This is a genomic window from Kitasatospora sp. NPDC057692, assembly GCF_042799475.1.
GTDB lineage: Bacteria > Actinomycetota > Actinomycetes > Streptomycetales > Streptomycetaceae > Kitasatospora.
Genome location: NZ_JBHVIV010000034.1, coordinates 1 through 84631 on the forward strand (window position 1 = coordinate 1; position 84631 = coordinate 84631).

An 84631-nucleotide genomic window follows, 5' to 3' on the forward strand; every position below is an offset into this window, starting at 1 on the left:
CCGCCGGGCCGGCCGCCCGCCGCTGCCGCCGCTGAGCCTGCCGCTGGACCGCGCGCTCGGCCGCACCCTCGCCGAGCCGCTCACCGCGCTCAGCGACCTGCCCGCCTTCGACACCTCGGCGATGGACGGCTGGGCGGTCGCCGGCCCCGGCCCCTGGCGGGTGACCGGCCGGCTGCTCGCCGGGCGCCCGGCCGGCGGCCCGCTGGCCGACGGTGCCGCCGTCGAGATCGCCACCGGTGCCCAACTGCCGCCCGGGGCCACCGCCGTGCTCCGCCGCGAGCACGGCGAGCCGGGCGTGGCGCTGCTGTCCGAGCGCACCCCCGGCGCGCTGACCACCGGTCAGGACGTCCGGCCGCGCGGCCAGGAGTGCCGGCGCGGCGAGGTGCTGCTGCCGGCCGGCACCGCGGTCGGCCCGGCGGTGCTAGGCCTGGCCGCCGCCTGCGGCCACGACCGGCTGGCCGTCCACCGCCCCCCGGTGGTGGAGCTGCTGGTGCTCGGCGACGAGCTGCTCGGCTCCGGTCTGCCCCGCCCCGGCCTGGTCCGGGACGCGCTCGGTCCGCTGCTGCCGCCGTGGCTGCGCGCGGCCGGCGCCGAGACCGGCGAACCGCGGGCCGTCCGCGACGACGCCGGCCTGCTCCGGGACGCCCTGCGGCACTCCGCCGCCGATGTGGTGGTCACCACCGGCGGGACCGCGGCCGGTCCGGTGGACTTCCTGCACCGGGCGCTCGCCGAGTCCGGCGCCCGGCTGCTGGTGGACGGGGTCGCCGTCCGCCCGGGCCACCCGATGCTGCTGGCCGAGCTCCCCGGCGGGCGGCACCTGGTGGGCCTGCCCGGCAATCCGCTGGCCGCGGTCGCCGGCATGGTGACGCTGGCCCTGCCGCTGCTGCACGCGCTGGCCGGCCGGAGCACCGCCGAACCGGCCCTGGCCACCGCCGTGGACCCGCTGCCCGGCCACCCGGTGGACACCCGGCTGCTGCCGGTCCGCCGGACCGCCCGCGGGGTGGTCCACCTCCCCTACGACGGCCCGGCGATGCTCCGCGGCCTGGCCCGGGCCGAGGCGCTCGCGGTGGTGCCGCCGGGCGGGGCGGCGGCCGGGGACCCGATCGAACTGCTGGAGGCGCCGTGAGTGTCCGACGTGTCCGCGAGCGGCTGTCCGGGCCGTCCGTCCCCGGGACCGAGCCCTGGGCCGACTCCGGGATCGTGCTGCCCGCCCGGCGCACCGCACCGGCGGTGCGGCAGGTCGGCTCCCGGCTGCTGCTGGCGCTGGGGGTCCTGCTCGCCACCACGGTGATCGTCTGGCTGGACCGCGAGGGCTACAACGACAACGCCGGCGGCGGGCTGAGCTTCCTGGACTCGGCGTACTACGCCACCGTGACGCTCTCCACCACCGGGTACGGCGACATCACCCCGTACAGCGACAGCGCCCGGCTCACCAACATCTTCGTGGTCACTCCGCTGCGGGTGCTGTTCCTGATCATCCTGGTCGGCACCACCCTCGAAGTGCTCACCGAACGCACCCGTCAGCAGTGGCGGTTGAACCGCTGGAGGTCCACCGTGCGCGAGCACACCGTCGTGATCGGCTTCGGCACCAAGGGCCGCAGCGCCATCGACACCCTGCTCGGGCAGGGGGCGCGCAAGGAGGAGATCGTGGTGGTGGACCCGCAGCGCAGGGTCGTCGACCAGGCCGCCCAGCAGGGCCTGGTGGGCGTGGTCGGCGACGCCACCCGGACCGACACCCTGCTGCGCGCCGGACTGCCCACCGCCTCCCGGGTGGTGGTCGCCCCGGAGCGGGACGACACCGCCGCGCTGATCACCCTGACCGCCCGCCAGCTGACCCGCTCGGCGACCATCGTCGCGGCGGTGCGGGAGGACGAGAACGCCCCGCTGCTGCGGCAGAGCGGGGCCGACGTGGTGGTCACCAGCTCCAGTTCGGCGGGCCGGCTGCTCGGCATGTCGATGCTCAGCCCGCACGCCGGCGCGGTGATGGAGGACCTGCTCACCTACGGCAACGGGCTGGACGTGGTCGAGCGCCCGGTCACCCGGGCCGAGGCCGGGCACAGCCCGCGCGACCTCGACGACCTGGTGGTGGCGGTGGTGCGCGGCCGGCGGGTGATCAACTACACCGAGCCGGAGGCGCAGACGCTCCAGCTGACCGACCGGGTGATCGTCATCAAGTCGGCGGAGGGGGCGTAGGGTCGGCCCATGACCGGTCAACCGCAGCTCCCGTTCGGCACGTTCGACTTCTCCGCCCCCGCGCTGGAGGTGACCGACCGGCTGGTCGCCCCGGTGGCCGACGCGCTGAAGAACTGGGACGACCGGGAGGCCGCCCGGTCCGTGCTGTACGTCGAGACCGACCCGGAGAAGGCCGACACCGCCGTCTTCTGCGAGACCTACGGCGTGCCGCTCGACGCCTCGGCGAACTGCGTGGTGGTCGCCGCCAAGCGCGGCGGGGAGACCACCCTGGCCGCCTGCCTCGCGCTGGCGACCACCCGGGTCGACGTCAACCGGACGGTCCGCAGGCACCTGGAGGCCCGCAAGGCCTCGTTCGCGCCGATGGACACCGCGGTCGAGGCGACCGGGATGGAGTACGGCGGCATCACCCCGGTCGGGCTGCCGGCCGACTGGCCGCTGCTGGTCGACGAGGCCGTCGCGCGGGCCCCGTTCGTCCTGGTGGGCAGCGGGCGGCGGCGGGGCAAGCTGATCCTTCCGGGCCGGGTGGCCGCCGCGCTGCCCGGCGCCGTGCTGCTCCCCGACCTGGCCGGCTGACGGCGCGGGTCGCCCGCCCGCCGGGCCGCCGCGGCGCAGTAGCGTCGGGCCCATGCATGCGATGACGATTCCTGAACCCGGCGGGCCCGAGGCGCTGGTCTGGGCCGAGGTGCCGGATCCGGTGCCCGGGGAGGGCGAGGTCCTGGTCGAGGTGGCGGCCACCGCCGTCAACCGGGCCGACCTGCTCCAGCGGCAGGGCTTCTACGACCCGCCGCCCGGCAGCCCGCGGTACCCCGGCCTGGAGTGCGCGGGCCGGATCGCCGCGCTGGGCCCCGGGGTGGCCGGCTGGGCGGTCGGCGACGAGGTCTGCGCGCTGCTGGTCGGCGGCGGCTACGCGGAGCGGGTCGCGGTGCCGGTCGGCCAACTGCTGCCGGTCCCGTCCGGGCTGACCCTCGAACAGGCCGCCGCGCTGCCGGAGGTGGTCTGCACGGTGTGGTCCAACGTCTTCCTGACCGCGCACCTGCGGCCGGGCGAGACGCTGCTGGTGCACGGCGGGGCCAGCGGCATCGGGACGATGGCGATCCAGCTGGCCAAGGCGGTCGGTGCCCGGGTGGCGGTGACGGCGGGCGGCCCGGAGAAGCTGGCCCGCTGCGCGGAGCTGGGCGCCGACGTGCTGATCGACTACCGCGCGCAGGACTTCGTCGAGGTGCTCCGGGAGGCCACCGGCGGCGCCGGGGCGGACGTGGTCCTCGACATCATGGGCGCCAAGTACCTGCAGCGGAACGTGGACGCGCTGGCCGTCAACGGGCGGCTGGTGATCATCGGGCTGCAGGGCGGGGCGAACGGCGAGCTGAACCTCAACACCCTGCTGCGCAAGCGCGGCGCGGTGATCGCGACCAATCTGCGCGGCCGGCCGCTGGCCGAGAAGGCGGCGATCGTGGCGGCGGTGCGCGAGCACGTCTGGCCGCTGGTCGCCTCCGGGGTGGTGAAGCCGGTGGTCGACCGGGTGCTGCCGCTGGCGGAGGCCGCCGAGGGGCACCGGGTGCTGGAGTCCGGCGCGCAGGTCGGCAAGGTGGTGCTGCGGGCCTGAGCCCGCGCGCGGACGGCGGGGCGCCGGGTCCGGGAACCCGTCGCCCCGCCGGGCCGGGCCGTCCGACATGCCCGGAATGTCGGTCTGTGTGACGCTGGACGGGAGCTGTCCCGCCGCCGACCCCGCCCCGCGCGGTCGGCCGTCGCGGAAGGACCTCGACCGTGCCCGCACCTTCCTCCGCGTTCCTCGGGCCGCTGCCCGCGGCACCGCCGCCGTCCCCCTCCCACCGCCTTCCCGGGAGGGCCCGGGCGGGCGGCCGTTCCCGGGGCGCGCCCGGCACCCACCGCGCCGGGCGCCGGGCGCGGCGGCTGCTGGTGCTGGCGGTGCTCGGTCTCGCCGTGCCGCTGGCCGTCGGCCCGGTGGCGGTGGCCGTACCGGCCGTACCGGCCGGACCGGCGGGTTCCGCCGGGGTCGTCCCGGTCCCGGCGGCGTTCTCCTCCCCGGACTCCCCGGACTCCCCGGAGCCGTCCCCGGAGCGCTCCCCGTCGCCGGAGCCGTCCCCTTCCCCGGAAGCGTCCCCGCCCGCGGAAGCGTCCCCGGAGGCGTCCGGCGCCGCCGAGGAGCCCGTGACCGCCTTCGCGTCCGCGGTCGTGCCGGCCGCTGCGCCCGGGGAGTGGCGGACCGGGCGGCCGCATCCCGACGCCCCCTGGGCCGAGTGGGAGCGGCGCAAGCAGCGGCACCACCCCGGTTCGGCGCCCGAACGCACCGCGCAGAGGCCCGAGCGGTCCGTCGAGCAGTTTGCCGAGCAGACCGTCGAGCACACCCCGGAACAGCCTCCCGAGCGGACGCCGGAGCAGCTCGCCGACCCCGGGACGGAATCCGCCGAGGACCCCTCGGCCGGGGCCGGGCCCGCCGACGGGTCCGGGAGCGGGACGCTGGCGCTCGGCGGTCCCGGGCCGCGGAACGTGGCGGCCGCCCCGGCCGTGCTGCCCACCCGCTGGGACGACGCCTCCACCCGCCAGTTCCCGCTCGGCGCCGGCCTCGGCCTGATCGGCTGCGGGCTGGGCCTGGTCGGCCTGCGGTTGCGCCGCGGCTGACCGCGTGCCCCGCCGCTCGAAGCGCCCCGGTACCCGGGCGGACTGAGTATCCGTACGGATACCCGACCGCCGGGTCCGGGGCGTAGCGTCGTGCCCGGGTAGGCCGGGGGCCTCCACCCGGGCAACCCCAGTGAGGGAGAATGTGATTCATGACGAATCCGATGAACGAGCGCTCGTCCCACGAGTTCCACCAGGCCATGGGCGGGCAGTCGCAGGACGGCCAGAAGGTGCTGATCGTCGGACCGGACGGGCTGCCGGTCGGGCAGGGGGCGATCGGCATGGCGGGGGACGACGAGGGGGACGGCCCGCGTGAGCTGCCGGTGACCGAGATGGTCGAGCAGCCCGCCAAGGTCATGCGGATCGGCAGCATGATCAAGCAGCTGCTGGAGGAGGTCCGGGCGGCTCCCCTCGACGAGGCCAGCCGGGCCCGGCTGAAGGACATCCACGCCAGCTCGATCAAGGAGCTGGAGCTCGGTCTGGCCCCCGAGCTGGTCGCCGAGCTGGAACGGCTGTCGCTGCCGTTCACCGAGGACTCGATCCCGACCGAGGCCGAGCTGCGGATCGCGCAGGCGCAGCTGGTGGGCTGGCTGGAAGGCCTGTTCCACGGCATCCAGACCGCGCTGTTCGCGCAGCAGATGGCGGCGCGGGCGCAGCTGGAGCAGATGCGGCGGGCGCTGCCGCCCGGCCTGCACGGCGGGGAGCCGGAGGGCGACGAGCCGGGCGAGGGCCGCGGCATCCGCTCCGGCCCCTACCTGTAGGCCGTACCCGTACCGCCGCGGCCCCGACGGGGCCGCGGGGCACCGGGCGCGACAGGGCGCCCCGGTGCCGGACGCACCACCGGCCGGCGCCCGGTCGCGACCTGGACACAGTGTCGGCCCTGGGCCGGTCGGCGTCGGTGCCAGCCGATACCCTGGGCCCCTGTCGCAGGCCGGGCGAGCGCCGCGACAGGGGTCGGGCGGGCCAGCGGGCCGGGCCCGTACACAGCACGGACGAGACCGAACGTCACGGCCGCGGCGGCAGGGCCGCGCCGAGGGGGAGCAGAGGACCATGAGCGAGCACGGCAACGCGGCGGTCGAGGGCTACTCCCTGGGCAACGGGCGGTACGTGCTGCAGCGGGTGCTGGGCGAGGGCGGCATGGCCTCGGTCCACCTCGCGTACGACAGCGTGCTGGACCGGTCGGTGGCGCTCAAGAGCATGCACGCCGAGCTGGGCCGGGACGACTCGTTCAAGGAGCGGTTCCGGCGCGAGGCGCAGGCGGTGGCCCGCCTGGAGCACCCCAACATCGTCACGGTGTACGACAGCGGCGAGGACATCGCCCCGGACGGTTCCAGCACCCCGTACATCGTCATGCAGCTGATCGACGGCAAGGGCCTGCGGGACGCCATCAACGAGGCGGTCGCCCAGCAGGGCGCGATCGCGCTGGAGGAGGCGCTGCGGGTCACCGTCGGCGTGCTGAACGCGCTGGAGGCCTCGCACGACATGGGCCTGGTGCACCGCGACATCAAGCCCGGCAACGTCATGTTCGACCGCAAGGGCAACGTCAAGGTCATGGACTTCGGCATCGCCCGCGCGCTGGAGAGCGGGGTCACCTCGATGACCCAGACCGGCATGGTGGTCGGCACCCCCCAGTACCTCTCGCCCGAGCAGGCGCTGGGCAAGCCGGTGGACGCCCGCTCCGACCTCTACTCGGTCGGCGTGATGCTCTTCGAGATGCTCACCGGCCAGCTGGTCTTCGACGGTGACTCGGCCTTCTCGATCGCGTACAAGCACGTCCAGGAGGAGCCGCCGGCGCCGTCCACGCTCAACCCGCGGCTCAGCCCGGCGGTCGACGAGTTCGTGGCCACGGCGCTGCGCAAGGACCCGGCGCACCGCTTCCCGAGCGCGGCGGCGATGCGCGACGAGGCGGAGCGGCTGATGGGCGCGGCCAAGGGCGGCGGCAGCCCGCTGGCGGCCAGCAACCCGCTGGTGATCACCGACGGGCCGCGCTCGGTGCACGCGGCGCCGCAGACGCCGCAGGCCCCGCAGACGCCGACGCCGTTCCCGCAGCCGCAGCCGTTCCGGACCCCGCCGCCGGCCTTCCAGACGCCGCAGACCCCGCAGCCGTTCGCCGCGCCGCAGCCGCAGCCGTTCCAGACCCCGCCGCCGGCCTTCCCGGCCCCGCACACGCCGCAGCCGCAGTTCCTCCACCCGCAGGGCGCTCAGCAGGCGCACACCCCGCCGCCGCACCCGATGCCGGCGCCGCCGTTCCAGCCGGCCCCGGCGTCCAACAGCGGAGGCTGCTCGACCGCGCTGGTGATCGTCGGCATCATCGTCGGCGTGATCGTGCTGGCGGTCATCATCATCGCGATCGTGGTCAACCGGGCCGAGCGGGACACCACGAAGTCCGGCTCCAGCACCCGGGTCTCGGGCCAGATCGCCACGGTGCTGCAGCTGGACGGTCCGGCCGACCGGAATGGCCTGCTCTGACGCGTTCCGTCCGGATCGCGCGTGCTACAGGGGGCGCCGGAGGCGGTAGCGTTCGGGGATACGAGCGACAGGGCACCGCGATCCGAGCGAAGGCCCGGGGCGAGGAGCGATGGCACAGACGCAGCATCCGGACGACGACGGCGGGGCCTGGGCGACCGGTCCGGCCGGCGGGGCCCCGAGGATGCCCGAGCCCGGTAGCGACGCCGCCACGACCGCCATGCCGCCGTACGGGGGCCCGCAGACCCCCGGCCGGGGCACCGCCGCCCCGCTGGGCACGGTCGGCGACGGCCGCTACCGGCTGACCCACCGGCTCGGCCGGGGCGGCATGGCCGAGGTGCTGGCCGCCCAGGACGTCAGGCTCGGCCGGACCGTCGCCGTGAAGCTGCTGCGCGGTGAACTGGCGCAGGACGAGATCGCCCGGCTGCGCTTCACCAGGGAGGCGCACGCCGTCGCGGCGCTCAACCACCATGCGATCGTCTCGGTGTACGACACCGGCGAGGAGTACGTCGGCGAGGAGTCGACGCCCTACATCGTGATGGAGCTGGTCGAGGGCCGGACCGTCCGCGAGCTGCTGGTCGACGAGGCGGCGCCGCCGGTCGACCAGGCGCTGATCATCATCGCCGGGGTGCTGGAGGCGCTGGCCTACAGCCACCGGCACGGCATCGTGCACCGCGACATCAAGCCCGCCAACGTCATCATCACGAACAGCGGCGCGGTCAAGGTGATGGACTTCGGCATCGCCCGGGCGCTCACCGGCACGGCGTCGACGATGACCCAGACCGGCATGGTCATGGGCACCCCGCAGTACCTCTCGCCGGAGCAGGCGCTGGGCAAGCCGGTCGACCACCGCTCCGACCTGTACGCGGCCGGCTGCATGCTGTACGAACTGCTGGCGCTGCGCCCGCCGTTCACCGGTGACACCCCGCTGTCGGTGGTCTACCAGCACGTCCAGGACCAGCCGCTGCCGCCCTCGCAGGCCAATCCGCGGGTGCCGTCCGGGCTGGACCCGCTGGTGCTGCGCTCGCTGGCCAAGGACCCGGACGACCGCTTCCAGGACGCCGACGAGTTCCGCGCGCACATCGAGCACGCGCTGCGCGAGCTGACCGGCGGCACCGGCGGCTGGGCCGTCGGCGGCGCGGTCGGGCCGGTCGGCGGGACGCTCCACGGCGGCGGGCTGCCGCCGGTCGGCGCGGACGAGACGGCGGTGCTCGGGACGGGCGTCCCGGGCGACCCGACGACGGTGCTGCCCTACCAGGTGCCGGGCGGCCCGCACACGCCGTCCTCGCCCTACCCGGCGGCCGACGGCTCGTACGGCGGGGACGGCACCGGCAACGGGAAGGGCGGCGGACACGGCTCCGCCCGGCGCGGGCCGTGGCGCCTGGTGGCCGGCATCGCGGCGGTGGTCGTCGCGGCCAGCACCGGCATCGCCCTGGCGCTCAGCGGCGGCGACGAGGGCACGAACGGGACGCCGAACGGCACCAGCCCGTCCACCGGGGTGGTGTCGACGGCGCCGGAGACCACCGCGCCCAGCACCGGTGCGACCACGGCCCCGGGACCGACCGGCCAGAACTCCCGGCGCCCGCAGCAGCCGACCGACACCAACAACAACAACGGCGGCGGCTACCCGAACCAGCAGCCGAGCCAGCAGACCGGCAAGCACAACACGCCGAGCCCGTCGACGACGCCGAGCACGACCGGCAGCAAGCCGGCGACGCCGTCCGCGTCCGCGACCGGAGGGGCCACCGCGCCGGCCACCGGCACCCCGACCACGGGGACCGGCGGCGGCGCGACGACGCCCCCGGCCACGGCGCCGGCGACCAACCCGCCGGGCGGCGGCGGCACGACGCCTCCGGCGGGCGGGAGCGGCGGCGGGGGCGCGACGAAGCCGGCGCAGCCGACCGGCGGCGGTACGCCGGCGACCGGCTGAGCCCCGGGGCGGCCGGGGTCAGTTGGCGAAGGCGTCCAGGACCTGCTCGTACTCCTGGCACCACCACGCCAACTGGCCCGCCGAGGCGGGGTAGAGCGGGTCGGCCCGGTGGTCGGCCCGCTGGTAGCGCCACTGGAGCATCCAGAAGTCGTTCAGCCGCTCCCACCAGACCCGGTGCGCCGCGGCGGCCAGGTGCTCGGTGGTGGCGGCCCCGGTGGCCCGGTAGGACTGCGACCAGTGCCGGACCCGGACGAGGTCCAGCACCCCGGTGGAGCGGTCGTTGAAGAGCAGGGTGGCCGCCCGGACGGCCTCCTCGGCGCGCGGCTGCGGGCCGAGCTTGTCCCAGTCCAGGACGGCCGCGATCCGCTCGCCGGAGTGCAGCAGGTTGAGCCCGTGGAAGTCGCCGTGGGTCCACCCGGTGGGCGGGGCGGCCTGCGGCAGGGGCCGGCGCCGGGCGTGCTCGGCGAGCAGGTCCAGCCGTTCGGTCAGCCGGCGCTCGACCAGGGCGTCCAGCTCGCCGTGCGGCTGGTGCTCGTGGGCCCGGCGGCGCAGCTCGCGGGCGAGCACGGAGCTGTCCAGCGGGTCGGCGCTGCGGTAGCCGGAGGGTTGTGCGACGGGTGCGCAGACCTCGTCGAGCGCGCCGTGCAGTCGGCCGAGCAGCGCGCCCAGTTCGGTGCACTGCGACAGCGCCAGCTCGGTGCCGTGCCGGTGCCGGCCGTCCACCCAGGGGAAGAGGGCGAAGAGCCGGCCGCCGAACGCGGCGATCGTGGCGGTCCGCCCGGAGAGGGCCAGCGGGGGCGCGACGGGCAGGCCCAGGGCGGCGAGCGCGCCCATCGCGCGGTGGTGGGCGGCGACGGCCTCGCGGCCGGCGGTCGCGGCGTCGACGTAGCACTTCAGGAAGTAGCCGCCGGCCTCGGTGGTGACCCGGTAGCCGCGGTTCAGCAGGCCTTCGGCGACGGGTTCGGCGGTGAGCAGGCGGCCCACCCGGTAGCGGCGCAGGACCTCGGCGAGCGCGGCGTGGGGGACGGGTGGGCTGAGCGTTCCTATCGGGGGAGCGGTGAGGTCGGGACGGGCTGGTGCAAGGGCGAGGGTCTGGCTGAAAGTCACAGCCAGAGGTTAGGACCTCTCGGCGGGGGGCCTTGACAGTTCTTCAGTTCTGTGCATCCTTCCTATCCGTGCTGGTGGTCCGCCTGGTGCCGGGCGACGAACGCGGCCGCCTGGGTCCGGCGCTCCATCCCCATCTTCGCGAGCAGACTGGAGACGTAGTTCTTCACCGTCTTTTCGGCGAGGTGCAGCTCGTTGCCGATCTGACGATTGGTCATCCCTTCGCCGATCAGGTCCAGGATGCGGCGCTCCTGCTTGGTGAGCTGGGCGAGCCGTTCGTCCTCCTTCTCGCCGCCGTTCCGCAGCCGGGCCAGCACCCGGCTGGTGGCGACCGGGTCGAGCAGCGAGCGGCCGGCCGCGACGTCCCGGACGGCGGTGATCAGGTCGGTGCCGCGGATCGCCTTCAGCACGTAGCCGGAGGCGCCCGCCATGATCGAGTCGAACAGCGCCTCGTCGTCCGAGAACGAGGTCAGCATCAGGCACTTGATCTCCGGCAGCCGGGAGCGGATCTCCCGGCAGACCTCGACCCCGTTGCCGTCCGGCAGCCGGACGTCCAGGACCGCGACGTCGGGGTGGACCGCCGGGATCCGGGTCAGCGCCTCGGCGGCGGTGCCGGCCTCGCCGACCACCTCGATGTCCTCCTCGACCGAGAGGAGTTCGTGGACGCCCCTGCGGACCACCTCGTGGTCGTCGAGGAGGAATACCCTGATTTGTCCCGTATCAGTCACGCGCAAAGCCTCCCATATCACCCTACGAGAGACCTTCCGCCCGCACCGGACCGGGGTCGCGTTCCGGCCAGAGCGGTCGAAACCGATGCCGGTAACCCCCTTACGCCGGGGCCTTCGCCCGGATAACGTGCGCAGGTGTCCTGAAGGCGACCGAATTGAGAGCTGCGCCACACGCGCGTTTTGTAGACCCCGAACAAGTAGGACGTCCTAGCGCAGACGCGCGGGGGGCGGACGCTGGGTAACGTTCTCGTGAGGGACGCCGTCGGAACAGGATCACCACCTGCCCCGCAGATGGGAGCGCACACCCACGCGCGCCCCGCGAGGCGGTGACCGGACCGGTCACCGGCGACCCCGGGCGGCCGGACAGACCGAGGAGTGAACGTGACCGTCAAAAGCACGGCGAGGGCCCGCAAGAAGGCGGCCCCCGGCGTCCCTGACACCCTCCGCGCCACGGGTAAGGACGCCCAGCCGGAGCTCGTGCAGCTGCTCACCCCGGAAGGCGAGCGGGTCGAGCACCCGGACTTCCCGCTCACCGTGGAGCCGGACGAGCTTCGAGCCCTCTACCGTGACCTGGTGCTGGTGCGCCGGTTCGACGCGGAGGCCACCTCGCTGCAGCGCCAGGGCGAGCTGGGCCTGTGGGCCTCGCTGCTCGGGCAGGAGGCGGCCCAGGTCGGCTCCGGCCGCGCGCTGCGGCCCGGCGACTACGCCTTCCCCACCTACCGCGAGCACGGTGTCGCCTGGTGCCGCGACGTCGACCCGCTGAACCTGCTCGGCATGTTCCGCGGCGTGAACCACGGCGGCTGGGACCCGAACGAGAAGAACTTCCACCTGTACACCATCGTGATCGGCGCGCAGACCCTGCACGCCACCGGCTACGCGATGGGCATCACCAAGGACGGCGCGGACGACGCGGTGATCGCCTACTTCGGCGACGGCGCCTCCAGCCAGGGCGACGTCAACGAGGCCTTCACCTTCGCCTCGGTCTACAACGCCCCCGTGGTGTTCTTCTGCCAGAACAACCAGTGGGCGATCTCCGAGCCCACCACCACCCAGACCCGGATCCCGCTGTACCGCCGCGCCTCCGGCTTCGGCTTCCCCGGGGTGCGGGTCGACGGCAACGACGTGCTGGCCTGCCTCGCGGTGACCCGCTGGGCCCTGGAGCACGCCCGCAGCGGCAACGGCCCGGTGCTGGTCGAGGCGTTCACCTACCGGATGGGCGCGCACACCACCTCCGACGACCCGACCCGCTACCGGCTCGCCGAGGAGACCGAGGCCTGGAAGGCCAAGGACCCGATCACCCGCCTCCGGGCCCTCCTGGAGAAGGAGGGCCTGGCCGACGAGGCGTTCTTCGCCTCGATCGACGCCGAGAGCGAGAAGCTCGGGCTGCGGGTGCGCGAGGGCGTGCGCGGCATGCCGGACCCGGACCCCACCCTGATCTTCGACCACGTCTACGCCGAGCCGCACGCGCTGGTCGATGAGGAACGGGCCGGGTACGTCGAGTACGCGGCCTCCTTCGAGGCGGGGGAGAACCTCTGATGGCCGGTCAGCTCAGCATCGCCAAGGCGCTCAACGAGGCGCTGCGCAAGTCCCTGGAGAGCGACCCGAAGACCGTCCTGATGGGCGAGGACATCGGCAAGCTCGGCGGCGTCTTCCGGATCACCGACGGCCTGCAGAAGGACTTCGGCGAGGGCCGGGTGATCGACACCCCGCTCGCCGAGTCCGGCATCGTCGGCACCGCGATCGGCCTCGCGCTGCGGGGCTACCGCCCCGTCGTGGAGATCCAGTTCGACGGCTTCGTCTACCCGGCCTTCGACCAGATCGTCTCCCAGCTGGCCAAGATGCACGCCCGCGCACTCGGCCACGTCAAGCTCCCGGTCACCGTCCGCATCCCGTACGCGGGCGGCATCGGCGCCGTCGAGCACCACAGCGAGTCGCACGAGGCGTACTTCGCGCACACCGCCGGTCTGCGGGTGGTCAGCCCGTCCAACGCGCACGACGCGCACTGGATGCTGCGCCAGGCCATCGAGTCGGACGACCCGGTGATCTTCCTGGAGCCCAAGCGCCGCTACTGGGACAAGGGCGAGGTCGGCGACGCCGCCGACCTGGGCCTGCACGACGCACGGATCGTGCGCCCCGGCACCGACGCCACGCTGATCGCCTACGGGCCGATGGTCAAGGTCTGCCTGGAGGCCGCCGCGGCGGCCGAGGAGGACGGGCGCCGGCTGGAGGTCGTTGACCTGCGCTCGCTCACCCCGGTCGACTTCGCGGCCCTGGAGGAGTCGCTGAAGCGGACCGGGCGCGGCATCGTCGTGCACGAGGCCCCGGTGTTCCTGGGCATGGGCGCCGAGCTGGCCGCCCGGCTCACCGAGCGCTGCTTCTACCACCTGGAGGCACCGATCCTCCGGGTCGGCGGTTACTACGCGCCGTACCCGCCGTCCCGCGTCGAGGAGGCCTTCCTCCCCGACCTGGACCGCGTGCTCGACGCCGTCGACCGCGCCTTCGCGTACTGATCCCGGGGAGCGATGATGACCACCGAAGTTCGCTCGCTCCGCGAGTTCAAGATGCCGGATGTGGGCGAGGGCCTCACCGAGGCCGAGATCCTCAGCTGGTACGTCAAGCCCGGTGACACCGTCACCGACGGCCAGGTCGTCTGCGAGGTGGAGACCGCCAAGGCCGCCGTGGAGCTGCCGATCCCGTTCACCGGGACCGTCGAGCAGCTGTTCTTCCCGGAGGGCGCGACGGTCGACGTCGGCACCGTGATCATCTCGGTCGCGGTGGCCGGCGAGGCGGGGGCCCCTTCGGCTCCGGCCGCCGCCCCGGCACCCGCCGCCGCTGCCGCGGAGGCCGAGCCCGAGCGGCGCGAGGTGCTGGTCGGCTACGGTCCGCGGACCGGCGGCAGCCAGCGCCGGGCCCGCCGGACCACGGCCGCCGCGCCGGCGCCGGTCGCGGCGCCCGTCGCGGCTCCGGCCCCCGCACCGGTCGTGGCCCCGGTCGCGGCCCCGGCCCCGGCCGTCGCGGTGACCGGTGAGCGACCGCTGGCGAAGCCGCCGGTGCGCAAGCTGGCCAAGGACCTCGGGATCGACCTGCGGGCCGTCACCCCGACCGGTCCGGACGGCGTGATCACCCGCGAGGACCTGCACGCCCACGCGGCGGCCGCCGCCGCCCCGGCCCCGGCCGAGGCCCCGGTCGTCGAGCGGGCCGTCGAACCGGCCGCCGCCCCCGTGGCCGTCCCCGGTGCGGGCGACGTCCGGGTGCCGGTCAAGGGCGTCCGCAAGGCGACCGCGCAGGCGATGGTGGCCTCGGCCTTCACCGCCCCGCACGTCACCGAGTTCGTCCAGGTCGACGTCACCCGGACGATGAAGTTCGTCCGCCGCCTCAAGGAGAGCGGCGAGCTGGGCCGGGACGTCCGGGTCAGCCCGCTGCTGCTGGTCGCCAAGGCGCTGCTCACCGCGATCAAGCGCCACCCCGGGATCAACGCCCAGTGGGACGAGGCGGCCCAGGAGATCGTCATCAAGGGCCAGGTGAACCTCGGCATCGCCGCGGCCACCCCGCGCGGCCTGATCGTCCCGAACATCAAGGACGCGGGCGCGAAGACCCTCTCGGGCCTGGCGGTCTCGCTCGGCGAGCTGATCGACACCGCCCGCCAGGGGAAGACGGCGCCCGGCGACATGCAGGGCGGCACGGTGACGATCACCAACGTCGGTGTCTTCGGCGTCGACAGCGGCACCCCGATCCTCAACCCCGGCGAGGCGGCCATCCTCGCCTTCGGGGCGGTCCGGGAACTGCCGTGGGTGCACAAGGGCAAGGTCGTGCCGCGCCAGGTCACCACGCTGGCCCTGTCCTTCGACCACCGGCTGGTCGACGGCGAGCTGGGCTCCAAGGTGCTGGCCGACATCGCGGGCATCCTGGAGTACCCGAAGCGGCTGATCACCTGGGGCTGATCCGGTCCCGGCCACGTTGAAGGGGCCCTGCCTCCCGCACCGCCGTGCGGAGGCAGGGCCCCTTCGTCCTGGGGCCCCTTCGTCCCGGGCCGCTCCGTTCCGAGGGGGTCAGCCCCGGGTGCGGAGGCGCCGGGCGGTGACGACGGCGCCGGCGCCGAGGGCGGCGAGTGCGGCGGCGATGCCCGCGAGGAGGCCGTTGGGGGTGCCGGCACCGGTCTGGGCGAGCTCCGGGGTGCCGGCCGGGGCCGTGGCGGCGGGTGCGGCGGCCGGGACGCTCCCGGGGGCGGCGGGGGCCGGCGGGGCGGCCGCCGGGGTCCGGTCGGCGGCCGGGTCGGCGGGCTTGGCCGGGGCCTGGGTGGCCGGGGCGGTGGCGGTGGGCTTCGGGGCGGCGGGCTTGGCGGGGGTCGGCTTGGCCGGAACCGGCTTGGCGGGGGTGGGCTTGGCGGCGGGCTTCGGCACCGTGACCGTCATGTCCTTGACCACCCACTCGCCGTGCGACCTGTCCTCGGCGACGGCGGAGAGCCCGACGAAGAGGGTGCTGAGGTCGGCGGGGGCGTCCGCGGAGAGGCCGACGCGGAACGTGGCGTGCTCGGCCCGGCCGTCGGCGACCGGCATGCCCTTGGCGGGGGTGGCGAAGAGCGTCGGGTCGCAGCCGCGCACCAGGGAGAGCTTCTGCCAGCCCCCGGTGGTGCGGTACTCGACGGTCAGGAAGCCGCTCGGCAGGTACGAGACGCCCTTCTCGCCGTCACCGGCCCGGTGGGCGGCGAGCGAGAGCGTGGGCACCACGCTGCGGTAGGCCGCTCCGGTGTGGTTGCCGACCTCGACCGGGATCTCGACCTTCGGCCCGCCCGCCCTGACGGTCAGCGCGGGGGCCATGTGGAAGCCCGCCTCGGGGCCGCCCCGGTGGACGGCGGTGTCCGCCTTCGGCGCGGCCCCGGCGGTGGCGGGCGCCGCCTCGGCGGCGGCCGGTGCGCCGCAGGCCCAGGAGGACTCGGCGGTGAGCAGCTGCACGGAGCCGGCGAGGACGACGGTGGCGGCGACGGCGGCGATCCGGCGGCGGGCGGTGGTGGCGGTGGAGTTCTTCGCGGAAGCGGGCATGGTGGACGTGCGCATGACAGGACCCCCAAGGTCTGATGCGGGTGCGGATGACGTGGGATGAAGGTGACCGGTGTGCTCCTGTCGAGCAGTTCTCGCGCCCCCCGGCTCGGCCGGTCTCGCTTCCCGCTTTCCTTCGTCCGTACAGACAGCGATCGACCTCGAAGGGTTGCGGCGGGGTCGAGGTTTTCCGCGACTATTTTCCGTGACCTCGGCGTCACTCATGGCCACATCATTCACATGATCAGACTCGTAGGTATGACTGGTGAGATGTTGGTCGTTCGGCCAGATCGGTGACACTTTCGCCGTTCGGTGAGGGCGGCACATGGGACCGGGTACGTCTTCGCGTCCACCACCCGGGCGACGCCGGGTGACCGGAACGTCGAGGACGCACCCGTATGCCGCCTGGCAACCCTGGCCGGATCGTCCGGAGTCTGGCCGCGCTCGTGCTGGTGTCCACCGCCGTGCTCCCGGCCGCGCTCGAACTGGCCGGACCCCCGCCGTTCGGCGTGATCGGGCCCGGCGCCCCCGCCGACCGCGCGGTGCCGCCGCACACCGCGGTGCAGCGCGCCGACCTGCACGACGCGGGGGAGGCCCCGACCGTCGACATACGGCGGACCGGGGACCCGGCCAACCGGATCACCCTGGTCCTGCTCGGCGACGGCTACGGCGCCGGGGAGCAGGACCTCTTCCGCGAGCAGGCGGACCGCGCCTGGCGCGCGCTGATGGACATCGAGCCGTTCCGCAGCTACCAGGGGTTCTTCAACATAAGGCGGGTCGAGGTGGTCTCCCCGGTCTCCGGCATCGCCGAGAGCGAGAACCGCGGCCGGCGCCCCGCCACCCCGCTCGGCATGCACTTCTGGTGCGAGGGCACCGCCCGGCTGCTCTGCGCCGACGAGGAGGCCGCCGCCCGCTACGCCGGCCGCGGCGAGGGCCCGCAGTACCTCATCGCGCTCGCCAACTCCACCGAGTACGGCGGCGCCGGCGGCACCGGGGTGACCACCCTGGCCGGCGGCAGCGCGGACGCCGGGCGGATCATCCAGCACGAGATAGGGCACACCGTCGGGGACCTCGGCGACGAGTACGACAGCGCGCCGGACGACGCCGACTACCCCAACCTCTCCACCGACAACGCCGAGGAGATGCGCCGCAAGCAGACCAAGTGGTGGCGCTGGCTGGGCGCGGAGTCCCCGGACGGGGCCGGGGCGGTCGGCGCCTTCCGCAGCGCCAACGGCGTCTACCGGCCCACCCAGGACTCGGTGATGCGCACCCTCGGCGGGGCGTACAACCTGCCCTCGCGGGAGGCGATCATCGAGGAGATCTACCGGCGGGTCAGGCCCGCCGACGACCCGTCGCCGGCGCCCGGCGACGTCACCGGCCGCCCCCGGCTGGAGGTCCGGCCGCTCCCGCTGGCCGGGGCCCGGCAGCTGCGGGTGGACTGGACGGTGGACGGCGCCCCCGTCGAGCCGCAGGCGGCGGACCGCAGCTGGCTGGACACCGCGGCGCTGACCCTGGAGCCCGGGCACGGCGCGACCGTCACGGCGACCGTCCGGGACACCACCGACTGGGTCCGCGACGAGGCCTTCCGGGACCGCTACATGACCCGCTCGGTCTCCTGGACGGTGGTCGGCTGAGCGCCGCGCGGGGCGGATGGTTCGTGTCCGTCCTCCTGACCCCGCGCTAGGCGTTCAATGATGGGATGACTAATCTGGGGCCACTATGACCGTGGAGCCCGCCAGTTCAGCCCGCCCCCTGTCCGCCCCCGCTCCCCGGGCCGGCGCCGGCCCCGCCCCCGGTCCCGCGGCCGCCCACCCCCCGGGTGGGCGGGCCGCCTGGCTCGCCTGGTCCATCGGCGTCAGCGTCTACGTCCTGGCCGTCATCCACCGCACCAGTCTCGGCGTCGCCGGCCTGGACGCCGCCGACCGCTTCGGCATCGGCGCCTCCGCGCTCTCCACCTTCTCGATCCTCCAGGTCCTCGTCTACGCCGCCATGCAGGTCCCCGTCGGCCTGCTGGTCGACCGGTTCGGACCGCGCCGGGTGCTGCTGCTCGGCGTGGTGCTGCTCAGCACCGGCCAGCTCGCCTTCGCCTTCTCCGACTCCTTCGGCCCCGCGCTCGCCTCCCGGGCCGTGCTCGGCTGCGGCGACGCCATGACCTTCATCAGCGTGCTGCGGATCGCCGCCCGCTGGTTCCCCGCCGCCAAGAACCCGCTGGTCGCCCAGCTGACCGGCCTGGCCGGGATGAGCGGCAACCTGGTCACCACCGTCGTCCTCGCCCAGGCGCTGCACAGCGAGGGCTGGACGCCCACCTTCACCGCCATCGCGCTGCTCGGCGTCGGCGTCTTCGCGCTCGTCGCGCTCTTCCTCCGGGAGTCGCCGGACGGGCCCTCCGCGGCGGCGCCCGCCGCCCGGCCGAGCCTCGGCATCGCCCGCCAGGTGCGGGAGACCTGGCGGGAGCCGGGCACCCGGCTGGGGCTCTGGATCCACTTCACCACCCAGTTCCCGGGCAACGCCTTCGGCCTGCTCTGGGGCCTGCCCTACCTCGTCGAGGCCCAGGGCATGACCCGCGCCGCGGCCGGCGGCCTGCTCACCCTGCTGGTGCTCTCCAACATGAGCTTCGGCTTCCTCTTCGGCCGCGTCCTGTCCCGCACCGCCCGGGCCCGGATGCCCATCGTGCTCACCGTCATCGCCGCCACCGCGCTGCTGTGGGGAGTGGCGCTCGCCTGGCCCGGCGGCCACCCGCCGCTCTGGCTGCTGGTCGCGGTCGTCCTGGTGATGGGCAGCAACGGCCCCGCCTCACTGGTCGGCCTCGACTACGCCCGCGCCCGCAACCCCGTCGAACGCCTCGGCACCGCCTCCGGCATCGTCAACATGGGCGGCTTCATCGGCACGATGATCACCCTCTTCGGCATCGGCGTCCTCCTGGACGCCCTCAGCCCGCCCGGCGCCGACACCTACGCGGCGAGCGCCTTCCGCTGGGCGTTCTGCTGGCAGTACGTGCCGCTGGCGGCGGGGACCCTGATGATCCTGCGGCTGCGGAAGAAGCTCGCGGCGGTGCCTGCGTAGGGTTTCTGGCCTGCGGAAACGTGATTACTATCGGTCTCACTGATGGTTACCGAGCGCAGGTCGACGATGCGCGTGTTCTCCGGCTTCACCACTTTGTGCGCGTCGCTGGGGTTGCCGCGCCCGAGGATCCGGCACACGTCCGCCGTGACGAACCACGGCTCGCCGTCGATCATCACGACCCTGATCGGCTGGCCCGTGACCGGGAAGCTCGACCGGACCAGCACCATCGTCTGTTCGTCGTCCATCGGGACGCCCCTCCTTCTTCCGGGTGACACTGCCCGGATCAACGAGGCCGAACGGAAGGGGCTACTGGTCCCAACCTGACGCACGGGAGCACGAGGCGCACTCGCCCGGCGTGCACGGTGCGTGTACGCCGGGCGGGTGATGGCCTGGGGCTACGGGGTGACGGAGAAGTTGGCCAGGACGCGGTCGGCCAGCTCCTTGTCCCCCTCGACGGTCACCGGGCCCGGGCGGCCGCGGCCGCAGGCGAGGCGGACGTAGGTCTCCCAGTCGAGGGTGAGCTGGACGTCGGGGGCGAGGCTGATGGACTCGTCGACGGTGCCCCGCCCGGCGGAGTCGACGCGCACGGTGCGCAGGAACTCGACCGGGCCGGTGACGTCGACGACCAGGGAGGTGCCGGCCGGGGCGCCGGCCGCGTGGGCGACGGCCTTCGGCAGGCCCTGCAGCAGGACGTCCCGGGTGACCAGCGCCGCGGGGGAGTCGAGGTCGCCGGGGACGCCGAGGGCGCGGCGGAGGTCCTGCTCGTGCACCCAGACGTCGAAGGCGCGCAGCCGCAGCAGCTCGTGGTACGGGATGTCGCGGCTCTGCGGGCCGGCCGGCCAGCGGACCGGCTCGTTGGGCATCTGCTTGGCGTTCCGCAGCGCGCGGGAGCGGCGGATGATCGTGTACTCCAGCTCGCTGGTCATCTCCAGGGCGGTGTGGCAGCGGCGCTTGTCGACGGGCAGTTCGAGGTAGCGGGCGGCCTCGGTGGTGACGTGGCGCAGGTCGCGGGGGAGGGAGTGGATCGGGCGGGGGTCGCCGAGGAGCTCGGACTCGACGGCGATCACGTGCGAGACGATGTCGCGGACCGACCAGCCGGGGCACTCGGTGGCCCGGTTCCAGGAGCCCTCGGGCAGCGGGGTCACCAGTTCGGATATCGCCTCGATCGACTGGGTCCACGCCTCGGTGTAAGCCTGCACGGTCTGGTTGTCCGTCACGGGAATCTCCGGCCCTCCGTCAGCTGCCTTGCCACGCGTGCCCGCGGCTTCCTGGGTCCGCCGGGATATCCGGCTTCCGGGCGCACACGCTAACCGCACGTTACGCTGCCGGGTGAGAGCAGGGCAGCGCTTTCGGGTGACGATCGTAGGACTCTTGCCGTGGACGGTGGTACTGTGCGCGCTTCATTGATCCAACTCGCGGTCTCCGACGCCGAGCCCCCGGCCGAGCGGCGGGCCCGCGCGGCCGCGCTGGTGCGGGCGCAGCGGGGAGCGGACCTGGTGGTCCTGCCCGAGCTGTGGCCGCTCGGCGGATTCGCCTACGACCTCTGGTCGGACGGTGCCGAGACGCTGGACGGGCCGACCTCGGACGCGATGGCGGCGGCGGCCCGGGCGGCGGGGGTCTGGCTGCACGCCGGTTCGATCGTCGAGCGCGATCCGGACGGGCCGATCTACAACACCTCGCTGCTGTTCGCCCCGGACGGCGAGCTGGTGCACACCTACCGCAAGATCCACCGCTTCGGCTTCGACAGCGGCGAGGCGGTGGTGATGGGTGCCGGGCAGGAGATCGTCACCGCGGCCACCGATGTCGGCACGCTGGGCCTGGCGACCTGCTACGACCTGCGGTTCCCGGAGCTGTTCCGGGCGCTGCTGGACGCGGGCGCGCAGGTGCTGGTGGTGCCGGCGGCCTGGCCGGAGCGGCGGCGGGAGCACTGGACGCTGCTGAACCGGGCGCGCGCGGTGGAGGAGCAGGCGTACGTGCTGGCCTGCAACACGGCGGGGACGCACGGCGGGGTCGAGCAGGCGGGCCACAGCATCGCGGTGGACCCGTGGGGCCGGGTGCTGGCCGAGGCGGGGGCCGGGGAGGAGGTGCTGACCGTGGAGTTCGACCCGGCGGAGGTGGCGAAGGCGCGCGCCGAGTTCCCGGTGCACCGGGACCGGCTGCTGGGGATCCCGGCGCCGGTGCAGCGCTGACGGGGGCGTTCCGGGCGTTTCCGGCGGCCGGGCGCGCAGGGGGCGCGCCGGGGCGTATGGGGGGCTTGTACACGTCGGTGTCCTTTTTGAGAAGATGAGCCTTCGTCGTGTTACCAGCCCGTACGTCGCCGGTCTGTTCCCGTCAGGCCGTCCAGCCCGCCCGAGGAGGTCGCGCGCATGTTCGGCACCGACGCGGGCGACACCCGTCCCGTGATCCAGCGCAACAGCCTGCGGGAGCAGATCGCCGGCGCGCTGCGCGAGGAGATGATGGCCGGCCGGCTGGCGGCCGGGCGGAACTTCACCGTCAAGGAGATCGCCGAGCTGTACGGGGTCTCGGCGACCCCGGCCCGGGAGGCGCTGGTCGACCTCTCCGCGCAGGGGCTGCTCCGGGCCGAGCACCACCGGGGCTTCACCGTTCCCGAGTTCGGCTGGGACGACTTCCGGGAGATCTTCGAGACCCGGGTGCTGATCACCGACAGCTACTACCGGCGGCTGGCCGTCGACCCCGGTCGGCCGGACGAGAGCCGGCTGGCCTCGCTGCGCCGCCGGGCGGACGCGGCGGCGCGGGCGGCCCGGGCCGGGAACCTGGACGTGATGGTGGGCTGCGACCGCCGCTTCTGGCAGGAGGTCGGCGGGCTGATGGGCAACCGCCGGATGGCCGACTACCTGGACTGGCTGCGGGTGCAGTCGTGGATGTTCGCCGCGCGGTACCTGCGGTCGATGCCCCAGCTGGGCGGGGTCTGCTGGGACGGCCACCTGGACCTGGTGGAGGCGGTCGAGGCGCGCGACGTGCCGCGCTCGCACCGGATCATCTGCGAGTACAACCTCTTCACCGTCGGGCTGCTGGCCGAACTGGCCGGCGAGTCGGTGGAGACCGTGAAGGTGCTGCCGCTGCTGACCGGGCGCCCGCTCGGCACTCCGGCCGCCCCGTCCGCCCTGGCGGGCCCGGACGTCGCGGCGGGCCCGGAGGCCGCGGCCGCGCCGCCCGGCACCCCGGAGGACGCCCCGCCGGGGAAGACCGGGGCGGGCCCCGGGTCCGGCGCCGCCGAGGCGCTCCGCCCGGAGGAGCCCGCCCGACCCGCGGAGCCGGGCCGCGCGGCCGGCGGCACCCGGGGCCGGGACGGCGAGCTCGGCCGGGAACTGGGCCGCGAACTGGGCCTGGGGCTCGGCCTGGTGCCGCAGCCGCGCTCGGTCCCGTACGGGCGGTACGGCCGCCGGCTGCCCGACGCGCCGCCGGACCAACTGCCCGGGGGACGGCCCGATCCGCATCGCTCGCCGGGCCGGTAGGGTGGGCGGTCGTCCGTCCCGGCCGCGCCGCGTACCGGCCGTCCGGGCACCGACCCGCCCATCCGCCGTCCGCCGCCGTGCGGCCGGTCCCCCGCGTCCGGAGAGGAAGAGCCGGCCATGGCCTGCGACCTCTGGCTCGTCCCGCTGGTGGACGTGCTGAGCCACAGCCCCGACAACCCCTTCCGGGACGACCTCGCGCTCTACAACCAGGTGCTGGCCTCGCGCGGTCTGCCCGAGATGCCGGTCTACCGGTTCGTGCCGGGGCACAGCGGGGCGGTCGAGCCGATAGCCGCCTTCGACTACGACTCGCTGCACTTCCTGCGCCGGGCCTACCTGCTGGGCCTGACCGGCCTGGACATCACGCCGGTCGACGCGCTCGGCGGCGACTACGAGCAGCTGCTGGAGATGTTCGAGAGCAGCGCCGAGCAGTCGCACCTGGTCTGGCACTTCGACCACGCCGGCGCGTACGTGCCGATCGAGTTCGCCGCCCCGCTGGTGGAGGAGTCGCTGCTCGCCTCGGGCGGCCCGCTCGGCTCCAGCCACGGGCTGCTGCGCGAGCTGCGGGCCGTCGCCCCGGCGCTGGGCATCGACCCGCTCGACCCGCCCGCGCCGACCCGGCCGCTCGGCCCGACCGGCCTGGAGCAGCCGTTCGGCCCGCCGCTGGACGACCTGCACCCGTTCGCCCGGGAGCGGCACGCCTGGGCGGGCCTGTACGCGGCGGCGACCCGGAGCCTGCACCAGGGCTCGATGATCGTCTTCGCCTGAGCCGACCCGACCCGACCAGGCCTCCGCCCACCCACTCGGCACGGCCCGGCCCCGGGCTCCGGGGACGGGCCGGGTCCGGTCGGCCCGTCCGACTACCGCAGCGGTCCCTCCGGCGGCCGCTGGCGCGGCATGGTGGGCCTGGTCCCCGGCGGCGGCAGCACCCGCACCTGGGCGCCGACGCCCGGCTCGCTGCGCCCGCCCCAGCTGCCGGCCACCTGGGTGGGCAGCTGGGTCATCCCGGCCCGGAACTCCAGCATCCACTCCGAGGTCTCGGTGCGGACCATGTCCGAGACGTCCTCGCAGAAGCGCCGCAGCACCCCGAGGCACCGCTCGGCGGCCTCGCCCGCGGTGCCCTCGGTGGGGCCGAGCACCTCCCGGACGCACTCCGAGGCCCAGTCGAACTGGAAGGCCTCCAGCCGGCGCTGCAGCGCCTGGGCGGTGGAGACGTCGCGCATCCAGCCGGAGGTCAGGCCGAACGCCCGGTCCGCGCCGTAGCAGGCGGCGGCCAGCGCCAGCCCGACGTAGCCCCAGCCGGTGGCGTTGTCGACGGTCCCGGTGAGGTCGACCAGCGGGGCGGTGACCCCGCCGACCGCGAAGCCGGCCGAGCCGAAGCGCAGCAGCCGCGCCCAGCGGCGCTTCCAGATCCGGTCCCGGCGGTACCACTCGACGGCCTCGACCGCCCGCTCCTCGGACCAGCGGTACAGCTCCTCCAGCCGCTCGGCGGGCTCGCCCCAGTCCCCGAGGGGGAACTGGCGGGTGCTGAGATCGGACCGGCGGCGGGTCGAGGCGCGGCGCGCCACGGTCGTGGCGGGCGGGTCCTCCTCACCGATCTCCTTGCCCCAGGCACTCTCCTCGGGCTGCATTTCCGGCTGGCTCACCTGTGGGGCTCCCTGTGGCGGGCGGACTGCTGGTCTGGCTGGTTCCGACTCTGCGCGGACTGACGTGTCATCGGCCTGACGGCTCGTGAAACGACGGACAACGCGGCGGCCACACCGCCGGTCCCGGAGCGCGCTGGGTGCCCCGGGGCGGCGTCACCGGCGGCTGCCGGTAGTGGTCCAACAGCACTTCTTACCGCCAAATGGCTTACCGTGTGGCCGCTTCGCCAATGATCGTTACCGGATTCGGCCACCGGATCCCGAGGTGGGAGGGTTGCGGCGGTCGGCGGGATTTCACCCGTCCGAGCGAGGCTTCGGTGACCCGCCGTCCTGACCCGGACACCGTGTGATGATCATCGGACCCCGGAGTCGGAGGATCCTCCGAGGCCGTACGCGCCCCGGCGGCCCGCGGCTGTCTCTTCCTACGGGACCGGAGAGCGGCCGGAACCGGCCACCGGCTACCCTTGCGCAGCGTGAAGGTCCTCGTCATCGGCGGCGGCGCCCGCGAACACGCCCTGTGCCGCTCTCTGTCCCAAGATCCCGCCGTGACCGAGCTGCACTGCGCCCCGGGCAACGCCGGGATCGCGCAGGTGGCGACGGTCCACCCGGTCGACCAGCTGGACGGCGCGCAGGTCACCGCGCTCGCCCGCGGGCTCGGCGTCGAACTGGTCGTGGTCGGCCCGGAGGCCCCGCTGGTCGCGGGCGTCGCCGACGCCGTGCGCGCGGCCGGCATCGCGGTGTTCGGCCCGTCCGCCGAAGCGGCCCTGCTGGAGGGCTCCAAGGCCTTCGCCAAGGACGTGATGGCCGCCGCCGGCGTGCCCACCGCCCGCTCCTACGTCTGCACCACCCCCGCCGAGGCCGCGGAGGCGCTGGACGCCTTCGGCGCCCCGTACGTGGTCAAGGACGACGGCCTGGCCGCCGGCAAGGGCGTCGTGGTCACCTCCGACCGCGAGGAGGCGCTGGCCCACGCCGCCGCCTGCGAGCAGGTGGTGATCGAGGAGTACCTGGACGGCCCCGAGGTCTCGCTCTTCGCGATCACCGACGGCAGCACCGTGCTGCCGCTCCAGCCGGCCCAGGACTTCAAGCGCGCCCTGGACGGCGACCAGGGGCCGAACACCGGCGGCATGGGCGCCTACTCGCCGCTGCCCTGGGCGCCCGAGGGGCTGGTCGAGGAGGTCCTGGCGACCGTCCTGCAGCCGACCGTGGACGAGCTGCGCCGCCGCGGCACCCCGTTCTCCGGGCTGCTCTACGCGGGCCTGGCGCTGACCTCGCGCGGCACCCGGGTGATCGAGTTCAACGCCCGCTTCGGCGACCCGGAGACCCAGGTCGTGCTGGCCCGGCTGCGCACCCCGCTGGCCGGCGTCCTGCACGCCTCGGCGACCGGCACGCTGGACCAGCTGGAGCCGCTGCGCTGGGACGAGGGCGCCGCGGTCACCGTGGTGATCGCCGCCGAGGGCTACCCGGCGGCGCCGCGCACCGGCGACCCGATCGAGGGCCTGGCCGAGGCGGAGGCCGCCGACGGCACCGCCTACGTGCTGCACGCCGGGACGAAGGCGGCCGAGGACGGCCGGGTGCTGAGCGCCGGCGGCCGGGTGCTGTCGGTCACCGCGACCGGGGCTGGGCTCGCCGAGGCGCGCGAGCGGGCCTACCGGGCGGTGGAGCGGATCTCCCTGGCCGGCGGCCAGCACCGCGGCGACATCGCGCTGAAGGCCGCGCAGTAGCCCCCGCGCACCCCTGCTCCGCCCCGGGCCCCCGGCACGCGATCCGCGCGCCGGGGGCCCGGGCGTTCGCCGCCCCGAGGGCGACCCCCGGTGAGTCCCGTGAGCCCCGCGGGCCCCGTGGACAACCCCCATGGACGCAGCGCCGTCCGGGCGTTTCGGGTACCGGTGGGGCCGGAGCGGCTTCCGGGGCCGGCGCACCGTTCGGCGCCCGGAATCCAGCCCATCGAGTGACAGCGGCCGCATCCGGCTGACGTAACCGGGCGCCCGGCCTTATGGTGCGCTGGACCACGGCGTCACAGGCCGGGCCGCTTCCGCCCGCCGCCGGGTAACCGCGGTCGCGCGGGGGGATGCTGGACGGCGTCCGGCCGGACCGGACACGCCCGGGCCGCCCGGGACCGCCCAGGGCGGTCGTCCGGAATCCGGGCGGTGTCACCGGGACGAGTGGAACCGGGGCGATCCGGAACACCCACCCGGACCCCGGCGTCGAAAATGTCAGAAGCGCCACGCAGCATGACGACCGGGGCTCGGCCGCCGCCGCTTCCCGGTCGGAACTGTTCGTTTCGAATCGGCTCAGGGGCCCGTACCGGGCGCCCGAGGGCTCCGAAGGGGGTGCCGCACCGTATGGCCGCTGTCGACACCGCGCGCGCTCACGCCCAGGCGGTCCTGCGGATCCGAGGACTCGCCCTGGCCGCCGCCGCGCTGCCCGCCGCCACCGCGGTGGTCCTGCTCGCCGGCCGGCTCACCGGCCGGATCGGCGCCCCCGGCTCCTCCGACGCCGCCGGCTGGGACCTCGCCCGCTGGATCGTCTGCGCGGTGGCCGCGCTCACCCTGCTGGTGGCCGCCGCGGCCGCCCGCGGGTACCGCCGGGCCGTCCCGCCGCAGACCCCGGCCGTACCGCTCGGCCGCGCCCAGGCCCCCGAGCTGTACCGGCTGATCGACGACCTGGCCGACCGGCTGGAGGTCCCCGCGCCCTCGGCCGTCGCGCTCACCCCGGACTGCGACAGCTGGCTGGAGGACGTCCCCGCGCCGCGGCCCCGCCGCCGCGCCCGCACCGGCGGCGACGCCCCGCCCGCGCCGGTCCTGGTGATCGGCTCACCCTTCCTCTGGTGGATGCGGGCCGGCGAGCTGCGCGCCCTGCTCGCCCCGGTGGTGGCCGGCACCGCGGCCGCCGCCGACCCGGAGATCGCCGCCGCCCGCCGCTTCCTGCGGGCCCTCGACGCCAGCCTGGACGCCGGCCCCGCCCCCGGCCCGTCCGGCGCCCCCGGCCCGGGCGAGCCGCGCCCGCCCCGGCGCCGCCCGGCCGCGCTCACCGAGCGGATCACGGACCGGATCACCCGCCGGCTGCTCGGCGCCTGCCGCGAGCACGCCGCCGAGCTGGAGCGCTCCGTCGCGGGCTGGGCCTCCGAACAGGCCCGCGGCGTCGACTACGGCCTGCGGATCGCCGCCCAGGAGCAGGTCGGCCTCGCCTACGCGGGCTGGGACCGGCTGCTCACCCGGGTCGCGCTGCCCGCCTGGCGGCTCGGCCGGCACCCCGCGCACCTCAACGCGGGCGTGGTCGCCGCGCTCACCGAACTGTCCCGGCGCGACCGGCTGGCCGACGGCTACGGCAGCCGGCTCGGCGACCGCCCGGCCTGCGACCTGCTGGAGGAGCCCGGCGCGGTGGACGCCGCGGTCTCCCGGCTCGCCGCCGAGCTGTTCTTCGGCGCGCCCGCCTCCGGCGGCTGGCGCGAGCTGGAGTGGTCCGACTACCCGGCGGACGTGGTGGACGCCGGCTGGCGGGCCCGCGCCGCCGCCCTGCAGTCCGCCCTGGACCTGCTCGCCCCGCAGGCCCGCCCCGGCGCCCCGACGCTGACCCGGCTGCTGGGCCGGCTCGCCGACGGCGACGGCGAGCGGCTGGCCGCCGCCCTCGCCGCCCGCCCGGCCCGCACCGCCGCGCCCGCGCCGCTGCTCGAACCGGTCCGCACCGGGCGGGACGTGCTGGTCGACCACGTCACCGCGATGGTCTGCTGCGCCGCCGTGGACACCGCGGGCGCCGTCCCCGGCCTCGACTGGCTGGACGGCCCGGTGCTGCTGCTCGGCGGCGTCCGCCGCACCGACCTCGCCGAACCGGTCGCCCAGGCCGTCGAACAGGGCCAGGACGGCCCGCTGCGGGCCTGGCTGGACGCCGCCGACGTCCGGTTGGAGAAGCCCGTCCGGCTCTGACCATCACCCTCCCCATCACCCTCCCGAGGGGCGCGAAGCCCACCCGTGAGCGCCCCCGGCCGAACCGGCCGCCCCGGGTCTTCGCAGGCCGGAGGCCCTCCCCGGGCGGGCCCGGAAGATTCCCGCCACCAGTTGCTACCGCGGGGTGACGCAGCGCCAGCACGGTGTGGTGTATTAGTCCGCACGCACATCCGGGAGGCACATGCCACCCCGGCGGAGGTGCACCTGGGAGGGGCGCGCGTGGGGACCGAACTCAACCGCCGCTGGGAGTCCGGGACGCACGCGCACAGCGTCTCCGACCCCTTCGGCCAGGGCCCGCTGCCCTGGCTGCGCAGCCCCGACCGGTACCTCGCCGGCACCGGGGGCGACGTCCCCTGGTACGTCTCGGTGGACGCCCCGGGGCAGCGCCCGCTGGCCGCCGGGGTACGCGGCAAGCCCGCGGTCGGCACCCCGCTGAGCGCCAACGACGAGGAACAGCAGATCAAGGGCTTCGCCTCGGCCGGAGTGGTCCGCCCCGGCGGCTCGGTGGACCTGCGGGTCACCGTCAACCCGCCCCGGGAGTTCACCGTCGACGTCTTCCGGATCGGCCACTACGCGGGCGACGGCGCCCACCACATGACCTCCAGCCCGAATATCGCCGGCATGGTCCAGCCGGCCCCGATGGTGGTCGGCCGGACCGTCTCCTGCCACCACTGGTGGCACACCTGGCGGCTGCAGATCCCGCAGCACTGGCGGCCCGGGGCCTACGTCGCGGTGCTCACCACCGCCGACATGCTGCACCGCAGCCACATCCCCTTCACCGTCCGCGACTTCGCGGACCAGACCCGCGCCGCCGAACTGCTGCTGGTGGTCCCGGACGTCACCTGGCAGGCGTACAACCTCTTCCCCGAGGACGGCCGCAGCGGCGCCAGCCTCTACCACGCCTGGGACGGCGGCCTGCTGGTCGGCGAGACCGAGGCGGCCGTCACCGTCTCCTTCGACCGCCCGCACGCCACCGCCGGGCTCCCGCTGCACGTCGGCCACGCCTACGACTTCATCCGCTGGGCCGAGCGCTACGGCTACGACCTCTCCTACGCCACCGCCACCGACCTGCACGCCGGACTGGTCGACGCCTCCCGGCACAAGGCGCTGGTCTTCCCGGGCCACGACGAGTACTGGTCCGAACCGATGCGCCGCGCCGCCGAAGGGGCCCGGGACGGCGGCACCTCGCTGGTCTTCCTCTCCGCCAACACCATGTACTGGCGGGTCGAGCTGAGCCCCGGCCCCTCCGGCGAGCCCCACCGGATGCTCAACTGCCGCAAGCGCCAGAAGGTCGGCCCCGACGACCCGGCCGCCGGGGCGCCCGGCGCCGCCAGCGCGCTGTGGCGCGACGCCGGCGAGCCGGAGCAGCACCTGCTCGGCGTCCAGTACTCCGGCCGGGTCGCCACCGCCGTCCCGCTCGTCGCCCGGCACACCGCGCACTGGTTCTGGGCCGGCACCGGCCTCCACGAGGGCGACGGGCTGCCCGGACTGGTGGCCGGCGAGGCGGACCGCTACTACCCCAAGGTCGCCCTGCCCGGGCACACCGAACGGGTGCTGCTGGCCCACTCCCCGTACCAGGACCCGGCCGGGCGCACCCGCTACCAGGAGACCTCGCTCTACCGGGCGCCCAGCGGCGCCTACGTGTTCGCCGCCGGCACCTTCGCCTGGTCGCCCGCGCTGGACCGCCCGGGGCTCACCGACGAGCGGATCCAGCGCGCCACCGCCAACCTGCTGGACCGGCTCTGCAAGAACGGCTGAACGGCCTCACGGACGGACCTCGGACCGGCCCGGGCGAGGGGTCGTGACAGACTCGACCCCAGTGACCTCCCCTTTCGCGCCGCACCGCCCGCGAACGACCCCTGAGGACTGAGACGACCTTGAGCGGATTTGTCACCAAGCCCGAGCCGGTCCAGGTGCCCGGCCTGGTCCACCTGCACACCGGCAAGGTGCGCGACCTGTACCGCACCGAGTCGGGTGACCTCGTGATGGTCGCCAGCGACCGCACGTCCGCCTACGACTGGGTGCTGCCCAACGAGATCCCGGACAAGGGCCGCATCCTCACCCAGCTCTCGCTGTGGTGGTTCGAGCGGATCGCGGACCTCGTGCCCAACCACGTGATCTCCACCGAGGTCCCGGCCGGCGCCCCGGCCGACTGGAAGGGCCGCACCCTGATCTGCCGCAGCCTGGACATGATCCCGGTCGAGTGCGTGGCCCGCGGCTACCTGGCCGGCTCCGGCCTGGAGGAGTACCGCGACTCCCGCACCGTCTGCGGCATCGCCCTGCCCGAGGGCCTGGACGACGGCTCCGAGCTGCCCGCCCCGGTCTACACCCCCGCGCTCAAGGCCGAGGTCGGCGAGCACGACGAGAACGTCCCCTACGAGGAGACCGCCCGCCGGATCGGCGCCGAGCTGGCCGCCCAGCTGCGCCAGACCACCCTGGCCGTCTACTCCCGGGCCCGGGACATCGCCCGCGACCGGGGCATCGTCCTGGCCGACACCAAGTTCGAGTTCGGCCTGCTGGACGGCGAGCTGGTGATCGGCGACGAGGTGCTGACCCCGGACTCCTCGCGGTTCTGGCCGGCCGACCAGTGGGAGCCGGGCCACCCGCAGCCCTCCTTCGACAAGCAGATCATCCGCGACTGGCTGACCTCCCCGGCCTCCGGCTGGGACCGCCGCGGCGAGCAGCCGCCGCCGGAGCTGCCCGCCGAGGTGGTCGAGAAGGTCCGCGCCAAGTACGTCGAGGCCTACGAGCGGCTGACCGGCCTCAGCTGGGCCTGAGCCGCGGGGCGGCGCGAGCGCCCGCGGGCCCGGCGGTCAGATCCAGCCGTGCTCGCGGGCGATCCGCACCGCCGCGTGCCGGTTCTCCGCGCCCAGCTTGGCGGCGGCCGCGGACAGGTAGTTGCGGACCGTGCCCTGGGAGAGCGAGGCCCGCTCGGCGATCTCGGCGATCGAGGTGCCGTCCGCGGCGAGCTCCAGCACGTCCGTCTCGCGCGGGGTCAGCGGGCTCTCCCCGGCGGCTATCGCGTCCGCCGCCAGCTCCGGGTCCACGTACCGGCCGCCGGCCCGGACGGTCCGGATGATCCCGGCGAGGTCGGCCGCCGAGACCGTCTTCGGCAGGAAGCCCCGGACGCCGACCTCCAGGGCCCGCTTCAGGTAGCCCGGGCGGCCGTGGCCGGTGACGATCATGCAGCGGCAGTCCGGCAGCAGTGCGCGCAGGCGGGTGGCCACCTCGATCCCGTCCAGGCCGGGCATCTGCAGGTCGAGCACCGCGATGTCCGGCCGGTGCGCCTGGGCCATCGCCACCGCCTCCGTGCCGGAGGCGGCCTGGGCGACCACCGCGATGTCCTCCTCCAGCGAGAGCAGCGCGGCCAGCGCGCCGCGGATCAGGTGCTCGTCGTCGGCGAGCAGGACGCGGACGGGCGCGGTCTCGGTCATCGGCGGGGCCTTCCGTGCGGTGGTTCTCAGAGCGGGACGCTGGCGAGCAGCCGGAAGCTGCCCGGCGCGGCCTGCGGGAGGGTCAGGTCGCCGTCGTGGGCGGCGAGCCGCTCGCGCAGTCCGCGCAGCCCGGTGCCGCTGCCCTGGGAGGGCAGCGGCACGGCCGGCACCCCGTCATTCTCCAGCTCCAGCACCGCCCGGTCGTCCTCCCGGCGGAGCCGGATCGAGCAGCGGCCCGCCTCGCTGTGCCGCAGGACGTTGGTGGTGGCCTCGCGGATCACCCAGCCGAGCACCGACTGGACCGGGGCGGGCAGCCGGTCGGCGTCCTCGCCGAGGTCGATCTCGCAGGCCACGTCGGCGGAGCGGAGCACCGCGCGGGCGCCGATCGCCTCCGCGTGCAGGTCCGCCGTGCGGTAGCCGCGGACCACGTCGCGGACCTCGCGCTGGGACTCCTGGGCGATCTGCTGGACCTCGGCCATCTGGTCGGCGGCCTCCGGGCGGCCGCGCCGGGACAGCTGGACGGCCAGCTCGCTCTTGAGCGCGATGGTGGTGAGGTTGCGGCCCATCACGTCGTGCAGGTCGCGGGAGAACCGCAGCCGCTCCTCGGCGACGGCCAGCCGGGCCTGGGCCTCGCGGGCCGCGTCCAGCTCCCAGACCACCGACTGCAGCCAGGCGAAGCTGCGGCAGCTGGAGCCGACGAAGAGCATCACCAGTCCGCTGCCGGTCAGGACCCCGAGGGAGGTCCCCGGGGTGGCGCCGGTCAGCAGCATCGCGGGGAGGACGGCCAGCAGGCCGGCGGCCCCGGCGAGGGCGGCCCGGCGCGGGGGCAGTCCGACCGAGAACGGGCCGAAGGCGGAGAACAGCATGGTGCTGGCGACCGGGACGGTGAAGACCGCCTCCTCCGCGGCGGAGGCCGCGCCGACCCGCGGGCCGAGCAGCAGCACCGCCCAGGAGCCGGCCACCGCGACGCCGCCGGTGAGGGCGAGCCAGCGCAGGTGGTCGGTGGGCCGCTTCAGGTAGTGGTCCAGCGAGGTGCGGTAGGCCCGCAGGGTGACCAGGGTCTGGGCGAACCCGAGCACCAGGGCGACCCGGGCGGCGGGGTGGTCGCGGTAGTCCGGGTCGGCCGAGTTGATCAGCAGCGTGACCGGCAGCGGGGCGAGCGCCATCAGGTAGAGCGACCAGCGCAGGTAGAGCTCGGAGCGCTGGGGCTTGGAGCAGCCCTTCCACGCGCGTACCGGATTCGCGACGCCCATCTGCCCTGCTCCCCGTTCGATCATGATCCTGCCGATGCCTTCCTACCAGAGGCGGAACGGGGAGCGGGCCTTCGGTTCCCGCTGCGCCGGCGGTCGGCGGCGCGGGTCGGCGGCCAGGCCGGCGGCGCGGGTCAGCGGCGCGGCTCCCAGCGGAAGTAGCGGACGGCGCCCCAGACCGCGAGGACGAGCCAGATGCCGCCGGTGACCAGGTGCGGAGCGGCGGTGGCCCAGCTGCCGGCGAAGCCGGTCGGGGCGGCGGAGCCGTCGGTGCCGAACCAGCCGACCCGGACCAGCTGGAAGGCCGGGGTGGTGGGCAGCATCCGGCAGATGTCGGCGAGCTGGGACGGCATGACCTCCAGCGGGACGAACAGGCCGGAGCCGAACTGGGTGAGCAGCAGGATCGGCATGGTGGTGATGCCGGCGCTCTCCACGGTGCGGGTGAAGGCGCTGGAGAGGGCGGCCAGTGCCATCAGCGTCGCGACGACCAGGACCAGGCCGACGGCCAGCAGGACCGGGTTGACCGGGGCGGTGAGGTCCAGGGCGGAGGCGCCGACGACACCGATCACGGTGCACATCAGCAGCGCGAGGCCGACCGAGGGGACGGCGGTGCCGGCCAGGATCTCCAGGTCCCGGGCCTCGCCGGTGCGCAGCCGCTTGAGCACCAGCTCGCCGCGGCGGGCCACGTAGGCGGCGGTGAGGTTGTAGTAGACGACGAAGGCCAGCACCATCCCGACCGCGCCGTTGACCAGCAGCGAGTCGACGTCGAGGCCGGGGTTGGTCTCGGCCTGCTGCTGGAGCACGTTCTGCAGCCCGAAGATCAGGAGCAGCGGCAGCAGGACGGCGGTGAACAGGGCGGTCCGGTTGCGCAGCAGCAGGATGCCCTCGGCCCGGCCCAGGGAGAGCAGCCGGCGGACGGAGGTGCTCTTCGGCCCGGTGGCGGTGGCGGCGGTGGCGGTGGTCATCGGGCGAGTCCGATCAGCTTGCGGCGGGCGGGGGGAGCGGCGGGGGTGTCGGCCGGGGGCTGGTGGGCGGCCTCGGAGGCGATCGCGAGGAAGGCCTCCTCCAGCGAGGCGCTGCGGGCGTCCAGGGCGTCGAGCGCGATGCCGTGGTGGGCGGCCCAGCCGAGCAGCTCGGTCAGGGTGGCCTGGAGGTGCGGCGTCTGGACGGTGACCTTGCGGCCTTCGGCGGTCAGCGCGGCGCCGGCCAGCGGCGGGATCGAGGTGCCGGTGAACTCGGGGAGCTCGAAGGAGATCCGGGACGGCCGCCCGGCGATCACCTCGGCCACCGTGCCGTCGGCGACGATCCGGCCGCCGTGCATGATCGCCAGCCGGTCGGCCAGCTCCTCGGCCTCCTCCAGGTAGTGCGTGGTGAGCAGCACCGTGGTGCCCTCGGCGCGCAGCTCGCGGACCAGCCGCCAGACCGCCGCGCGGGCCTCCGGGTCGAGGCCGGTGCTCGGCTCGTCCAGGAACAGCACCTCGGGCCGGCCGAGCAGGGCCATCGCCAGGTCGAGGCGGCGGCGCTCGCCGCCGGAGAGCTGCTTGACCCGGACGTCGCGGCGCCGGCCGAGGTCGACCAGCTCCAGGGCCTCGTCCAGCGGGCGGGCGTGGCTGGTGGCGCCGGCCCAGGCGCGGCCGGTCTCGGCGACGGTGAGGTCGCCGGGGAAGCCGCCCTCCTGGAGCATGATGCCGATCCGGGGCCGGACGGCGGCGCGCTCGCGGTACGGGTCGCGGCCGAGCACCCGGACCCGGCCCCTGGTCGGGGTGGCCAGGCCCTCGATCAGCTCCATCGTGGAGGTCTTGCCGGCCCCGTTGGTGCCCAGCAGGGCGAAGAGCTCACCGCGGCCGACGGTCAGGTCGACCCCGCGGACGGCGTGGTAGCCGCTGCTGCCGGTGCCGTAGTGGCGGTGCAGGTCGGTGACCTCGATCACATGGTCGCCGGGGCGGTGGGGCTGGCTCGTTTCCATGCCTCAAGCCTCCCGTCGGCCGGTGGCCGGGGGCAGTGCGCGCCTTCATGAGAACCCGGTGCGGATCCACGGGTCCGCACTGACAAATGTCATGGGTGCCGACCGGTGGAAAGGCCCGGGGCGGCGGAAACGCCGAAGGGCCCTCTCGATCGAGAGGGCCCTTCGTACTGGAGCGGACGACGAGATTCGAACTCGCGACCCTCACCTTGGCAAGGTGATGCTCTACCAACTGAGCCACGTCCGCAGGGTGGAACTATGTAATTGTGCTGTGCTCGCGCACTGCGAGCGGACGACGAGATTCGAACTCGCGACCCTCACCTTGGCAAGGTGATGCTCTACCAACTGAGCCACGTCCGCACGGTGCCTGGTGGGGCACCGGCCGCCTCTTCGGATCTCTCCGTTGCGGCGACGAGGATTACTCTACAGCATCCGAAGGGGTGGTCGTCCCGCCCGTCGGGCGAGGGCGGGACGACCGGTGCCCGCGGGCTTCAGTTCGCCTCGGCGAACGCCTCGTACACGTGCTTGGGGATCCGGCCGCGGGCCGGCAGCTCCATGCCGCGGGACTGGGCCCAGGCGCGCACGGCGGCCGGGTCCGGGGTGAGGGCGGTACGGCGGAAGGACTTCCCGGTACGGCTCTGGCGGCGGCCGGCGGCGACGAACGGAGCGAGGGCCTCCCGCAGCTTTTCCGCGTTGTCCACGGACAAATCGATCTCGTACGACTTCCCGTCCACGCCGAAGTGGACGGTTTCCGCGGCGGCGCCGCCGTCCAGGTCGTCGGAGAGCGTGACAACTACACGCTGAGCCATGGGTGTCAATCCTCTCGGGCAATTCGGCCGACAGGGGTGCGGGTGCGCCCCCGGGCCTGATGTGCACCTATCGCGCACGTGCATACGGGCAGGCCGGATGGCCGTGCCGGATACGCAGCACTCGCCGCGGCAGGTGGCCCTATTCTGCACCCGAAGCGGGGAGAAATCGAAGAGTCCGGCTTTCTTTTCCGGATATTCACGTGTCTTCGCCGGGGCGTCGGATACCCGGTGCACTCGGCTGGCCGATCTGTCCGGAGTGCCGGTATTCGGGTGCTCTTCGGCCGTTCCCGCGGCGGCCGCGGAATCCGGCGAAAAGGGGCGTACGGCGGGGGGTCCGGGGCGAGTGGAGGCCTTGCGGCGTAAGGGTCGTGGGTCTACGCGCGTCACTACGCCCGGCCAGCAATCCCACCCGAAACCCCCGGTAGTCTGGAGTTCCCCCGCCTCACGAAGACACCACCGGGAGTGCCAGTGGCACGCGTCGTAGTCGACGTCATGCTCAAGCCGGAGATCCTCGACCCCCAGGGACAGGCGGTGCAGCGTGCACTGCCCCGTCTCGGATTCACCGGGATCTCCGACGTCCGCCAGGGCAAGCGTTTCGAGCTGGAGCTGGAGGGCCCGGTCGACGACGCCGCGCTCGCCCGTATCCGCGAAGCCGCCGAGACCTTTCTCGCCAACACCGTGATCGAGGACTTCACGGTCCGCGTCGAGGAGGAGGGCAAGTGACCACCCGCGTCGGCGTCGTCACTTTCCCCGGCTCCCTCGACGACCGCGACGCCCAGCGCGCGGTCCGCCTCGCCGGCGCCGAGCCGGTCGCCCTCTGGCACCGTGACAAGGATCTCCACCAGGTCGACGCGGTCGTCCTGCCGGGCGGATTCAGTTACGGCGACTATCTGCGCTGCGGTGCGATCTCCCGCTTCTCGCCGGTGATGGACACCGTCATCGAGCAGGCCAGGGCGGGAATGCCGGTTCTCGGTATCTGCAACGGCTTCCAGGTGCTGTGCGAATCGCACCTGCTGCCCGGCGCGCTCACCCGCAACGACTCGCTGCACTTCATCTGCCGCGACCAGAAGCTGCGGATCGAGAACAACGGCACCGCCTGGACCCGCGATTACGCGGTCGGCCAGGAAATCGTCGTACCGCTGAAGAACGGCGAGGGCCGCTTCGTCGCCGAGGAGCGCGTCCTGGACGAGCTGGAGGCCGAGGGCCGGGTGGTCGCCCGTTACCTCGACGTCAACCCCAACGGTTCGTACCGCGACATCGCCGGCATCACCAACGCCGCCGGGAATGTCGTCGGTCTGATGCCGCACCCCGAGCACGCCGTGGAGCCGCTCACCGGTCCCACCACCGAGGGCCTGGGCTTCTTCACTTCCGTCCTGAAGCAGCTGGTGAACGCCTGATGAGCCTCGACACCGTCAAGAACGCCGAGCAGACCCCGGACGCCGCCCAGCCGTGGGCCGAACTCGGCCTCAAGCAGGACGAGTACGCGCGCATCCGGGAGATCCTCGGCCGCCGCCCGACCGGCGCGGAACTCGCGATGTACTCGGTCATGTGGTCCGAGCACTGTTCGTACAAGAGCTCCAAGGTCCACCTGAAGCAGTTCGGCGAGAAGAAGCCCGAGACGGACGCGATGCTCGTCGGCATCGGCGAGAACGCCGGTGTGGTCGACGTCGGCCAGGGCTACGCGGTCACCTTCAAGGTCGAGTCGCACAACCACCCGTCGTACATCGAGCCCTACCAGGGCGCGGCCACCGGGATCGGCGGCATCGTCCGCGACATCCTGGCGATGGGCGCCCGCCCGGTCGCCGTGATGGACCCGCTGCGGTTCGGCGCGGCCGACCACCCGGACACCCGGCGCGTGCTGCCCGGGATCGTCGCGGGCATCGGCGGCTACGGCAACTGCCTGGGCCTGCCGAACATCGGCGGCGAGGTCGTCTTCGACTCCTGCTACCAGGGCAACCCGCTGGTCAACGCGCTGTGCGTGGGTGTCATGAAGCACGAGGACATCCACCTCGCGCAGGCCTCCGGCGCCGGCAACAAGGTCATCCTGTACGGCGCCCGCACCGGCGGCGACGGCATCGGCGGCGTCTCGGTGCTCGCCTCGGAGACCTTCGACGACAGCAAGCCGGCCAAGCGCCCGGCCGTGCAGGTCGGCGACCCGTTCCAGGAGAAGCTCCTCATCGAGTGCACCCTGGAGATCTTCCGCGAGAAGCTCGTCAAGGGCATCCAGGACCTCGGCGGCGCCGGTCTGTCCTGCGCCACCTCCGAGCTGGCCTCGGCCGGCTCCGGCGGCATGCGGATCGACCTCGACACCGTGCACCTGCGCGACCACACGCTCTCGCCCGAGGAGATCCTCATGAGCGAGTCGCAGGAGCGCATGTGCGCCATCGTCGAGCCCGAGAAGGTCGCCCGCTTCCTGGAGATCTGCGAGAAGTGGGACGTCATCGCCAACGTCATCGGTGAGGTCACCGACGGCGAGCGGCTGGAGATCTTCTGGCACGGCGACCTCGTCGTGGACGTGCCGCCGCGCACCGTCGCCCACGAGGGCCCGACCTACCAGCGCCCGTTCGCCCGCCCGAGCTGGCAGGACGCGCTCCAGGCCGACGCCCCGACGGCCGAGCGGCTGGCCCGCCCGACCACCGGCGAGGGCCTCAAGGCCGACCTGCTGAAGGTCGCCTCGCACCCGAACCAGGCCTCCAAGTCCTGGATCACCGACCAGTACGACCGGTACGTGCTCGGCAACACCGTGCTCTCGCACGGCGAGGACTCGGGCATGATCCGGATCGACGACGAGACCAACCTCGGCGTCTCGGTCGCCACCGACGGCAACGGCCGCTTCACCAAGCTGGACCCGTACACCGGCGCCCAGCTGGCCCTCGCCGAGGCGTACCGCAACGTCGCGGCCGGCGGTGCCAAGCCGCTCGCCGTCTCCGACTGCCTCAACTTCGGCTCCCCCGAGGACCCGGACGTGATGTGGCAGTTCGCCGAGGCCACCCGCGGTCTGGCCGACGCCTGCCTGACCCTGGGCACCCCGGTGACCGGCGGCAACGTCTCGCTGTACAACCAGACCGGCGAGGTCGCCATCCACCCGACCCCCGTGGTCGCGGTGCTCGGCGTCATCGACGACGTCACCCGCCGCACCCCGGTGGCCTTCGCCGAGGAGGGGCAGCTGCTCTACCTGCTCGGCGACACCGAGGACGAGCTGGGCGGCTCGGCCTGGTCGCAGGCGGTCCACGACCACCTGGGCGGCCTGCCGCCCAAGGTCGACCTGGAGCGCGAGCGGCTGCTCGGCGAGATCCTGATCTCCGGTTCGCGCGACGGCATGATCGACGCCGCGCACGACCTGTCCGACGGCGGCCTGGGCCAGGCCCTGGTGGAGAGCTGCCTCAAGGGCGGCCGCGGCGCCCGGATCGTCGTGCCCGAGGGCCAGGACCCGTTCGTGTTCCTGTTCTCCGAGTCGGCCGGCCGCGCCGTGGTGGCCGTGCCGCGCAGCGAGGAGCTCCGGTTCAACGACATGTGCACCGCGCGGGGCCTGCCGGCCACCCGGATCGGTGTGGTCGACGGCGACTCCCTGGACGTCCAGGGCCTGTTCACCGTCCCGCTGGCGGAGCTGAAGGACGCCCACACCGGCGTCATCGAGGCCCTGCTCGGCTGAGCACGCCCGCGCACGGCCCCGGGGGCGGACGGTTCGAACGGAACCGTCCGCCCCCGGGCGTATGTTGGGGCGCATGCCTCCCAAGTCCCGTACCTACCAGCCCGCCAGGGTGCGCGCCTCGCTGGTCGCCCAGAGCGAGGCCCTGCGCGCGGCCGTCCACCGGCTGACCGCCGCCGACCTGGACCGGCCGACCCGGCTGGGGGAGTGGCGGGTGCGCGAACTGCTCGCGCACCTCGCCGTCCAGATCGAGTGGGTGCCCGCGCACCTCGACGACCCGCTGGAGGGCCGGCCGCCGCTGGCCCTGGCGCGCTGGGCGGCCCGGGTCGGCACGGTCGCCCCGCTGCTCGACGAGCAGGCCCGGGCGCGGACGGCGGACGGGTTCGCCGGTGACCCGGCCTCGGTGGCGGAGGCCTTCGACCGGGCCGTGGACGCACTGCTGGGCGCCCTGGAGCGGCCCGAGACGGCCGACCCGGCCCGGCGGTTCGAGATCCGGCTCGGCTCGATGACGCTCGCCGACTTCCTGGTGACCCGGCTGGTCGAGACGGTGGTGCACGCCGACGACCTGGCCGACGCGCTCGGCGCCGCGCCCTTCCCGCACGACCGGCAGGCGGTGGCCGCCGTCACCCGGCTGCTGGCCGACGCCTTCGCCGAGCGGACGCCCGGCGGCGCGGTCGAGCTGCGGGTGCCGCCGTACGCGGTGGTGCAGGCGGTCGAGGGGCCGCGGCACACCCGGGGCACCCCGCCGAACGTGGTCGAGACCGACCCGCTGACCTGGATCCGGCTGGCCACCGGCCGCACCGCCTGGGCGGACGCGGTGGAGGCCGCGGCGCTGTCGGCCAGCGGCGAGCGCAGCGACCTGCGGGCGTACCTCCCGCTGCTCGGCTGAGCGGGAGCCCGGGGCGGCGGTGTTCCGGGCCTGGGCCGAGCGCGCCTCGCCCCGTTCCGCAGCGGTCCGGTTCAGGGGACCGGCGGTCCGCTCAGATAGCCGCCGTCGGCGCCGTACGGCCAGGCGTTGGGCTTGCAGCCCTTGAGCCCGTAGATCTGCTGCATCATCGCCGGCGCGGGCTTGCCGGGGCCGGGGCAGCCCTCGTGGCCGTGGCCGATCCGGTGGCCGACCTCGTGGTTGATCACCAGTGCCCGGTACTCGTCGATCGGGCCGTCGAACCGGGGTGAGCCGGTGGTCCAGCGCTTGACGTTGACCAGCACCTGGCTGCCGACGTTGCAGTTCACCTCGCCGCGGGTGTCGAGCCCGGCGGCGCCGCAGATCCGGTCCACGGTGGCGGGGGAGGCGATCTTCACGGTGAAGTCGTAGCCGCCGGCGGCGACCAGCTGGAAGCCGTTCCTCCGGTCGTTGGTCCAGCCGCGTTTGTCGCCCAGGATGCCCTGGATCTGTGCGGCGGAGGCGGCCGGGTCGACGCCGATGCCGTCCTCGACCTCGACCCGGTAGCGGCGGATCCGGCCGTGGCCGACCGGCTCGGCGGTGCCCTGGGCGACGGTGAAGGTGCCGGTGCCCCGGGCGGGGGTGCTCTCCGGGGTGCCCGGTCCGGGCGCGGGGGACGGCGGGGTCGGAGCCGGGGGCGTGGTCCCGGACGGCGACGGCGCCGCGGGGGTGGTCGCCGGGGGTGGTGTGCCGCTCTCCGGCGCGGCGACCCGGGCCCGGGCGGTCCGGTCGGCGCCGGGCAGCGCGTCGGGGCGGTGCAGGACGAAGAGCGTGCCGCCGAGGATCGCCACCGCGGTGACCAGGGCGGCGAGCATGCCAGGCCCGAGCCGGCGGCGCGGCGGGCGTCGGCGGCGGGCGGCCGGTCCGGTGCGCGCGCGGGAACCGGCCCGGCCGGGAGCCCGGCGGCCCGCCGGGGCCGGCGCACGGCGTGCGGGGCGCGGCCCTGGACGCGCCGCGCTGCGGGGGCGGCGGGCGGGGCTGGGTTCGGGCACCTTCGGGCTCTCTGTCGACCGGGTGGGGTCGCGAGCCCTCGAACTGACGTGCGCGCCCCCTCGCGCGCCCACCCTGGCACGGTGAACCGGTGCGTGTCCACGGATCCGGTGGGCACGGAACGGGCAAAAGCCCTCCCCGCTGCCCGGACGGGCAGCGGGGAGGGCGGGTGGTCCCGGTCACCGGGGTCCGGGTGTCAGCCCAGGGTGGCGGCGGCGGTCGGCGAGCTGTCCCGCAGGAACTGCGTGCAGCGCTCCGCCTCCTCCTTCTCCTCGATCGCGGCGGCGGCCCGGCCGAGCGCGTGCAGCGCCCGCAGGAAGCCGCGGTTCGGCTCGTGCTCCCACGGCACCGGCCCGTGGCCCTTCCAGCCGCTGCGCCGCAGCGCGTCCAGCCCGCGGTGGTAGCCGGTGCGCGCGTAGGCGTAGGACTCCACGACCCGGCCGGCCGCGTAGGCGTCGTCGGCGAGCTGGGCCCAGGCCAGCGAGGAGGTCGGGAACTTCGCCGCGACCTCGGCCGGGGAGGCGCCGCCGGCCAGCAGCTCCAGCGGAGCGGGCTCGGCGGGCAGGTGCGTCGGGGGCGGCCCCCCGAGGAGGTTCTCGTGAATGGTCATGCCCCCCAGTGAACCACCGGGGGGCACGGACGCAGGACCTCGTTCGGGGCGAGGGCCCTACTTCAGGCGGTTGCCGGCCGAGCGCAGCTGCTGGGCGGCCTCGAGCACGCGGGCGGCCATGCCGGCCTCGGCCAGCTTGCCCCAGGTGCGCGGGTCGTAGGTGTTCTTCTTGCCGACCTCGCCGTCGACCTTCAGCACGCCGTCGTAGTTGGCGAACATGTGGCCGGCGACCGGGCGGGTGAAGGCGTACTGGGTGTCGGTGTCCAGGTTCATCTTCACGACGCCGTTCTCCAGCGCGGTGGCGATCTCCTCGGTGGTGGAGCCGGAGCCGCCGTGGAAGACGAAGTCGAACGGGTCGGTCTTGCCGTACTGCTTGCCGATCGCGTCCTGCAGCTCGCGCAGCAGCTCCGGCTTCAGCACGACGTTGCCCGGCTTGTAGACGCCGTGCACGTTGCCGAAGGAGGCGGCCAGCAGGTAGCGGCCCTTCTCGCCCAGGCCCAGCGCCTCGGCGGTGCGGACGGCGTCGTTGACGGTGGTGTACAGCTCGTCGTTGATCTCGTGCGTGACACCGTCCTCCTCGCCACCGGTCGGGGTGATCTCGACCTCAAGGATGATCTTGGCGGCGGCGGCCTGGGCGAGCAGCTCCTGGGCGATGGCCAGGTTGTCGCTCAGGGTCTCGGCGGAGCCGTCCCACATGTGCGACTGGAAGAGCGGGTTCCGGCCCTTGGCCACGCGCTCGGCGGAGACCGCCAGCAGCGGGCGGACGTAGCCGTCCAGCTTGTCCTTGGGGCAGTGGTCGGTGTGCAGCGCGACGGTGATGTCGTACTTGGCGGCGACGATGTGCGCGAACTCGGCGAGCGCGACGGCGCCGGTCACCATGTCCTTGTTGTGCTGGCCGCCCAGGAACTCCGCGCCGCCGGTCGAGATCTGGATGATGCCGTCACTCTCGGCCTCGGCGAAGCCGCGGAGCGCCGCGTGCAGGGTCTGCGACGAGGTCACGTTGATCGCCGGGTAGGCGAACTTGCCCGCCTTGGCCCGGTCCAGCATCTCGTTGTAGACCTCGGGAGTTGCGATGGGCATGCGAATCCGCTCCTGTCGGGTTGCGGCGTACGGACGGTGCTGTCCGACGCTGTGTACGCCTTGTGACGACTCCGGGGTACCGGGGCCGGTGCGCGGCTCTGCGGTGCGGCGGACCGGTACCAAGGTTCGAGGCAGCGGCCGCGGTGCGGCGATGAGGGTGTTCGCCACTGCGGGCCGGACGCCGGTGCCATCTTCCCAGAATGCCCGTCGGCTCCACCATGCGGCCCGCCTGTCGGGACGGCCGGCCCGCGGCGCTCCCGGCGGGCGGCGACGGGGTGCGACGAAAGGATGATGACGCGCTCGACCCCGGGGGCGAAGCCCTGGTAAAGGCGGGACCGCTATCCTGCGCCGTGTGGACTACAACCAGCTGGCCGTCAATCTGCTCGACGCCAAATCACTGATCTCGTCCCTCGGTGCCATCGGGCTGATCGCGATCATCTTCGCGGAGACCGGCCTCCTGGTCGGGTTCTTCTTCCCGGGTGACTCGCTGCTCATCATCGCGGGTGTGGCCTCCTCCAGTGCCGCCTCGTCGGTGCTCGGCGACGGCGCGCGGCTGCCGCTCGCGACCCTGCTGATCGGGGCCCCGATCGCGGCGATCGCCGGCGCCCAGCTCGGGCACCAGATCGGGGTGAAGGTCGGACCGAAGATGTTCGACAAGCCCGAATCCAAGATCTTCAAGCGCGAGTACGTGCTGAAGGCCGAGGAGTACTTCAACCGCTTCGGCCCCGGCAAGGCCGTCGTGCTCGCCCGCTTCATGCCGATCGTCCGGACCTTCCTGAACCCGGTCGCGGGCACCCTGGAGATGCCGGCCAAGACCTTCTTCCTCTGGAACGTGGTCGGCGGCGTCCTGTGGACCGAGTCGATGCTGCTGATCGGCTACTTCTTCGGCGACGCGCTCGCCCCGGTGATCGACAAGTACCTGATCCCGGCGGTGCTGCTGATCGTGCTGCTCTCGATCTCGCCGATGATCGTCGAGGTGCTGCGCGAGCGCAAGAAGAGGAAGGCCGGCGGCGCGCAGTCCGCCGAGACCGGCGAGGCCGTCCAGGCGGGCGGCGGCCGCCACCGGCGCGACTGAGCGCCTCCCCGCAGCCGCGGAACGGCCGGGGCCGGTGTGTTTCACGTGAAACACACCGGCCCCGGCCGTTCGCTTGTGCGGAACTCGTACGAAGCTCGTACGGAGCTCGTACGGAGGAGGAGGGGCGGGCTCAGAGGCCCAGGTCCTCCAGGGTGTACGCGGTGACGTACGGCAGGCCCTCGGCCTCGACCGCGGCGGCGCCGCCGCGCTCGACGATCACCGCGACGCCGACCACCTCGGCGCCCGCCTCGCGGAGTGCCTCGACGGCGGTCAGCACCGAGCCGCCGGTGGTGGAGGTGTCCTCGACGGCCAGCACCCGGCGGCCCTTGACCTCCGGGCCCTCGATCCGGCGCTGCAGGCCGTGCGCCTTGCCGGCCTTGCGGACCACGAAGGCGTCCAGCTCACGGCCGCGCGCGGCGGCGGCGTGCAGCATCGAGGCGGCGACCGGGTCGGCGCCCAGGGTCAGCCCGCCGACGGCGTCGTACTCCAGGTGGGCGGTGGCGTCCAGCATCACCCGGCCGACCAGCGGAGCGGCCTGGCCGTCCAGCGTGATCCGGCGCAGGTCGACGTAGTAGTCGGCCTCCTTGCCGGAGGAGAGGGTGACCTTGCCGTGGACGACGGCCTTGTCCTTGATCTGTGCCAGCAGGGCGTCGCGGTCGTTGCTCATGAGCGTCCAGTCTAGGCCCTGCACGGGCCGCTAGCGTCGCCGCAGCGCCCTGACCAGCACCACCGCGCCGCCCAGCAGGGCCACCCCGCCGCCGGCGATCACCCACGGCACCGCGCTGCGGCCGCCGGTGCCCGGCACCACGATGCCGCCGGCGTCCCCGCCCCAGCGGGTGGCCGCCCGGGCCCGGGCGCTGCGGGCCGGCAGGGCGGGCGCGTACGGGCCGCGCGGCGGGGCGTGGTCGACCTCCTCGGCGGAGCGGCCGACGATGCTGCGGCGCACCGGGCCGCCGAGCACCGGCTCCTGCTCGTAGCCGAACGGCAGCTCGGCGGGGAGCTCGGCGGACACCTCCTCCTCGGCCGCGGCAGCGGGCTCCCCGGCCGCGGCGGCCGGCTCCTCGACGTCGTCGTCGTCCGCGTCGGCGTTCCCGAGCGGGAGGCCGAAGCGCTCGGCGTCGGCGTCGGAGAAGGCGATGAGGTCGGAGAGGTCGTCGTCGAGGTCGTCGCCGGGCTCGTCCTCGCGGTCCTCCTGGCGGCTCTCCAGGAACACCACGGTGGCCTCCTCGGCGCCGGCCTCCTCGGCCGCGCCGTCCTGGCCGCCCTCGGCGTCGGCGCCGTTCTCGCTGCCGCTCCCGTCCCCGCTGTCGCTGTCGCTGTCGCTGTCGGCGTCGAGCTCGGCCCCGGCCGCGTCCTCCGGGGAGGTCAGGGCGGTGGCGAAACGGTCCAGCAGCCGGCGGCCGGCCGCGGCGAGCGTCTCGTCGTCGAACTCGGTGAGCCGCCCGGTGGCGCTCAGGTCACCGGTGAAGCGGACCACGGCGGTCCCCTCCTCGGCGCCCTCGGCGACGCTGATCCGGACGGTCGCGGTGGCCTCGCCGCTGCCGCGCGCCTCCTGCCCCTCGGCGAACGCGGTCAGCACGCCCTCGCGGCCCTCGATCAGCGAGAGCACGCCCTTGTACGTGATAGTGGAGGTGCCGATCCGCAGCTTCAACCGGCCGCCGATCTCCTCCGCCCCGCCACTGCCGACGGCGGCGGGTTCGGTGCTCAGCCCCGGCACGGACCGCGCCAGCAGCGCGGGATCCTGCAGGGCCTGCCGGACCTGCCCGGCCGGCATCGGGACGACAACCTCATGCTCCATGCCACGGAGCCTACCGACCGAACCCCCTCCCGGCCCCGCCCTGTCCCCTACCTGCCGCCGCGCTCCACCGCTCACGCGCCCCCCACGACCGCCCCGACGGCGTTCCGCCCGGGTGCTCCCGCAGGGATCCCCGGGGGCAGGACCCGTCGGCCTGCGGCCGTTGCGGTCGGCGTTCCCGGCGGGCGCCCACCGCGGGCACCGCCCGCCGTTGCGCCCGTGCCCCTCCATGGGCCGTGCCGGGTCCCAGGGGGCGGGACCGGGCGGCCTGGCGGCCGCTGCGGACCACCGCCTCAGGTAGCGCCCGGCGCCCTTCCGGCGGTCGTCCGCCCGTGCGGCCCCGGATCCCCGGGGGCGGGGCCCGTCGGCCTCGCGGTCGTCGCGGCTCCCTGCCTTCGCGGTTGCCCGGCGGCCCTCGGCGGGTACCGCCCGGCGGCGTTGTACCCGGCGCCCTCCCGGTGGCCGCCCGCCCTCGCGGCCTCCGATTGCCGGGGGCGGGCCCTGATCCCCGGCGGCCGGCCCCGCCGCTCCTCCCTCCCCCCTCAGTGCGGTCCGAGGAGGGTCAGCGCGGCGGGCGGGTGGAGGGGGCGGAGGGCGGTGAGGCGGGCGGCGGAGGCGCGCAGGGCGTCCGGGGTGAGGGCGCGGGGCGGCGGGGCGTCCGGGGCGAGGGTGAGCGGCGGCTGGGCGGCCGCGGCGAGCAGGAAGCTCTGGCTGCCCTCCGGCCCCGGGCGGCAGCTGGCCGTCGCACTGCCCGCGACCGCGTACGGAACGGTCCGCAGCCCGGCGGCCCGCAGTCCCGACTCCGCCTGCCACAGGCCCTTCCGCCCGTGCTGCTCGTCGCCGCCGCGGACGGCGAGCCGCCCGCCGGGGGCGAGCAGCCGGGTGGTGAGGCCGTAGAACTCCTGGGAGTGGAACGTCACCGGCCCGCCGTCGGCGGGCGCGGGCAGGTCGGCGAGGACGACGTCGAAGGACTCCCCGGGGCCGGGGCGGACGGTGCGCAGCCACTCCAGCGGGTCGGCCTGGGCGGTGCGCACCCGGGGGTCGTCCAGCGAGCGGCCGGAGAGCGCGGCGAGGCCGGGGTCGGTGCGGGCGAGCCGGGGGAGCGCCGGGTCGCGGTCGACCACCAGGACGGAGCGCACGCCGCGGTGCCGCAGCACCTCCCGCAGGGCCAGCCCGTCCCCGCCGCCGAGCAGCAGCACCCGGGCGTCCGGTCCGGCGGCCATCGCCGGGTGGACCAGGCCCTCGTTGCCCCGGTACTCGTCGGGCCCGCAGACCGCGAGCCGACCGTCGAGGTAGAGCCGCAGCGGTCCCTCGGCGGGTCCGGTGAGGACGATCTCCTGGTCCCGGTTCTGGCTGACGGAGCGGACCTGCCCGCCGTACAGGGCCTGCCGGGCGGCGCGTTCGATCGCGCCGGACCAGGCGGCGGCCGCGGCGAGCAGGGCCAGGACGAGCCCGCAGCCGCCCCAGAGCAGCAGCCGCACCCGGGGCGCCGGCTCCTCGCGGAAGAGCCAGAGCACCACGGCGCCCCCGGCGACGGCGTTGACCGCGCCGGTGACCAGCGCACCGTCGCCGGGGCCGAGCAGGGGCAGGATGAGGAACGGGAAGGCGAGCCCGCCGATCAGCGCGCCGACGTAGTCGGCGGCGAACAGGTCGGCGGCGGCGTGTCCGGCGTCCTCGCGGCGGATCCGCTGGATGAGGGTCATCAGCAGCGGGATCTCGGCCCCGATGAGGACGCCGATGAGGCAGGTCAGTCCGACCACCACGGCCTGGTGGTGGCCGATCCAGGCCCAGCAGGAGTAGACCGCCAGGACGGACAGGCCGCCGGTGAGCGCCAGGGCGCACTCGACCAGGGCGAAGGCGGTGGCCGGCCGTCGGGTGAACCGCTTGGCGAGCAGCGAGCCGAGGCCCATCGCGAACACCATGACGGAGAGCACGACCGAGGTTTGGGTGACCGAGTCCCCGAGCAGATAGTCGCCGAGGGCCACGAGTTCCAGCTCGTAGACGAGCCCGCAGGCCGCGCAGACGAACGCGGCCAGCAGGACGGTCAGCCGGGCGAGTTCGGGTCGGGCGCGGAGCCGGGAGCGGCGGCGGGCCGGCAGCGGGGTCAGGCTCCGCCCGGGCCGGGGAGGGCTGCCGTCGTCGAGGTCGAGGCTCGGCTGTGCGGGCGGCGGACCGGCCGGATGATTGATCACGAACAAACGCTAGGCGACGTGCGGGACGGACGGCTGCGCCCATTCGAAGGACAGCGCGATATGGCAGGTTGACGAATCGTTCCTGCGTGCGAATCAAAGCCGATGTGCTGATCTATGAGCGGCTCGTCGGTCGTGGTCATCGGGGCACCACCAGCGAGGACCGGGTGCAGACCAGCTGTCCCTCCTGTGGATAGGCGTGCCAGGTCCGCCAGAGCAACCGGTCCGCCCCGCCCTGGGCGACCAGCGCGGTGAAGGCGCTGGGGTCGCCGGGGAAGACGCCGGCCAGACCGCGCGGATGCCCGTCGACCAGGGCCAGCAACTCCTGTGCGCGGGCGGCGAAGTCGTGCGGCGGCAGCGCCTCGATCCGGGCGGCGAACTCGTACTCCCAGCCGTCCACCTGTTTGGCCACCCGGGCGGGCAGCGGCGTACGGCGGCCGGGCAGGCAGGCGACGGTCTCCAGGCAGCGGCCCGGCCCGGCGGCGATCGCCACCTGGTGGGAGGCGCCCAGCAGGCGCAGCTGGAGGGTTCCGGACGGGCCGGGGTGGCCGGGGCCGTCGAGTCTCAGGTCGCGGACCGCGAGGGCGGGCAGCGGTTCGCCGCCCAGGCACCAGGCCAGGTCACCCGCGCGGGTGTCCGTGTAGGAGGTCTGCAAAGTGGTGAGCATGCTCGGCTCCGCGTTTCAGCTCCGTGCGCGCCCTCCGAGCAGCAGCGAGTAGGCCCAGGCAAAGGCGAGGCTGTTCGTGGCTGTGCGGTCCAGGGCGCGGCCGACCGTGGAAGGAAGGATTCCGGCTGGAGATTCAGCAGCAGAGAAGCACGAATACGCCGGGTCCGTCGGTGATTTACCCAACTTTGTCAAGCATTCACCGTTTCGAGCACATCCGCTTCCCTGCTCTGATCGACCCGGTGTGCGACTATGCACAGCGCGCGCCCCTCGCCCCGGCCCACGCGCCGTCTGCGCCGTCCACGCGCTGCCCGCACGTCCTGTGCGCCCCACTCCCCTCGCGCCGGGCGCACTGCCCGCCCGGGTCTTGCCGGGCGGGTGGAGCGAATTGCCCGGCAGGCAGCAAACTCGCTGACTGCTGGGTCAATTGACGATTCGTCAGAACGTGCGAGAGGTCGGTGCTACGGGTGCGTGGCGGCGCCCGCGCACACCGGCCGAGCCGTTCCCCGGCTCCCCGGTGCCCTCAGAGCCGGGACAGCCGCTCGACGGCCTCCTCCAGGACGGAGGTCTGCTTGCAGAAGGTGAACCGCACCAGCGGGCGGCCGGCGTCGACGTCGTCGTAGAAGACGGCGTTGGGGATGGCGACGACGCCGCAGCGCGCCGGGAGGGTGCGGCAGAAGGCGATGCCGTCCTTCTCGCCCAGGGGGGTGATGTCGGTGGTGATGAAGTAGGTGCCCTCGGGGAGGAAGACCCGGAAGCCGGCGGCGCTGAGGCCGTCGGCGAGCAGGTCGCGCTTGTGCAGCAGGTCGGCGCGGAGGCCGTCGAAGTAGTCGTCGGGCAGTCGCAGCGCCTCGGCGACGGCGTACTGGAAGGGGCCGGCGCTGACGTAGGTGAGGTACTGCTTGGCGGTGCGGACGGCGGCGACCAGCTCGGGGGTGCCGGTGACCCAGCCGACCTTCCAGCCGGTGAAGGAGAAGGTCTTGCCGGCCGAGGAGATGGAGACGGTGCGCTCGCGCATGCCGGGGAGGGCGGCGAGGGGGTGGTGGGCGCCGGTGAAGACGAGGTGCTCGTAGACCTCGTCGGTGACCACCAACAGGTCGTGCTCGACCGCGAGTTCGGCGATGGCGGTGAGCTCGTCGGGGGTGAGGACGAGGCCGGTCGGGTTGTGCGGGGAGTTGAGCAGCAGCAGCCGGGTGCGGGGCGTGACCAGGGCGCGCAGCTCGTCGAGGTCGGGGCGGAAGGCGGGGGCGCGGAGGGTCAGCGGGACGCGCACGGCGCCGGCCATGGCGATGCAGGCGGCGTAGGAGTCGTAGAAGGGTTCGAAGGCGATCACCTCGTCGCCGGGCTCCAGCAGCGCGAGCAGGGCGGCGGCGATGGCCTCGGTGGCGCCGGCGGTGACCAGGACCTCGGTGTCGGGGTCGTACTCCAGCCCGTGGAAGCGCTGCTGGTGCGCCGCGACGGCGGTGCGCAGCTCGGGGACGCCGGGGCCCGGCGGGTACTGGTTGCCGCGCCCTTCGCGCAGGGCCCGGACGGCCGCCTCGCGGACCTCCTCGGGGCCGTCGGTGTCCGGGAACCCCTGGCCGAGGTTGATCGAGCCGGTGGCCGTGGCCAGGGCGGACATCTCCGCGAAGATCGTCGTTCCCATGCCCGCCAGCCGGCGGTTCAACAGTGGCCTCGCACCCATCACGGCTCCTCACAGATCGCGGTCGGGCCCATCCTCCGTCGGCCGCGGGCCGCGGACAAGCTCCCGGCCCACCGCGCGGTCCCCGGGGCCCCGGCGAGGCGGTCCGGCCGGCGGTCCGGTCCTGGACCCGGTCATGGACCCGGTCCGTGGTCCGGTCCGCGATCCGGCTGAAATACGGCCCCTATGGCGGAGTGCGGCGGATCGCGGCTTGCGGGAACCGATCACGGGCTCTTGCCTGACATCAAGTCACTCAGAATGCCCGTTGGCGGGCGTTGTTCCGGGAGTTGTCATGCGTTTACGAATCGTCTCCGTCGCTGCCGCGGCGGCCGCCCTCGCCCTGGTCCAGCCGGGTACCGCCTTCGCGGCGTTCGACCCCAGCACCACGCTCACCTTCGTCGTCACCTCCGGCGCGCTGACGATGACGGTGCCGGTCAGCGCCGCCCTCGGCTCGGGCTCGCCCGGGACCCAGATCAGCGCGCCGATCGGCCCGGTGAACGTCGTCGACCTGCGCGCCCTCCTCTCGGCCTCCTGGACGGTGACCGCGTCGTCGACGGACTTCACCAACGGTCCGTCGACGATTCCGGCGACCAGCGCGACCTACACGGCCGGGACGGTGACGACGACCGGAGTCATCACCGTCACCCCGACGAACGTGACGCTGAACAACTCCCCGCAGACGGTGGTCACCGGGACCGGCGGGGTCGGGGACAACACCGCGACCTGGAACCCGACGGTCGCCGTCTCCCTGCCCGCCAGCGCCGTCGGCGGGATCTACACCGGAACGCTGACCCACTCCGTTGCGTGACCGGATGAGGGGTGCGCGCCGCTGCTGGGCCCTGCTGGCGGCGCTGGCCGTCGTCCAGGCGGTCGGGGTGCTCCCGGCAGCGGCGGACGGGATGCCCTCCGCGCCGCCGACGACCGCGACGACCGCGACACCCCGGCCGACCGGGAAGCCCGCGACGCCCTCCGCACGGCCGGGCCCCGCGGAGCGGAGCATCGGCATCAAGCTGCTCGACGCTCCGGAGAGCCGCCGCGACGACCCCCGGGCCCAGGCGTACATCGTCGACCACGTCGCACCGGGCGCGACCGTCGAGCGGAGGGTGGAGGTCTCCAACGAGTCGTCCGCGCCGATGCACGTCAGCGTCTACGCGGGAGCGGCCGGCATCGAGAAGGGCCAGTTCACCTTCGCGCCGGAGCGCACCCCCAACGAGCTGACCGGCTGGACGTCGCTCGACACGACGGACCTCGAACTGGCGCCCTCGGCCACGGCACGGGTGCGCACCACCATCCGGATCCCCAGGGAGGCCGCCGCGGGGGAGCGCTACGGCGTCATCTGGGCCCAGACGGCCGCTCCCGCGGACCGCGCGCAGAACCTGACGATCCTGGGCCGGGTCGGGGTCCGGATGTACGTCGACGTCGGCCCCGGCGGTGAGCCGCCCGCGGACTTCGCGATCGAGCGGCTCTATCCGAACAGGGCCCGCGACGGGCGGGGCGAGGTCCGCGCCCGGGTCCGCAACACGGGGGGCCGTGCCCTGGACATCGGCGGGACGCTCTCCCTCCTCGACGGACCGGGCGGACTGCGCGCCGGGCCCTTCCCGGTGCGGACGGGCACCACACTGGCTCCGGGCGACGCCGGGGAGGCGGTCGTCCCGCTGGACGCGGGGCTGCCGGACGGCCCGTGGACGGTGGAGCTCACGCTCCGGAGCGGCCTGGCCGAGCACACCACGCGCGCCACCGTCACCTTCCCGAGGGATCCCGGCGGCGCCGGAGCGGTCGAGGCGTCGGCCGCCGGGCCGGGGAGCCTCCCGCCCCCCGCGACCGCCGGGCTCGCCGCCCTCCTGCTCGCCGCCCTGGGCCTCCTGCTCCACCGGCGCCGCCGGCGCCGCCGCTGACCGCTCCGGCCGCACACCCCCGGCGTCCCGGCCGGGGACGCCGACGGCCCGCCACCGGGGTTCCGGTGACGGGCCGTGCGGCGGAGGAGTCCCCCCGGAGGTCAGCTCTCGTTGGTGCCGTCCGACGGCTTGCCCTCGCCGTCCTCGCCCTCGATGTCGTCCTGCAGGCCGAGGCGCTCGACGATCCACTGCTCGAAGCCCACGGCGGCCTGGGTCCAGTTGGCGGTGGTGGTGACGAAGTAGTCCAGGTTGACGCCGGTGCCGACGATCATCTGGGCCTCGCCGATCAGGCGGACCACGCCGTCCTCGTGGGTGTGGGTGTAGACCTTGGGCCAGAGGGTCTCACGGTTCCACTCGTCGATCAGGTCGAGGATCTCGCCCTTCTTCTCCAGCGGGTACGGGCGGTCGTAGAACGCCCGGACCGCGAAGAGCTCCTTCTGCTCGCCGCGGAACATGTAGTAGACGCGGAAGCCCTCCCAGGGGGCGGTGAGGTCGCCCTCCTCGTCGACTCCGTGCTTGAGCTGCATCTGGTCGAGGAGCTGGCCCACCAGGTTCTGGTCCGGGACGATGATCGGCGGCGGGCCGGCCGGACGCCCACCCTGGCCCCCGGGCTGACCGCCCTGGGGCATGCCGAACGACGGGATGGACGACGGGTCGATGCTCATGGGGTCCTCTTCCTCAGTGCACGTGGTGGTCGGCAATGAGAGGCCGCCCTTCCGAGTCCATCCTGCCTCATCCGGGGCTCACCTCACAGGGGTGGCAGCCACCGGGAGGGGCATGGCCGGATCACGGCCCGCCCCCGGTCGATCCCGGGAACGGACCATGATCGTCAGGGCGTCACGGGCGGCTACTTCTCCAGCGGCCCGCGGGCACGGACGGTGAGCCGGTCGCCGTCCTCGTCCCGGTCGACCAGCACCGTGTCGCCGTCGTGCACCTGGCCCGCCAGGATCGCCCTGGCCAGCTGGTCGCCGATCGCGGACTGCACCAGCCGGCGCAGCGGACGGGCGCCGTAGGCCGGGTCGTAGCCGGTGAGCGCCAGCCAGTCCCGGGCGGCCGCGGAGACCTCCAGGGTGAGCCGGCGGTCGCGCAGCCGGTCGCCCAGGCGGGCCACCTGGAGGTCGACGATCCGGGTCAGCTCGGCGGTGCCCAGCGGGTCGAAGACGACGATGTCGTCGAGCCGGTTGAGGAACTCGGGCTTGAAGGCGGCCCGCACCGACTCCAGCACGAGGTCCTTCTTCCGCTCCTCCGGGGTCGCCGGGTCCACCAGGAACTGACTTCCCAGGTTGGAGGTGAGGATCAGGATCGCGTTGCGGAAGTCCACGGTGCGGCCCTGGCCGTCGGTGAGCCGGCCGTCGTCGAGCACCTGCAGCAGCACGTCGAAGACCTCGGGGTGGGCCTTCTCCACCTCGTCCAGCAGCACCACGCTGTACGGGCGGCGGCGGACCGCCTCGGTGAGCTGGCCGCCCTCCTCGTAGCCGACGTACCCGGGCGGGGCGCCGACCAGACGGGAGACCGAGTGCTTCTCGCCGTACTCGCTCATGTCGATGCGGACCATCGCCCGCTCGTCGTCGAAGAGGAAGTCGGCCAGGGCCTTGGCGAGTTCGGTCTTGCCGACGCCGGTCGGGCCGAGGAAGAGGAACGAGCCGGTCGGGCGGTCCGGGTCGGCGATGCCCGAGCGGGTGCGCCGCACGGCGTCCGAGACGGCCTGCACGGCCTCCGCCTGGCCGATCAGGCGGCGGCCCAACTCCTCCTCCATGCGCAGGAGTTTGGCGCTCTCGCCCTCCATCAGCCGGCCGGCCGGGATGCCCGTCCAGGAGGCCACCACATCGGCCACGTCGTCCGGGCCGACCTCCTCCTTGACCATCGAGGCGGAGGAGTCCTCGCCGGCGGCGCGCTCCTGGGCGTCGGCGAGCTCCTTCTCGGCGGCCGGGATCTCGGCGTACATCAGCTTGGACGCGCGCTCGAAGTCGCCGTCCCGCTGGGCGCGTTCGAGCGCGCCGTGCAGGTCGTCCAGCCGCTCCTTGAGCTCGCCGACCCGGTTCAGGCTCTTCTTCTCCTGCTCCCAGCGGGCCGTGAGCACGCTCAGTTGCTCGTTCTTGTCCGCGAGATCGCGGCGCAGCCTGGCCAGCCGGTCGACAGAGGCCGGGTCCGACTCCTTCTCCAGGGCCAGCTCCTCCATCCGCAGCCGGTCGACGGCGCGCTGGAGTTCGTCGATCTCGACCGGGGAGGAGTCGATCTCCATCCGCAGCCGGGAGGCCGCCTCGTCGACCAGGTCGATGGCCTTGTCGGGCAGGAAGCGGGAGGTGATGTACCGGTTCGAGAGGGTGGCCGCGGCGACCAGCGCGGCGTCCGCGATCTGCACCTTGTGGTGCGCCTCGTACCGGCCCTTGAGACCGCGCAGGATGGCGATGGAGTCCTCGACGCTGGGCTCGCCGACCAGCACCTGCTGGAAGCGGCGCTCCAGGGCCGGGTCCTTCTCGATCCGCTCGCGGTACTCGTCCAGGGTGGTGGCGCCGACCATCCGCAGCTCGCCGCGGGCCAGCATCGGCTTGAGCATGTTGCCGGCGTCCATCGCGGAGTCGCCGCCGGCGCCCGCGCCGACCATGGTGTGCAGCTCGTCGATGAAGGTGACGACCTGGCCGTCGCTCTGCTTGATGTCGTTGAGGACGGCCTTCAGCCGCTCCTCGAACTCGCCGCGGTACTTGGCGCCGGCCACCATCGCGCCGAGGTCCAGGGAGACCAGGCGCTTGCCGCGCAGCGACTCCGGCACGTCCCCGGCCACGATCCGCTGGGCCAGGCCCTCGACGACGGCGGTCTTGCCGACGCCGGGCTCGCCGATCAGCACCGGGTTGTTCTTGGTCCGGCGGGAGAGCACCTGGACCACCCGGCGGATCTCCTGGTCCCGGCCGATCACCGGGTCGAGCTTGCCGTCCCGGGCGGCCTGGGTGAGGTCGGTGCCGTACTTCTCCAGCGCCTTGTAGGTGCCCTCCGGGTCCGGCGAGGTGACCCGCGCGCTGCCCCGGACGTCCTTGAACGCGGCGAGCAGCGCCTTCGGGGTGGCGCCCTGCTGCACCAGCAGCTCGGCGACCGCCCCGCCCTCGGCGGCCAGGCCGACCAGCAGGTGCTCGGTGGAGACGTACTGGTCGTCGAGGTCGTCGGCGCGCTTGCCGGCCTCGGTCAGCACGGCCATGGTGTCGCGGGCCAGCTGCGGCGCGGCGACGGTGGAGCCCGAGGCGCTGGGCAGCGCGGTGAGCTGGCGGCGGCCCTCGGTCCCGATCCGGGACACGTCCGCGCCGACCGCCTCCAGCAGCGGCCTGGCGATGCCCTCGGGCTGTTCCAGCAGGGCGATCAGGATGTGCACCGGCTTGACGTCCGGGTTGCCGACGGCGCCGGCCTGCCGGATCGCGGCGGACAGGGCGTCCTGCGTCTTGGTGGTGAACTTGCTGGCGTCCACTGCTGGGGGGTCCTCCCTCGTCGTGCGTGATGTCTGCTGAGTACAGCATGCACTAAGTTGAGTCTATTCCGCTCAACTTTTGGATGAACGGTCGGGGCGGACCCGCAGGACCGGGCGTTCCGGCGCCGCGGCGCTCCTGCGGGCCGTCTCCGGGGGGAGGGCCCGGGCCTGCGCCATCCGCGCCTGCTGGGGTCCGGCCGTCCGCCGGGTCAGCGCCAGCAGCTCCCGGGCCGGCCCGGTCGGCCGCCGCCCGGACGGCCAGACCGCCCGCAGCGGCCGCCGCAGGTCCAGCTCCGGCGCCAGCCGCACCGCCACCAGCCGCCGGGTCGCCAGCTCCTCCACCACCGCCAGCTCGCTCAGGCAGACCGGCCCGGCCCCGGTCATCGCCGCCGCCTTCAGCGCCGTCGAGGAGGCCAGCTCCAGCCGCGGCGGCGCGGTGCCGCCGTACGGCGCCAGCGCCATCTCCAGCACCTCCCTGGTCCCCGACCCCGGCTCGCGCAGCACCAGCGGGGTCGCCGCCAGCTCCCGCCCGGACAGCGGCGAGCGGCGGCGGGCCCACGGATGGTCCGGCGCCACCACGAGCACCAGCCGGTCCGCCGCGACCACCGCGCCCGCCAGCCCGGCCGGCGGCAGCGGGCCCTCGACGAAGCCGAGGTCGGCGTCCCCGGCCAGCACGTGGCCGGCCACGTCCGCCGAGTTGGCGGTGCGCAGCGTCACCGCCGTGCCCGGGCTCACCGCGTGCAGCGCCATCAGCCAGCCCGGCATCAGGTACTCGGCGACGGTCAGACTGGCCACCACCGTCAGCCGGGCGTCCCGGCGCTCGCGCAGCGCGTCGATCCCGGCGTCCAGCGCCTGCGCCGCCTCCACCACCTGCCGCGCCCACTCGACCACCAGCCGGCCCGCCTCGGTGGGCCGGGAGCCGCGCGGGGAGCGGTCCAGCAGCGGGACGCCGATCTGCCGCTCCATGCCCTTGATCCGGGCGCTCGCGGTCGGCTGGCTCACCCCGAGTTCGGCGGCCGCCCGGCCGACGCTGCCGAGCCGGGCCACCGCGAGCAGCAGCTCCAGCGCACCGAGTTCGGGGACGCGCGGGGAGAGGGCCATAGATTCAGGCTATGCCCTCATAGAGCGGGCGGCGCTACCGGCGCCGACCGCCCCGGGCGACGGTGGGTGCCATGGCCACCCTGATCAGCACCGCCCCCGCCGCCGGACCGCGTCCCCGGCCCACCGCCCGGATCCGCCGTCCCGACCTCGCCCAGCTCGGCCCGAACTGGTACGCGGCGGTCATGGGCACCGCGATCATCGCCAACGGGGCGGCCGCCCTGCCGGTCCGGTGGCCCGGTCTGACCGGCTTCGCCGAGCTGATGTGGGCGCTCGCCCTGGCCGCCCTGCTGGTGCTCGGCACCGGCCGGGCCGTCCACCTCGTCCGGCACCGGGCGGCGGCCCGCGAGCAGCTGCTGGACAACCCGGCCACCGCGGTCTTCTACGGCTGTCCGCCGATGGCGCTGCTCTCGGTCGGCCTCGGCACCCTGACCGTCGGCTCCCGGGTCGTCGGCACCGGCCCGGCCGTCGCGCTCGACCTCGCGCTCTGGACGGCCGGCACGCTCTACGCGCTCGCCGTCGCGGCCGGGATCCCGTACCTGATGATCACCCGGCACGGCGTCTCCCCGCTCGCCGCCAACCCGACCTGGCTGCTGCCGGTGGTCGCCCCGCTGGTCGCCGCCGCCACCGGTCCGGCGCTGGTCCCGCACCTGCCGGCCGGAACCGCCCGGGAGGCCCTGCTGTACGGCTGCGCGGCGCTGTTCGGGATCGGGCTGCTCGCCACCCTGGCGCTGCTGCCGGTGGTGCTCACCGGTCTGGTGCACAGCAAGCTGCCCGCCCTGGCGCTCACCCCGACGCTGTTCCTGGTGCTCGGCCCGCTGGGCCAGTCCACCACCGCCGTCCACCAGCTCGCCGACGCCGCAGGCCCGGTCCTGCCCGAGCTGGCGCCCGCGGCGCGCGCCCTCGCCGAGCTGTTCGGGGTGGCGGTGCTCGGCGCGGCGATGCTCTGGCTGCCGCTCGCCCTGGCCGCCAACCTGCGCGCCCGGCGGGCCGGGATGGGGTTCGCGATGACCTGGTGGGCGTTCACCTTCCCGGTCGGCACCTGCGTCACCGGCGCGGCCGCGCTCGCCCGGCACACCGGGTTCGCCGGCTTCACCGTGCTCGCCGCCGGCCTGTTCGTCCTGCTGCTGGCCGGCTGGGCGCTCGCGGCGGGCGGCACGGCGGCCGCGCTGGCCGGCGGGCGGCTGCTGGCCCGCCGGGGGCGGGTCTGACCGCTCCCGCCGGGCGGGCGGTGCGAACGGCCGGGCGTGCCCCGGGGCGAACCGGCCCCGGGAACCGGCCGGGGTTCCGGAACACGCGACTCCGCGACCGACCGGCCGGACGGTCGGAAAATCCTCGCCGCACCTCGCTGACCTGCACTTTCGCAGGAAGCGTAGGCGGGCCGCAACGGCGCGGGCCGGACCGTCGGTGCAGGTTCCTGCAATTGCGGGAACATGCAGCAGGGCGGCACTTGTTCACCGGCCGTCACGCTGTGAGGGTGGAGTCACGCCAGGTCGTCCGGGCCACCGCAGCCCGATGACGGCGACTTGCTCTTCATTGCTGGATGCGTCCGGCACGTCCGCACGTGCCTGCATATCGGGGGGAAGAGCGCCGGCCGGGACGCCATGTGTGGTGATGGCCCCCGGGACCGGAGCCGGCGAGGCGTTGCTGCTCCGCCTCGCCGGAAGCGCTGGGACCGCGGCGTACACCGGCGGCCCCCGGACCCGCGTGCGACGGCACCCGGAGTCCGGGGGACCGCCGGTTCCCAGTACCGTGATCACCGCCGGCCACCGCGCGCGGCGCGCGGTGCACCAGAGACCCGAGAGCATCCGGCAGGGAGCGGTCGACGTGACGTTCGAGGCGACGGCGGACCCGACGGCCGGCCCGGGCGGCCCGGTCGGGGCCGACGGCACGGTCGGTGCCGCGGCCGGCGGCGAACCCGACGAGGCGGCGCGCCGGCTCTACCTCGCGATCCTCGCCGACGGCGGCCGGATGCGGCTCGCCGACGTCCCCGAGGCCGAGCAGGCGACCGTGCGCCGGCTCGTCTCCATCGGCCTGCTGATGACCAACCCCATGGACGCCTGCTACACCGCCGTCAGCCCCCGCTCGGTCAGCGACCGGCTCGGCGCGGAACTGCGCAGCGAGGCCACCCGGCTGCTGGTCCGCGCCGAGAACCTCCCCGGCACCCTGGACGCCCTCACCCGCGCCTACGACGCGATGCCCCGCCCGCCGGGGCGCTCCGGCGGCGCCGTCTACATCGAGGGCCACATCCACATCCGGCACCGGATCTCCCAGCTGGTCGCCGACTGCCGCACCGAGGTCCTCACCGCCCAGCCCGGCGCCCGCCCGGCGGACGCGCTCAAGATCGCCATCCAGCAGGACGTCCAACTCCTCCAGCGCGGCTGCTCGCTGCGCACCATCTACCAGCCCGTCGCGTTCTCCGAGCCCCCCGCGCTCGCCTACGCCGAGGAGGTCACCCGGCGCGGCTCGCTGATCCGGGTCCTGGACGAGCCCTTCGAGCGGCTGATGGTCTTCGACCGCTCGGTCGCGGTCATCTCCGCCACCGACGACCACAGCACCGCCGCGTTCATCACCGACCCGGCCGCGATCGCCTTCATCGTCAACGCCTTCGAACGCGACTGGTCCCGCGCCGACGCCACCGACTGGTCGGTGGTCCTCAGCCAGGGCCCGGCCCACAGCGCTCCCGAGCGCGTCGGCCGGCTGCTCGCCCGGGGCCTCACCCAGCGCGCCGTCGCCACCCGCCTCGGCCTGAGCGAGCGCACCGTCGCCGCCCACATCTCCCGCCTGCGCGACCGCTACGGGGCCCAGACCCTCTTCCAGCTGGGCTGGCTGATGCGGGGCGGTCGTGACGACGGATGAGCGCGCGTCCGACGAACACGGCCTCTACCTGACCGCCCTCGCCAACGGCGGCCGGCTCGTCCCGCCCGCTGAGCGCCGCCTTCGACGCCACCCGGCGCCCGGCCCCGGAGCCGTCCCACGTGGAGGGCCCGGAGGCCATCCGGCACCGGCTCTCCCCGCTGGTCGCCGAGTGCCGCGAGCGAGGAACCGCTGACGGCCCAGCCGGGGACCCGCCGGCGGGCCACCCTCGATCCGTCCCTCACCCGGGACCTGCCGCTGCCGACGACCGGGCGGCGGATCCGGACCCTCTACCAGCCCGTGGCGCACCGTCAGCCCGAGGTGGCCGAGTACACGCGCGCGGTGGTCCCGCACGGTTCGCGGATCCGCGTCCTGGACGAGGAGTTCGACCGGATGATCACCGTCGACCGGTCCGCCGCGGTCGTCTCCGCACGGGCCGACCACGGCCGCCGCCGCGTTCATCACCGACCGGGCCGCGGTGGACGCGCCGGTCGCCGCCTTCGAGCGCGACCGGTGCCGCGCCGCCGTCGTCGACCGGTCGGCCGGCGGTCCGCATCCGGTGGCCGGCCGCGTCGCCGGGCTGCGCGAACGCCAGGGCGCCCGGACGCTGTTCCGGCTCGGCCGGCTGATGCGGGGCCGTCACGACGGGCCGCGGCCGCACCTGACCGGTCGTCGGGGAATGGTGCCCCGCGAGGGCTGAGCCGCGGTCAGCCGGTGGCCGCGCCGGTGGGCCAGTAGCCGGACGGGCCGACGGCGGGGGGCTGCTGCCGGGGGACGGTGAACTGCTCGCCGGGGGCGGTCCAGAAGCCCTCGCGCAGCGAGAGCGCCATGCCGGCCCAGTCGAGGGCGGTCTCCACGGTGTGGTGGAGGGCCTCCTGGGACCAGGTGTCGTCGAAGACCAGCGGCAGCACGGGGGCGACCTGCTCGATGGTGGCGATCAGCGGGTTGTGGGTGATCGCCTCGTCGACGAGCAGGACGATCGGCTTGCGCAGCGCCGACGCCCAGCCCAGCTCCAGGCTGACGCCGGCCGAGAGCGGCGCGCCGACGTAGGCGAAGACCAGGTCCGCCGACTGCAGGGCGCGGAAGTCCGACGGCACGCGCGGCTCGGGGGCGCGGCCGGCGACGGTCCAGGCGTCGCTGTGGTGGGCGCTGTACACCGCGGCGCCGCTGCGCAGGAGGGTGGTGCGAAGGGTCGTCAGCCGCGTCCGGCTGGCGAGCGTCACCACGCTGTCCGCCGGCCCGGTCAACCGCATCAGCGGCGCGGCCAGGAACACGCGTGCACGCCGGCCCTCATGGGCCTGGCTGTCGTGGTGACGCAGGTAGGGCTCGGTCATGTCGACTCCGGGGATAGGTGCCAACTAGGCGGTGCGCCCCGTTGGGTGGTGACCATCGGAATGCTGCTGCGCATTCGTTGCCGTCAAAACTAAGTTGTCGTGCTCATGTTTGACTTTGTTGCCCCCGTGTTCTTCTCGGCCGACTCTCCGGGGAGTGCACTGATCGTCTCTGTCGACCGCGACCACCGTCCACAGACCTGCGGTGTCATCTCGATGACTGGCAGAGAGATGACGCACTGGGTGCTCCGGCCCTCTGGCCCCGCGGTGCGGCGGTGCGGCATTATGTGGCAGGTTGTTCGAAACAATGGGCTGGATACCCGCGAAAAGCCCTGAATTGGAGAGAGGACATCATGTCTCGTATACGTCGAGTGGTTCGGTTTGTCCTGGTTCCACTCGCCGTTGGGGCGGCGATTCTCATTGGCGGCGCCGGCTCGGCGGACGACACGATCTGGAACATCCGGGTGGGTCACGACGCGTCGGCGGAGAAGACCGTCGCCCTCGCGACGGACACCATCTGGAACTGAACCCGGAGCCGGGGGACCGGTCACCCGTACAGTTCGGGGTGCTCGCCCATGCTGGTGTTGCGAGCCAGGGCGTAGCCGAGCTGGAACAGTGACTCCACGTTGTGCTCGTCCCGCATCTCGGCGAGGTGGCGGGCGAGGGTCCGTTCGCTGATGCCCAGTCGGCGGGCGATCACCCGGTGGTTCACGCCTTCCAGCATCAGGTCGATGATCGTCTGCCGCATCCCGGAGACGACCTGCTGCGGGACGCCGCGCGCGCCGTCGAAGTCCAGCGCGTGGCTCCAGTTCCGCTCGAAGACCTCGCTGATCAGATAGCTGATGACGGCCTGGTCGTGGATGAACGCGGCGAGGTTGAGGTCCTCGGCGATGGGGATCACCGCGATGCGGCGGTCGATCACGATCAGGCGGGTGTACGGCTCGTCGAGCGTCCGGACCCGGCCGCCCGCCTGCGTGATGGCCGCGACGTACTCCCGGGTGGGCGCGTGGTAGCGGGTGCTCGGGTGGTAGATCGTTCTGAGCGTGATGCCCAGCCGCAGGGCCTCCAGGTCCCGTTCCAGGATGCCCGCCAGGGCGTCGGACGGCCGGGGCCCGCCGGGCTGGGCGGCGAGTATCTCCTCGGCGGCCCCCGCGACGATCTGCTGGACCCGCTGGTTGATCAGGACCTTGCCGCGGACGTACTCGATGGTGCCGCCGGCCTGTTCCGGCGAGTGGTACGCGGCCGTGAGGTCGTGCAGCTCGTTGCTGAGCGCGGACGCGCGGGTGAGCAGGTCCAGGGCCTGGCGCTGCCAGCTCGCGCTGAGGCTCTCGGAGAGCTGCCGGGGGTCGACCGCGACCAGGACGTCGGGCTCGTCGGTGTCGGGGACGAGCAGGCCGAGGCCCACCAGCTCGGCCCGGGCCGCGTCGTCGCACAGGAGTTCCGAGTCCTTGGGGAGCCGCCCGTTCTCCCCGATGATGGCCAGGTACAGCGCACGCGCCCCTCGGGAGAGGACGCCCGTCCCACCCGTGGTGGCACCGAGCTGCTCTCGTCCACTCATCTGAGGCTCCTTGCCGTGGCCGTGCTTACCGGGTCTGCCAGGTATCCAAGCAGGAAACGCCGTGCAGCATGCCGGATCGGGCCTCGCCGGCGGGGGGAAGCCCGACCCGCTCCTCAGCACCCTCTCACCAACGCCGCGCCGCCGGCACCCCCCGGCCAGGGGGAAACCGGCGGCGGTGCGGCGGCGCGACGGCCGTCAGCGCTTGGGGCGCCAGACCACGAGGGCGCTGGAGTGGGGGGTGGGGGGCTGGTAGGGGACGAGGTCGCGGCGGTACGAGGCGTGGATGGTGGCCTCGCGCTGCTGGAGCGCGGTGGCGGCGCCCTCCAGGGAGTCGGCCAGCTCGGCGATCCGCGACTGGAGGGCGGTGACCTGGTTCTCCAGCTCGATGATCCGCTTGATGCCGGCCAGGTTGATGCCCTCGTCCTGGGAGAGCCGCTGGACCTCGCGCAGCTGCTGGATGTCGCGCGCGGAGTAGCGGCGGCCGCGCCCGGCGGTGCGGTCGGGGCAGACCAGGCCGAGCCGGTCGTACTGACGGAGGGTCTGCGGGTGCAGCCCGGAGAGCTCGGCCGCCACCGAGATCACGTAGACCGGGGTCTCCTCGGTGAGCACGTACTGGGGCTGCGGGGCGCTCCTGCGGGTGGTGCGGCGGGCGCCGCCGCCACCGGGCAGGCCCTCGCCGAGGCCGGGGCCGATGGGGTCGTCGGGGGTCATCTGGTCGTCACGCTCCATTCGCCGCTCGGAAGAGGGCGGCTCGCGGGTCGTCGGAGGCGGTCGCCTCGCGGTACTGCTCCAGAGCGGCCAGCGCGTCGCCGGTGACGTGCTGGGGTACCACGACCTCCACGGTGACCAGGAGGTCGCCGCGGGTGCCGTCCTTGCGGGTGGCGCCCTTGCCGCGGGCCCGCAGGGTGAGGCCGTTGGCGCTGCCCGGCGGCAGCTTCAGCTTCACCGACGGGCCGTTCAGGGTCGGCACCTCGATGGTGCCGCCGAGCGCGGCCTCGGGGAAGGTGACCGGGACGCTCACCGTCAGGTTGTCGCCCTTGCGCCCGAAGACCGGGTGGGCGTCGACGTGGACGGTCACGTACAGGTCGCCGGGCTGGCCGCCGCGCTCGCCCTGGGCGCCCTTGCCCTTGAGCCGGATCCGCTGGGCGTCCTGGACGCCGGCCGGGATCCGGACCTGCATGGTGCGGGCGGAGCTGGCCCGGCCGCTGCCGTGGCAGTCGGGGCACGGGTCGTCGACGATCATGCCGCGGCCGCGGCAGTCCCGGCAGGGCTCGGAGAGCGCGAAGGCGCCCTGGCCGCGGCTGACCGTGCCGGAGCCGACACAGGTCGGACAGACCCGCGGCGTGGTGCCGGCCTTGGCACCGGTCCCGTTGCAGAGCCGGCAGGGGGCCTGGCTGGTCATCCGCAGCGGGACGGTGGCGCCGTCGACGGCCTCCTCGAAGGAGAGCGTCACCTCGGTCTCGACGTCGGCGCCGCGCCGCGGCTGGGCCTGCCGGCCGCCGCGGTTGAACAGGCCGCCGAAGACGTCGCCGAGCCCGCCCTGGCCGCCGCCCTGGCTGCCGCTGAAGAGGTCGCCGAAGTCGAAGCTGTAGCTGCCGGTGCCACCGGGGCCGCCGGGGCGGAAACCGCCGTTGGCGAACAGGCTGCGGGCCTCGTCGTACTCCTTGCGCCGCTTCTCGTCGGAGAGGACGTCGTACGCCTCGGAGATGTCCTTGAACCGCTCCTCGGCCTTGGTGTCGCCCTTGTTGGCGTCGGGGTGGAACTCGCGCGCCAGCTTGCGGTAGGTCTTCTTGATCTCCGTGGCGCTGGCGTCCTTGGGCACGCCGAGGACCTTGTAGTAGTCCTTCTCCACGTAGTCCTTGCCGCTCATGGCCGGCGCCACCTCCCGAGGTCCATCGTCACAGTGCTGTCAACGGTCCGGGCACGGCCGTCCGTGCCCGGACACGTCGACAATGCGCTGCGGAGCCGGCCGCCGTACTGGCCGGCGTACGACTCCGCAGCGCAAGGGTTGTCGGCTGTCACCGGTGGTCAGCTGTCCGAGCCACCGTCGGCCTGGTCCTTCTTCTCCCCGCCCTTGGCGGTGTCGGCGTCCGGGCCGGACGCGGTCTGGGTGCCCGGCTGGGGCTCCGCGACCGCGACCATCGCCGGGCGGATGATCCGCTCGCCGATCCGGTAGCCGGGCTGGAGGATCTGGACGCAGGTGTCCTCGGTGACGTCCGAGGAGTAGCTGTGCATCAGCGCCTCGTGCATGGTCGGGTCGAAGGGCTCGCCCTCCTTGCCGAACTGCTGCAGGCCCAGCTTGGCGACGACCGTCTCCAGCGATTCCGCGACGGACTTGAAGCCGCCCGTCACCTCGCCGTGGTCGCGGGCTCGGCCGATGTCGTCCAGCACCGGGATCAGCGACTCCAGGATGTTGGAGACGGCGATCTCGCGGACCGTCAGCCGGTCGCGCTCGACGCGCTTGCGGTAGTTCTGGTACTCGGCCTGGAGGCGCTGGAGGTCGGCGGTGCGCTCGCTCGCCTCGCGCTTGGCCGCGGCGACCTCGTCCGTACCGGAGGAGCCCTCGGCCCCGGCCGCGGCGGCCTCCTCGGCCGCCTTGATCACGGCCTCCTCGGCGGCGGAGTCGTCGCCGGGCTCGGCACCCTGCGGCTTCTCCGTCATGCCGCACCGCCCTTGGGCTTCTCGTCGTCCACGATCTCGGCGTCGACGACGTCGTCGTCCTTGGCACCGGCCTCACCGGCCGCACCCGCGCCCGCACCGGCCGCACCGGCGGCGTCGGCGTTGGCGTACAGCGCCTGGCCGAGCTTCTGGGCGGTGGTGGAGACCTTCTCCGAGGCCTCGCGGATCTTCGCGATGTCCTCGCCCTTCAGGGCTTCCTTGAGCTCGCCGATCGCGGTCTCGACCTCGGTCTTGACGTCGGCCGGCAGCTTGTCGGCGTTGTCGGCGATGAACTTCTCGGTGGAGTAGACGAGCTGCTCGGCCTGGTTGCGGGTCTCCACGGCCTCGCGGCGCTTGTGGTCCTCCTCCGCGTACTGCTCGGCCTCGCGCATCATGCGCTCGATGTCGTCCTTCGGCAGCGCGGAGCCGCCGGTGACGGTCATCTTCTGCTCCTTGCCGGTGCCGAGGTCCTTGGCGCCGACGTGCATGATGCCGTTGGCGTCGATGTCGAAGGTGACCTCGATCTGGGGCAGGCCGCGCGGGGCCGGCGGCAGGCCGGTCAGCTCGAACATGCCGAGCTTCTTGTTGTACGCGGCGATCTCGCGCTCGCCCTGGTAGACCTGGATCTGCACGGACGGCTGGTTGTCCTCGGCCGTGGTGAAGATCTCCGAGCGCTTGGTCGGGATCGTGGTGTTGCGCTCGATCAGCTTGGTCATGATGCCGCCCTTGGTCTCGATGCCGAGGGACAGCGGGGTGACGTCGAGCAGCAGGACGTCCTTGACCTCGCCCTTGAGGACACCGGCCTGGAGCGAGGCGCCGATGGCGACGACCTCGTCCGGGTTGACGCCCTTGTTGGCCTCCTTGCCGCCGGTCAGCTCGCGGACCAGGTCGGCGACGGCCGGCATGCGGGTGGAGCCGCCGACGAGGACGACGTGGTCGATCTCGGAGAGCGAGATGCCGGCGTCCTTGATCACGTTGTTGAACGGGATCTTGCAGCGCTCCAGCAGGTCGGAGCTCAGCTGCTGGAACTGGGCCCGGGTGAGCTTCTCGTCCAGGTGCAGCGGGCCCTCGGCGGAGGCCGTGATGTAGGGCAGGTTGATCGAGGTCTCGGAGGACGAGGACAGCTCGATCTTGGCCTTCTCGGCGGCCTCGCGCAGACGCTGCAGGGCCATCTTGTCCTTGGACAGGTCCACGCCGTGGCCCGCCTGGAAGACCTTGACCAGGTGGTCGACGATCTTCTGGTCCCAGTCGTCGCCGCCGAGGTGGTTGTCACCGTTGGTGGCCTTCACCTCGACGACCCCGTCGCCGATCTCCAGCAGGGAGACGTCGAAGGTGCCGCCGCCGAGGTCGAAGACCAGGATGGTCTGGTCGTCCTTGTCCAGGCCGTAGGCCAGGGCGGCCGCGGTGGGCTCGTTGACGATGCGCAGGACGTTGAGGCCCGCGATCTCACCGGCCTCCTTGGTGGCCTGGCGCTCCGAGTCGGAGAAGTACGCCGGGACGGTGATGACGGCGTCGGTGACGGTCTCGCCCAGGTAGGCCTCGGCGTCCCGCTTCAGCTTCTGCAGGATGAAGGCGCTGATCTGCTGCGGGTTGAAGTCCTTGCCGTCCAGCCCGATCTTCCAGCTGGTGCCCATGTGGCGCTTGACCGAGCGGATGGTGCGGTCGACGTTGGTGACCGCCTGGCGCTTGGCCACCTCGCCGACGAGCACCTCGCCGTTCTTCGCGAAGGCGACGACGGACGGCGTGGTCCGCGCGCCCTCGGCGTTCGTGATGACGGTGGGCTCGCCACCCTCCAGAACGCTGACGACCGAGTTCGTCGTGCCGAGGTCGATGCCGACCGCGCGTGCCATCGTAGATACCTCCACGGAAGAGTTGAGCTTTACGGGCTCAAGGATGCATGACGGAGTGGGCGCCGTCAACAGGACTGAGCCCTGGGCGCTCAACTTTGCTGAGCGGTTCGTCCGGAGCGCGGCGGGTGGGCCGTGCCGGAGGTGCACGCGCGTGACTGCCGCCATACCTTGAGCATCTTCAGGAGAAGTGTCGGCGAACGGTAATGTCCGGCCCGTCGGCCCTGGAAGTTACCGATGAGTACAATCCCCTCGGGGACACTGCACACCAGTTACACGCAAGCCGCAGGAGACGGAGAGCCGATGCAGCTAGCAGCGATCGTCATCTCGCTGGTCACATTCGTGGTCGGCACCGCGCTCGCCGCTCGTGCGGCGCTGTACATCTACCGGGTGGTGCGGACCGGCCAGCCGGACCCCACCCGCTTCGGGCAGCCCGCGCAGCGGGTGAAGACCGTGGCCGTGGAGTTCGTCGGCCACACCCGGATGAACCGCTGGGGGATCGTCGGCATCGCCCACTGGTTCGTCGCGGTCGGCTTCTTCACCCTGGGCCTGACCCTGCTGACGGCGTTCTTCCAGCTGTTCGACGCCGAGTTCGTGCTGCCGGTGCTCGGCGGCTGGCTGCCGTACGAGCTGTTCACCGAACTGGTCGGCACCCTCACCACGCTGGGCATCGCGACGCTGATCGTGATCCGCCTGCTGAGCCTGCCCGGCCGTGCGGGCCGCAAGTCCCGCTTCGCCGGCTCGATCGCCTGGCAGGCCTTCTACGTCGAGTACACGATCCTCGGCATCGGCCTGTGCATCATGATCCTGCGCGGCCTGGAGGGCGCGCTGGAGAACGTCGGCTCCTACGAGGCCAAGTACCTCATCTCCTACCCGCTGGTGGCGGCCTTCCGCGGCCTGTCCCACGGCACGCTGGAGAACCTGGTCTACGTCTTCGCGATGCTGAAGATCTGCATCTCCTTCGCCTGGGCGATCACCATCGGCGTCAACCCCTCGATGGGTGTCGCCTGGCACCGCTTCCTGGGCTTCTTCAACATCTACTTCAAGCGCGAGGAGGACGGCTCCACCGCGCTCGGCGAACTGCGCCCGATGACCAGCGGCGGTGAGCCGATCGACTTCGAGGACCCGGCCGACGACGCCGTCTTCGGCGTCTCCCAGGTCGAGCACTTCTCCTGGAAGGGCATCCTCGACTTCTCCACCTGCACCGAGTGCGGCCGCTGCCAGTCGCAGTGCCCGGCCTGGAACACCGGCAAGCCGCTCTCCCCGAAGCTGCTGATCATGAGCCTGCGCGAGCACGCCTTCGGCAAGGCCCCCTACCTGCTCGCCGGCGGCGGCAAGGACATGGAGGGCACCGAGCGGGCCACCGCCGAGCAGCTCGCGGACGTCCCCGCGGCCGCCCTGGCCGAGGCCGAGCGCCCGCTGATCGGCACCGCCGAGGAGAACGGCGTCATCGACCCGGACGTGCTGTGGTCCTGCACCACCTGCGGCGCCTGCGTCGAGCAGTGCCCGGTCGACATCGAGCACATCGACCACATCGTCGACATGCGCCGCTACCAGGTCATGATCGAGTCCTCGTTCCCCACCGAGGCCGGCACCATGCTCAAGAACCTGGAGAACAAGGGCAACCCCTGGGGCATGGCCACCAAGGCCAGGCTCGACTGGGTCAAGGAGCTCAAGAAGGAGACCGGCATCGAGGTGCCGGTGATCGGCGAGGACATCGACCCGGCCGAGGTCGAGTACCTGTACTGGGTGGGCTGCGCCGGAGCCCTGGAGGACCGCGCGAAGAAGACCACCAAGGCCTTCGCCGAGCTGCTGCACACGGCCGGCGTGCAGTTCGCGATCCTCGGCAAGGAGGAGTCCTGCACCGGTGACTCCGCCCGCCGCCTGGGCAACGAGTTCCTCTTCCAGATGCTCGGCGCGCAGAACGTCGAGACCCTGAACGCCGCGCTGGAGGACGCCCCGGTCAAGCGGATCGTGGCGACCTGCCCGCACTGCTTCAACACCATCGCCAACGAGTACCCGCAGCTGGGCGGCCACTTCGAGGTCATCCACCACACCCAGCTGCTGCAGCACCTCATCGACGAGGGCAGGCTGGTGCCGGTCAACCCGGTCGAGGGCCTCATCACCTACCACGACCCCTGCTACCTGGGCCGCCACAACAAGGTCTACAGCCCGCCGCGCGAGATCATGGACAAGGTCCCCGGTCTGCGCCAGCAGGAGATGCACCGCCACAAGGAGCGCGGCTTCTGCTGCGGCGCCGGCGGCGCGCGGATGTGGATGGAGGAGCGCATCGGCAAGCGGATCAACACCGAGCGCGTCGACGAGGCGCTGTCCCTCGACCCGGACATCGTCTCCACCGCCTGCCCGTTCTGCCTGGTCATGCTCTCCGACTCGGTCAACGGCAAGAAGAACGAGGGCGCGGCCAAGGAGCACCTGAAGGTCGTCGACGTCGCCCAGCTGCTGCTCGACTCGGTCAAGGCGGTCCCGCCGGCCGGGACCGAGGAGCCGCAGACCGTGGACGCCTGAGCCGAGTTGTTCGACAGTTCTGCAACAACCGCCCGGTCCGGCGGGTGCCACCGGCACCCGTTCGGGCCGGGCTTTTCCGGCTCCCGCGGCCGCCGCGCGGACACCGCCCCCGGCGCCGAACGCCGGGCCGCCCGGCGGCCCGGCGTTCGGGAGGAAATACAGTAGGCGCCGGACCGGCCGCGAGCCGGTCGATCCGTTCCGGCCCCCGGAACGGCGTACAGCAGACCGACGGAGGTATCGGCCCGCCGGGCCGGGCCGCAGAGACCACAAGGGGAACAGCGCAGACCATGACCGAGGCGATCATGCTGGTCGGTGGTAAGGGCACGCGACTGCGTCCGCTGACCACTCACACCCCCAAGCCCATGCTGCCGGTGGCAGGCGTTCCGTTCATCGCGCACCAGCTGGCCCGCGCGGCCGCGGCCGGGGTCACCCGCGTGGTGCTCGCCACCTCCTACCTCGCCGAGGTCTTCGAGGACCACTTCCAGGACGGCACGCCCTACGGCATCGAGCTGGTCTACCTGACCGAGCGCGAGCCGCTCGGCACCGGCGGCGCCATCCGCAACGCGGCCACCGGGCTGACCTGCGGCCCCGACGAGCCGGTCCTGGTCTTCAACGGCGACATCCTCTCCGGCGTCGACATCGCCGCCCTGCGCGACGGCCACGTGGCCGCCGGGGCCGACGTCACCCTGCACCTCACCCGGGTCGAGGACCCGCGCGCCTTCGGACTCGTCCCCACCGACGCCGACGGGCGGGTGCTGGAGTTCCTGGAGAAGCCGGAGACGCCCGAGCAGATCGTCACCGACCAGATCAACGCCGGCTGCTACGTCTTCACCCGCTCGGTCATCGACCGCATCCCGGCCGGCCGCGAGGTCTCGGTCGAGCGCGAGACCTTCCCCGAGCTGCTGGCCACCGGCGCGCTGCTGCGCGGCGTCGTCGACACCTCGTACTGGCTGGACCTCGGCACCCCGGCCGCCTTCGTGCGCGGCTCGGCCGACCTGGTGCTCGGCAAGGTCGACTCGCCCGCCGTCCCCGGCCCGACCGGTGACGCCCTGCTGCTGCCCGGCTCGACCGTCCAGCACGGCGCGGTGCTCAGCGGCGGCACCGTGGTCGCCGAGGGCGCGGTCGTCGAGTCCGGCGCGATCGTCGAGGGCAGCGTGATCCTGCCCGGCGCCGTCATCGGGGCGGACACCCTGGTCAAGGACTCGATCGTGGGCGCCTTCGCGACCATCGGCGACCGCACCGCGCTGGACGGCGCGGTGATCGGCGACGGCGCGATCGTCGAGTCCGACAACGAGCTGCCGAACGGGGTGCGGATCGCCTGCGGCACGCTGCTGCCGGTCGGCGCCGTGCGCACCTCGGCCGGCCCGGGCGGGTGCCCGGCCGGCACCAGCGCCGCGGCGGCGGTGCACGGGCCGGCGGTCGGCGCGCGGCGGTAGCCGGGCGGCGGTAACAGGCTCGCTGCAAACCGGACCCGGTCCGGTGCCCGCCCACCACGGTGCCCGCCGGGCGGGTACCTTCGGAACGTGGCTGGCAATCGATACGACAGCGGTCAGGGCGCCGACCCCCGTGGCGGGTGGTCGGCGCCGCCGCAGCAGCAGGCGACGCCCGGGGGGTACGGGCCGACGGACGGACCGGAGTACTTCACCGGCCCGCAGCAGGGGTCGCACCAGGAGCCGTACGGGCCGTACGACCCGTACGGCCGGCGCGCCCCGCACCAGGCCCCGCAGTCCCCGCAGGCCCCGCACCAGGACCCGTACGCGGCCGACAACCCGGGCCACACCCGGGCCTTCCCGGTCGGCGCCGACCCGTACGCGGGCGAGCCGTCCTCCTACGGCCAGGCGCAGCCGCCGTACCCGTACCCCCAGCCGGACGGCTACGGCCGGGACCAGCAGGGCTACGGCCACGACCAGCGGGGTTACGACCAGCAGGGCTACGGCCAGCAGGGCTACGGCCAGGAGCAGGACCACGGCCAGGACAACGTCGCCGTCTACCGGGCCGGCGGCCAGTCCGCGCCGCAGGCCACCGGCCCCCGGCCGGCCTGGCGGGAGCTGCTGACCGGTCTGTTCCGCACCCCCACCGCGATCTTCGACCGCACCCGGGACCACCAGGTCTGGCTCCCCGCCGTCACCGTCTCCCTGGTGTACGGCGCCCTCGCGGTGCTCGGCATCGGCCTGACCCGCGACGACGTGTTCAACTCGACCTTCACGGTGGCGCTCACCGCGATGTTCGCCGCCGCGATCGGCTTCACCCTGGCCGGCGCCATGCTCGGCGCCGTGACCTACGGGCTGGCCCGGCAGTTCGGCGGCGACGGCCCGTGGAAGTCCACGGTCGGCCTCGCCGTGCTGATCGGCTGGGTCACCGACGCGCCCCGACTGCTGCTGGCGCTCGTCCTGCCCGCCGACAACCTGCTCGTCCAGGCCGTCGGCTGGGCCACCTGGCTGCTCTGCGGCTACCTGCTGGCCCTGATGGTCCGCCGGGTGCACGACCTGCCCTGGGGCAAGGCGGCCGGCGCGGGTGCGCTGCAGCTGCTGGCCCTGCTGGTGCTGATCAAGCTGCCGACCCTGGGCTGACCTCGGCGACAATGGACGACGGGCCCCGCCTCGCGGGGCCCGTCGCGCTGTTGCGCCCACCCGCTCGTCCACCCTCACCCGCACGGAGCCAGGCATGACCCTCCCCACCACCCACGTCAGCTTCCCGGCCGGGGCGGTGACCGGCGAGTCGACGGTGCTCGCGGTGCACCCGCTGGACGACGGCCGCCACGCCGTGGTCACCGGGGCGACCCCGTTCCACCCGCTCGACCACACCTGGCCCGACCAGCCCGCCGACCTCGGCACCCTCACCGTGGACGGCGTCGAGCTGGCCGTCGTCGACTGCCTCACCGGCGCCGTGGGCCCGGACGGCGGCGCACCGCTGGTCGGCGCCGACATCCCGGTCCGGCGCGGCGACGAGGAGTGGTCCTGGCTGGTCCTGCACGTCCTCGCGACCGACCCGGGCGACCTCGTCGGCCAAGACGCCGTCCTCGCCGTCGACGCCGCGCGCCGCGGTGCGCTCAGCGCCTCGCACAGCGGCTGCCACCTGCTCGCCCTCGCCCTCAACGAGGCGCTCGCGCCACGCTGGCGCAAGGACCCGGGCCGCGCCGACGCCTTCGGGCACCCGGACTTCGACAGCCTCGCCATGGCGAGCTCGGTGATGGACACCGAGGCCAGCACCGACACCTACCGGCTCGGCAAGTCGCTGCGCAAGAAGGGCTTCACCGCCGAGGCCGCCGAGGACCTCCCGGCCCTCGCGGACGCCCTCCCCGAGCTCACCGAGGCCGTCAACCGCCGGCTGGCCGCCTGGGTCGCCGCCGACGCCCCGGTGCGCATCGACGTCCCCGGCCCGGAGCTGACCGCCCGCCGCCAGTGGCACTGCGAGCTGCCCGAGGGCGCGGCGCGGATCTTCTGCGGCGGCACCCACCTGCACCACCTGGGCGAGCTGGCCGAGCTCCGCACCGAGCTGAGGCTCTCCGCGGACGGCAGCGAGCTGGTCGCCGTCACCCGCCCGAAGCGGGCCTGACACGCCGGCGGGCGGCCACCCCTGGAGGGGTGACCGCCCGCACCGTGCGCTCTTCGTCCGGCTCAGACGTCCGTACGGTGGAAGTTCAGGTAGGACCGCGACGGCGTCGGACCGCGCTGCCCCTGGTACCGCGAGCCGTACCGCTCCGAGCCGTACGGGTGCTCCGAGGGCGAGGAGAGCCGGAACAGGCAGAGCTGCCCGATCTTCATCCCCGGGTAGAGCTTGATCGGCAGCGTCGCGACGTTCGACAGCTCCAGCGTGACGTGCCCGCTGAAGCCCGGGTCGATGAAGCCGGCCGTGGAGTGCGTCAGCAGCCCGAGCCGGCCCAGGCTGGACTTGCCCTCCAGCCGCGAGGCGACGTCCTCCGGCAGCGTGATGACCTCGTAGGTCGACGCCAGCACGAACTCGCCCGGGTGCAGGATGAACGCGTCGTCGCCCTCCGGCTCGACCAGCCGGGTCAGGTCCGGCTGCTCCTCGGAGGGGTCGATGTGCGGGTAGCGGTGGTTCTCGAAGACCCGGAAGAAGCGGTCCAGTCGCACGTCGATGCTCGACGGCTGGACCATCGCGGGGTCGAACGGATCGATCACCACCCGGCCGTTGTCGATCTCGGTCCGGATGTCCTTGTCAGAGAGCAGCACGCTTCGAGGTTACGTGCACGACGCGGCCCCGGACGAATCGCCCGGGGCCGCGGCCGTCACTCCACTCCGGTGTCCGTCCTCGTCAGGCGAGGAACTCCGCGGCCTCCAGCCGCAGCGCCCGGGCCAGTTGCGGCTCGGACAGCTCCCGCACGTCGGCCAGCACCGAACTCCGCAACCGTCCGCACTGCGGACACCTGATCAGCCGACCGGGCCCCAGTCGGGCGGGCCCGAGGTTCTGCATCGGGAACGTGGTGGTGCTGAACAGGTGCCCCTCGGCACAACGAACGACGGCGCGCTGCTCCATCGATCCCCTTCCCATCCTTACCCCAGTACTCACCCGTACTCATCGCCCCGAACGGCGGAGCCCCCGGGACCAGCGTCACATTAGGGGATGTACCGGACATTCCACACCAAGGCTCGCCGCCCGCGCCCACCCGTCGGGGCACTCTCACGCGGCCCACACAGTACGCCCCCGCCCCCACCCCCCGCGCCCGGGCCACGCCACCACCCACCTGTGCGGCGGCCGTCACGGATGGGGTACAGTGAGGGACAGATCGAGCGGTCTCTGACGGCTCATCAGGCGGGCGTAGTTTAATGGTAGAACATGAGCTTCCCAAGCTTAGAGCGCGAGTTCGATTCTCGTCGCCCGCTCCAGCGGTAAAAGGCCCAGGTCAATGACCTGGGCCTTTCGCATTGTCTAGACCAATTCGGGGCCCGCATTGCGGGTCGGGTTGAGCCCGGCCCGGCGATCGCGGAGTGCGTGGTCAGTGCGGCCGAAAGTGGCTGGATGTTGCGGGAGGTCGCGGCACCGATCACGAGCGGATGGGGCCCGGTCAGCGGGAGACTGACCGGGCCCCGGCGATATGGGCAGCTACGCCTCACTGTCATCCGGTCGAGCGTTCGTGCCCTGGTGTCAGGTGGTCGTGTCAACGATGAGGGAGTCGGACCGGCTCTTGTCGATGGGGCTGAAAGTGATGGGGGCTCGTCCAGCTCCGACTGCGGAGGCCGGCGCCACGAGGGAGAAGACCATGGCGATGTGCCCGGGCGCTACTTCTCCGTTTCGCACTATCGTCGATGGTTCCTCCTCGATGACCGGATAGAGGAGGATCGCCCCGCGGCGGTCTCGTGAGAACGCCTCCGTTACTGGGTCTGAGGTCGGTGGCAGGGCGCGAGCGATCCGTCGGGCCGCATCACGGTGCTTCGCGTCGCTGATGTAGCCGAAGATCTGGACACGACGGCGCGCGCGCTTCGAGAGGGCCAGCGGAACTGAGCCGCTCACACTCGCTGACGTACCGCGGTGGCCATCCTGGTAATGAGGAGTGATCAACAACCAGTCATCGATCAGGTGGGGGTGCTTGGTGATCTCGCGGAGGAAACGCAGATGAGGCAGGAATGGGGTGGCATTCCACCAACGAAGGTTCTCGAGTACCCGCATGAGGTCGGCATGGGAGACCGTTGCCGTCAGCGCGGTGAGGTGGTGGGTCTTGTCCTGGCGCTCGTTGAAGGTTGTGAAGGTCACCGGTTCTGGTGAAAGGTGTCGAAGTAGCGGAAGCCACAGTTCGGTGTTGTGAGCCAGATCGATCTGGTTCGTCGGGTGAGCCGTCGGCTCGATGATCTGCCCCGGCCTGGCTATCTCTTCGATCTGGGCGTTGTACATCTTCGTCCGGCTACTGGGTTTGAGCCAGGGCAGGTGTTGGGAGACAAGCGGCGGAATCTGCTGGGGTGTGACGAGTGGCTGGCCGTCTTCGCCGATTTCGGCGTACTGGGCGAGCTGGTCGCGGAAGGTCTCCTCGTCGAGACAGATGGCCTCGAATGCCTCGTAGAGGTCTACTGTGGACTTGCTCGCCTTTGTCAGCTTCTCCGCGCGGCTGATGTAGAGGCGAACGAGATCCTGGTATCCAGGGCGGAATCCGAACCAACGGCCCATCTGCATGAGGGTGTCAGCCTGCTGGGCGGTCCGGCGGTAGTAGGTGACCGTGAGACCCTCGACGGTGAAGCCGCGAGAGAGCTTGGTACCGCCGACGAGGATCTTCCAGACGTGCGGCTGACGGTCGAAGTCGAGGTCGAGCTGGTCGAAGAACTTGTCGCTGTCGCCGTTCACGATGACGACGGGAGTGCCGCCCTTGCGGATCAGGCTGCAGGCCTGAATCACGTACGGGCGGAGGTCGTCGTAGGTGGAGGGGGCCGGCAGATCGGCGGCGCGGGCCCGGGTGACCGGGAGGACATCCTTTTGGAAGACGTCGGCTAGCCGCTTGTGTCCGTGAGAACTCGTGGTGTAGCCGGCTTGGAGCCACATGGTGTTGAGACGCCGAGCGAGCTCGGCGTGGTCGTCCTTGCGTACGGACTCGTGGACCAACATGGTGTGGTGTCGATACGGGCCGCTGGGGACTCCGTGAGCCGCGCGGTAGAGCTTCATCGCACCAGTGAGGACGAAGGTATCCATGGCGGCCTGCATGGACTCGTCGTCGATCTCATCCGGCGAGTAGATACCACGGACATGGGCCTTGGCACGCGAGTTGGCATACGTGCGCTCGTCCTGCGGAATCGAGGAGTCCAGGTCATGGAAGTCTTGGACGCCCATGTAGCCCTCGGGCCGTGGGAGCGAGATCAGAAAGTCCTTGGGGAAGATGTCCTCACTGTCGCTCGGGTCGATGAAGACGTTGGCGAAAGGAGTCGCGGTGTATCCGACGTACTGGGCGCGTGGGAGCAGCGACAGCAATTCGGCGATGCGGGAGTTGATGGCTGTCCGCTTGGGGCGGTCCGACTCCCACTTGGTCGGGTTTGTGGTGTTGACCGATGCCTGATCGGACTCGTCATCGATGATCAGCGCTGGGAGTTCGCCGAGGAGGCCCTGGATCTGCTTGAGGTCCTTGATCAGTTTGTCGAGGACGGACTTGTTCTTCTTGACGACCATGACTCGGGCATCCGCGTGATGGAGGTTGCGCGGGTCGTACAGCGCCAGGCCGCGCTCGCGCTTCTCGAACTCGATGCCACGGATGCCCTGAAGGAGGCTCTGATAGTCCCGGTCGCGGGTGGTGAGGCGTTCGATGTCAAAGGCATTGAGGGCGGAGGGGCGTCCGCCGTGCGAGACGAACTGAGGCCACTCCTCGTCGTCGCTAATGTAGTCAATTCCGACCAGCGAATCGAGGTCCGCAGGATCAGCACCGCGCAGGATGTTCTCTTGCCCGATGAGCTCCATGTCGAGGCGGCGTTGGGTCTGTTTGCGCAGGAGGTTCAGGGTGCCGCCGAGGATGATGACCAGGCGGTAGCCGGCGTCGATGGCCTTGGCGGTGACACCGGTGAAGTTGGCCGTCTTGCCGGACTGGACGTAGCCGACTACTAGGCCGCGGGCCTGCCGGCGAGCCTCCTGCTCGGGGTCCGTGAGGCGCTCGACGATTGCCCGGCTAGCCTCGTCGAGGCCGGAGATCGCCTCGCTGCTCCAACCCTTGGCACGCAGCCGGTTCTCGTAGGCAGGCCAGTAAAACGCCCGTGCTGCGGCGCGCTCCCTGGTGTACCAGGGGGTGAAGTCCGCCGTGATAGTGGTGTGTCCGGGCCTTTGGGAGACCACGGCTGCATTCGTAAGGGATTTGCGGACGTTGTCTTCGAAGCCGAGGCGGCTGTATATCTCCGCGCGGCGCTCGGCGGTACGAGGAGGCGTCGTGGCCCAGAGAGCCCGCTCCTCGAAGTCCCAGGCGGTTAGCTTGCGCTCCCAAAGGGCGGTGAGGGCGTCTGCCTTATCGGCGAGGCGCTGGCTGAAGGTGGTGTCCGTGAGGTCGACGGAGGGAAAGTCCTCCGCCTCGGTCTCGGCCCGAGAAGCGAATGATTTCGGGCCGCGGGTCATTCCTCCCAAGACAGCGGTGTGGATTTCGAGCAGTGCGTCGGTCACGGTGGGCTGTCCTTCAGTGGATGAATCGATCACGTTGGGCGCTCACGGCGGCGAGCAGGATCACGTTCCAGTAGTCGAGCTGGTCGCTTCGCTTCTTCTCCCAGCGGGTGAAGCCGAACAATTCCTCGACCATCAAGTAGAGGAGGGTCTTGGCGACCGGGGCGTCGTTGGAACCGCTGTGCTGGCCCACGGTGAAGGTTTCGCGGTGGCTCTTGTTGAGCAGGATCGCGCGGTTCTCGCGGTCCAGCTCGAAGAAGCGGTCCTTGGGGAGCGAGACCCAGGCGAAGGTAATCGGGTCCTCGCCCGGCTTCTCAGGCAGTTCTTCCTGGATGGCGCGCTTGACCTCCGGGGAGAGGCCCTTGCCGGGGGGAATGACCGCCTTGCGCCTGACCTCGGTGCGGGAGGCCCCCTCACGGTAGACGGCTTCCGCGTCCTCGAGGAAGCCGCGGAAAGTGCGACCGTGCGCGTCCACAGCCTTCTCGACTCCTCGGGCGAAGGCCTGCGTCGCGTTGATGCCTTCCTTCTTCACGGTGAGGCTGAAGACTTGGTTTGGCTGTGAGGGGAGATCTACTGCGATACGGGCGAGATTAAGGTGCCCTTCAGCAGCGCCCCGCTGGCCGTTCCAACCGCCGGCCTGGACCAGACGGTCGTTGCGGTAGAAGTAGAATCCCTGACGCTCCGCCAAGGGCCCGATGAGCTTGTACTCCGCGCGCGGGGACTTGGGCGGCCAGATGTGGGCTGTCAGCTTCACGTCGCCGACGCCTTCGACCTGGGCGGTGAAGGTACGGGGATAGCCGGCCTTGCCTGGAACCTTGTAATTGAAGGGGTCGAGCGGCTCGACCTCAACGCTGTCGAGGAGTTCCCGAGAACGCACGTTCTCCACGGCGATGTCGATGCGGACGCTGCCACGTTCAAGGAATCGGTGGAGGTACAGGCCCAGGTGGGTTTCTAGCCTCTGGACTGCTTCGGAGAGGAAGCGGTCGGTCTGACTGACCTCTACGGTCTCGAAAGTCCTGACTCTGTCCCACCGCACGACCGTGCCGTGCCATTCGATGATTCCGTCATAACGATCGAGGAGGGACTGGGCGTAGTCCGGGGTGACGGTGTCACAGCGATAGTCGTCGGCGAGGGACGAAGAGGTCAGCTGACGTCCCGCAGCACGGCTGGTCTTGGTCTTGCTGACAAGGGTGAGCGCGTCGGCGTGCGAGAGCGACGCCGCCTTGAGGCCAGTCCCGTACATGCCGAGGGCGTTGCCGCCATATGCCCGGCGTCGACCAACGGTCATGGCGGCGTCAAGATCGGGGTCGTTCATGCCTTGCCCGTTGTCGACGATGATCAAGCTGAGGAGCCGGTCATCATCGCGGAGGAAGTGGACGACGACCTGACTGGCCTTCGCATCCAGGGAATTGTCTATGAGGTCGGCAACGGCGACCTCGAATCCGTACCCCTGGTTGCGGAGGGCTTCGGCATACCCGGAGTCAGGCGGGAGCCGCTTGCTGCCGCTGGTGGGGACGTCGTAGTGCCAGTCGGTATTCGGCTCGTAAGGCATGGATCTCGCATGGGTAACCAGGCCAGCGCTGAGCGGACGGAATCAGCCCAGGAAACGACCAAGAGTGTGATGGACAGGTATGACCGTACTTCAGTAATGCCGGCCAGGGGGGAGGAACCCCGAACCGTGGGAGCTCTCCCTCTCGTGTGCGCATGAGAGTTGACACCCGACCGGTCGCCCCATGGGTCCGACGGTCAGCCTCTGCGGAGGGCTGGGCCGTGCCAGATCCATGCCAGAACGGATGGTCAGCGGCGGCCTGCGTCGGGTGTTCGACGGGCTGGTTGTGTTGGTATCGGTGCAGGTCAGGGGCACTTCTTGGCTCGGATGATCAAAGATTCCCAAGCTTAGAGCGCGAGTTCGATTCTCGTCGCCCGCTCCAGCAGTAAGAAAGCCGCAGGTCAGTGACCTGCGGCTTTTGTGTTGTCCGGGTGGGGTCAGGGGTGGGCGCGGGGGAGGGTGCGGACGGGGCGGGTGGCGAGGAGGGCGAGGGCGGTGAGGAGGGCGACGGCGGCGCCGAGGAGGAGGACGCGGTCGGTGCCGAAGGCGTGGGCGGCGGGGCCGGCCAGGGCGCTGCCGAGCGGGTACATGCCGACGGAGCCGGCGACCTCGTAGGCGTGGACGCGGTTGAGGACCTCGCCGGGGACCTGGGTCTGGACGCTGGTGGCCCACATGACGCCCCAGACGCCGGTGCCGGTGCCGACCGCGACCTGGGCGGCGGCGAGCAGCCAGACCGGCCAGTCGAGGACGATGCCGAGCGGGTAGAGGGGGAAGGCCAGCATCGCCACGGCTCCGGCGGCGAGTGGGCGGGCGGGCTTGTAGCGGATCGCCAGCAGGCCGCCGGCGACGGTGCCCGCGCCCAGGGCGCAGTTGAGCAGGCCGAAGGCGGTCGCGCCGTGCTCGGGGACGATGACGCCGGCGGCCACCGACAGCTGCGGGCCCCAGGAGAGGACCGCGAAGACCATCCAGATGGCGATCACGCTCCAGAGCCAGCTGCGGGAGCGGAACTCCCGCCAGCCGACCGCCAGGTTGTGCCAGAGGGTGCCGCCGGCCGGCGGGGCGGGCACCGGGCCGAGCCGGAGCGTGAACAGGCAGACGGCGCTGGTTCCGTAGGCGACGGCGGAGATCACCATCACCCAGGCGGTGTCACCGAGCCCGACCAGGACGCCGGCCAGCGCCGGGCCGCCGAGTCCGGTGAGCGCCTCGGAGGTGCGCAGGACGCCGTTGGCGCCCTGGACGTCGCGCGCTACCAGCGGGACGGTCGAGGAGGCGCCCGGCTGGAACATCGCGTTGGCGGTGCCGGCCACCGCCAGCAGCGCGTACAACTGCCAGAGGTGGTCGATGCCGTGGAGGAAGAGCAGGGCGAGCAGGACGTGGGCGGCGAGGTTGGCGAGGTCGGCGGCGATCATCATCCGGCGGGCGGTGAAGCGGTCGGCGAGGACCCCGCCGAACAGCACCAGGCCGGCGAACGGGCCCACCAGGAACGCCATCGCGTAGCCCGCGGTGTCCAGGCCGTACCCGCCGCTGAGCAGGCCGGCCGAGACCGCGACCGGCAGCATCGCCCAGCTGAGCAGGCCGGCGCTGCGGGCGGTGAAGTAGGACCGGAAGTTGCGGGACCAGATCGCCGGTTCGGCGGTCGGCGGCGCCGGGGCGGGCCGGTGGGTGAGCAGGTCGTCCATGGGTGTTCGATCCCTCGGGGCGGAAGTGGGTGGTGCCACCGTAGGGAGACCGGCTGGTCGCGGCCTCGGAGCCGGACCGGAGGCCGTGAGGTGCCGGGCGCACCCGTGCTGAGCTGTGATTTCCTCGCGGCTTCGGCGGTCGGCGGGCCGGACCGGCAGAACCGGCGGAGCCGGGAAACTGCCGGGGTGGTGACGCGCGGGAAGGTCAGCGGATCCGGGCCCCGCCCGTCGTGCCCATCGCCCGGGTGAGCCGCAGCGCCTCGCGCCAGTGCTCGACGGCCCGGCTCCGCGCGCCGAGGGCCGACTGCGCGTGGCCGAGCGCCAGCTGGCTGCGCGCCTCGCCCGGCCGGTGGCCGGTCTCGCGGTGCAGGGCGAGGGCGGCGCGTCCGCTCTCCAGGGCGGTCCGCGACTCGCCCAGCCGTACCCGGGCCCGGGTCAGGGCGTCGAGCGCGCAGCCTTCGAGCATCCGGAACCGCGCCTCGCGGGAGAGCGCGACGGCGCGCTCCGCGGTGCGCAGGGCGGCCCGCGGCTCCCGGCACGCCTGGACCGTCGCGAGCCCGACGAGCGCCGCGGCCTGCGGGAAGGGGTCGTGCACCGACTCGGCGAGGCGCAGCGCCTCGCGGTAGCTGTCGGCCGCGTCGGACGGCTGGTGCGCGCGTTCCTGCGCCGCGCCCAGGGCCAGGAAGGCGTTGGCCTCCAGCGCCCGGTTGCGCAGGGTCCGCGCGCCGGCGAGCGCGGAGCGGGCCAGCCGCCGGCCGGTGGCGTGGTCGCCCAGATCGGTGTGGGCGCCGGAGAGGCCGTTCAGCGCCACCGTCCCGCTGAACATGTTGTCGTTTCGCAGATGGACCGGCAGGGTCCCGCCGAGCACCCGGATCGCGTCGCCGGGGCGGCCCAGCGCGCGGTGGACGAGCGCCAGGTTGGTGTGCGAGACCGCCGCCGCGCGGGCCGCGTCCAGCGCGTGGAAGTGCCGGGCCGTCCGGGAGAAGTGGTCGGCCGCCTCGTGCAGCCGTCCGAGCCGCCAGCAGACCAGGCCGAGGGCGGCGGCGTCCTCGCCGTCCTCGGGGCGGGCGGCCGGGGTGCGGCGCAGCCGGGCGGCGGTGGTGAGCCGCCGGCAGTCGCCGGTGTACATCCCGGTGGAGAGGTAGCCGTGCAGGTTCTCGGCCAGCCGCCGGGAGACGGTGGTGAGGCCGGCGCCGGACGCCTCCAGGACGGCGCCGGCCAGGTTCTCCCGTTCGGCCTCCAGCCACTCCGCGGCGTGGCCGTGGTCCCTGAAGAGCGGTGCGGCCGGCGTGGTGGGATCCGGGTCCGCGGCCGGTGCGGCGGGGAAGAGCAGCCTGGCGGCGGCGTCGGAGCGGTGCAGGTACCAGGTGAGCAGCCGCTCCCGGGCGGCGTGCGCCTCGGTGCCGCCGGCCAGCTCGCGCGCGTAGGAGCGGAGCAGGTCGTGCAGTCCGAACCGGCCGGGCGTCCGTTCCTGCACCAGGTGGGCGTTGGCCAGGGAGGCCAGCAGCGCGGCGGACGCCGCCGGGGCCGCGTCGGTCAGCGCGGCGGCGCCGGCGGCGGTGAGGTCGGGGCCGGGCATCAGGCCGAGGAGCCGGAACATCCGCCGGGCCGGGGAGGGGAGCACGCGGTAGGAGAGGTCGAAGGCGGCCCGCACCGTCGAGCTCCGGTCGCCTTCGACGTGCAGCCGGCCGAGGACGTCGCCGCCCGCCAACTCGGCGCAGTGGTCGGCGATCCCGGTGCCGCGGGAGACCAGGTTGGCGGAGGCGATCCGGAGCGCCAGCGGCAGTCCGCCGCAGAGCCGGACGAGCGCGCGGGCCGCCTCCTCCTCGGCCGCGACCCGGCCCTCGCCGAGGGTGCCGGCCAGCAGGCTGCGGGCCTCGTCCGGGCCGAGCACGTCCAGTCCGAGCTGGCGGGCGCCGTCGACGACCAGTCCGGCGAGCCTGCTGCGGCTGGTGATCAGGACGGCGCAGCCCGGGGTGCCCGGGATCAGCGGGCGGACCTGTTCGGCGTCGCGGGCGTTGTCCAGCACGATCAGCACGCGCCGGTCGGCGAGCAGCGTGCGGTAGAGCGCGGCGGCCTCGTCCTGGTCGGCGGGCAGCCGCTCGGGCCGGACGCCCAGGGCCCGGAGGAACCGGGCCAGGACCTCGCCGGGGCGCAGCGCCGGGAGCCGGGAGTGGCCGCGCAGGTCGACGAACAGCTGGCCGTCCTCGAAGTGCCGCCGCCGGGCGTGCGCCCAGTGCGTGGCGAGGGCGGTCTTGCCGACGCCGGGTGCGCCGACCACCGCCACCGCGTGCGGGCGCCGCGCCGGGTCGGGCGCGACGAGGGCGTCCAGCTCCTCCAGGTGCCGCCGGCGTCCGACGTAGGTGCCGGGCGCGGCGGGCAGTTGGGCCGGGCGCGGGCCGCTCGGGGCGGTGCCGCCGGACGTGAGGGTGCCGCCGACCGGGGCCGTGCCGCCGACCGGGGCGAGGGGCACCTGGCGGCGCAGCACCCGCAGGTGGGCGTCGTGGACCTCCGGGCCGGGCGCGACGCCCAACTCCTCGTCGAGCCGGTCGCGCAGCCGGCCGAACACGGTGAGCGCGGCGGCCTGGTCGCCGCGGCTCGCGAGCGCGAGGATCAGCCGGGCGTGCAGGCCCTCGTGCAGCGGCTCGGCGGACACCAGCTCCGACAGGACCGGGACGGCCTCCCCGGCCCGGTGCAGCAGCAGCGCGGTGTCGGCGTGCAACAGGGCGGCGCCGACCCGCCGTTCGTCGGCCGCGACCGCGGCCGGGTGCCGTCGCAGCGCCGGGTCCGCGTCCGCGAGCACCGGACCGCGCCAGCACTTCAGCGCCCGGGTCAGCGCCTCGTACGCGGCCTCCGGGTCCGGCGCGCGGTGCAAGTGGTGCGCCCGCTCCAGCAGTTCGTCGAACCGGCCGAGGTCGAGCTGCTCCCGGGCGGCCTCCAGCAGGTAGCCGGCGGGGGTGCGGACGACGCTCGGCGGCGGGGCGGTCCTCGGGCCCCTCGGGCCCTCGGGCGCCAGCAGTCGGCGGACCTGGCTGACGTGGCCGTGGACGAGGCTCCGGTGGGAGCGGGGCGGCCCGGACGGCCAGAGGGTGTCGGTGATCTCCTGCCAGGTGGCGGGCCCGGGGTGCTTGAGCGCCAGCAGCCCGAGCAGGCGGCGCGGCATCGGACCGGTGACCGGGACGGGGGTGGGACCGTGCTGGAGGGCGAGCGGTCCGAGGACCAGCAGCCGGGGCGGTCCGGGGTCGCGGGCCGGCTCGGTGCGGGCGGCGGCCAGCAGGTCCGCCGGTTCGCCGCCGGTCAGTTCCAGCGCCTCGGCCAGCCGTCGCAGGGTGTCCGTCCGGGGCCGCCGGACCCGTCCGTGTTCGAGGTCGCGCAGCGCCCGGGTGCTGATCCCGGCCCGTGCCGCGGCCGCCTCCTGGCTCAGTCCGGACCGCCCGCGGAACGCCTGGAGCCGCGCACCGAACGCCGTCGGCCCGCCCGCGGCGGCCGCCGCGGCCGCCTGCTCCGCCATGGCGTCCCCCTCGTTCCGGTGATCAGTGTGGACCGGAGCGGTGCGCCGGGCAAGGGAGGGCCGGGGGGCGGGGCGGCATCGGAAGCGGGCCCGGGCGCCGGTGGTGGCGGCGGTGCGCGGGGTGGCGTCGGAAGCAGGGAGGGGCCGGAAGCAGGGAGGCGCGGGGCGGGGGCCCCCCCCCCCCCCCCCCCCCCCCGCCGCGCCCGGGTTTGGACCCCGCCCCCCCCAACCCCCCCCCACCCCC

The 84631-nt window shown here is 73.6% G+C and carries 67 protein-coding genes, 3 tRNA genes and 1 pseudogene; 35 read left to right on the top strand and 36 right to left on the bottom strand.

The genetic code is table 11. From position 1 onward, the window contains the following. Nucleotides 1-22 precede the first annotated feature (22 nt). From ACFVFS_RS20295 to ACFVFS_RS20330, 8 genes are all read left to right on the top strand, one after another. Nucleotides 23-1126, top strand: a complete 1104-nt coding sequence (locus ACFVFS_RS20295) for a molybdopterin molybdotransferase MoeA (protein ID WP_380626044.1) — start codon at nucleotides 23-25, stop codon at nucleotides 1124-1126. Nucleotides 1127-1197: 71 nt separating this feature from the next. Continuing rightward, a complete protein-coding gene (locus tag ACFVFS_RS20300; RefSeq protein WP_380626045.1) occupies nucleotides 1198-2193 on the top strand; it encodes a potassium channel family protein in 996 nt (331 codons plus the stop codon). Nucleotides 2194-2202: 9 nt separating this feature from the next. Beyond that, the gene (locus ACFVFS_RS20305) at nucleotides 2203-2766 is read left to right on the top strand and encodes a YbaK/EbsC family protein (protein WP_380625983.1); all 564 of its coding nucleotides are present in this window, start codon (nucleotides 2203-2205) and stop codon (nucleotides 2764-2766) included. 52 nt (nucleotides 2767-2818) lie between these two features. Next, entirely contained in the window at nucleotides 2819-3796 is a 978-nt protein-coding gene (locus ACFVFS_RS20310; RefSeq protein ID WP_380625984.1) for an NAD(P)H-quinone oxidoreductase, read from the top strand. A gap of 161 nt (nucleotides 3797-3957) precedes the next feature. Then, a complete protein-coding gene (locus tag ACFVFS_RS20315) occupies nucleotides 3958-4833 on the top strand; it encodes a hypothetical protein (protein WP_380625985.1) in 876 nt (291 codons plus the stop codon). Between the two features lie 149 nt (nucleotides 4834-4982). Then, complete coding sequence (locus ACFVFS_RS20320) at nucleotides 4983-5591, top strand: bacterial proteasome activator family protein (protein WP_380625986.1); 609 nt, start codon at nucleotides 4983-4985, stop codon at nucleotides 5589-5591. Nucleotides 5592-5880: 289 nt separating this feature from the next. Beyond that, nucleotides 5881-7299, top strand: a complete 1419-nt coding sequence (locus ACFVFS_RS20325; protein ID WP_380625987.1) for a protein kinase — start codon at nucleotides 5881-5883, stop codon at nucleotides 7297-7299. Between the two features lie 109 nt (nucleotides 7300-7408). Then, on the top strand, nucleotides 7409-9226 hold the full coding sequence (locus tag ACFVFS_RS20330; RefSeq protein WP_380625988.1) for a protein kinase: 1818 nt from the start codon (nucleotides 7409-7411) through the stop codon (nucleotides 9224-9226). Between the two features lie 18 nt (nucleotides 9227-9244). Here the strand turns inward: ACFVFS_RS20330 and ACFVFS_RS20335 are convergent, their stop codons facing one another. Both ACFVFS_RS20335 and ACFVFS_RS20340 read right to left on the bottom strand, forming a co-directional pair. After that, on the bottom strand, nucleotides 9245-10333 hold the full coding sequence (locus ACFVFS_RS20335) for a phosphotransferase enzyme family protein (protein ID WP_380625989.1): 1089 nt from the start codon (nucleotides 10331-10333) through the stop codon (nucleotides 9245-9247). 62 nt (nucleotides 10334-10395) lie between these two features. Continuing rightward, nucleotides 10396-11058 (bottom strand): response regulator, encoded by a 663-nt coding sequence (locus tag ACFVFS_RS20340; RefSeq protein ID WP_380625990.1) that lies wholly within the window; start codon nucleotides 11056-11058, stop codon nucleotides 10396-10398. 381 nt (nucleotides 11059-11439) lie between these two features. Between ACFVFS_RS20340 and pdhA the strand changes: the two genes are divergently transcribed. Genes pdhA through ACFVFS_RS20355 form a run of 3 tightly spaced genes read left to right on the top strand, consistent with a single transcriptional unit; the run spans nucleotide 11440 to nucleotide 14999 of the window. Further along, complete coding sequence (pdhA, locus tag ACFVFS_RS20345; protein ID WP_380625991.1) at nucleotides 11440-12594, top strand: pyruvate dehydrogenase (acetyl-transferring) E1 component subunit alpha; 1155 nt, start codon at nucleotides 11440-11442, stop codon at nucleotides 12592-12594. Then, nucleotides 12594-13568, top strand: a complete 975-nt coding sequence (locus ACFVFS_RS20350) for an alpha-ketoacid dehydrogenase subunit beta (RefSeq protein WP_380625992.1) — start codon at nucleotides 12594-12596, stop codon at nucleotides 13566-13568. The genes pdhA and ACFVFS_RS20350 overlap by 1 nt, the downstream gene beginning before the upstream one ends. 15 nt (nucleotides 13569-13583) lie before the next feature. Continuing rightward, on the top strand, nucleotides 13584-14999 hold the full coding sequence (locus ACFVFS_RS20355) for a dihydrolipoamide acetyltransferase family protein (protein ID WP_380625993.1): 1416 nt from the start codon (nucleotides 13584-13586) through the stop codon (nucleotides 14997-14999). Nucleotides 15000-15107: 108 nt separating this feature from the next. Here ACFVFS_RS20355 and ACFVFS_RS20360 read toward each other — a convergent pair whose 3' ends face one another. After that, nucleotides 15108-16112 carry a hypothetical protein gene (locus ACFVFS_RS20360; protein ID WP_380625994.1) on the bottom strand — a complete coding sequence of 335 codons (1005 nt, stop codon included), beginning with the start codon at nucleotides 16110-16112 and terminating at the stop codon, nucleotides 15108-15110. Nucleotides 16113-16492: 380 nt separating this feature from the next. Here ACFVFS_RS20360 and ACFVFS_RS20365 point away from each other — a divergent pair, with 380 nt between their 5' ends. After that, complete coding sequence (locus ACFVFS_RS20365; protein WP_380625995.1) at nucleotides 16493-17728, top strand: M64 family metallopeptidase; 1236 nt, start codon at nucleotides 16493-16495, stop codon at nucleotides 17726-17728. Between the two features lie 85 nt (nucleotides 17729-17813). Then, complete coding sequence (locus ACFVFS_RS20370; protein ID WP_380625996.1) at nucleotides 17814-19157, top strand: nitrate/nitrite transporter; 1344 nt, start codon at nucleotides 17814-17816, stop codon at nucleotides 19155-19157. Here the strand turns inward: ACFVFS_RS20370 and ACFVFS_RS20375 are convergent. Both ACFVFS_RS20375 and ACFVFS_RS20380 read right to left on the bottom strand, forming a co-directional pair. Continuing rightward, nucleotides 19046-19402, bottom strand: coding sequence for a BRO family protein (locus ACFVFS_RS20375; protein WP_380625997.1), 357 nt, complete (start codon nucleotides 19400-19402; stop codon nucleotides 19046-19048). The two genes, ACFVFS_RS20370 and ACFVFS_RS20375, sit on opposite strands and share 112 nt — an antisense overlap. A gap of 150 nt (nucleotides 19403-19552) precedes the next feature. Continuing rightward, entirely contained in the window at nucleotides 19553-20374 is an 822-nt protein-coding gene (locus tag ACFVFS_RS20380) for a maleylpyruvate isomerase family mycothiol-dependent enzyme (RefSeq protein WP_380625998.1), read from the bottom strand. A 174-nt stretch (nucleotides 20375-20548) separates the two neighbouring features. On the opposite strand from ACFVFS_RS20380, the gene ACFVFS_RS20385 reads away from it, so the two are divergent. From ACFVFS_RS20385 to ACFVFS_RS20395, 3 genes are all read left to right on the top strand, one after another. Further along, nucleotides 20549-21346: a carbon-nitrogen family hydrolase gene (locus ACFVFS_RS20385; protein ID WP_380625999.1), complete on the top strand. Its 798-nt coding sequence runs from the start codon at nucleotides 20549-20551 to the stop codon at nucleotides 21344-21346. Between the two features lie 177 nt (nucleotides 21347-21523). After that, nucleotides 21524-22633: a GntR family transcriptional regulator gene (locus tag ACFVFS_RS20390; protein ID WP_380626000.1), complete on the top strand. Its 1110-nt coding sequence runs from the start codon at nucleotides 21524-21526 to the stop codon at nucleotides 22631-22633. Nucleotides 22634-22750: 117 nt separating this feature from the next. After that, entirely contained in the window at nucleotides 22751-23398 is a 648-nt protein-coding gene (locus ACFVFS_RS20395) for a hypothetical protein (RefSeq protein ID WP_380626001.1), read from the top strand. Nucleotides 23399-23490: 92 nt separating this feature from the next. Here the strand turns inward: ACFVFS_RS20395 and ACFVFS_RS20400 are convergent, their stop codons facing one another. Then, complete coding sequence (locus tag ACFVFS_RS20400; protein ID WP_380626002.1) at nucleotides 23491-24276, bottom strand: SLATT domain-containing protein; 786 nt, start codon at nucleotides 24274-24276, stop codon at nucleotides 23491-23493. A 470-nt stretch (nucleotides 24277-24746) separates the two neighbouring features. Between ACFVFS_RS20400 and purD the strand changes: the two genes are divergently transcribed. From purD to ACFVFS_RS20420, 4 genes are all read left to right on the top strand, one after another. Further along, nucleotides 24747-25994: a phosphoribosylamine--glycine ligase gene (purD, locus tag ACFVFS_RS20405; protein WP_380626003.1), complete on the top strand. Its 1248-nt coding sequence runs from the start codon at nucleotides 24747-24749 to the stop codon at nucleotides 25992-25994. A 621-nt stretch (nucleotides 25995-26615) separates the two neighbouring features. Beyond that, nucleotides 26616-28196: a hypothetical protein gene (locus ACFVFS_RS20410; protein WP_380626004.1), complete on the top strand. Its 1581-nt coding sequence runs from the start codon at nucleotides 26616-26618 to the stop codon at nucleotides 28194-28196. A gap of 240 nt (nucleotides 28197-28436) precedes the next feature. After that, nucleotides 28437-29975: a N,N-dimethylformamidase beta subunit family domain-containing protein gene (locus ACFVFS_RS20415; protein WP_380626005.1), complete on the top strand. Its 1539-nt coding sequence runs from the start codon at nucleotides 28437-28439 to the stop codon at nucleotides 29973-29975. A gap of 119 nt (nucleotides 29976-30094) precedes the next feature. Next, nucleotides 30095-30994: a phosphoribosylaminoimidazolesuccinocarboxamide synthase gene (locus tag ACFVFS_RS20420; RefSeq protein ID WP_380626006.1), complete on the top strand. Its 900-nt coding sequence runs from the start codon at nucleotides 30095-30097 to the stop codon at nucleotides 30992-30994. A 36-nt stretch (nucleotides 30995-31030) separates the two neighbouring features. Here ACFVFS_RS20420 and ACFVFS_RS20425 read toward each other — a convergent pair whose 3' ends face one another. From ACFVFS_RS20425 to ACFVFS_RS20455, 7 genes are all read right to left on the bottom strand, one after another. Beyond that, nucleotides 31031-31651: a response regulator gene (locus tag ACFVFS_RS20425; RefSeq protein WP_380626007.1), complete on the bottom strand. Its 621-nt coding sequence runs from the start codon at nucleotides 31649-31651 to the stop codon at nucleotides 31031-31033. Nucleotides 31652-31677: 26 nt separating this feature from the next. Continuing rightward, on the bottom strand, nucleotides 31678-32904 hold the full coding sequence (locus ACFVFS_RS20430; protein WP_380626008.1) for a sensor histidine kinase: 1227 nt from the start codon (nucleotides 32902-32904) through the stop codon (nucleotides 31678-31680). Between the two features lie 131 nt (nucleotides 32905-33035). Beyond that, nucleotides 33036-33866: an ABC transporter permease gene (locus tag ACFVFS_RS20435; protein WP_380626009.1), complete on the bottom strand. Its 831-nt coding sequence runs from the start codon at nucleotides 33864-33866 to the stop codon at nucleotides 33036-33038. After that, the gene (locus tag ACFVFS_RS20440; protein ID WP_380626010.1) at nucleotides 33863-34867 is read right to left on the bottom strand and encodes an ABC transporter ATP-binding protein; all 1005 of its coding nucleotides are present in this window, start codon (nucleotides 34865-34867) and stop codon (nucleotides 33863-33865) included. Before ACFVFS_RS20440 ends, ACFVFS_RS20435 begins: the two co-directional genes overlap by 4 nt. Nucleotides 34868-35035: 168 nt before the next feature. After that, nucleotides 35036-35111: transfer RNA gene (locus tag ACFVFS_RS20445), tRNA-Gly, on the bottom strand. Between the two features lie 40 nt (nucleotides 35112-35151). After that, a tRNA-Gly gene (locus ACFVFS_RS20450) sits at nucleotides 35152-35224 on the bottom strand. 131 nt (nucleotides 35225-35355) lie between these two features. Further along, nucleotides 35356-35673 (bottom strand): Lsr2 family protein, encoded by a 318-nt coding sequence (locus ACFVFS_RS20455; protein WP_030304494.1) that lies wholly within the window; start codon nucleotides 35671-35673, stop codon nucleotides 35356-35358. A 468-nt stretch (nucleotides 35674-36141) separates the two neighbouring features. Between ACFVFS_RS20455 and purS the strand changes: the two genes are divergently transcribed. The 4 genes from purS (at nucleotide 36142) to ACFVFS_RS20475 (ending at nucleotide 40211) form a co-directional block, all read left to right on the top strand. Further along, nucleotides 36142-36396, top strand: a complete 255-nt coding sequence (purS, locus tag ACFVFS_RS20460; RefSeq protein WP_376086746.1) for a phosphoribosylformylglycinamidine synthase subunit PurS — start codon at nucleotides 36142-36144, stop codon at nucleotides 36394-36396. Continuing rightward, complete coding sequence (purQ, locus tag ACFVFS_RS20465; RefSeq protein WP_376086747.1) at nucleotides 36393-37070, top strand: phosphoribosylformylglycinamidine synthase subunit PurQ; 678 nt, start codon at nucleotides 36393-36395, stop codon at nucleotides 37068-37070. The genes purS and purQ overlap by 4 nt, the downstream gene beginning before the upstream one ends. Continuing rightward, entirely contained in the window at nucleotides 37070-39325 is a 2256-nt protein-coding gene (gene purL, locus ACFVFS_RS20470) for a phosphoribosylformylglycinamidine synthase subunit PurL (protein ID WP_380626011.1), read from the top strand. Before purQ ends, purL begins: the two co-directional genes overlap by 1 nt. A 73-nt stretch (nucleotides 39326-39398) precedes the next feature. Then, nucleotides 39399-40211 (top strand): sterol carrier family protein, encoded by an 813-nt coding sequence (locus ACFVFS_RS20475; protein WP_380626012.1) that lies wholly within the window; start codon nucleotides 39399-39401, stop codon nucleotides 40209-40211. Nucleotides 40212-40282: 71 nt separating this feature from the next. Here ACFVFS_RS20475 and ACFVFS_RS20480 read toward each other — a convergent pair whose 3' ends face one another. The 3 genes from ACFVFS_RS20480 to fbaA all read right to left on the bottom strand — a co-directional run bounded on the left by ACFVFS_RS20480 (nucleotide 40283) and on the right by fbaA (nucleotide 42945). Next, nucleotides 40283-41080 (bottom strand): DUF3152 domain-containing protein, encoded by a 798-nt coding sequence (locus ACFVFS_RS20480; protein ID WP_380626013.1) that lies wholly within the window; start codon nucleotides 41078-41080, stop codon nucleotides 40283-40285. A 371-nt stretch (nucleotides 41081-41451) separates the two neighbouring features. Beyond that, nucleotides 41452-41865, bottom strand: coding sequence for a DUF3151 domain-containing protein (locus tag ACFVFS_RS20485; protein ID WP_376086751.1), 414 nt, complete (start codon nucleotides 41863-41865; stop codon nucleotides 41452-41454). A 57-nt stretch (nucleotides 41866-41922) separates the two neighbouring features. Then, nucleotides 41923-42945 (bottom strand): class II fructose-bisphosphate aldolase, encoded by a 1023-nt coding sequence (gene fbaA / locus ACFVFS_RS20490; RefSeq protein WP_380626014.1) that lies wholly within the window; start codon nucleotides 42943-42945, stop codon nucleotides 41923-41925. A 352-nt stretch (nucleotides 42946-43297) separates the two neighbouring features. On the opposite strand from fbaA, the gene ACFVFS_RS20495 reads away from it, so the two are divergent. Continuing rightward, nucleotides 43298-44020: a DedA family protein gene (locus tag ACFVFS_RS20495; RefSeq protein ID WP_380626015.1), complete on the top strand. Its 723-nt coding sequence runs from the start codon at nucleotides 43298-43300 to the stop codon at nucleotides 44018-44020. A 130-nt stretch (nucleotides 44021-44150) separates the two neighbouring features. Here ACFVFS_RS20495 and pyrE read toward each other — a convergent pair whose 3' ends face one another. From pyrE to ACFVFS_RS20520, 5 genes are all read right to left on the bottom strand, one after another. Then, the gene (pyrE, locus tag ACFVFS_RS20500; RefSeq protein ID WP_380277520.1) at nucleotides 44151-44687 is read right to left on the bottom strand and encodes an orotate phosphoribosyltransferase; all 537 of its coding nucleotides are present in this window, start codon (nucleotides 44685-44687) and stop codon (nucleotides 44151-44153) included. A gap of 30 nt (nucleotides 44688-44717) precedes the next feature. Next, complete coding sequence (locus ACFVFS_RS20505; protein ID WP_380626016.1) at nucleotides 44718-45818, bottom strand: hypothetical protein; 1101 nt, start codon at nucleotides 45816-45818, stop codon at nucleotides 44718-44720. A gap of 539 nt (nucleotides 45819-46357) precedes the next feature. Continuing rightward, nucleotides 46358-48007, bottom strand: a complete 1650-nt coding sequence (locus tag ACFVFS_RS20510) for a polyamine aminopropyltransferase (protein WP_380626017.1) — start codon at nucleotides 48005-48007, stop codon at nucleotides 46358-46360. A gap of 136 nt (nucleotides 48008-48143) precedes the next feature. Continuing rightward, nucleotides 48144-48671 (bottom strand): DUF2617 family protein, encoded by a 528-nt coding sequence (locus ACFVFS_RS20515; RefSeq protein WP_380626018.1) that lies wholly within the window; start codon nucleotides 48669-48671, stop codon nucleotides 48144-48146. 520 nt (nucleotides 48672-49191) lie between these two features. Further along, complete coding sequence (locus ACFVFS_RS20520; protein WP_380626019.1) at nucleotides 49192-50352, bottom strand: pyridoxal phosphate-dependent aminotransferase; 1161 nt, start codon at nucleotides 50350-50352, stop codon at nucleotides 49192-49194. A 289-nt stretch (nucleotides 50353-50641) separates the two neighbouring features. Between ACFVFS_RS20520 and ACFVFS_RS20525 the strand changes: the two genes are divergently transcribed. Together ACFVFS_RS20525 and ACFVFS_RS20530 are read left to right on the top strand one after the other, a co-directional pair. Continuing rightward, nucleotides 50642-51157, top strand: coding sequence for a hypothetical protein (locus ACFVFS_RS20525; protein ID WP_380626020.1), 516 nt, complete (start codon nucleotides 50642-50644; stop codon nucleotides 51155-51157). Between the two features lie 4 nt (nucleotides 51158-51161). Then, a complete protein-coding gene (locus ACFVFS_RS20530) occupies nucleotides 51162-52244 on the top strand; it encodes a peptidase (protein WP_380626021.1) in 1083 nt (360 codons plus the stop codon). A 101-nt stretch (nucleotides 52245-52345) separates the two neighbouring features. On the opposite strand, the gene ACFVFS_RS20535 is transcribed toward ACFVFS_RS20530, so the two are convergent. From ACFVFS_RS20535 to ACFVFS_RS20545, 3 genes are all read right to left on the bottom strand, one after another. Then, nucleotides 52346-52909: a YbjN domain-containing protein gene (locus tag ACFVFS_RS20535; RefSeq protein ID WP_380626022.1), complete on the bottom strand. Its 564-nt coding sequence runs from the start codon at nucleotides 52907-52909 to the stop codon at nucleotides 52346-52348. A 182-nt stretch (nucleotides 52910-53091) separates the two neighbouring features. Further along, the gene (clpB, locus tag ACFVFS_RS20540; protein ID WP_380626023.1) at nucleotides 53092-55698 is read right to left on the bottom strand and encodes an ATP-dependent chaperone ClpB; all 2607 of its coding nucleotides are present in this window, start codon (nucleotides 55696-55698) and stop codon (nucleotides 53092-53094) included. A 72-nt stretch (nucleotides 55699-55770) separates the two neighbouring features. After that, a complete protein-coding gene (locus tag ACFVFS_RS20545; RefSeq protein WP_380626024.1) occupies nucleotides 55771-56799 on the bottom strand; it encodes a LysR family transcriptional regulator in 1029 nt (342 codons plus the stop codon). A 71-nt stretch (nucleotides 56800-56870) separates the two neighbouring features. On the opposite strand from ACFVFS_RS20545, the gene ACFVFS_RS20550 reads away from it, so the two are divergent. From ACFVFS_RS20550 to ACFVFS_RS20560, 3 genes are all read left to right on the top strand, one after another. Continuing rightward, complete coding sequence (locus ACFVFS_RS20550; RefSeq protein ID WP_380626025.1) at nucleotides 56871-58007, top strand: TDT family transporter; 1137 nt, start codon at nucleotides 56871-56873, stop codon at nucleotides 58005-58007. 616 nt (nucleotides 58008-58623) lie between these two features. Continuing rightward, nucleotides 58624-59655, top strand: a complete 1032-nt coding sequence (locus tag ACFVFS_RS20555; RefSeq protein WP_380626026.1) for a LuxR C-terminal-related transcriptional regulator — start codon at nucleotides 58624-58626, stop codon at nucleotides 59653-59655. A 475-nt stretch (nucleotides 59656-60130) separates the two neighbouring features. Next, a complete protein-coding gene (locus ACFVFS_RS20560; protein ID WP_380626027.1) occupies nucleotides 60131-60352 on the top strand; it encodes a hypothetical protein in 222 nt (73 codons plus the stop codon). Nucleotides 60353-60359: 7 nt separating this feature from the next. On the opposite strand, the gene ACFVFS_RS20565 is transcribed toward ACFVFS_RS20560, so the two are convergent. The 6 genes from ACFVFS_RS20565 to dnaK form a co-directional block, all read right to left on the bottom strand. Then, complete coding sequence (locus ACFVFS_RS20565; RefSeq protein WP_344335757.1) at nucleotides 60360-60986, bottom strand: hypothetical protein; 627 nt, start codon at nucleotides 60984-60986, stop codon at nucleotides 60360-60362. Between the two features lie 544 nt (nucleotides 60987-61530). Continuing rightward, nucleotides 61531-62541: a LuxR family transcriptional regulator gene (locus ACFVFS_RS20570; RefSeq protein ID WP_380626028.1), complete on the bottom strand. Its 1011-nt coding sequence runs from the start codon at nucleotides 62539-62541 to the stop codon at nucleotides 61531-61533. Nucleotides 62542-62736: 195 nt separating this feature from the next. After that, nucleotides 62737-63270, bottom strand: a complete 534-nt coding sequence (locus ACFVFS_RS20575) for a heat shock protein transcriptional repressor HspR (RefSeq protein WP_380626029.1) — start codon at nucleotides 63268-63270, stop codon at nucleotides 62737-62739. Beyond that, nucleotides 63260-64411: a molecular chaperone DnaJ gene (gene dnaJ, locus ACFVFS_RS20580; RefSeq protein ID WP_380626030.1), complete on the bottom strand. Its 1152-nt coding sequence runs from the start codon at nucleotides 64409-64411 to the stop codon at nucleotides 63260-63262. The genes ACFVFS_RS20575 and dnaJ overlap by 11 nt, the downstream gene beginning before the upstream one ends. Nucleotides 64412-64569: 158 nt before the next feature. Then, nucleotides 64570-65202 (bottom strand): nucleotide exchange factor GrpE, encoded by a 633-nt coding sequence (grpE, locus tag ACFVFS_RS20585; protein WP_380626031.1) that lies wholly within the window; start codon nucleotides 65200-65202, stop codon nucleotides 64570-64572. Continuing rightward, nucleotides 65199-67049 (bottom strand): molecular chaperone DnaK, encoded by a 1851-nt coding sequence (dnaK, locus tag ACFVFS_RS20590; protein WP_380626032.1) that lies wholly within the window; start codon nucleotides 67047-67049, stop codon nucleotides 65199-65201. The genes grpE and dnaK overlap by 4 nt, the downstream gene beginning before the upstream one ends. A 300-nt stretch (nucleotides 67050-67349) precedes the next feature. On the opposite strand from dnaK, the gene ACFVFS_RS20595 reads away from it, so the two are divergent. The 4 genes and pseudogenes from ACFVFS_RS20595 (at nucleotide 67350) to ACFVFS_RS20610 (ending at nucleotide 73127) form a co-directional block, all read left to right on the top strand. Then, nucleotides 67350-69572: a (Fe-S)-binding protein gene (locus ACFVFS_RS20595; RefSeq protein ID WP_380626033.1), complete on the top strand. Its 2223-nt coding sequence runs from the start codon at nucleotides 67350-67352 to the stop codon at nucleotides 69570-69572. Between the two features lie 287 nt (nucleotides 69573-69859). Further along, nucleotides 69860-70933: pseudogene (locus ACFVFS_RS20600) on the top strand (sugar phosphate nucleotidyltransferase); the annotation flags it as partial. Nucleotides 70934-71095: 162 nt separating this feature from the next. Further along, nucleotides 71096-72142, top strand: a complete 1047-nt coding sequence (locus tag ACFVFS_RS20605) for a YIP1 family protein (RefSeq protein ID WP_380626034.1) — start codon at nucleotides 71096-71098, stop codon at nucleotides 72140-72142. A gap of 94 nt (nucleotides 72143-72236) precedes the next feature. After that, entirely contained in the window at nucleotides 72237-73127 is an 891-nt protein-coding gene (locus ACFVFS_RS20610) for a metal-dependent hydrolase (protein ID WP_380626035.1), read from the top strand. A 62-nt stretch (nucleotides 73128-73189) separates the two neighbouring features. On the opposite strand, the gene dcd is transcribed toward ACFVFS_RS20610, so the two are convergent. Further along, nucleotides 73190-73765 carry a dCTP deaminase gene (dcd, locus tag ACFVFS_RS20615; RefSeq protein WP_380626036.1) on the bottom strand — a complete coding sequence of 192 codons (576 nt, stop codon included), beginning with the start codon at nucleotides 73763-73765 and terminating at the stop codon, nucleotides 73190-73192. 82 nt (nucleotides 73766-73847) lie between these two features. After that, nucleotides 73848-74069 (bottom strand): hypothetical protein, encoded by a 222-nt coding sequence (locus ACFVFS_RS20620; RefSeq protein ID WP_037847953.1) that lies wholly within the window; start codon nucleotides 74067-74069, stop codon nucleotides 73848-73850. Between the two features lie 276 nt (nucleotides 74070-74345). Between ACFVFS_RS20620 and ACFVFS_RS20625 the strand changes: the two genes are divergently transcribed. Then, nucleotides 74346-74419, top strand: a tRNA-Gly gene (locus ACFVFS_RS20625). A gap of 259 nt (nucleotides 74420-74678) precedes the next feature. Here ACFVFS_RS20625 and ACFVFS_RS20630 read toward each other — a convergent pair. The 4 genes from ACFVFS_RS20630 to ACFVFS_RS20645 form a co-directional block, all read right to left on the bottom strand. Then, on the bottom strand, nucleotides 74679-77651 hold the full coding sequence (locus ACFVFS_RS20630) for a Z1 domain-containing protein (protein WP_380626037.1): 2973 nt from the start codon (nucleotides 77649-77651) through the stop codon (nucleotides 74679-74681). Nucleotides 77652-77664: 13 nt separating this feature from the next. Next, nucleotides 77665-79200 carry an ATP-binding protein gene (locus tag ACFVFS_RS20635; protein WP_380626038.1) on the bottom strand — a complete coding sequence of 512 codons (1536 nt, stop codon included), beginning with the start codon at nucleotides 79198-79200 and terminating at the stop codon, nucleotides 77665-77667. 434 nt (nucleotides 79201-79634) lie between these two features. Then, the gene (locus tag ACFVFS_RS20640) at nucleotides 79635-80876 is read right to left on the bottom strand and encodes an MFS transporter (protein ID WP_380626039.1); all 1242 of its coding nucleotides are present in this window, start codon (nucleotides 80874-80876) and stop codon (nucleotides 79635-79637) included. Nucleotides 80877-81081: 205 nt separating this feature from the next. Then, complete coding sequence (locus tag ACFVFS_RS20645; protein ID WP_380626040.1) at nucleotides 81082-84387, bottom strand: BTAD domain-containing putative transcriptional regulator; 3306 nt, start codon at nucleotides 84385-84387, stop codon at nucleotides 81082-81084. Nucleotides 84388-84631 lie beyond the last annotated feature (244 nt).

Bases quoted from the DNA above. Each gene is read 5' to 3' on its own strand.
- ACFVFS_RS20305 (WP_380625983.1), top strand. From the start codon at position 2,203: ATGACCGGTCAACCGCAGCTCCCGTTCGGCACGTTCGACTTCTCCGCC.
- ACFVFS_RS20310 (WP_380625984.1), top strand. From the start codon at position 2,819: ATGCATGCGATGACGATTCCTGAACCCGGCGGGCCCGAGGCGCTGGTC.
- ACFVFS_RS20320 (WP_380625986.1), top strand. From the start codon at position 4,983: ATGACGAATCCGATGAACGAGCGCTCGTCCCACGAGTTCCACCAGGCC.
- ACFVFS_RS20325 (WP_380625987.1), top strand. From the start codon at position 5,881: ATGAGCGAGCACGGCAACGCGGCGGTCGAGGGCTACTCCCTGGGCAAC.
- ACFVFS_RS20330 (WP_380625988.1), top strand. From the start codon at position 7,409: ATGGCACAGACGCAGCATCCGGACGACGACGGCGGGGCCTGGGCGACC.
- ACFVFS_RS20350 (WP_380625992.1), top strand. From the start codon at position 12,594: ATGGCCGGTCAGCTCAGCATCGCCAAGGCGCTCAACGAGGCGCTGCGC.
- ACFVFS_RS20355 (WP_380625993.1), top strand. From the start codon at position 13,584: ATGACCACCGAAGTTCGCTCGCTCCGCGAGTTCAAGATGCCGGATGTG.
- ACFVFS_RS20360 (WP_380625994.1), bottom strand. From the start codon at position 16,112: ATGCGCACGTCCACCATGCCCGCTTCCGCGAAGAACTCCACCGCCACC.
- ACFVFS_RS20365 (WP_380625995.1), top strand. From the start codon at position 16,493: ATGCCGCCTGGCAACCCTGGCCGGATCGTCCGGAGTCTGGCCGCGCTC.
- ACFVFS_RS20370 (WP_380625996.1), top strand. From the start codon at position 17,814: ATGACCGTGGAGCCCGCCAGTTCAGCCCGCCCCCTGTCCGCCCCCGCT.
- ACFVFS_RS20375 (WP_380625997.1), bottom strand. From the start codon at position 19,402: ATGGACGACGAACAGACGATGGTGCTGGTCCGGTCGAGCTTCCCGGTC.
- ACFVFS_RS20390 (WP_380626000.1), top strand. From the start codon at position 21,524: ATGTTCGGCACCGACGCGGGCGACACCCGTCCCGTGATCCAGCGCAAC.
- ACFVFS_RS20395 (WP_380626001.1), top strand. From the start codon at position 22,751: ATGGCCTGCGACCTCTGGCTCGTCCCGCTGGTGGACGTGCTGAGCCAC.
- ACFVFS_RS20410 (WP_380626004.1), top strand. From the start codon at position 26,616: ATGGCCGCTGTCGACACCGCGCGCGCTCACGCCCAGGCGGTCCTGCGG.
- ACFVFS_RS20425 (WP_380626007.1), bottom strand. From the start codon at position 31,651: ATGACCGAGACCGCGCCCGTCCGCGTCCTGCTCGCCGACGACGAGCAC.
- ACFVFS_RS20430 (WP_380626008.1), bottom strand. From the start codon at position 32,904: ATGGGCGTCGCGAATCCGGTACGCGCGTGGAAGGGCTGCTCCAAGCCC.
- ACFVFS_RS20435 (WP_380626009.1), bottom strand. From the start codon at position 33,866: ATGACCACCGCCACCGCCGCCACCGCCACCGGGCCGAAGAGCACCTCC.
- ACFVFS_RS20440 (WP_380626010.1), bottom strand. From the start codon at position 34,867: ATGGAAACGAGCCAGCCCCACCGCCCCGGCGACCATGTGATCGAGGTC.
- ACFVFS_RS20455 (WP_030304494.1), bottom strand. From the start codon at position 35,673: ATGGCTCAGCGTGTAGTTGTCACGCTCTCCGACGACCTGGACGGCGGC.
- purL (WP_380626011.1), top strand. From the start codon at position 37,070: ATGAGCCTCGACACCGTCAAGAACGCCGAGCAGACCCCGGACGCCGCC.
- ACFVFS_RS20475 (WP_380626012.1), top strand. From the start codon at position 39,399: ATGCCTCCCAAGTCCCGTACCTACCAGCCCGCCAGGGTGCGCGCCTCG.
- ACFVFS_RS20480 (WP_380626013.1), bottom strand. From the start codon at position 41,080: ATGCTCGCCGCCCTGGTCACCGCGGTGGCGATCCTCGGCGGCACGCTC.
- ACFVFS_RS20485 (WP_376086751.1), bottom strand. From the start codon at position 41,865: ATGACCATTCACGAGAACCTCCTCGGGGGGCCGCCCCCGACGCACCTG.
- fbaA (WP_380626014.1), bottom strand. From the start codon at position 42,945: ATGCCCATCGCAACTCCCGAGGTCTACAACGAGATGCTGGACCGGGCC.
- pyrE (WP_380277520.1), bottom strand. From the start codon at position 44,687: ATGAGCAACGACCGCGACGCCCTGCTGGCACAGATCAAGGACAAGGCC.
- ACFVFS_RS20505 (WP_380626016.1), bottom strand. From the start codon at position 45,818: ATGGAGCATGAGGTTGTCGTCCCGATGCCGGCCGGGCAGGTCCGGCAG.
- ACFVFS_RS20515 (WP_380626018.1), bottom strand. From the start codon at position 48,671: ATGCTCACCACTTTGCAGACCTCCTACACGGACACCCGCGCGGGTGAC.
- ACFVFS_RS20520 (WP_380626019.1), bottom strand. From the start codon at position 50,352: ATGGGTGCGAGGCCACTGTTGAACCGCCGGCTGGCGGGCATGGGAACG.
- ACFVFS_RS20525 (WP_380626020.1), top strand. From the start codon at position 50,642: ATGCGTTTACGAATCGTCTCCGTCGCTGCCGCGGCGGCCGCCCTCGCC.
- ACFVFS_RS20530 (WP_380626021.1), top strand. From the start codon at position 51,162: ATGAGGGGTGCGCGCCGCTGCTGGGCCCTGCTGGCGGCGCTGGCCGTC.
- ACFVFS_RS20535 (WP_380626022.1), bottom strand. From the start codon at position 52,909: ATGAGCATCGACCCGTCGTCCATCCCGTCGTTCGGCATGCCCCAGGGC.
- ACFVFS_RS20545 (WP_380626024.1), bottom strand. From the start codon at position 56,799: ATGGCCCTCTCCCCGCGCGTCCCCGAACTCGGTGCGCTGGAGCTGCTG.
- ACFVFS_RS20550 (WP_380626025.1), top strand. From the start codon at position 56,871: ATGGCCACCCTGATCAGCACCGCCCCCGCCGCCGGACCGCGTCCCCGG.
- ACFVFS_RS20565 (WP_344335757.1), bottom strand. From the start codon at position 60,986: ATGACCGAGCCCTACCTGCGTCACCACGACAGCCAGGCCCATGAGGGC.
- ACFVFS_RS20570 (WP_380626028.1), bottom strand. From the start codon at position 62,541: ATGAGTGGACGAGAGCAGCTCGGTGCCACCACGGGTGGGACGGGCGTC.
- ACFVFS_RS20575 (WP_380626029.1), bottom strand. From the start codon at position 63,270: ATGGAGCGTGACGACCAGATGACCCCCGACGACCCCATCGGCCCCGGC.
- dnaJ (WP_380626030.1), bottom strand. From the start codon at position 64,411: ATGAGCGGCAAGGACTACGTGGAGAAGGACTACTACAAGGTCCTCGGC.
- grpE (WP_380626031.1), bottom strand. From the start codon at position 65,202: ATGACGGAGAAGCCGCAGGGTGCCGAGCCCGGCGACGACTCCGCCGCC.
- dnaK (WP_380626032.1), bottom strand. From the start codon at position 67,049: ATGGCACGCGCGGTCGGCATCGACCTCGGCACGACGAACTCGGTCGTC.
- ACFVFS_RS20595 (WP_380626033.1), top strand. From the start codon at position 67,350: ATGCAGCTAGCAGCGATCGTCATCTCGCTGGTCACATTCGTGGTCGGC.
- ACFVFS_RS20610 (WP_380626035.1), top strand. From the start codon at position 72,237: ATGACCCTCCCCACCACCCACGTCAGCTTCCCGGCCGGGGCGGTGACC.
- ACFVFS_RS20620 (WP_037847953.1), bottom strand. From the start codon at position 74,069: ATGGAGCAGCGCGCCGTCGTTCGTTGTGCCGAGGGGCACCTGTTCAGC.
- ACFVFS_RS20635 (WP_380626038.1), bottom strand. From the start codon at position 79,200: ATGCCTTACGAGCCGAATACCGACTGGCACTACGACGTCCCCACCAGC.
- ACFVFS_RS20640 (WP_380626039.1), bottom strand. From the start codon at position 80,876: ATGGACGACCTGCTCACCCACCGGCCCGCCCCGGCGCCGCCGACCGCC.
- ACFVFS_RS20645 (WP_380626040.1), bottom strand. From the start codon at position 84,387: ATGGCGGAGCAGGCGGCCGCGGCGGCCGCCGCGGGCGGGCCGACGGCG.